Source organism: Ralstonia sp. Ralssp135 (assembly GCF_047304345.1).
In the GTDB taxonomy this organism is placed as follows: Bacteria; Pseudomonadota; Gammaproteobacteria; order Burkholderiales; family Burkholderiaceae; genus Ralstonia; species Ralstonia chuxiongensis.
Map to the genome: position 1 here is coordinate 284925 of NZ_JBGLYZ010000001.1, position 114828 is coordinate 399752.

Here is a 114828-nt window from a genome sequence, read left to right on the forward strand (position 1 = left end):
CATGGAGCATCTTGATTTTCAGTTCACCGGCGGCGCACCCGCTGGGCGCCGCGCGTATGCCGGCGTAGTCGGCTCGGGCGACCTCGAAGTGCTGCTGACCCCCGGCAGCGCCGGCCAGATCGACGTGGCCATCACCACATCCGTCAACGGCATGAGCGCGACGTGGCAGGCACAGCTTGCACGTGTGTTCGGCTCGCACACGTGGCCAGCGGCCAAGATCATCATCAACGACTTCGGCGCGACACCGGCCGTGGTCCGGTTGCGGCTTGAGCAAGCGCTTGAAGCGCTCGCCCAGCCTTGAGGAGACACGCATGTCGCGCAACCCGATTGAACGAGACAGCTTTATCGAACGCGATGCACGCCGACGCGCCATCGCCCTGCTCGACCCCGGCACCTTCCGCGAGCTGCTCGATCCGTTCGAGCAATTGACCTCGCCGTGGCTGCCGCGGCAGGGCATCGTCACGCAGGCCGACGACGGCGTGGTGGTGGCACGCGGCACGCTGGGCGGACAGCCCGCCGTGGTGCTTGCCATTGAAGGCGCATTCCAGGGCGGCAGCATGGGTGAGGTGTCCGGCGCCAAGATTGCCGGCGCGCTGGAACTGGCGGCAGAAGACAACCGCAACGGCATTCCCACACGCGCCGTCATCGTCTTCGAAACCGGCGGCGTGCGGCTGCAAGAAGCCAACCTGGGCCTGGCCGCCATTGCTGAAATCCACGCAGGCATCCGTGCGCTGCGCGAGTACGGGCCGGTAATCGGCATCACGGCGGGCGTAGTCGGCTGCTTTGGCGGCATGAGCATCGCCGCAGGCCTGTGCAGCTACCTGCTGATGACGCGTGAAGCGCGCCTCGGGTTAAACGGCCCACAGGTGATCGAGCAGGAAGCCGGCATTGAAGAATACGACTCGCGCGATCGCCCCTTCATCTGGAGCCTGACGGGCGGCGAACAACGCGCCGCCGCCGGGCTGGCCGATGTCTGCATCGAAGACGATTCCGTCGCCATCCGCGCACAGGTGATCGAGTGGCTGCGCGCCGGCGCACCCAAGCACCAGCGCAGCGAGCGGATCGATCACTACCTCGAACGCCTCAACGCCGTCGACACATCGCGCCAAGCCACGGCAGAAGATGTGCGCACGCACTATGCAAAGGACGTCGCATGAGCCAGAACGAACTTTCCACGCGCGGCGCGACTTGGATGCGCACGCTTGCCGGCGGCACGCAGGTGGCGGGCTACGGCAGCACGCTGCAAGTCGTCGATGCGGCGCTCGCAGGTCAGCCCGCGCGCTACATCGCCGTCGTGCCCGATGCCCAGAACCGCTTCCCCCGCGCACGCAACGGTGAAGTCGGCCTCATCGAAGGCTGGCAGCTTGCGCGTGCCGTGCGCGATGCCATGACTGCAGATGCGGGGCAGGAAAAGAAGCGCGCCATCATCGCCGTCATCGATGTGGCAAGCCAAGCCTACGGGCGCCGGGAAGAGGCCTACGGCATCCACCTCGCACTGGCAGCAGCTGCGGATGCCTACGCGGCTGCCCGATTGGCCGGCCACCCCGTCATCGGCCTCATCGTCGGTCGCGCCATGTCGGGCGCATTGCTGGCACATGGCTATCAAGCCAACCGACTGCTCGCCCTGGACGATGCCGAGGTGATGGTGCACGCCATGGGCAAGGCGGCGGCGGCGCGCGTAACGCTGCGCTCGGTCGCCGATCTGGAACGCCTCGCGCAAGAGATTCCGCCCATGGCGTACGACATTGCCAGCTTCGCGTCGCTCGGGTTGCTGTGGAAATTGCTGAAGGTGAAGTCTGCCGACGCGCCCGATGCAGGTGACGTCGATACCGTGCAGACCGCGCTTGCAGCGGCGCTGGCCGATATCGCAGCCGACCCATCGCGCGGGCTGGAAAGCCGCCTGGGCGCGCCACTGCGCAGCGCGTCGTCAGAAGTACGTAAACGCCTGCGCAAGCAATGGAACGCGCAGCCAGCAAACGCATAGCGAATAGAAACACCTGCAGGGCGCAAACCTAAGCGCTCAGACGGTGTGGCCGTACCTGCCCTAGATGGCGCCTTGAATTTTTGCAAGCGGGCGGAAAAAGGAAGGGGAACTGTCTGAGCGCAGCGAGTTTTCCCCTTCCCCGCCCGGTTGCAGAAATTCAAGGAGAAGTCGCCATCTTGGGCGCGCCTTTCTTTGCTTACTTTCTTTGGCAAGACAAAGAAAGTAAGTCAGCCCCGGCAGGGGATGAAACAAAGGATGCACCAGCAAAGCAAAACAAAGTCCTCAACCCTCGATCACCAAAACACGCACAACAGGCGAGCCATCGCCGTTCCTTCAGGAGACAAAGAAGTGATCATCTACGGTACAACCCTGCTGGCGCTATGTCATCTCGCCGGCCTCTTCCTGGGCGACCTGCTCGGCCAGGCCATCGGCGTGAAGGCCAATGTGGGCGGCGTGGGCATCGCCATGCTGCTGCTCATCTTCGCGCGGCTCTATCTGCACAGGCACGGGCTCATGCCTGCCGCCACAGAGGCGGGCGTCTCGTTCTGGGGCGCGATGTACATCCCGGTCGTGGTGGCCATGGCGGCCACGCAGAACGTGGTGACGGCACTGCGCGGCGGCCCCGTTGCACTGCTCGGCGCCATCGGCGCGGTACTCGTGTGCGGTGTATGCATTGCACTCATCAACCGCACAGGCAACGCCGAAGACCGGCGCCCCCTGCCCCCGCTGCCTGAATCCGAACAAGCCCGCGCTTAAGGAGCCACACCATGCTGTCAATGCTAGAGAAAGTTCTGCAGCACAACGGGCTGGTCGCGGCGTTTGCGCTGGTCGGCATCGTCATGGGCCTGTCGATGTGGGTGTCCAAGAAGCTGACGTTTGGGCGCGTGCACGGCTCGGCCATCGCCATCATGATCGGGCTGGTGCTCGCCTATTGGGGCGGCATGCAGACCGGCGGCGAACGCGGCCTGGCTGACCTGAAGCTGTTCGGCGGGATCGGCCTGATGGGCGGTGCAATGCTGCGCGACTTCGCCATCGTTGCCACGGCCTTTGAAGTGCAGGTAACCGAGGCACGCAAGGCGGGCATGATCGGCGCCATCTCGCTGCTGCTGGGCACGGTGCTGCCGTTCATCGTCGGCGCCTGCGTTGCCTACGCCTTCGGTTACACCGATCCGGTGAGCGTCACCACCATCGGCGCGGGTGCCGTCACGTACATCGTCGGGCCGGTGACCGGTGCAGCGCTGGGTGCCACCTCTGATGTGATGGCGCTGTCGATTGCCACGGGGCTCGTCAAGGCGATCCTGGTGATGGTCGGCACGCCATTCGCGGCCAAGGCACTGGGCTTGAACAACCCGCGCGCGGCCATGGTGTTCGGCGGATTGGCGGGTACGGTCAGCGGCGTGTCGGCAGGTCTGGCGGCCACCGACCGACGCCTGGTGCCCTACGGCTCGCTGGTGGCGACGTTCCATACGGGTATCGGTTGCCTGCTCGGGCCGTCGATTCTGTTTCTGGCCACGCAAGCATTGCTGCGATGACACCCACGCTGCTGCGCGCGCACGATCTGCTTTGGGTGTCTGAGACCCCCATGGCGGCGGATGGCGCACCCTTGCCGGACTGGGCCATTGCAGCATGCCGGCAAGGCGCGCCCGTCGTTGTGCGAAGGGCGCCGCGCGGCAGCAATGGTGCAGTGCCGGTCGGCCTGCGCGGCGGTGCGCGGCATGAACGCTGTGCAGCCACCGTCGCCGCCAACGCCATCACGCGCGTGCTCTCGCCCGAAGCGCTGGCGACCACAACGGCCTCCATCGCACCCGACGCGCCGTTTGCGGCACTGCGCACCTTGCGTGCGCTTGCGCCCAAACTCGACGCGCTGGGCTGGGCGTGGGGCCCGACCGGCGGTGCCGGCTTTGCACTCGCCAGCGGCTTGGCGGTGCTGCATGCGGACAGCGATCTCGATCTCGTGCTGCGCATGCCGCATGCACCGTCGGCCGCGCAGCGCGATCAGCTCGTGCACGTGCTGGCCGAAACCGAATGCCGTGTCGACCTGCAGATCGACACCGGGCGCGGTGGATTCGCGTGGCGCGACTGGCTGACCTCGCCCCGCCAGACCTTGCTCAAGACCGATCACGGCCCACACCTCGTTGCAGACCCGTGGAGCGAACTCGCATGAGCGTGCTCTTCATGTTTCCCGGCCAGGGCAGTCAGCGTGCGGGCATGCTGCATGCGTTGCCTGTCGATCCGGCCGTCGTGCAGACCCTGGCCGAAGCGGGCGACGTGCTGGGTACGGACCCGCTCACGCTGGATACGACAGAAGCACTGCAGTCGACCGTGGCCGTTCAACTCTGCCTGCTGATTGCCGGAGTTGCGGTGGCGCGCACGTTGGTTCGGCAGGACGCCGCGCCCGACATGGTGGCCGGCCTGTCGATTGGTGCGTGGCCGGCAGCCGTTGTCGCGGGCGTGCTGGAGTTCAGCGATGCGTTGCGCTTGGTCCGCCTACGCGGGCAACTCATGGAAGACGCGTATCCGAGCGGCTACGGCATGGCCGTCACGGCGGGGCTGACCGAACCCGAGGTCGCCGCCATCGTGGCGCAGGTCAACTCGGCCGCAACGCCAGCCTATGTCGCCAACCTGAATGCGGAACGGCAAATTGTCGTGGCGGGCAGCGATGCGGCGCTCACGCAAGTCATGGCGCGCGCGCAAGCGGCGGGCGCATCGACGGCAACGCGGCTGTGCATGGCAGTGCCATCACACTGTCCGCTGCTGGGTGCACAGGCTGCCGAGTTAGCTGCCGCCGCCGCAAAGATCACGGCCCACGCGCCGCAACTCACCTACGTCAGCAGCAGCCGGGCGCGAGCGCTCTTCCGCGCCAACCTCATCGTTGAAGACCTGGCCTGGAACATGGCGCGGCCCGTGCTTTGGCACGACACGCTGCAGCACGCATTGGAACGCGGCGCACGCATGGCGGTGGAGGTGCCGGGCGGCGGCACGCTGGCGCGTCTGGCGCAGGCTGTGTTTGCTGCGGACGATGTACTGGACGCCGGCAGCCTGGAGGCAACGCGCATCCGCATACGACGGCAACGTCGCATCGATAGCTGATCGTATCGAACTCAGAGTCGGCCGATATCTCTTCTCCCGGTCTCGATAGAAAGATGTGTTCTTTACGGAAAGAACGCATCGACCTATGAGCCCTCTTGAGAACGCCATTGCAGAGAATTACGCCTTACGCCGTCAATACCTGGCGTTCCTTGAAGACCGATTTGGTGACGAGCTTCCGAAGACACCCACACCGCGCGATATCGTCAAGCTACTCAATTTGGACGAGGTGGAGTGGCGCATCTCGCGTCGACAAGCTCGGCTGCTCTTTGATGGCCAATCCTTGCAATGGATCGAAGACGGGCAAGTTGAGAGACGTTGGCCGGCGGTCTCTGGAAAGCCCGGTTTCAACGGAAAGGAGCATCAATCGCTAAAGGACAGGGGCCCCATTCCCGAAGGAAGCTATGTCGCATTGCAGTCGGACTTGCAGAAATGGGAAGAAACGCCTGCCATCAACCGCGCTGCCTGCATACTGAACGTCATCAGTATCAAAGCGGGACGCTGGCCCGGATGCACCATCGCGTGGGGGACACGACGCGTCGGATTGGTCCCGGACCCAGGAACCAACGTGTACGGCCGTAACAACTTCACTATTCACGGCGGCTGGTTTCCCGGCTCCATTGGGTGCATCGACCTGACCAATTCAATGGAGTCGTTCGCTAAGGAGTTTCTGCTCTATGCCAAAGACATGGAACTGGACGTTCGCTATTAGGCTCGCCTTGGCACTGATTCCCGCGCTTGTGTTTCTCATCACCCCGATCGAACTTTGGGGCGGCCTAACCGCCCCGGAGGATTACCCTTTCGGCGCTGAAAGTCCTGCCGCCGCCATGTGGGCGTACAAATCGCAGGGCAACTATGTGGTGTGGTGTGCCGCGTCTTGGCTGACGAGCGGCATCGCGATCGGGGCGCTGCTAGTCAAGCGCGCGAGCCGTCTTTCCAGGGGCCTGTGGTCCACGCCGTTTCTGATTGTCTGGGGGCTAACGGTAATCGACGGAACGCGGCTGGTAAGCTGACGATGAGCAAAAAAAAACGGGGCTCTAAGCCCCGTTTCTTCTAGCCAAATCGTCTTAGACGATTTCCCGCGTTTCCATGAACTGGATGTCCGGAAAGCGCTCCTGCGTCAGGCGCAGATTCACCTGGCTCGGTGCCAGGTAAACGTAGTCACCCGCACCATCCAGGGCCACGTTGTGGCCGGCCTTGTCGATCAGCTTGTCGATATCTTCCTGCTTGCCGCGCAGCCAGCGGGCCGTGGAGCACTCGTGCGGTTCGAAGATGGCATCGACGCCGTATTCGTGTTCAAGGCGATGCGCCACCACGTCGAACTGCAGGATACCGACGGCGCCGAGCACCAGATCGTTCGACGCCAGCGGGCGGAACATCTGCGTGGCGCCTTCTTCGGCCAGTTGCTGCAAACCCTTCTGCAACTGCTTCAGGCGCAGCGGGTTGTTCAGGCGCGCGCGGCGGAAGAACTCCGGCGCAAACGACGGGATGCCCGTGAACTTGAGCGCCTCGCCTTCCGTAAAGGCATCGCCCAGCCGGATCGTGCCGTGGTTGGGCACGCCGATGATGTCGCCGGCAAATGCTTCTTCCGTAGTGTTGCGGTCCTGCGCCATGAACGTGATGGCGTTGTTGATGGCAACCGTCTTGCCGGTCGACACCTGCAGCAGCTTCATGCCGCGCTCGAAGCGGCCCGAGCACACGCGCACAAAGGCGATGCGGTCACGGTGCTTCGGGTCCATATTGGCCTGGATCTTGAAGACGAAGCCGGTGAACTTCTCTTCCATCGGCTTGACTTCGCGCGTTTCGGTGGGGCGTGCCAGCGGCTCGGGCGACTGATCGACCAATGCATCCAGCAGCGATTGCACACCGAAGTTGTTCACCGCCGAACCGAAATACACCGGGCACTGCTTGCCGGCCAGGAATGCTTCTTTGTCGAACGTGTGCGATGCGCCGCGCACGAGTTCGATGTCGATGCGCAGCTCTTCTGCCTGCGAGCCCAGCACGCGGTCCAGTTCGGGGTTATCCAGGCCTTGAATCAGGCCGGCGGTGGCGCCCTTCTCGCTGTCGGCGTTCGGGTCGAACAGCTGGACCGTATCGTTCACGAGGTGATACACGCCCTTGAACGACTTGCCCATGCCGATCGGCCACGTCATCGGCGCGCACTGGATCTGCAGCACGCTTTCGATTTCATCAAGCAATTCGATGGGCGCACGACCTTCGCGGTCGAGCTTGTTGATGAACGTGAGAATGGGCGTGCTGCGCAGGCGGCAGACGTTGAGCAGCTTGATGGTCTGCGCTTCCACGCCGTTGACGGAGTCGATCACCATCACGGCGGAGTCGACGGCCGTGAGCGTGCGGTACGTGTCTTCCGAGAAGTCTTCGTGGCCCGGGGTGTCGAGCAGGTTGACGATGTAATCGCCGCCGGCGTTGCGGTACGGGAACTGCATCACTGAAGACGTGACCGAGATGCCGCGCTGTTTTTCCATCTCCATCCAGTCGGAGGTGGCGTGGCGGTTGGCCTTGCGCGCACGCACGGCGCCGGCCATCTGGATGGCGCCCCCGAACCACAGCAGTTTCTCAGTGAGCGTGGTTTTACCCGCATCCGGGTGGGCAATGATGGCGAACGTCCGGCGGCGCCGGATCTCCTGCTGCAGCGTACTCACGGGCAAAAACCGAAAGGGAGAAGTGATGAATGCGCCCATGGCATGGGCGCTGGCTGGCGGGGTCATCCCGGCGGCCGATGGACTGCCCGATCAGAGTTGTCAATCCGGGCAGCCGAGATTGTACGCGATCGGCGCCCTTGCTTAAGATCGACTGATCCGAGCGGCAAACAGGGGAAACTCCCTAGGAACCGTCCCCCGGACGGAGGAGACCAACCCGTTGTGGGAATGCACTGACAACCCTTTCGGAGTCGATGTTATCGAAGTTGTCATGAAGCTCCCGTATTGTGGAGGCCGTCGCGAAACCCGCCTTTGGGTACGCCGCGACGTCGAAAGAAGCAAAGAAGCAAGGAGTCCAACATCGTGCGTAGTCGAATCCCTGTCGATCCGGCAGTGCAACGCATCATCGAGACCACCCGCAAGGCGTGGCAACTCGACGAGCAAAGCGTGCGCGCGGCGCGTCAGCAGCGTGCCGCCAATCGCCGCAAACGGATCAAGGCTTTGCCGCAGGACAGCCTGCAGGCACTCGCCGCACTCGCCCTGCAAGCTGAAATCTGGGCCGTGCGCAAGACCGTGGTGACGGTCGGCTAGTCGCGTAGTTCCTCACCGTGTCGAGGGCCACAGTCGTGGCCCTTTTCTTTTGGGCGTCACGCAACGATCGGGTGCCATGAGACGGGGCATGGCGGTTGCTTGTGATTGGCTGACACGACTCAACTCAGGAGGCCGACATGACCGAACTGACCCCCAAGCCGCCCACCAGCAGCAATGGAACCAACGGTACGAACGGCGCCAACGGTGCGACGGTCACCACGCTGCATCCGCAGATCGATCACACCGCGCAGCGCGTCAAAGATGCCACGGCAGAAGGCATCGACCGGCTGGCAAGCGTTCTTTCCACAGCGCTGACGCAGTTCGACAAGCGCACCGAACAGTTGAAGAACCTGCACGCAAATGTCTCGGAACAGGCAAGCGGGTCCGTGCGTCAGCATCCGGTCATTACGATCGGCTTGGCGTTCGTGGCCGGAATGCTGCTGGAGCAGTTGACGCGGGATTGAGCTGGCGTCTTCTCAGGCTTAGCCGCTGTTGCGCGCGGAGGGGCGGGTTGCCCCTGTCCCACCATTGGAGAGATTTGCCGCCAGCGCCGGGTTGAGCAACGCCGCCTGCGCCGCCGCACCGGTCTGACCTGACGCTTCGTACTGGCGGCTGCCGAATCGCAGCGCGTATTGCCGCGTGACCAGCGCGCCAAAGAAGAAAATCTGGGCAGAGTAGTAAATCCACAGCATCAGCGCCACCACCGAACCCGCCGCCCCGTAAGACGACGCCACAGCGCTGTTGCCGAGATACAGACCGATGAGGTGTTTGCCCAGCGTGAAGAGCAGCGCCGTAACGATGGCGCCCAGAGCAACGTCTCGCCAGGCCACACGCGTTTCGGGCAGCATTTTGAAAATGGTGCCGAACAGCAGCGATACGACTGCAAACGAAAACGCCGACGACAGCACCTGCGCCACCAGCAGCGCAATGCCCGAGGTCGAGCCCGCCCACAACGCCCCCCAGAAGCGCTCCACCACCGCCAGCGCCGCGTTGATGGTGAGCGACACCAGCAGCAGAAACGCCAGCACCAGGATCAGGCTGAACGACAGCAGGCGCGAACGCAGCAAGCCCCAGAGCCCTGTCTGCTGGCGCGGCGGCACCTCCCATAGTTCGTCCAGGCTGTCCTTGAGTTCGGAGAAGGCCGTGGTGGCCCCCACCAGCAATAGCGCGACGGCCGTGACTGCAGCGAAAAGGCCGCTGCCCGAGCGCCGGGTAGCGGCGAGCACGGCTTCCACCGCGGAGGCGCCCTGCGCCCCCACCAGACCTTGGATCTGCCCAAAGATTTCGCCGCGCGCGGCCTGTTCGCCAAAGAACAAGCCGGCAATGGAAATGACCAGCACCAGCACCGGCGCCATCGAGAACAACGTGTAGAACGACAGCGCCGCGCCCTTGCTCGCAGCGCGGTGCGCAGACCACTGCCGCACCGCCCCCATCAGCACCTGGGCGGAGCGCTTGAGCAGGTCGCGGTCGAAGAAGGCAGCCGGGCGCATGGAGGTTCCTTGCAAGGCGATGCGGCCGGCGCAGTGCCGGCCTCGACCTTGAGCCTAGTCAGCGCACGGCACGCGCGCAAGCGCGACCGTGGCTGCGAGGAATCTTGAGGGCTTGCGCCCTCAGTCGTTACCGCTGCCCAGCAACCGGCTGATCAGAAAGCCTGCGCCGAACGCCAGGCCGATCGTCGCAAGCGGATGCGATCGCATGCAGTCCGCCGCATCGCTCATCAGACGCTGCTGCGAGGCGCGCCACTGATCGCGCTTGGCAGCGGCCTCGTCAAGTGCGGTGGCCGCTGCGTCGGCAGTGCGGTCGATGGCCTGTGCCGTGGTCGCCTTTACACGCTCGGCGGCTTGCGCCACGTCGCCGCGGATGAGGTTGCCGTTGGTATCGGATTTGGGAAACGGGTTGGTTTGAGACGGTTCCATCAGTCAGCGCTCCTGGAGTTGCGTGGCATCGTGAGAGCCGGGTTGAAAGCTATGCGCATCATCCCGGCGTCATCCTCTGCCCGCGACCAGACCCCAGATCAGGCTGACCACAAACAGCACCACGAAAATCATGAACAGGATCTTGGCGATGCTCGCTGCGCCGGCAGCGATGCCGCCAAACCCGAGCACGGCCGCAATCAGGGCGATGATGAAAAAGACGACTGCATAACGCAGCATGGTGACCTCCTGTGCAGTTGAGTGAGCTTGCCGCCATGGGGCGGATACCCCACTGGTTCAGCAAGCCGCGTACCGCGCCAGGAGTCCGGGTTATGCCTCAGTGGCATGCGCGCGGCCGGAGCCCGCGCTGTTGCCGTCGCCGCCGTCGTCGGCGTTGCTGTTGCCGTATTCCTCCAGCCGGTTGTAGAGCGTCTTGAGGCTGATACCGAGCAGTTCAGCCGCGCGCTTTTTCACACCGCCGCACTGTTCCAGCGTGGCAAGAATGATCTTCTTGTCGGCGCTCGCCAGCGAGGTGCCTACCGAAATCGTCAGCGTGGAACCAGACGAAACCTGCGTACTCGACACCTGCAGCGGCACGTTGGCTGTATCGATGCCGGCGTCGTCGGACAGGATGTATGCGCGTTGCACGTAATTGCGCAGTTCGCGCACGTTGCCCGGCCAGTGATAACCGCGCAGCGTTTCCATGGCCGGTGGCAGGAATGCCTTCTTGGTATTGCTCTGCGCGTTGAGCTGATCGAGGAAATGTTGAGCCAGCAGCTCGACATCCTTGCCGCGCTCGCGCAGCGGCGGCAATTGCAACGGAAACACGTTCAGGCGGTGATACAGGTCGGCGCGCAGCTTGCCGTCGGCCACGGCCTCTTCCGGGTCGCGGTTGGTGGCGGCAATCACGCGCACATCGGAGTCGATCTCGCGGTTGGTGCCCACGCGCATGAACACACCGGTTTCCAGCACACGCAGCAGTTTCACCTGCAGCTCGATCGGCATCTCGGTAATTTCATCCAGGAACAGCGTGCCGCCGTTGGCGCGTTCGAAATAGCCCTTGTGCTGGCGGTCGGCGCCGGTAAAGCTGCCGCGCTCGTGGCCGAACATTTCGGACTCGATCAGGTTGGGCGAAATGGCACCGCAGTTGACCGGCAGAAACGGCTGCTTGCGACGCAGGCTGAGGTCGTGGATGGTCTGCGCGGCCAGTTCCTTGCCGGTGCCCGATTCGCCAATCAGCAGCACGGTCGCCTCGGTGGGCGCCACGCGGCTGACCTGGTCATACAGCGTCTGCATCACGGTCGAATTGCCGAGCATCTGGCCGAAGAGCCCCAGGCGGCGCAGCTCACCACGCAGGTTGCCGATCTCGGCTTTCAGATCGCCCGGGCGCGGGATGCGCGCCAGTACGGATTTCAAACGTTGGAAATTGACGGGCTTGACCAGGTAGTCGGCCGCGCCCATGCGCAGGGCCTCGACGGCGGTTTCCACGCTGGCGTGGCCTGTCATGACGATGATCTCGGTGCCGGAGTGCGGCGCGATGTCTTCCATCAGATCCATGCCGTTGCCATCGGGCAGGACAAGGTCGATCAGCACGGCATCGGGGCTGTGACGCGACATCTGAATGCGCGCATCGCGCAGCGACCCCGCCAGCGCGGTGGTGAAGCCTTCGGCGCCCACCAGCTCACCTAGAGCGGCGCGTGCGTTGGCATCGTCTTCGACAATCAGGATATGTGGCATCTCGATTTGGTTGGATGAGCCGGTTATGTGCCGGCGGTCATGCAGAGCACAACGGCCCGCTCGACTAGAGGACCGGCGGCAGGTGCAAAAAGTATTCCATCCAATACAACCTCCGCCATCACGCGCTTCAGCCCGCGTCGTCAACGCGGAGGTCGGTAATTTTTACACGCACACATGCAAGAAATGGATCGAATACATCACTCCAGGGTGGGCCACTGGTACTACGCAGGAGTCAGCATAGTTGAGAAGGTCAGCGCTTCGCCACCTGCGGGCCGAAATGGACACCTTACGCCGCATGACAAATGTGAAACCCGCGCGGCATCTGCGTCTCAGGCCCGTTTCTTGTCAGCGTTTGGCCGACAGGATGGGAGAAACGTCAGCGCATGCCCGACATACAACGCGCTTGGGCGGCCCTGATAATGGCTCAACTTTTCAACACAATGTGACGGGATGACGACGTACCCTGCCTTCCGAAGACTGCATCGCTGAAGATGCAGCCGCTCGCCAGGACGTCCCCGTCGCGACCAACCACGAGGGAGCCATGTCCTTGAGCGAAGCCTTCGCCGACGACCGCGCGGTGACCGTCGGGCGCCTGCGCTATCCCCCTGCCCTGGCCGACTTTGACGACACCGAACGCGTGCCGTCCGACGCCGAAACATCCCCTACCCAACCGATCGCCGAGCCGGATTTCGGTCACCTCTACGGCCGCTCGCCCGTGATGCGTGCGCTGTACGACCAGATCGGCAAGGTGTCAGGCACGCTGGCCACGGTACTCATCATGGGCGAATCGGGTACGGGCAAGGAGTTGATTGCGCGCACGGTGCACGACATGAGCCCGCGCGCAGACCAGGCGTTCATCGCAGTGAACTGCGGCGCCATCTCGCCCAACCTGATCGAGTCGGAACTGTTCGGCCACGAGAAGGGCAGCTTTACTGGGGCGGCCCAGCGGCATATCGGCTATTTCGAACATGCCTGCGGCGGCACGATCTTCCTCGATGAAATTACCGAGATGCCGGTCGAGATGCAGGTCAAGCTGCTGCGCGTGCTGGAGACCGGCGTATTCATGCGGGTGGGCGGCACTGAGCCCATCCAGACGCGCGCACGCATCATCGCGGCCACCAACCGCAACCTGCTGGAAGCGGTGAGTGAAGGCGCCTTTCGCGAAGATCTGATGTATCGCCTGGCCGTGGTGCCGCTGCAGGTACCGCCGCTGCGCGATCGCGAGGACGACATTGAAGAGCTGGCCTTGCACTTCCTTGCACAGTTCAACGCTGCGCACCAGACCGACAAGGTGTTCTCGCGCCAGGCCCTGTCGGCACTGCGGGGCCAGCCGTGGCCCGGCAATGTGCGCGAGTTGCGCAACGCCGTGCAGCGCGGATACATCCTCGGTGAGAAAACCGTCGAACTGGCCGCGCCGCTGGCGCCCGCACGCGGCCCTGCGCGCCCGACCGTCAAGGAAGGTGTGCTCAGCCTGTCGGTGGGCGTGACGCTGGCGGATGCGCAACGCGCAATGATCCTGGCCACGCTGGAGCATTTTCATGGTGACAAGCGCCAAGCCGCCAAGACGCTCGGCGTCAGCCTGAAGACGCTGTACAACCGCCTCGACCTCTATCAAAGCACCGCAGCAGCCGCCATGGCGGCTTGACCGCGCGCTTTCAAGCTCAAACGCCCCCCGGCCCTGACGCACCCGCCGCATCCGCGCTGACGTTCTAGCGCGGATGCGCGTGCGCGCGCTCGCCCGGATGCTCATGGCGGCGGCGCTCCTGCGGTTCCGGCGTCGGCCGGCGCGGAGTGGGTTCGGTCTCCGCGCGGGCGCGCGGGCCCGTGCGGACGGCGGTGGTAAGTGTCATCGGCATGGCGAGCCCTTCCCTTTCAACGTTACTGGCCTGGCTTCGAGCTACCGGGGTAGGAATTTCCGGTGGTCGTTGCGGCGTCATTGCCCCCCCGCCTGCACGCCCGAGTGCGACATGTCGCCCGCGCTGTTGGTACCGCCCGGCACGGTCGAATTCGATTTCGATTTCTTGTGATGGCGATACTTCTTGTGCATGGGCTTGCTGGTGTCGTTGCCGCTCCCTGCGGCGGGGGCCGCCTCGCTGCCGGGCATCGCTGTATTGGCTGTGCGGTCGGCAGTCGAAGACGGCGGGTCGGTGCGCTTGCCCGGCGCCTTGGTGGAGTTGCTGGATTCCTGGTTGTCGACCGGTGCGGTCGTCGTCTGGGCGACGGCCGTGCCGATGCCAAGCCCGAAGATGGCGCTGGCGAGGGCAGCGGTCAGGAAACGTGTTCGCATGTGGTTTCTCCTGGGATGTGATGCTCGATAAGAAGGCGATGGAAGCGCACTGCGGCGCGTCTCCCGCCTTCGTCGCAGCAACGCATGTACCTGCGGTGCCACCCATCTGCACCCGCGCACGCAGCCCGCAACCGCCGCTGGCGCTGTCATGTGCCGGCAACAATGGGCATATAAAAACGACATGACCATGTAGAAACGGCGTGCCAGCCGCCCGTAAAGCCTTGTGGCGACTGGCTTTGTTGACATGGCATACCCTTTGCATCGATGCGGTGACCGGTCGACGTAATTGTCGACGCCCACTCACCAAAGGAGGCAAGGCGAATGGTCAAGGCCGCTCTGGAAATGCGTGCGAAGCAGCATCTCGCGCTCACGCCACGACTGCAGCAATCCGTCAAGCTGCTGCAGTTGTCTGCAACCGAATTTGCGCAGGAAATGCAAGAAGCGCTCGCAAGCAATCCGTTCCTGGAAGAGGTCGAGCAAGAAGCGGGTGCGCAGCCCGATGCTGCACGCACCGGCGACATTGCCATTCCTGCCGATCGGGACAGCGCCGCGGCCGATCACACGCCTGCAGACGATGCACCGCTGGAAACCACCACCAGCGCCATTGAAACCGACCCGACGCTGGCCGCATCGGAAGATTTCCCCACCGACTTCAGCACCTACTACAGCCATGGTGGCGGTCACCATGGCGACGGTGAAGACAGCGACATCGGCGAATGGGTGCACTCCACGCCGAGCCTGCGCGAACACCTGCATCAGGAGTTGCGCAGCTATCGCCTGTCAGAGCGCGACTGCCTCCTCGCACAGACGCTGATTGAAGCGCTGGACGACGACGGTTACCTGCGTCAGTTGCTCTCCGAGTTGATTCCGCTGGCGCCGGTGGAGCCGCCGCCCACCGAGAAGGAAATGCAGATTGCGCTGGCGCTCGTGCAAAGCCTGGACCCGCCGGGCGTGGCGGCGCGTGATCTGGCGGAGTGCCTGCGCCTGCAGATCGAAGCGCGCCCCGCCGACACCGAGGCCGAAGAACGCATCCAGGAGATCGCGCAAGACATCGTGCGCAGCCACCTGCCCCGCTTGGCCAAGCGCGAACTCACGCAAATGCGTCGCGCGCTCGCCTGTACCGAAGAGGAGCTGCGCGACGCCTGTGCCCTAATCCGCATGCTGGACCCGCGCCCGGGGCTGCGCTTTTCGCAAGCGCATGCGGGGTACATCGTGCCCGACGTGATCGTCGCCAAGATCAAGGGCAAGTGGGTTGCCGTGACCAACCCGGCGGTGGCGCCGTGCGCGCGCGTCAACAAGGTCTACGCGGAGTTGTTTGCCCAGACGCGCGGCCACAATCGCACGCCGCTGGCGCACCAACTGCAGGAAGCCCGCTGGCTGATCCGCAACGCGCAGCAGCGCTTCGCCACCATCCAGCGCGTGGCCGAGGCGATCGTCGCGCACCAGAAGCACTTCCTGGAATACGGCGAGGTGGCCATGAAGCCGCTGGTGCTGCGTGACGTGGCCGAAGAGCTTGGCCTGCACGAATCGACCATCTCGCGCGCGACAGGCAACAAGTACATGGCCACGCCGCGCGGCATCTTCGAGTTCAAGTATTTCTTCTCGCGCCAACTGGCAACCGACACCGGCGGCGCATGCTCGGCCGCGTCGGTGCGGGCGTTGCTCAAGGAGATGATTGAAGCTGAAGATGCGGACGCACCGCTCTCCGATGTGTCGCTCGCCAAGATGCTCGCCGAGCAGGGCGTGATCGTTGCGCGCCGCACAGTGGCCAAGTATCGCGGGCTGATGCGCATTGCGCCGGCGGAAATGCGGCGCCAGGTCTGACGCGCCCCGCCATCGACAGGAGTCCCGTGCGCAAGCTGCCCACCGATCATTACCCGCACCGCGATAACGGCGATGCGACCACTGCGTCCTTGCATCTGGCCGACGTGACGATGTTCTGGGCGGCGGAAAGCGGTGGCGTCAAACGCTACCTGCGCGCCAAGCACGACTTCCTGCGCTCCACGCACTGGCGGCACACGTTGGTCGTGCCCGGCACAGCGGACGACGCTACCAATGAGATCGCCGTGGTGCCGGGTGTGCCGCTGCCGCTGTCGCATGGCTATCGCATTCCGCTGCGCACGGGGCCGGCCGTGCGAGCGCTGTGTGCATTGTCGCCAGACCTCATTGAAGCGGGAGACCCGTACCGGCTGTCATGGGCGGCGGTGCATGCCGGCGCGCAGCTGCAGGTGCCGGTGGCGGCGTTCTATCACTCCGATCTGCCAGCGTTCTTCCGCCGCCTGGGCGGCCCGCCTGCCGAGCTGGCCGCGGCCGCGTACGCCCGCAAGCTGTATCCGCACTTCGATACGGTGTTCGTGCCCAGCCGTTACATCGCGCAGAAAGTGGCCGACCTGGGTGTGCAACGCATCGAACTGCAGCCGTTGGGCGTAGACACGCGCTTGTTCCATCCCGCGCGGCGCTCGCTGCGCTGGCGCGAACAACTCGACCTGCCGCGCGATGCACGCGTGCTGCTGTACGTCGGCCGCTATGCGCCTGAGAAGAATCTGCACGTGCTGTGCGACGCGGTGGACAAGCTGGACGACGGCAGCGTGCTCGTCACCATCGGTTCGGGCCCCACACCGCCACGTGGCAAGCACGTACGCGCACTCGCATATGAAGGCGACACGCAGCACCTGGCCGCCGCCATGGCAAGTGCCGATGTGTTTGTGCATGCGGGCGATCAGGAAACATTCGGCCTCGTCGCATTGGAAGCGATGGCCAGCGGCGTGCCGGTCGTCACCTGCGCGGCCGGCGGTTTAAGCGAGCTGGTGAACGAGCGCGTGGGCTATGCCGTGCCGCGCTGCCGCGCTGACGATTTCGCGCAGGCACTCCAGGCGCTGCGCCAGCGCGATCCGGTCGCATTGGCGCATGCGGCACGCCGCCATGCGATGCAATACGACTGGCAGGCCGTCCTGCCGCAACTTCTGCAACGCTACCGCGCGCTACTCGGCCGGCAAACCAGCGCCGCTGCGCAGACAACTCCACAACCGGCTCGCGAGCCCGTGCGTGCTTCGCGCGGCCGGTAACCCTGATCGATCGACTCTGTTCATCATGTCGCGCTATCTCATTCTTGCCATGCACGATGTCACGCCCGCCACCTGGCCTGCGTGCAAGGTGTTGCTCTCTGCGTTGGATGAGGTGGCGCGCGTACCCAAGTCTCTGCTGGTCATTCCGAACTTCTATCGCGGCCCGACCGCGCGCAGCAGCGAGCGCTTCTGCCGCGTCATGAGCGAATGCCTGGCCGAGGGCGATGAGCTTGTCCTGCACGGCTATGCGCACCTGGACGACCAGCCCCCCGGCGGCGTGATCGACCAACTGATCCGCACCCGCTATACCGCGGGCGAAGGCGAATTCTCTGCCATTCCGCTGGCGGCGGCGCGCGCGCGCATTGAAGCTGGAGCTGCCTGGTTTGCCGCCAACGGCTGGCCGCTGCATGGCTTTGTCGCCCCGGCGTGGCTGATGAACCGGCCAACCTGGGAGGCGCTCGACGGCCTGCCGCTGCGCTATACGACCACGCTGCAGCGCTTCTTTTTGCTGCACCCCCGGCGCCCGCTCAAGGCGCCATGCCTGACGTACAGCGTGCGCTCGCCAGCGCGCCGGCTGGTGTCGCGGTACTACCTGCGCTGGCTGGCGCAGCGGCACGCGGAGGCACCGCTACTGCGTCTGGGCCTGCATCCGGCCGACGCGGCGCATCCCGACGTCATCCGCCATTGGCAAGAGCTGCTCGCTGCATGCCTGGAGACGCGCACGCCCGTTACCAAGAACGGCTTTGCGCAGGTGCTGGCCCAAGCCTGGATGGGCGGCCCGGAAACCACCGTCGCCGGGCACGCACAAACGTCGTATTGAGCGCGGGCGCTAGAACAGCCACACCGACAATCCGCCGATCAGCATCCCGAGGCCAGCACCCGCCAGCACGTCGCTCGGATAGTGCAGGCCGAGCACGACGCGAGAGACGGCCACCATGAGCGTAAACGGCACGAGCGCCAGCGCCATGCGCGGGTAATACGCCGCCATCACAATGCTGAACGACACCGCATGCAGCGTGTGGCCCGACGGAAAGCTGAACTGATCGAGCACGCGCCCGCACAGGTGGATCTCTTCGCAAGAGAGATAAGGCCGGGGCCGGCACACGCCGCGCTTGAGCAGGATGTAGATGACCAGCGAGAGCAGCCCCGTCAGGCCCATTTGCTTGGCGCATTCCCAGCCGGTGTCCCCGCCCACCACGGGCAACGCCGCCATCAACGCATACCAAAGCATGCCGTCGCCAAGGCGACTGACACCACGATAGAAGCGCATGGCCGACGCATCGCCGGCCACGTGATTGAGCGCCACGGCGAGCTGCCGATCGCGCTCGCGCCAGCGCTTCCAGTCAGGCCAGGCGTGGGTCGCCATGGTAGGCCTCCCCGTTGGTGGCAGCGTCGTGCAAGGCGATGAGCGCGGCTTCAAAGCGTTCGAGCACGCGCGGCCAATCCAGCGCCTGCGCTGTCAACCGGGCCGCTTGACCGAGGCGTTGCCGCAAGCCGGCATCGGTGGCGAGTGTGACGGCAGCCTGCGTGAACAACGCGGCATCGCCGACGGGCGCGAGCCAACCGTTCTCGTGGCTGCGCACGTGCATGCCGGCCGCGGCGGTATCGAACGCCACCACGGGCAAGCCGCTGGCCATCGCCTCGACCACCACGTTACCGAAAGTTTCGGTCACGCTTGGAAAGAGAAACACGTCTGCCGATGCATAGTGCGCGGCCAATGCCTCGCCATGCTGCGTGCCTGCAAAGATGGCATCGGGGCAACGACGGCGCAGTGCGTTGCGTTGTGGACCATCGCCCACCATGACGAGGCGTGCCTCGGGCACGCGCTCGCGCACGGCATCAAACGCATCCAGCGCGACACTCAGGTTTTTTTCCAACGCAAGACGCCCCACCGCGAGCACGACCGGCGTGTCGGCGTCAGCCCCCCATTGCGCACGCAATGCGTGACTGCGGGCTTGCGGCGTGAACCTGTGTGCGTCCACGCCGCGCGTACTGACGGTCAGGCGCTCGAAATCGAGGTCGCTTAACTGCCGCTGCAGTTCGCGCGTGGGAACGAAGGTGCGATCGGCGCGATTGTGAAACGAGCGCAGATAGGCGCGCACCAGCGTTACGGCACCTTCCCACGCGTAGTGGCGGCCGTACTCGTCAAAGCGCGTTCTGAAATCGGAGGTCACGGGCACACCAAGGTGCCGCGCAGCCCGAATGGCCGACCAGCCGAGCGGTCCTTCCGTGGCGACATGCACAAGATCGGGTCGGTAGGCGCCCCACGCACGAAGCAACCGCCTGCGTGCGGGCAGACCCATACGCAAATCCGGATACAGCGGAATCGGCACGCCAGGAACGCGGAGCGTGTCGTCCGCCAACGCAGGCTGGCCGGCGTCGATGGCACGCTGGCGCGGGCGCACGACCATCACGTCATGCCCGCGCGCCTGCAAAAATGCCACGGTGCGCGCGGCAGTAAGCGATACGCCGTTAAGTTCCGGCGGCCAGGTTTCGGTCACATAGGCAATGCGCATGGGCCGATCAACCTTTGTGCTCATCGCGGCTGTGCGAGGGGCCGCCCATCTGGCCTCGTTTGTGAGCAAGGTCGTCTGCGCTGCGGTTGGCGACTTGGCGATCGCTGTCGTCGCGGTTGGCCGCATGGCGCTCGCGCACGACGCGTTCTACACCGGGGGTATTGTGCAGATCGGTGTCGAGCTGACCGCTTTCGATGTCGCGCGCGGCCTGCTCGACATCGCTGCGCGGGGCGGAACGTTGCTCTTCAAGGTGTTGGTCGCGCTCGTGCGGCAACCGATCTGCCGAGCCCGACTCTGCCTTGCCCTGCTCCGGCTTGCCGAGCATCTTGTCGATGTTTTCAGCGTTTCGGCCCGCGCCTGGCGCACGCGGCGGTGTCGTACCTGCCGGCCGTTCGCCGCGCTCATGCGAGCCGCGTAAGGTGGGGCGTAGTCGGTTCATGGTGCCCTCCTGCGGACGTGATCTGGTTGCCTTGCGCACCGCAACCACCGTGCCCACAACCCACGCGCGCATGCTGCAATCGACAAGACCTGCACCACCGCTGCACAACGGCGCGACGGAAACATTGGAGCGTACCCACGCATCTGCCGGCGTCGTGGCGTAGTCGTTGCGTAAGCGTTACATGCGCGCTTGTAACGCTTGCTGCGCAAAGTGACTCTTGTGCAATCAGCGAGGAAGCCGCACGCGTTCCGAGCGACGCGTCGGGCGGCCGCGCAGTCGGTCCAGTAACCGCTGCGACACACCTGCCGGCGCGTCAGTGGTGCCGAGCAGCGTACCGAGCGGACGCAGCCGATCGACGTGATCACATACCACCTTGATCATCGCCGTGATCGACGTCCCAAGCAGCAAGCCCCACAGGCCCCACAGCCAGCCCCACAGCAGCAGGCCGATGTAGACCACGCACGGATCGAGCTTGGACGCCCGGCTCTGCAGCCACGTCACGAGCAGCGTGCCGACCAGCGTGGCCAGCAGCAGCGTGACGCCTGCCACGACAAGCGCATCTGACCACGCGCCCATCTGCAGGTATGCGCCAATGCCGCTGGCCACGGCAATCACCACCGAACCGAGATACGGCACAAAATGGAGCACGGCGGTCGCGAGCCCCCAGACCGCCGCGTCTTCCATGCCGAGCAGCACAAAGGCCACCGTGGTGAGTACGCCCAGCACGATGTTGGTTGCAAACAGCACCAGCAGCGAATACTGAATCTGTGTGCCGATGACCGCCATCATGCGCACCGCGCGCTTCTTTTCGCTCAATGTGTTGCCCACCGCGCGCACCCATTTGCGCTTGAGCGCCTGGCCAGACGCGAGCAGGAAGTAGACGAGAAACGAGACCACGACGAGTTGCCCCACCAGCGCGAAGAGGTTGGCGGAACCCGTCCATAGAAACTCGCGCAGCGGCAGCACCGGCTGCGCCGCAGGAGCCGCGACTGCAGGCGACCGTTTGGCAAGCGCCGGTGCCGGCTTGCCCTGCACGCCTTCGGCGGCGTGCTCGAGCGCGACGGTCACTTCGCGCATCTTGTCGAATGCGCCGCCCATGTGCCCGCGCATACCGTCGACGGCTTCTGCCATGCGCTCCGCGGCCAACGGCAGCCGGGCCGCCATGGCAGAGACCCCGTCTTGCATCCCGAAGACCAGCACTGCACCGGCAATCCACAGGCCGAGCACCACGATGGCCGCTGCAATGGGGCGCGGCACATAGCAGCGCCGCAACCACACGACCACCGGGTTCAGCGCAAACGCGAGCACCACGCCAAGGGTGAACGGCACCAGAAACGCGCGTGCCCATTGCAGAAATACCAGGGTGCCGCCAATGGCCACCAGCACCATCGCCACGCGCCAGGCCGGCTGCCGCAGCCCGTCGAGAAGGCTGCCGTGCAGCGGTTCCGGCTGCGTGGGGGGTGGAGTGAGTTCGGCTGGCATGGCAGAGAATGTGGTTCACCGTTCTCTGCGCAAAAGTTGTGCCTTGGGGCGCCTATGAAGTCGTGGAAACAGGCATGGCAAGCATGCGCAAGGTGCGCACCAAATCGTACGGCGACACAGGCTTGATCAGGTGTTCCTGAAAACCGGTGGCCAATGCCTGAGCACGATCGTGCGGTTGTGCAAATGCGGTCAGCGCGATGGCGGCCATCGGCGCAGCGCCGGTAGGAAGGTGTTCGTGTTCCCACGCACGAATTCTCTGCAGGATCGCGTAGCCGTCTTCATCGGGCAGCGCGATGTCGCAGACCACCGCCTGCGGGCGGCCTGCTTCGCCTCGCGCGCTCCAGACGTCGAGCAGCGCCATCGTCTCGTGGCCGGAGCCCACGCTGCCGACTTCCGCACCGACTTGCGTGAGCAGGGTGGCCAGCGCGTCGCGCGCGTCCTCCTGATCGTCGACCAGCAGCACGCGCAGGCCCGCCAGTGAGGGCAACGGCCCAGTGCGCTCGGGGTCTTCAGCCAGCGGTGTGATCAGATCGGCGCCGGCATGCAGCGGCAGATATACGGTGAAGGTGGTGCCTTGCTGGTCGCCCTCACTGCGCGCATACACGCGCCCGCCATGCAGTTCGGTCAAGCGCTTGACCAACGCCAGACCCAGTCCGAGGCCGCCCGTGCGCCGCGTGTGCGCGCCGTCAGCCTGACGGAATGGATCGAACAGATACGGCAGGAACGCCGGCGCAATCCCCCGGCCGTTATCGCGTACGACAATGCGCGCCACCTCGCCCAGCAGATCGGCCGACAGCCAGACCTCGCCACCTTCCTGCGTGAACTTGATGGCGTTGGTCAGCAGGTTCCACACAATCTGCTCGACACGATCGGCATCGCCGTCAATCTCGTGATCGTTCAGTTCGATGGTGGTGTGCAGCGTGATGCGGCGTTCGGCTGCCAGCGCGTGCACGCTGTTGAGCGCGCTTTCCAGCGCCGCGCGCAGCACGAATGGCTCGCGTGTCAGGCGCAGCTTGCCGCTCATCACGCGCGTGGCGTCTAGCAAATCTTCAATCAAGCGCACCTGCTGCTCGACGCCGGTCTTGATGCCCGCTAGCGCCCGCTGCATGAGCGGCGCACCGCCTGCGATCTGGCTCTCCAGCACATACGCCCAGTTCTGGATGCCATTGAGCGGCGAGCGCAGTTCGTGCGACACCACTGCCAGGAACTGATCGCGCGCCAGCGCTGCGGCCTCCGCTTGTGCACGTGCGGCTTGTTCGCGCAACAACAAGGCATCGCGCTCGCGCTCGGCCTCGGTACGTTCGGTCACGTCGTAAATGATGAGCAGCGCCGATTCCATCGCACCATTCCGGTCGGCTTCCGGAATGACGCGCGCGTTGTAGTGCGCAATGCGCGGGCGTCCGTCCCGCACTTCGAGATGCAGCGCGAGCGTCTGTTCCGCACCCAGGGCGAATGCGCGGCGCGCAGCGTCCTCCAGCGGAAGGGTGACGTCAACGGAAAGGGACGATGCAGCCAGCGTCTTGCCAATCAGCCCGGCAGGCGTCACGCCAAACGCTTCGGTTACGGCGCGGTTGACATATACGCAGCGCAGTTCGCGATCGAGCCGGGCAATCACGTCGGGCGCGTTCTCGACCAGCGTGACGAATTCGCGCTGATGGCGAAAGCGCTCGTGCTCGGCCTCCTTTCGCTCGGTGATGTCTTCCACCACGCAAACGAGCGCCTGCACGCTGCCGTCCGGACCGTGCTGCGGCGAATACGCGGCATGCACAAAGCGGCGACCAACATCGTCCGGGTAGGACAGCTCCATTTCAAATTCGACGCGTTGCCCCGCGAATGCATCGCTCAGGTATGGCAGGACGCGCGCGTACGCGGCCTCGCCCATCAGTTCGCGCAGATGGCGCCCCAGCACGTCTTCGTGCCGAGCGCCAAAGCGCTCTGCATAAGCGCGGTTTGCAAAGCGCACGCGGTGCTCGGGGTCGATCTGCACAAGCGGAAACGGCACGCTTTCGGTCAGCCATTGCAGCTGGAATTCCGACTCGGCGAGTGCCGCCAGGGTCTGCTGGCCCTGCGGCACGTCTTCGACCACGCCGACGGCGTGGGCGGATGCACCGTCGAGGCTTGGCATGAGGTAGCCGCGCTCACGAACGCGGTATTCGCGCGTTTGGCCGTCGTCGGTGCCGAGCCAGCGGTATTCGAGGACGAACTCCTGCCCCCGCGCCAAGCCCTCCCAGGCGGCACGCAGGGCGATATGGTCATCCGGATGCACATGGACGAGCCAGCGGTCGCGGATACCGCACAACGAATCGGGCTGCACGCCCCACGTCTGCGCCCCGGCGCTCACGTGCAGACGCGTACCCGTCAACGGATCGTCTACCCAGAACACATCAACCTGCTTCCTTGCGGCCAGTGGGGTACGCGTCTCGCGCGCGGCGCGCACGGGTGCCGACCAGCCCGTTACGGATTCACTCATTGCGCCCTTCGTTAGCAGTTTTCATTCCCGGGGCACCGCGAAAAAAAATGCGGTGCCGCAGCACCGCATCATAGGGCGTGGAGCGAAGTTACTGCGAGGGCAATTCAGAAGCTGTTTGCGAAGCGCCGTTGGCCTGGGCCACGAGCACGCGAATCGCGTTCGGTGTAACCGCGCCAATACCCCCCGCCGGCAGCGTGGTGATCAGCCAGTCGGCGTTGTTGGCCAGGCTGAAGGGCTGCGAGGTGAAGATGATGTTCTTCGTTCCCGCCGTCGCCACGCGCACCTGGTACGTGCCGCCATCGACGTAGATCGAATCCTGCGTGCTGGCGGGCGCCGCGCCGCCATACGCGGCGCCGCTCATGGTCGGCGCAATGGCGGAAAGATCCACATTCGGCGCGGTCACGTAGACGTCGACGTTGGGGGCGTTGTACGAAGCGTTGAAGGTGCGCACGCGCGCCTTGTCCGACAGGATCGACTTGTTGTACGGATCATCGATCAGCGCCAGGCTCGTCGCAGAACCATTGGCACCCACGATGGCCAGCGCCGTGTAGCGGTGACCGTTTGCGGGCGTGAAGCCGGTCGAGGCCAGCGGCGTACTGCTGCCCGTGTTCGACACCGTGGCCGTGCTGGCCGTCGCGTCGATGCCGAAATAGTTGCTGACGTTCTTGAAACCGACATTGGTGATCTTCGTGGTGCCGTTCACACCAAAGTCAACGTTGCCGATGAACGGGTTGGCGTGCACCGTGCGGTATTGCGGCGAGCTGGTACCGATGATCTGCCCGATGTCGTCGTCACCGCCGCCGCATCCGGCAAGCACGCCCAACGAACCCAGCGCCAGCACGGCGACAATCTTCCTGATCTGTATCTTCATTCTTGCACCTCGGAGGGAGAGTCTTTTCATGAATCGGGCCGCATACATCGCTCGCCCATGTACGTTGTTGTCAACTTGTGGAGCCGAAGATAAACGCACACATTCCGCGCGCCTATCGAACCGGTTCCGATCGTTTTGTCGGATGCGTCCGACATACGAAGCGACGTTCCCGCATTGAGCACGGCGCGTGCCCATCGCAGTTGAATGACCACTCCAATCGGGTCTCACGACCTGGGCGTGGAGGCGGATCGCTATACTTGCGCGATCCGTTTTTGTCTTCGTGCGCCACACACGCTCCGCATGCTCGAACCGCGCCCGGCTGATACCGTGCCCCTTCCCGATAACGCCGCTTCCCAGGCCGATCTGCAGGCTTTCCCGCAAGAGCGCGAACGCGTGCAGGCGTGGCTCGCTGCGCGCGCTTCTGGCGCCCGTGCGGTGAGTGCTTCCACGCTGTCGCAGTACCGCGTGGAAGCCGAGCGCGTGTGCTGGTACGCGCGCACGTTCGGTAAGCCGATCGCAAGCTGGCAGCGCGACGACGCGTCGGCCTATTTGCGCTTTTTGCAAGAACCGCCTGCATGGGCGATCAGTGCGCGCGGCATTGAACGCGACGATGCCAACTGGACGCCACTGCGCGGCCCGCTCTCGGCACGTTCCACACGGCAAAGCGGCATCATCGCGGCGAACCTCTGTGGCTGGCTGCAGCGTGCGGGCTATCTGCGCGTGAACCCGTTTCTCGATGACGATGCGATCGTCATTACCGTGCCTGCGCCAAGCGCGCCTGCAACCAGATCCGTCGCGGCATCCGAGCCGGACACGGCGCTGAGCGCATCAGACATGGCATTGATGATCGATGCCGTGCGTGCGCGTGTCGCCTTGGGCCGTGAAGCGCGCTTGCGCCAAGCGCGCGATCACTTCCTTGCCGTGCTGCTCGCACAGGCGGGCATACGTGTATCGGAGCTGGTGTCCGCCCGCATGGGCGACGTGGCGCTGCACGCCGTGCCGGCAGAGCACGCGACATCGGATGCATTGCTGCCGACGTCGGTCTGGCTGCTGGCGATCGGCACAGGCCGCTCGCAGCGCTGGCTGCCATGCGACGCGTTGATGTCTGCGCTGCGCGAATACCGTGCGGCCTTTGGCCTGTCGCCGCTGCCGCTGCCGAATGAAGCCACGCCGCTGCTGCTGTCGGTGCGCAAGCGATCGCCGCGACGCGCAGACGGCACCATCATCGACTCGCCCGCCCTGCGCCGCGACTTCGGCGAGCGCAAGGGCATCGCCTCGCGTTCGCAACTGCTGCTCATCGTCAAGGCCATGCTCGGCGAAGCCGCTGAGTACGCTCGCGCCATGGGCCACGCCGACGCGGCCGTCCGCTTGGCGAATGCGTCGTTGCGCGGCGTGCGCGGCGCTCATTTGCGCGAGCGGCTTGCGGCCGGTGAGGCCGCAGCCGACATCGCCCATGCGCTTGGCCTTGCCGCCCTGCCAAGCGCTTCCGTGCGTGCACGCGAAGCCGATCTGGCCGCCAGCATTGCTGACGCAGCCCGCAAACTGGCCCTGCCGTCCGCCTGACATTCCTCCACACATCGCGCAGAAACGGGTACGCACCGCCTGCGCAGATGCCGTATTCACGCATTGTCGGAACCAATTGTCGACGCGATTCGCGCGACAGTTGTCGCTTACGTCGTCCGCAGAATTGGGTACGCTCCGCCGCTGAATCGTCGACGGTGGCACGCAGAAACGGGTACGCTCGGCTCCGAAATCGCACGCAGAAACGGGTACGCTTTGGCGCAAATGCTCCCAAAAAAAACGCGGACTCGAGAGTCCGCGTTCATTGTGCGTTGCCTGAAGACCCTGGAGCTCAGTGCCCGCCCGACAGATAGAAGAAGCGGAATAGGAACACCGCCGAGATGATCCACACGATGATCGGCACCTCGCGCATGCGCCCCGTGAACAGCTTCAGCCCCGAGTACGTGATGAAGCCGAACGCGACGCCGTTGGCGATCGAATACGTGAACGGCATCATCAGCGCGGTCAGCACGGCCGGCACGGCTTCGGTGGTGTCTTCCCAGTTCAGATCCACCAATTCGCGCAACATCAGGCACGACACATACAGCAACGCGGGCGCCGTCGCGTAGGCCGGCACCACGCCAGCCAGCGGCGAGAAGAACAGACACAGCAGGAATAGCACCGCCACCGTCAGCGCCGTCAGCCCCGTACGGCCGCCGGCCTGCACACCCGAAGCGCTTTCGATATAGGCGGTGGTCGACGACGTGCCCAGCAGGGAGCCCGCCATGATGGCCGTGCTGTCGGCCAGGAGCGCCTTGTTCAGGCGGTCCATCTTGCCCTGCTTGAGCAGGCCCGCGCGGTTGGCCACGCCCATTAGCGTGCCGGTCGCGTCAAACAGCTCCACCAGGAAGAACACCAGCACCACATTCAGGATGCCCACCGACAGCGCGCCCATGATGTCGAGCTGCATCAGCGTGGGCGCGAGCGACGGCGGCATCGACACCACGCCGTGGAAGGTGTTGCCCGCAAAGAAGAAGCTCGCTGCCGTCACGGCCAGAATGCCGATCAGGATGGCGCCCTTCACGCGCAGATGGTCCAGTGCCACGATCACGAAGAAGCCGATCACCGCCAGGATGACCGAAGGCTGGTGCACATCGCCGAGCGTCACGAGCGTCGCCGGATTCCCGACGATCAACCCCGCACCACGCAGCGAGACGATGCCCAGGAACAGCCCGATACCCGCCGTGATCGCCACGCGAATCGAATGCGGAATCCCGTTCACGATCATCTCGCGAATGCGGAACACGCTCACCAGCAGGAACAGGCAGCCGGAAATGAACACCGCGCCCAGTGCCGCCTGCCACGTGAAGCCCATGCCCTTGACCACCGCGTACGCGAAGTAGGCGTTCAACCCCATGCCCGGCGCCATCGCGATCGGGTAGTTCGCGTACATCCCCATGATGATCGTGCCGATCGCCGCGGCGATGCACGTGGCGACAAATACCGCGTCGTGCGGCATGCCCGCGTCAGCCAGGATGTTCGGGTTGACGAAGATGATGTACGCCATCGTGAGGAACGTCGTCAGCCCGGCCAGCACTTCCGTGCGGACGTCGGTCTGGTGTTCCTGGAGCTTGAAGGTGCGCGCGAGCCAGGTCATTCAGGTTGTCTCCTCTTGTTGTGAAGTGTCATCGCTGGCCGACGCCGTCCTGCGCCTGGCTCCCCCGACGCACGCCCACCACGGGGCGAGGCTACTCTTAGCAAGATTCCGGCACCCCCAAGCGGCGCGGTCGAAATACTGTTCATGCGAATCGAATGATGGAAAACGCGCCGGCCAAGTGCCACGCCGGCGCACGGGATGCGCATGATGCCCGAAACGCCGGGCGTGTGCACATCGCCTGGCAAGCCCTATCGCCCAGGCAGCGCAGGACACGACTCCACCAGCAAACCGTACCCGTTTCTGCGAAATCCCGATGCTACGCGGCCTGCGTGGCGACGGGCGTACCCGTTTCTGCGCTGGACTCCGCAGAAACGGGTACAACTTGTCCCGAAGAGGGCACGCGTAATGACAGGTAAAGGCGTACCTGTTTCTGCGAGCCCTTGAAGAACAAGACCGTACCCGTTTCTGCGCATGGTCGCGCCCAAGGCCCGGCCCAAAGCGAACCCGTTTCTGCGGAAGAAGCCCCGGGGCTGGCTGTACCCATTTCTGCGTGATCCTCCGCAGAAACGGGTACGCCTTATCTGCACGCTGCCTCGCCAAGCCCTTGGCTAATAAGGCTTTTTACCCGCAGAAACAGGTACGGCAGCTAGAACGTTCCGCCCCGAGGCATCGCCAAACAGCATCCCCTCGTCCAGGTTTCAGCGATGAAAGTTCAGGATTCTCCCGTCTTAAGCAGCAGGCTTGATGATCTGCGGGCACATACTGTTTGCGAGCCACCACGCAGAAACGGGTACGCGTGAATCCTAGGCGGGCTGTCAGAAGCGTGCGCTCGCTTTCATGGAATGGTCTGTAATAAGGAGCGCCAAAAAATCACCAGAATCGGCAGGCGCGCAGATTTGGGTACGCCAGCACGTGCAGAAATTACCTTGATCCACGCAGAAACAGGTACGCTTCGACAGCGAGCAGGCTGAACCGGTCTCAAAAGTCATCAAGTCGGCCGCAGAAACGGGTACGCACGTGCAGAAACGCATCGAACGGCGTCGTCCGACCTCAGTTTTCTGTGGATAACACTGTGGACAACATGATGTTGTCCCCGCAGATTCCGGTACGCCCAATGCGCAGAAGCGGGTACGGTTTCGCGCAGAAGCGGGTACGCCATCGCGCAGAATCTGGTTCGCACGTCCGCAGAATCTGGTTCGGTTTGCCCCCTTAAACCCAGTACTGGCAAGGCTTTGCGGGCCGCGTATACGGTTTACCTGTAGTAAACGTAGAAGGTATATATAGCTTGTAGTGAGGAAAGGTCTTCCGTGGACAACCTTAACGGTTGCCCACCGATGCCCTTCCCGCGACAACGAGCAAAAATAAGAAAACGTACCCGATTCTGCGTGACAAGGCGAAGGCGTTTTAGTACAAAGGCTCTGAACAATTCTTGCCCACCATGGTCACCAAACGCCTTACACCCAATGGGAAACCGGCCGACGAATCGCCCGGCCGCATCATCGTCCCCTCGGGAGGGCAAGTCATTGCCGCGCCAGAGAAGTTTCAGCGCCTGTTCGACGAAGCACAGGCGATGGAACGGGAAGACGCTTGGCAAAGCGGCGAGGTTGGCTTTCTCAGCCGCGCCAGCGTGCAGGTCACCCTCCCCTATCGCGCTCCCAAGGGTGCGCCGCCGGTCTGGACGCGTTCCAGCGGCAACATTTCGCTGATGATTCAGCCGGGCTACTTCACGCAGCAGCGTTCTGAACGGGCCAGCAATGGGCGGCAGCGCATCGTCTCCGAGACGGTCTCTTTCGGCTATCCCTATGGCTCGTATCCTCGGCTCATGCTGGCCTGGATCGGCAAGGAAATCATGGCCAAGAAGAAGCGCGGCGAATTCCAAGGCACGGTGGAAGACCGGCGCATTTCGCTGGGCAACTCGTTGTCCGAGTTCATGTACAACCTGGGCATCCCAATGGCCACCGGCGGCAAGCGTGGCACCATGACGCTGGTCCGCCAGCAGATGATCCGCTTGTTCTCTGCCACGATTGCCATCGTGCAAAACAAGTCGGCGCCCAGCAGCCAGAATCAGAACCAGGAACCACTGTCGATCGATCGCATCGGTTACCTGCTGGCCGATCAATTGTCGACGTGGTGGGATCCAATGCAGCCGGGCCAGGGTTCGATGTTCGAGAGCTTCGTGGTGCTGTCAGAACCGTTCTTCAACGAACTCGTGAATCGCCCTGTGCCGGTGGATATGCGTGCGTTGAAGGCGCTCAAGCAATCGCCGTTTGCGCTGGATGTGTATTCGTGGCTCACATACCGCTTCTTTACGATCCAGAAGCGTACAGAGATCCCTTGGGAAGCGCTGCAGATGCAATTCGGTACTGAGACCGAAAGCGAGCGGAAATTCCGTGCGTTGTTCCGCAAGGCGCTGAAGGACGTGCTGGTTGTCTATCCAGACGCGAAAGTCGATGCTGACTCGTCCAAGGCCTTGATTCTGCAGCCATCGCGTACCAGCGTGCGGAAGCTGGCCTGAGGTACGCAAAAGCGCTGGACAAAAAAAGGGGAGCAGATGCTCCCCTTTTTCATCTCAGGCGATCAGCCTGAAACTTATTCCGGCTTGATCGCCGAGGCTTGCAGACCCTTCGGGCCTTGCTTCACCTCGAAGGTGACCTTCTGGCCGTCCTTCAGGGTCTTGAAGCCCGAACCCTGAATTTCGGAGAAGTGCGCGAACAGATCTGCGCCGCCGCCGTCCGGAGTGATGAAGCCGAAGCCTTTGGTTTCGTTAAACCATTTGACAGTACCCGTGGCCATGCAAAAATTCCTTTAAAAAACAAAAAACACGTCGTCCAGCCGATCCGGACATCGCACGAAGAACCGGCTGATTCCGAATCTTGCGTAGACAAAGTCTTCAGACGACTGTCTGAGCATCATAACCAGTTTGAGGCAGAGTGTCGATGGGCGGCATTTTCGCAAAATGTCGCTTTTATGCATCCCACTGGTAAACACCTACAAAGCCTGTAAATGCTGGGGTGAACGCAGAAAGTTATGCGTTAAAGACCGCATTTACATCTCAGTTTAGGTGAATTGAAAACCACCTGACCGGCCCCTTTTTTGATGAGGCCCTTCGGATGAAATTTGTATGAATTGAAATTTATCGAACTTGTGTTTTTATGCGGTCTTCCCTAAGATGAGCGCTGCTGACTTTCAGCGCTGAAAGTGGAGGGCCAGTGAGCGCCAAGATCGTAACGGTATTCAATCAGAAAGGCGGATGCGGCAAGACCACGGTCAGCATGCACATCGCCGGAACCCTTGGTTTGCGGGGGAATAAGACGCTGCTGGTCGATATGGACGAGCAAGGAACGGCCACTCGGTGGGCCGCTCAAGCGCCTGAAGACAAGCCCTTTCCGGCTTCGGTGATCGGTTTAGCACCGTCTGGCGGCGCAATGCACCGAGAGGTGCGCAAGTTTGTGGCGGACTACGATTACATCGTCGTCGATTGCCCTCCGGCGGTCCACTCACCGTCTTCGTCAAGCGCTCTGCTCATCTCCGATATTGCGTTGATCCCCGTAGTGCCGTCGCCCCCCGATCTGTGGGCTGCTGTGGCCGCCAAAGCCTTGGCTCAGCAGGCTCAGGTGACCAACGAGACACTGCGTATTCGCGTACTGGCAAACATGGTTCAGCGGCGTGTCTCGCTTGCTAAGCAAGCAATTGAGATTCTTGGTGATGATGGTGATATTCCTTTGATGGATTCAATGATCGGCTCGCGCTCTGCATTTCGTGAGTGCCAAGCGATCGGTGCGACGGTGCACGGGGTGCCGGGCGCCCGGGAAGCCGTTAGTGAAGTCGACATCTTGATCGACGAGGTGTTGCAGTTGTTGCAGGAGGAACGTGTATGAGCGCGAAGTTGAAATCGCTCAAAGACGGCATGCTGGCCGGCATTGCCGCAGAGAAGACCAAGGCGACACCGGTTGATCGCTTTGCTTTGGCGGAAAAAGCGATTACATCGCACCCCCGCGGGCTGCTTGGGCAAGCGGCTCCTGCCCCTGCTTTCAGCGCTGAAAGTCCCGCACCTGCAAATACTTCTGAACGCAGGGTGATCAAGGTTCCGCTGGAACGGCTGCAGGAAAATCCGCTTAACGCCCGCCGCATCTACGATCCGCAGATCGTTCAGGAGCGGGCGGCATCCATCGCTACGCATGGTCAGCAGACGCCAGGGTTGGCGGCGCCAGACCTCGCACGGCCGGGCTGGTATGTCCTGATCGACGGTCACTACCGTAAGCGCGCCTTGGCCGCCGCTGGGAAGGCCGAGATGGACTGCTTCATCGAAGACGGCCTGTCCGACATCGATTTCTACCGTCTGTCCTTCGTCTTGAACGAGCAGCGTTCTGGCCAATCCGTGCTGGACAACGCCATCGCATGGCGGCAGCTGCTAGATGAAGGAAAAGTTAAAAAAGAAGAAGATATTTGTGAGATTACCGGCGTATCCGCGGGAACGGTCAACAAGACGTTGGCATTGCTGAAACTGCCGGAGTCAGTGCTCGAAGTCATGAAGGAACGACCGGCTGGCATCGGTATCGCGACCGGATACGAGCTGACGCTGTACTTCAAGAGCGCGGGCGAAGACCGCACGCGTGAGCTGGTACATCGCGTCCTGGAAGAGGGGCTCTCAAGCCGCGACGTGGAGCAGATCCGCAAGGTGGCTCAAGAAGGGCGTACCCGCAAGGTGAAGGAAGTCAGCCGCCAATATAAGATTCGAAGCGCGGAAGGTGATCTTCTCGGCACAATCAAGGAGTGGGATTCCGGAAGAGTGATGCTCGATGTGAAGCTCGGAGATCGTGCCGCCCGGGAATCGCTGGTGGAAGCGCTGAAAAGCCGATTTGGCCTGGATGTCGCCCTACTGTAGTTTCGCCGCAGGTTTGTTTACTAGAAGCGCCCCATGGGGCGCTTTTTTTTACCCTGATTTCGGGCTCGGAAGCCATATCGGAGCGTAGAGCGTACCCGTTTCTGCGCCGGCTCAACGGTGTCCGGTGTACCCCATCGAAGGGCTCGTTTCCCGGCCCGCTCGGCACCGAATTGAGTGGATTCCCCCTTCAAAGGGGATGTCTATGTTTCAAGACTCGACTGCAATTACACATACACCAAATGTAAATAATGACCTGTAACGCTGATTACTTGAGGTTTTTAACCCTTCATGTACACTACATGGACACTTGATAGCCCCTATGGCACGCCCCGGTCTCTATTTCTCGGCTGAGCAGCAGCAGCGAATCGTTGAAGCGATTCGACGGTTGGATATCGCCTTCCCGCACGACAACGCTGTGTTCCTTGATGAGGTAATCGAAGCCGTCCAGGCCGTGACGCGACGTGTTTACGGCGTTCGGCGTTACGTGCAGTGGTTGGCGGAAGCGGGAGTACGCCGGCGTCCGAGCAATTCGACGTTACAGAAGGCGATAGACCGGGCGCAGGGGCGCGGGCCGATTGCAAGTGGTGTTGCTACGGATGCGGTTGAGCCGTGGCCGATCCCGTTGGCACACGCAGAAACGGGTACGCTTTCGGCTCGTGACGAGCGCAACCGCATCGCCTCGCGCGCCATCGGCGCGCCCGGTGCGGGCGCCGAATGGATGGAAGCGCGCATCCGAGCTGAGGTGGCGGAGCGCGCGCTGGAACACGAAGCCGCGCGCAATCGGCAATTGCAGGCCGCCATGGCCGACTTGGAACGCCGTCTCGGCGAGGCGCTTGCCACGGCGCCTGCCGTCCCGCCCAAGTTGACCGACGCGACCCTCGAGCGCCTGGAACAGACCATGGAAACCGTGACCCGCCTGGAGGGCGCGGCCAGCGCGCTGGCGGGTACCGAGCGCTTTCTACGCTTGCAGAACGATGCGGTGCGCCAGCAGACGCAAAACGAAGCCGATCAACTGCGCCAGCGCATCCGCACCCTGGAAGCTGAGGTCGCGCAACTGAACGCCCAGATCGATGCCTACCGGCGCACGCCCGAGCGCACCGCGCCGGTCTCGCGCGGCTGGGTCAAGCCATCTTCCTGATTTTCCAAGCACTGTTAGCGGGTGCTTACTGGTCTGGCCGACCGCGAGTTGGCTCAGAACGGCACGCAGAATTGGGTACGCTTTTCGACTTTCGGCGCTGAAAGTTGGTGCGACGGAGTTTCAACCCGTTGTAGGAAAGGTGCCGATGCCGTGCTCGCGACGTTGCGGCAGAGGCGCGCCAGATGGTGCTCCATCAAAGGGTCGACCCCTTTAATTTGCGCTGGCATATGACTTGCTCATGACGCTACGTCTCACCAATGGAGTTGTCATGAACGAGAAGATCACCAAGGCCGTGTTTCCCGTGGCGGGGCTCGGTACACGTTTTCTACCCGCCACTAAGGCCAGCCCGAAAGAGATGCTGCCGATCGTCGATAAGCCGCTGATCCAATATGCGGTGGAAGAGGCAGCCGCCGCGGGTATCACGGAAATGATCTTCATCACGGGCCGCGCCAAGCGCGCTATCGAAGACCATTTCGACAAGGCTTACGAGCTTGAAACTGAGCTGGCCGCCAAGAACAAGCAGGCGTTGCTGGAGATGGTGCAGTCGATCAAGCCGCCCGGCGTCGAGTGCTTCTACGTGCGTCAGCCCGAGACGCTGGGCCTTGGCCACGCAGTGTTGTGCGCGCAGAAACTGGTACGCGACGAACCTTTCGCCGTGATCCTGGCTGATGACTTGCTGGACAACCAGCCGCCCGTCATGCAGCAGATGACGGAGCTTTACGATCACTACCGTTGCTCCATCGTCGGCGTCGAAACGATTGCGCCGGAAGCCTCGCGGTCGTATGGCGTGGTTGCCGGCCGTGAATGGGATGACCGCTTGGTCAAGCTCGATGCCATTGTCGAAAAGCCGGCGCCGAAGGATGCGCCGTCGAACCTGGGCGTGGTCGGGCGCTACATCCTGACGCCGCGCATCTTCGATCATCTGCGCAATCTGAAGCCTGGCGCAGGCGGCGAATTGCAGTTGACGGACGCTATCCAGAGTCTGCTCGCTGAAGAGCAGATCCTGGCGTATCGCTACCGTGGTCAGCGTTTCGATTGCGGCAGCAAGTTCGGTTACCTGCAGGCGACGGTCGAGTTTGCGCTGCGCCATCCGGAAGTGCGTACTGACTTTGAGGCGTATCTGCATGAGCGTCTGGGCCTGTCCCAAACGCATGAAGATGTGTCTGCCGAGATGGATTCGTTGGTCCGCGACACCATTCCGCTGAGCGTGGCCGCCTGAGCTCCGCCTCTTTCAGAATCGGTCGTGCGGGTTTCCGCACAGGCCGCCCGGCCGATTCTGAGAAACCGCACACTTCTCCGATCTTCCGTTGTTCGGTCGATTTCCGGCAAAGCCCGGTGCCATGGGCGTTTGTGGCGGATCGACGCGTCTGTTTTCTGCATGGAATGCTTCTTGAGTAAGAGCGACCACCCATAAACCGGCGGACCGCTTGGACGTCGCACACGCAGCTTGGTGTGCGACTTGTCACCAGCAAAGGCCGCCGCAACGCTCCAAGGAGACACCATGACGCAGCCTCAGGCTGGTGCGGTCACGGGCGACTTTTCGCCCGCGCAGGCCCCCACCAAAGACACCCCCGCAGACGTACGCCGTCGTCTGCGTTCCATCTTCTCCGGTTCGATTGGCAACCTGGTCGAGTGGTACGACTGGTACGTGTACTCGGCGTTTGCCCTGTACTTTGCCAAGTCGTTCTTCCCGAAGGGCGACCAGACCGCGCAACTGCTCAATACGGCGGCGGTGTTTGCGGTCGGCTTCCTGGCGCGTCCGGTGGGCGGCTGGTTGATGGGTATCTACGCGGATCGCTATGGACGCAAGCGCGCGCTGTTCTTCTCGGTGGTGCTCATGTGCGCGGGCTCGCTCATCATTGCGCTCACGCCGAGCTACGCGACCATCGGCGTTGCGGCACCCGTGATGCTGGTACTGGCTCGTCTGCTGCAGGGGCTGTCGGTCGGTGGGGAATACGGCACCTCGGCCACGTACCTGAGCGAAGTCGCCAACAAGGAAAACCGCGGCTTCTACTCGAGCTTCCAGTACGTCACGCTCATCGCCGGCCAACTGACGGCGCTGGCGCTGCTGATCGTGCTGCAGCAGTTCGTGCTGTCGCCGGCGCAGCTTGAGGCGTGGGGCTGGCGCATTCCGTTCTTTGTCGGCGCGCTGTGCGCGCTGGTGGCAATGGCCATGCGCTCGCACATGGAGGAAACGCAGTCTTTTACCGCCGCAAAGGCAAACAAGAAGCGCGGCACGCTGTCGGAGCTGGCCAAGCATCCGCGCGCCGTTGCGACGGTCGTGGGCCTGACGATGGGCGGTACGGTGGCGTTTTACACGTACTCGATCTACATGCAGAAGTTCCTGGCTAACACGGTCGGGCTGTCGAAGGACACGGCGACGCTGGTGTCCGGCGCCACGCTGCTGCTGTTCGCGATGCTGCAGCCGATCGTGGGCGGGTTGTCTGACCGCATTGGCCGCCGTCCGATCCTGATTGCGTTTGGCGTGCTGGGTACGCTGTTCACCGTGCCGATCATGACCGGCATCAGCCAGACCACCAACGTGTGGACGGCCTTCTTCCTGATCATGGCCGCGCTGGTGATCGTCTCGGGCTACACGTCGATCAACGCGGTGGTGAAGGCCGAGCTGTTCCCTGCGGAAGTGCGCGCGCTGGGCGTGGGCCTGCCGTATGCACTCACGGTGTCGATCTTTGGCGGCACGGCGGAGTACATCGCGCTGTGGCTCAAGCAGGCGGGTCATGAATCGCTGTTCTACTGGTATGTGACGGGCACGATCTTCCTGTCGCTGTTGGTCTACGTGTTCATGCGCGATACTCGCGAGCATTCCCGCATCGAACATTGATCCCATGTCGCCAACCGACGGCCACGCCGACCTTGCCCACCCCGCACACGGGCGCGGCTGGCGCGTGGCTGTCGCGCTGGCCATGGCGGCGTGCTGTGCGGCAGCGGGGTGGGGCGCTTACGCCATCGCCCTGCAGCGCTACGTTGCCACGCGCGCCGAAGAGGCCGGCCAGCGCACCACCTTCTACGCCCAGAACCTGCGCAGCACGCTGGCCCGCTATGAATCATTGCCGAGGCTGGCGGCGCTGGAGCACGTGCTGCACGTCGCGCTGCAAGAGAATCCCCAGGCCGGCGACGCCGTCATGCGTCGCGCGGCCAACGCCTATCTGAAAGAAGTCCAGGCGGCCACCGACTTGGCCGCCGCTCACCTGATCAATACGACAGGCCTCACGATTGCGGCCAGCAACTGGGATCTGCCGACCTCGTTCGTTGGCCAGAACTACGCATTCCGCCCGTACTTTGTCGAGGCCATGCGCGAAGGGCTCGGTCGCTTCTACGGTGTCGGCAATACCACGGGTGAGACGGGCTATTTCGTGGCCGCCCCTGTGCGCGAAGACAACAAGCCGATCGGCGTGGTGGTTGTGAAGGTCAACCTCGATGCGTTCGAGGCCACGTTGTCGCGCAGCGGCGATACGGTGCTGCTGGTGGATCGGCACGGCGTGATCTTCCTGTCGTCCGTACCCGAATGGAAATACCGCACGCTCGGCACCTTGAGCGCGGACCAGCGCGCAGCACTCGACGCGACGCGCCAGTACGCGCCCCACATCCTCGCGCCGCTCGGAATGAGCGACGAGCAAGCCGCGAGCGTACCCTTTTCTGCGGACCACCCGCCGCAGACCGTGCGCGTGGCGCTGCCCGGAAAATCAGTGTCGACACTGCGGGTGCAGTACCGCCCGGTGGGCCTGCTCGGCTGGCAGGTCGCCGTGTTGATCGACCCGCGCGACGAGCAGCGCACCGCGCTGGTGGCCGGTGCAAGCGCTGCGTTTGCGATGGCGCTGATCTTCGCCGTGCTCGTTGCTTTGCGTTTGCGTACGCGCCGGCGCGAAGAGCAGCACCGCGCGCGCGCCGCGCTGCGAGAAGTCCAGCGTGATCTGGAAGCGCGCATCGCACAGCGCACTGCGGAGCTGACATCCGCCAACACCGCGCTGGCCGGCAAGGTCGAGGCGCTCGATGCCGCGCAACGCATCCTGCGCGAAACGCGCGATGCCGCCGTGCAGGCCGGCAAGCTCGCCGTGCTCGGCCAGATGGCCGCCGGCATCACGCATGAACTCAACCAACCGCTTACCGCGCTGACCACGCTATCCGACAACGCCAACCAGCTTGCCGAACGTGGCCGCATCGACGAAGTGCGCGGCAACCTCACACACATCAGCCAGCTTGCCGAGCGCATGGGGCGTATCGTTTCGCACATCAAGGCGTTCTCGCGCAAGGGCGATGCGGCACGCGCTGCCGTGTCGGTGGATGAAGCCATCCGCCAGGCGCTGATGCTGGTTGAGACCCGTCGCCGCCAGGCCGGTGTGACGGTGGTGACAGAGCCCATCCCAGCGGATCTTGCGGTCTGGGCCAATGCCGTGCGGCTTGAGCAGGTGCTCGTCAACCTCATCCGCAACGCCATTGACGCCACCGCCGAGGCTCCCGCAGCCGACTCGGCTGCCGTGCGCGTGAGCGTCCAGCCCATCGAGAAATGGGTACGCATCACCGTGCGCGACTTCGGCCCGGGCATTCCCGCCGACGTGCTGCCGCGCCTGTTTGAGCCGTTCTTCACCACCAAGGACGATGGTCAGGGCCTGGGGCTCGGCTTGGCGATTTCGCTGGCGATCATCGAGGACTTTGGCGGCCGGCTCGAAGGCCGCAATGCGGGTGACGATGCAGGTGGCGCAGAATTCATCATCGAGCTTGAACGCGTTGTGAAACCCACATGACTGAACACGGTACGCCGGACTCTTCTTCCCCCATCGACCACGCGCCCGTCTTCCTGATCGAAGACGATGACGTGGTGCGCCTGGGCTGCGAGCAAGCGCTCACGCTGGCGGATGTGCCGGTGCAATCCTTTGCCGATGCGGAAAGCGCGCTGGCCGCACTCTCCACGCAAACGCCGGCCGTGGTCGTCACCGACGTGCGCCTGCCCGGCCGCGATGGCCTGGCTGTGCTGCGCGAGATGCTGCAGCACGACCGCCAGTTGCCGGTCATCCTCATCACCGGCCATGGCGATGTGACGATGGCCGTGGCCGCCATGCGCGCCGGCGCCTACGACTTCATGGAGAAGCCGTTCCACTCCGAGCGCCTGGTCGACGTGGTGCGGCGCGCGTTGGAAAAGCGCAGGCTCACTTCTGAAAACCTGCGTTTGCGTGAAGCGCTGCAGGGCCGGCAGGCGTACCCATTGATCGGCCAGAGCGCCGTCATGCAGAACGTGCGCCGGCTCGTCACCGCGCTGGCTCCCACCGATGCTGACATCCTCGTCACGGGCGAGACCGGCTCGGGCAAGGAAGTGCTCGCGCGCGCCATTCACGAAGGCAGCCGACGTCGCGGGCCGTTCGTCGCGCTCAATTGCGCGGCGCTGCCGGAGTCCGTGTTCGAGAGCGAGATGTTTGGCCACGAGGCGGGCGCTTTCACAGGCGCCAACCGCCGCCGCATCGGCAAGATGGAGTATGCAGATGGCGGCACGCTGTTCCTGGATGAGATCGAATCGATGCCGCTGGCGCTGCAGGCCAAGCTGCTACGCGCGCTGCAGGAACGCAGCATCGAACGGCTGGGCAGCAACGCGAGCGTGCCCGTCAATTGCCGTGTGGTGGCCGCCGCCAAGGTCGACTTGAAGGATGCATCCGATCACGGGCAGTTCCGCGCGGACTTGTATTACCGCCTGAATGTCGTGTCGATTGCGCTACCGGCGCTGCGCCAGCGTGCCGAAGATATTCCGCTGCTGATGGCCCACTTTCTGCAGCAGGCCGCGGTGCGCTACGAGCGTGCGGCGCCCGATTGGTCTGCGCAGGACATGATGCGCTGGCAGCACCACGACTGGCCCGGCAATGTGCGTGAGCTGAAGAACGTGGCCGAGCGCTTTTGCCTCGGCCTGGACGACGGCCTGGTGGTGTCCGAGGCGAGCCAGCATTCCCTGGCGGGCCGGATGATGGCGGTCGAACGTACCACCATCGAGGAAGCGCTGCGCGCGACGGAGGGCAACGTTGCTCGCGCGGCCGATCTGCTGGCCGTGCCGCGCAAGACGCTGTACGACAAGCTCAACCGGCACGGGATCGAGCCGGACCGCTTCCGCAGCAGTTAGCGCAGCGAGGATTCGCCGATCTTGCGGCCGCCTTGCGGGGGCCAGCACGTTGCTGCCAGCAGCACGGCCGCCACGGCATAGATCGCTTCGGTCACGGCCAGCGGTAGCACATGTACCTGGTACAGCGCAGCGGGCAAATCTGCCAGCGCATGCAGCAGCACCGCCAGCACGACAATCACAAACCGCCGCTGCCGCACCGCGTGCCATACCACCAGCGTGAGCGTGAACTGGATCAGCATCGCGGCAACGCGCTCGCTCACTGCACCGAGCGCCAGCCACGGCGAGAGCTGCGCCAGCATGGCGTGGATGGTCCCGACCATGGCATCGGCGCCGCTGGCCGCGAGGCGCGATTCCAGCTCGCCGTGGTTGGCGGCAATGCCGAACATCACCATTTGCGCCTGCGATGCCGCGCCCACCAGCCAGGCTTCGATGCCCGCGTGACCGAGCGCGTAGGCCACAGGTGTGGCGGCACCCCCCGGCTTGCGCACGAGAAAACGCAGGCCAAGCCAGCGGCCGCTTTCCTCGAACAAACCGGCCATCAGCGCGCCGTAGATGACAAACAGCACGGGCATGCGCAACCAGTGCGCCGTGATCGGGTTGAGCTGCAGCAGATACAGGTGCAGCGTGCGTTCCAGTACCAGCGCAAACACGACAAACACCGCCGCGCCCACGCCGATGTCGCGCCACGCCAGGTCAAAGCGCCGCCGCAACCAGAACCACGCCACGACCGGCACGCTAGCGATGAGCAAGGCCGCGATGGCGTGGGCAACGAGGGCAGACAGGGCGACGGTGGGCATGGCGGATGGCGCAGTTGGGGCGACGAGTTCGCCCGCATGCTACCTGAGGGCGCGGGCGCGGGCGCGAGTCTTGCGGGCCGATTGTTACAATATGTGCCTGCGGCAGCAGTGCCGCTTCTTGACTTCTTGATATGGCAGGACGGACGTTCGTGAAACGCATGATGTGGCGGTGGATCTGGATATGCAGTGTCGGCGTGGGCGCCTTCGGCATGGCGGTGCCTGCCCAGGCTGCGCGCTGGCACCAATACCTGACGACGACGTCCGTCGTGGCTTCCATCGATCGCACGTCGCTGCGCTCCAACCGTACCGGCCACAAAATTTTTTTGGCGCGCACGGTGCTCAAGCGCAGTGAACGCCGCGCCCATGGCGCCCATTACCGGCCCGGCACGGTGATCCTCTCGCGCCAGGAGATCGACTGCCATCGCCAGCGCATCCGCCTGATCGACTACGTGGTGCGCGCTCCCGACGGCGCCACGCTCGATACCGATACCGCAGCCGGGGCGCACTGGATGCGCATCCGCCCCGGTACGCTCGCGGCGCGCTCGGCCGCCTATGTCTGCGGCCGCCGTTAGACATCGCGGCGACTCGACATTGATTGGCGGGCATAGCACTATGGTGTTTGCCCTCCCACTACAACAAGACACCGGTCGCGAGGGGCGCCGGTGCCAGCCGACGGTCCGATGAAACTGACCCTGAAGTCGCAGGCGGCCATCATGGCGACCGTCATCAGCGTGACGGTGGTGAGCGTGTTCGGCTGGTCGCAACGCGAGCCGATCCGCCGCGAGGTGATGGCGCAGATCAAGGCGCAGCAGACGGCCATGGTCAAGGAGTCGGCGGAAGACCTCAAGCAGCGGCTGGACACCTACCTGGGCGTGCTCGAGCGCACCGCGCAGCAGATGCGCACCGTGCGCTTCGACTCGCCTGCGCAGGAAGCGGCGTTCTACCAATCCATCCAGCCCGCCAGCGGCCTGTTCGACGGCGTGTTCCTGGCCTCGGCCGATGGCAAGGTGACAGCCACCTCGCCGCGTCGCGCGGGCGTGGTCGGCATCGACATTTCGGATCGGGATTACTTCAAGCAGGTCATGGTGGTCGATCAGCCGACCATCTCCGCGCCGCTGCGCAACCGGGTGGGCGGCGAGCCCATCGTCATCATGGCCGCGCCCGTGCATGATCAGGACGGCAATCTCGTCGGGTTGATCGGCGCGTCGCTGTACCTGCTCAAGCCGAACTTTCTGGGGGACATGCGCGACATGCGCGTGGGCCAGACCGGCCACGTCTACCTGGCCACGCGAGGTGACAACCCCGTTTATATCGTCCACCCCCAGGCCGACAAGACGCTGGCGCCGCTCGATGCCGATCCGGCGGTGGCCGCGGCCTTCCGCGCGAATCCGGATGCGCTGCCTGATCGCGGTGGCGACGTGGTCACCACGCAAGACATCACCTCGGCCGGCTGGACCCTCGCTGCGGTGTTGCCTGGCGCCGAGGCCAACCGGCAGCTCTTCCTTATGCGCCAGCGTTTTCGCTGGTCGCTCCTGGTGCTGGCGGCGTTGATCGGCGCATCGGTGTGGGCGGCGATGCTGTGGCTGTTGCGCCCGCTTGGCCGGTTGCATGCCGCCATGACGCAGCTTTCGGCCACGGACTTGCGCAATGCGCCCCCGCTTGAGCTAGGCGGTACCTCGGCGGAAATCGACGCGGTATCGACGGCGTTCCACAAACTGATGGGCGAGGTCGTCCGCCAGCGCGCCGAACTCGAAGCTGTGAACGATGCGTCGCCGCTCGGGTTGTTCCGCTCGGATGCGGAGGGTCGGACCGTCTATACCAACGAGGCGTATCGCCGGCTGCTCGGTGCAACGCATGAAGAGGCCCTGGCCGACGTGTGGCTCGCACGCCTGCATCCGGACGACCGCGATGCCACCATGGCCGGTTGGCGCGATGCGGTCGCACGCGGGGCCGGCTACAACGCCGAGCAGCGCATGATCGTGCCAGGCCTCGGTGAGCGATTGCTGGTCGTCACGACAGCGCCGGTGCGGGTGGACGGCGACGTGGTTGGCCACGTTGGGGCCATGGAAGACATCACCGTGCGGGCGCGGGCGCAACAGGCCTCGCGCGTGCTGACCAAGATCCTCGACTCCACCACCGACTTCGTTGCGCAGAGCGACGTACAGGGCAATGTCACGTACATGAATCCGGCCGGCCGCCGCTTTGCCGGCATTGCGCCGGATGCCAATCTTCAAGGCCTGACGGTTGCGGATTTCTACCCGCCCGAGACAATGGGCTGGCTGCGCGAGGTGGCTGTACCCGCAGCCTCGCGCGATGGCGTATGGATTGGCGAAACCACCGCGCGAGGTGCCGAGGGTCAGGTCGTGCCGATCAACCACATGATCATCGCGCACCGCGATCCTGCCGGGCGTATGGAGTATTTCTCGTCGGTCATGCGCGACATCACGCAGGACAAGGCCGCCAAGGAAGCGCTGCAGCGCAGCCGCGAAACGCTGCAGACCGTGACCGATGCGCTGCCTGCGCTGGTCGCCTTCATCGATACCGGGGAGCGCTTCCGCTTTCTGAACGCCGCCTACGAGAAAGCGTATGGACGATCGACCGCGAGCATGCTCGGGCAGACGCTGCGTGAAGTCGTGGGTGAGGACGCTTACAGCAACCTGCGCGATGCGTTGCAGCGTGCGCTGGGCGGCGAGACGATGGTCTTCGAGCGCGAGATCGGGGCCCTCGATCAGTACCGGTGTGAAGAGGTCAGCTACCTTCCGCAGTTCGATTCGCAAGGCCGCGTGGCGGGCGTGCATTCGGTCACGCTGGATATTACGGAGCGCAAGAAGCAGGAGCTGCGCCTGCGCGCGCTGACAACCACCGACCACCTCACCGGCCTGGCCAACCGTGCCGGCTTTGAAGCGCGTTTGCAGGCGGCGCTGGACCAGGCACGTATGAATGGATCGACCGGAGCGCTCCTGCTGATCGATCTCGACCACTTCAAGGTGGTCAACGATACGCACGGGCACGCCGTTGGCGATGCGCTGCTGCGTACTTTCGCGCAGCGGCTGGCGCGTGCGGTGCGCCCGTATGACGGCGTGGCGCGTTTTGGCGGTGACGAGTTTGCCGTCATCCTGGAACACCTGTCGCACCCGGGCGACGCAAAGACGGTTGCCGCGAATATCCTCGCCGCATGCAACAAGCCGTTTCGCTTGCGTGAGACGATGGTTCAGGTTGGCGCGAGCATCGGTATCGCAACCTTCGACGCGCATACGCTGGCGCAGAGCGTCGTCTTCGAAGCCGCGGACGAGGCGTTGTACGAAGCCAAATCGCGCGGCAAGGGGTTGTTTGTCAGCGCCGACGAGCTGCCGACGGACTGATTTCGCAGTGCGGCAAGGCACGCAGAAACGGGTACGCTTCACGTCGATCTGGCGGTATTGCGCAGGCAATGTTGCGCCGCAATGACTGCCCCCCAGGCCGGGCGGCGGACAATCCCCTATCGCACGGTCGTGCGCTTTCCGGTAAAGTCCCGCGACTGACTGCACGTGCCGGCCACCCCGGCGCGTCGCACAAGAGCGCTGTACCCATGGCGCCTTCGCTTCACACTCCGACGCACTTCCGGTGCACGCATGCCCGATCCGGCATCGCTCGCCCGGCAGGTCTTCCGCCGTTCGCCAACGTTGTTTGACTTCGTGGCGCGAAACCCGGCAGGCGAGCGTCCGGACGCGATGCAGGGCGCATGCGGGGGGAGCGACGGTGTTGGGCCAGCGCATCTTCGAGACGAATCGCATTCAAGCAATCGCGACGGACAAACAAGGAGCAGGTTCGCATGCAAAAAATGATCAAACGGCTGCTGTTGACGGCAGTGGCTGCGGGGGCGGCAATCGCAACGGGCGCGGCAACCGCGGCCCAGGACATCAAGATTGGTGTGGCCGAAGCGCTGTCGGGCGGCGCAGCCCAGTACGGCGTGGCCATCCGCAACGGCTTCCAGCTGGCCGCTGACGAGATCAACGCCGCGGGCGGTATCAACGGCAGCAAGATCGCGCTGGTGATCGAAGACGAGCAGGGCAAGAAGGAAGAGGCCATCAACGTCTTCAAGAAGCTGATCTTCCAGGACAAGGTGGCAATGGTGTTCGGCCCCACGCTGTCGAACTCGGCCCAGGCGGCCGACCCGATCGCGCAGGGCTCCAAGACGGTTGCCTTTGGCACTTCCAACACGGCAGACGGCATCACCAGCATCGGCGATTTCGTCTTCCGCAATTCCGTGACCGAAGCCGACGTGCTGCCGGCCACGATCCAGACCGTTGTGAAGAAAGCAGGCGTGAAGAAGGTGGCCGTGTTGTACGGCAACGACGACGTCTTCACCAAGAGCGGCTACGACAACTTCAAGAAGGCGCTCGAAGACCTGAAGATCCCGGTGACGACCACCGAGACCTTCGCCAAGGGCGACGTCGACTTCAAGGCGCAACTCACCAAGATCAAGGCGACGAATCCGGATGCGATCGTGCTGTCGGCGCTGATTGCCGAAGGTGGTCCGATCATGGTGCAGGCGCGTCAGCTCGGCCTGAACGTGCCGATCATCGGCGGCAATGGGATGAACTCGGTCAAGGTGTTCGACCTGGCCAAGGACAAGTCCGACAACCTGTGGGTGGGCAGCCCGTGGTCGATCGAGAACCACACGGCCGAGAACAGCAAGTTCATCACCGCCTACACCGCCAAGTACAAGGCAGCGCCGGATCAGTTTGCGGCGCAGTCGTATGACGCGATGTACATCGCGGCGACAGCGCTGAAGAAGGTGAAGTTCAGCGGCAACCTCGAAGCCGATCGCAAGGCGATCCGCGATGCGCTGCCGGCAGTCAAGCACGTTGGGGCGACCGGGGCGTTTGCGTTCCGCCAGGTGACGGCACGTGGCAAGCCGGCCGGCTATGACGCCGTGCAGACGCCGATCGTGAGCGTGACCAAGAACGGCAAGTACACGATCGAGAAGTAATCTTCGGTTCTCGTTGAAACCGAAACGCGGGGCGTAGCTAAACCTACGCCCCATCGCTTTTTTTGCGGCTGCTTTGGTGACATTCGGCCGCACCTCACTCTGATTCATCATGCTGGAACAGCAACTCGTCAATGCGCTGTCGCTCGGCTGCGTGTATGCGTTGTTCGCCCTGGGGTTCACGCTGGTTTTCGGCATCCTGGGCGTGATCAACCTGTCGCACGGCGCGGTCTTCATGCTCGGTGCCTATGCGGCGCTGCAGGTCGTCCTCCACTTCGATCTGCCGCTGTGGGCGGCGCTGGCCGTCGGTTTTGCCGTGAGCGGCGTGGCCGGCCTCATCATCGATGTGCTGCTGCTGCGACCGCTGCGTCGCCGCAACGCGCCCCACCTGATTCCGATGATCGGCACCATCGGTGCGGGCATCGCCATCAATAACGCCATGCAAGGCGCGTTTGGCGCCGAGAACCTGCGCTTCCCGGCCGGGCTCGTGTCGGACGCCTCGCTGGATCTGGGCGGCATCCACCTCACGCCGCTCGAGCTGGGCATCATCGTGCTGTCGTTCGTGCTGATGGGTGCGCTCATGCTGCTGCTCAAGCGCACGCAACTCGGCCGCGCACTGCGCGCGATTGCGGAGTCGCCCAAGGCAGCGGCACTGCTCGGTATCAACGTCGAAGGGCTGTTCCTGCTGACCTCGTTTGCAGCCGCCGCGCTGGGCGGGTTGTCGGGCGTGCTGATCGGCCTGTACTCCAACGCCGTGTTCCCGCTGATGGGACAGCCGATGCTGCACAAGGGCATCGCGGTCATCATCCTGGGCGGCCTGGGCGATATTCGCGGCGCAATGCTCGGCGGGCTGTTCCTCGGCTTTGCCGAGGTGCTGTCAGTGGCCTACATCGGCTCGACCATGCGCGATGCGGTGGCGTTCGGTCTGCTGTTCCTGATCCTGCTGGTGCGGCCGCAAGGGCTGTTCGGCAAGGTGCTCGAACGCAAGGCATAAGGAGACCGACATGGAATGGTTCGACAACTTCTGGTCGGTCTACAGCAACCTGGTGCTTACGCTGGGCATCAACGCGTTGCTGGCGCTGTCCATTTATCTCACGCTGTCGTGCGGCCTTCTGGCGATGGCGAATGCGGCTTTCATGGGCATCGGCGCGTATACCTCCGCGCTGCTGACGATGAATGCGGACATGCCGTTTTCGGTCGCGCTGCTGGGCGGCATGGCGGCACCGGCCGTGGTGGCCGTTGTCATCGGCCGGCCGACGCTGCGTCTTTCGGGCGTGTATCTGGCCATGGCCACGCTTGGTTTTGGCGAAGTCGTGCGCGTGCTGATCCTGAACACCGAAGACTGGACCGGCGGCGCGCTGGGCCTGAACGGCATTCCGCAGCTGACCGAGTGGTGGCACGTGGCGCTGGCCGTGTTGGCCACGCTGTTTGTGCTGGCGCGCATGCGCCGCTCGAAGGTTGGCCGCGCATTCGAGGCCATCAAGGAAGACGAGACCGCCGCAGGCCTCATGGGCATCAACGTGGCCGGCACAAAGCTGCTGGCGTTCACGCTGGGTGCGGCCATCGCCGGGCTCGCGGGCGCACTCAATGCGCACCTGACGTTCTTCATCGGCCCGAACGAATTCGGCTTCGATCGCGGCGTGGAAATTCTCACGATGACGATTCTGGGCGGCACCAACGGCCTGACGGGCCCTGTGCTCGGCAGCCTGATCCTGTCACTGTTGCCCGAGCTGTTGCGTGCGTTCAAGGATTTCCGCCTGGTCGTCAATGGCGTGATCCTGATGGTGATCGTGCTGTTCCTGCCCAAGGGCATCTGGGATCCGGCGCGTTTCGCGCGCTGGTTCGGCATGAAGCGCGGCGGCACCATGCCGGGCACGGGCGACAGCCGAGCTGCTTCCAATGAATCGCACTGAGGCCGCCATGCTGAAGCTCACATCCATTTCCAAGCGCTTTGGCGGCCTGTCAGTCTTGCAGGACGTCAACATTGAAGTGCCGCAGGGCACCATCTTCGGCTTGATCGGCCCGAACGGCGCCGGCAAGACGACCGTCTTCAATCTGATCACCGGCCTGCTGGCGCCCACGGGTGGCTCGCTCACATTCAACGGCGAAAATCTCGTCGGCAAGAAGCCGCACCAGATCACGCAGATGGGCATTGCGCGCACGTTCCAGAACATCCGCATCTTCAAGGAGATGACGCTGCTGGAGAACGTGGTGGTCGGCATGCATCGGCATCTCGACTACGGCGCGCCGGGCCTGCTGCTGTCGCTGCCCAAGTACCGTGCTGCCGAGCGCCGCGCGCGCGACCGTGCGCTGGAGTTGCTTTCTTGGGTCAAGCTCGACCACAAGGCGCACGACATTGCCGACAACCTCTCGTACGGCGACCAGCGCAAGCTTGAACTCGCGCGGGCGCTGGCCACCGAACCCAAGCTGCTGTTGCTCGACGAGCCCGTCGCCGGCATGAATACGGGCGAGAAGGTCGACCTGATGGCCGAGATCGAGAACATCAAGGCGCGCGGCTACACGATCTTCATGATCGAGCACGACATGCGTTTCGTGATGGGCCTGTGTGAGCGCATTGCGGTGCTCAACTTCGGCCGCATCATTGCCGAGGGGCCGCCCGAAGCGATCCGCAACGATCCGCAAGTCATCGAGGCGTACCTGGGCCGCGATGATGACGATGAAGCGAACGGCGATGCCGCGCAGAAGGAGACGGCATGACCACCTTGCTGGAAGTCAAAGGGCTGGACGTGTCATACGGGCACATCGCAGCCGTCAAGGGCATCGACTTTGCGCTCAAGGCCGGCGAGATCACCTCGCTGGTGGGCGCAAACGGTGCGGGCAAATCGACCACGCTGCTGGCGCTCTCGGGGCTGATCCCGAAGTCGCAGGGTGATGTGCGCGGCCAGATCCTGTTCGAGGGCGAAGACGTCACGCTGTGGTCTGCTCACAAGCGTGTGGAGCGCGGCATCGTGCAGGTGGCCGAAGGGCGCGCCACGCTCACCACGATGACGGTGCGCGAGAACCTGGAGCTGGGCGCTTACACGCGTAAGGACAAGGGACAGATCGCCTCTGACCTGGAGCGCGTGTTCCACCTGTTCCCGCGCCTGAAGGAGCGTATCGATGGGCTGGCCGGCAACCTCTCGGGCGGCGAGCAGCAGATGCTGGCCATTGGCCGCGCGCTGATGGCTCGCCCGCGCGTGCTGCTGCTGGATGAACCCTCGATGGGCCTCGCGCCGATCATCGTGCAGGAGATCTTCCGCATCCTGCGCACCATCAATGCTGAAGGTCTGACGATCTTCCTGGTCGAGCAGAACGTGCGCCAGGCATTGAAGATCGCGCAGCACGGCTACGTGCTGGAGACCGGCCAGATCGTGCTCGCTGACAGCGGCAAAAACCTGCTGGGCAATCCGCGCGTGCTCGAAGCCTACCTGGGCGGCTGAGCGTTCCGAACATGCCTCGGCATGCAATATTGCCGAGGTGTAAGAACCGCATATCCATTGGGTTTGCGGTTCATTTTGACCCAAAAGCGTACCCGTTTCTGCGTACGTTCAAATCCCCGCCAATACGTGTCGCTGTGCGTCGAACAGCGCGATCAATGCGTCGGCCACGGCCCGCACGCGCGGTGATCGTCGAACGTCGGGGTGGATGACCAGCCAGATTTCTCGATGCAACGCAGGGTCGTCGACGGGCAATCGACGCAAAAGCGTACCCGTTTCTGCGGGCGCGCCAAGCAGGTGAGGCAGCGCCGCGACACCCAGGCCGGCCAGCGCCGCCTGATGCATCGCCGCCAGATCGCTGCAGCGTAAGACCACGCGACGGTCGCCTGCGTAGTTGTCCAGCCAGCGCTGTTGTGGGACGTGGCGCAGGTTTTCGTCGTAGCCGATGAATTCCCACTCTGATTCGGGGCGTGCGAGCACTTCTGCGGTGGCGTACAGGCCGTAGCCGAGGTCGCCCAGCGGCCGTGTCGCCAAAGTAGATGACGTCGGGCGTGACAAGCGCACCGCCAGGTCAGCTTCGTGCGCCATCAGGTTGGCGTTGCGCTTTTCGCCGAGCAGCACGAGGTCGATGCCGGGCCATTGCCGGCGCAGTGTCGCCAGGTTTGGCGCAATGATGTGGCTGGCCACCGTGGGCGGCGCGGAGATACGCACCGTCCCGCGCAAGCTGCCCGCCCCCGCAGCCGCACGCGCAAAGCCGGCGGCTTCCTGCTCCATGCGTTCAGCGCGCTCGGCCAGTGCGTTGCCTTCAGCGGTCAGGCGCCAGCCGCGCGGCAGGCGGTCGAACAAGCGCACGCCCAACGACTGCTCCAACGCATCGGCACGCCGCGCTACCGTGGTGTGTTCCACCGCCAGCCGCCGCGCAGCGGCCGACAAGCTGCCCTCGCGCGCCAGCACGAGAAAGTAGCGTACGTCATCCCATTGCAAGGAAGAGGAAGGTTCGGCCGCCGCCGCACGCGCCAGGGCACGCACATTTTTTGGTCGACCTGGGCTTTTTTGCACAGAAGCTGATCAGTTTTTGTGAATTCCCGGGTGATTCTGAACGGATTACGCTTGTTTCACAACGTGACGAACGCGGTACCCGTCATCACCAAAACCGAAAAGCGTACCCATTTCTGCGAGGACTTTTGCCATGCACGCCAAGGTGATCCAACTGCGCGAACCCGGACCGGCATTGGGTTTGCGGCCCGCCAGCCTGATGTTGGCGCCCCCCGGCCCGAATGCGTTGACGGTGCGGCATACCGCCGTCGGCGTGAACTTTGTCGACGTGTATCACCGTGTCGGGCTGTACCCGGTGCCGGCATTCCCAGCGGTGCTCGGGGTGGAGGGCGTGGGCGTGGTGGAAGCCGTGGGTACGGATGTACGCGGCTTTGTGGTTGGCCAGCGCGTGGCCTGGGCCGGCCTCATGGACGGCGCGCCCGGTGGCTACAGCAGCCATCGCAACATCCCGGCCGAACGGGCGATTGCCTTGCCGGATGCGCTTGATGACCAAACCGTCGCGGCCACGTTGGTTCGCGGCATTACCGCGCACATGCTGCTGACGCGGGTACGGCAGATGCGCGCCGGCGATACGGTGCTCGTGCACGCCGCTGCCGGCGGCCTGGGTGTGTTGCTGGTGCAGTGGGCCAAGCGCCAGGGTGCGCGCGTGATCGGTACGGTTGGCACCGAAGCCAAGGCCGCCGTCGCGCTGGGCCATGGCGCAGACCACGTCGTGCTGCATCGCCAGCAGGACGTGCGCGAAGCCGTGCTGCAACTGACCGGTGGAGACGGCGTCGACTATGTGATCGATGGGATTGGTGGCGCGATGTTGCAGACGTCGTTGGCGGTGACGCGGCCCTTCGGCATGGTGGCCAGCATCGGTCAGGCGGGCGATGTGGGCAACGCCCAAACGGATGTCGTCGATCTTGCGGCGCTTGGACCGTCGCGCTCGATTGCGCTGGCGCGGCCAGGCGTATTCCGCTACATGGCCGATCTGTCGAACTACCGGACGGGGGCGCAGGCGGCATTGCAGCGCATGCTGGATGGCGTGCGCGTGCCGGTGGGCGGCACCTATGCGCTGGAAGATGCGGCCGCCGCGCATACCGCACTGGAAGCCGGACAGACCTCGGGCGCACTGCTCTTGCGCCCTTGAGAACCCTGCGCGCCGAAGGGTTTCCGTGCAAAGCGTACCCGTTTCTGCGGGACACTCAGCGTCGTTGCTTCACGCTGCCGGGTCTCGCGTTTCGAAGGTTTCACCTCATCCCACAAGGAGCCGTCGCATGCTGTACCTGATTCTTTTCAACTACACCGCACCGCTCGAAGCACTCGATCGCGTGTTGCCAGCGCACCGCGCGCATCTGGACGCTCACTATGCGAGCGGCCACTTCCTGATGTCGGGGCCGTTCTTCCCGCGTGAGGGCGGTGGCATCCTCGCGCGTGCCGAATCCCGCGAAGAGATCGACGCCATTGTTGCGCGCGACCCCTTCGTGATCGAAAACCTCGTAGAGGCGCGCGTTATTGCCTGGGGTCCGAATCGTCGGAGCGCTGACACACCGCAGGCGTGGTTGCCAGACGCCCTGGTCGCGACATCGACTTAAAACCGGTGCGGCGCCGCCGCTATCATGTCGGCTTGTCCTTGCACGAACCGACATGACCGACACGCCGCCGCCTCAACCTGATGTGCCGCGCCAGCCATGGTGGCGGCGCGCGACTGCCCGGCTGCCGTTCGGTCGCGAGCATCTTGTGTTCGTGATTGCCGGGGTGATCGGCTGCGCGGGCGCCCTGTCGACGATCCTGTTTCGCGAGTGCCTGCGCCATCTGCAATGGTGGCTCTCGGGTACGGACCAGGGTTTGGTGGCCACGGCACGCGCGTTGCCGTGGTGGGCGCGCCTGCTGGTGCCGACCGCGGGTGGGCTGCTGGCAGGCATCACGTTGCAAGTGGGCCTGAAGTGGATCCCCCGAAAAGGCTCGGAAGACTATATGGAAGCCATTGCCGTGGGCCATGGCGTGCTTAGCGCGCGCCAGAGCTTGGTACGCAGTGCGTCGTCGTTGTGCTCGGTGGCCAGTGGCGCGTCGATCGGGCGCGAAGGGCCGATGGTGCAATTGGCGGCAATGTGCGGCTCGCTGGTCGGCCGCGTGTTGCGGCGCTGGACCTCTGTGCCAGTGGAGCAATTGCGTCTGCTGGTCGCGTGCGGTGCGGCCGCTGGCATCACCTCTGCTTACAACGCGCCTATCTCGGGCGCCGTGTTCGTCTGCGAAATCGTGTTTGGCGTCATCACCACGGCGACGCTCGGGCCGCTGCTGGTGGCCGCTGTCACCGCCGATATCGTGGTGCGCCAGTTCTTCGGGTACGGGGCGGTCTACGAGATGCCGCACTTCGATTTCGTTTCCGGCTGGGAAGTGTTGACGTATCTGGGCCTTGGTTTGGCGGCGGGGATGGTGGGGCCGCTGCTGCTGGGGCTGATTGACCGCGCGCGTGATGCGTTTGCACAGACCAAGCTGCCGCTCACGCTGCGATTGGCCGCTGGCGGGTTGATCGTCGGTGCGCTGTCCACGGGCGTGCCCGAGGTCTGGGGCAACGGCTACAGCGTGGTCAATAGCTTTCTGCACGAGCCGTGGCTGTGGCAGACGGTGGCGCTGGTGCTGATTTGCAAGGTGGTGGCGACGGCGTCGAGCGCGGGCTCTGGCGCTGTGGGTGGCGTGTTCACACCCACGCTGTTCTGTGGCGCGGCGCTCGGTTTGCTGTACGGCACGGGCATGCACGCGCTGCTGCCAGGTGTTGCGCCGGTGCCGGTCAGCTACGCGGTGGTCGGCATGGGCGCGCTGCTGGCAGCCACCACGCATGCGCCGCTTATGTCGATCCTGATGATCTTCGAGATGACGCTGTCGTATCAGGTGGTGTTGCCACTCATGTTGGCGTGTATTACCGGCTATGTGACGGCACATGCAGCCGGTGCGCCGTCGGTGTATGCGCGTGCGCTGGCGCGCAACCGCGCAGATGCTGGCGACGATGCGCAGCACCTTCCATCGCCCTTAGAGAGCACGCAGAAATAGGTACGCTTTGCTGGTTGGGACTTGCCTGGCCACAGATATTCCTTGTGGACAAGCTTGCCCAATCAGCTAAATCCAAGGAAAAGCGCTCTATAAGTCTCTTTAAATTGTGCGTTTCCGGGAACTTCCGGGAGTTATTGCGACATTTTGTTGCTGTTGCGAATCGTTATCATTTATATTTGCGTCCGCAATTCGTAGTGCGCTCTCGTGCACGGCGGCACGGGCGCAGGAGGGCGTTCCGGAGCGGCTGGCACCCAATAGAAGAGTGCCGCCGGAGAAACCACGCAATGAACCGCCGCACGCCCGTCGCCAGCGCCCTGTTGGCTCTGTTTGCCACCCCCACCGTCGCACTTGCCCAGCAGGCCACGCTTGCACAGGTACCGGCCACCGCCACGTTGCCGGAAGCCGTTGTGAAGGGCTCCGCCCCGCGCGACGACTACAACGCCGCCAAAAGCTCCATCTCGAAGCTGCCCGAGAACCTGCGCGATGTGCCGCAATCGGTGACGGTCGTGCCCAAGGCGCTGACCGATGCGCAAGGCGGCAGCTCCCTGGCCGATGCGCTGCGCAACGTGCCTGGCATCACCATCGGCGCGGCCGAGGGCGGGCAGATCGGCAACAACATCAACCTGAACGGGTTCTCGGCGCGCACCGACATCTACCTCGATGGCTTCCGTGATCGCGGCCAGTATTACCGCGACTTGTTCGCCCTCGATTCGGTGGAAGTGCTTATGGGCCCGTCGTCGATGCTGTTCGGCCGCGGCTCGACCGGCGGCGTCATCAATCAGGTGACGAAGAAGCCGAAGCTGAAGGCGGCCACGGAAATCACCGGTTCGGTCACGACCAACGGCCTGGTGCGCGCGACCGCCGACGTCAATACACCGACGTCCGACACTTCTGCCTTCCGCATCGCCGCGATGGCGCAGAACGGCAAGACCAGCACGCGCGACGAGATGACCGCGCAGGATTTCGGCATCGCGCCGTCGTGGCGTTTCGGCATCGGTACGCCGACCGAGGTGACGCTGTCCGCGCTGCTGCAGCACAACCGCGACATGCCCGATTACGGCGTGCCGAACCTCAACGGCCACCCGGTCAACGTAAGCCCCAAGACGTACTACGGCTACACCGATGACCGCACCACGCAGGATGTGGCGTCGTTCTCGGCCAATATCGATCACAAGTTCTCGCCCAACCTGCGCCTGCGCAACCAGACGCAGTTCAACTACGTGCAGACCGACGCGCGGGAGACGGCGCCCAACGCTGTGGGTACGGTCAATTCGTCGGGCGCGTTCACGGCGCTCGCCAACAGCAACTTGCCGCTCTCGGCGCTGTCGGTGCGTTTGCAAAGCCATGACCGCCGCATCCGCGACTATTCGCTGTTCAACCAGACCGAGCTGACGGCCAAGTTCGATACGGGTTCGGTCAAGCACACGCTGCTGGTTGGCACCGAGTTCGGCCACGACGGTTACGACAACCAGAACTATTATCGCAACGGCTCGTGCAACGGCACGCCGCTCGCGCAGTCGAGCATGACAAGCGGTTTCGTCTCGTGCGAGCCGCTGGTCAGTCCGAGCTACACCACGTCGCCAGCCAGCACGCCGTCGAGCCTGGGTAACCTGCAGGGCGGCTCAGCCAACACGGTGGCTGCGTATTTCAACGACTCGATCGAATTCACCAAGCAGTGGAAGGCGGTGGCCGGCCTGCGCTATGACCGCTACGTGGCGAGCATTTCCAATTCGTTGAATTCGGCGAACACGCCGGCGTCGGCCAAGATCACCGCGCTGCCGTATGCGCAGCAGAGCGTGAACTTTGTCAGCACGCGCCTTGGCGGCATCTGGCAGCCGACGGACTGGCAGTCGTACTACGTGTCGTATGGCACGTCGTTCAACCCGTCATTGGAACAACTCGTAGGCACCACCGGCCAGCAGAACCTGGACCCGGAGAAGAACAAGTCGTATGAAGCCGGCGGCAAGTGGGATCTGCTCAATGGCGATCTGTCGGTCAGCTCGGCGCTGTTCCAGATCACCAAGGACAACGCCCGCACCCAGATCGACAGCACGACGTACACGTCGGCCGGCAAGATCCGCGTGCGCGGTGCGCGCCTGGGTGCCACGGGCCACGTGACCGACAAGCTGCAGATCTTTGCGGGCTATACCTACCTGGATGCGCAGATCGTCAATGGCATTGCTGCAGGCACGCAGGGCATGACGCCGGCCAACACACCCAAGCACGCTGCCACGGTGTGGACGAGCTACGCCTTCCTGCCGAACTGGGAGGCGGGCGCAGGCGCGTTCTACATGTCGCAGCGCTACGCCAACAACACCGACACGGTGCAGGTGGGCGGCTTCGTGCGCTGGGACGCGATGCTGGCCTACCACCAACCGAAATACGACGTGCGGCTGAACCTGTTCAACCTGTTCAACAAGACGTATTACGATGCGCTGATTCCGTCTGATGGCGGTCGCGCTGTGCCGGGCACCGGCCGTGCGGCGATGCTGTCGGTGGTGTATCGGATGTAATGGCCGGGGGATGGGCCCTCGGCTGCATCCTCGTTTCCTTCCATCGCCATGCTCGTCTGCATTCCCAACGTCTTCAACGCTGCGCAGGTGGCTGCGCTGCGCGATCTGCTCGATAGCGCGGGCGATGCCTGGGTCGATGGTCGCGTGTCGGCCGGGTATTCGGGGGCACCGGTCAAGGTCAACCAGCAGATTGATGAGCGCGCGGAAGTGGCGCTGCAGTGCCAGCAGCTCATCCTGAGCGTGCTGGAGCGGCACCCGCGCTTCATCAGCGCGGCGCTGCCGAACGTGGTGTACCCGCCGATGTTCAACCGCTACGGCGAGGGCATGACGTTCGGCGCGCATGTTGATGGCAGCGTGCGTATCCATCCGCACAACGGCACAAAGCTGCGCACCGATATCTCGGCCACGCTGTTCCTGTCAGATCCTGCCAGCTACGACGGCGGCGAACTGCAGATTGAAGACACCTATGGCATGCACAGCGTCAAGCTCAATGCCGGTGACTTGGTGATCTACCCGGCAACGAGCCTGCATCAGGTGACGCCCATCACGCGCGGCGTGCGCGTGGCGAGCTTCTTCTGGATCCAGAGCCTGATTCGCGATGACGCGCAGCGCGCCATGCTGTTCGACTTGGACAACGCCATCCAAACGCTCAACCAGACCGACGCGGATGCCACCGCGCGCCGCACGCTCATCGGCGTGTATCACAACCTGATGCGGCAATGGAGCGAGACCTGATCTGCGTCTGCGGCGCCACGCCGGGGAAGGTGCGACGCAGTCTTCGCACGAACTGTGCGCTTCGGCTTAGTGGCCCGAACGGCGATACAGCTCGGCCATCATGCCGCAGCTTTCCACGTGCAGCGCAACGGCGCGGCTGGCTTCACGGCGCACAATTTGCCAGAAACGGGCGAAGCGCGAGGCGGGGGCGGCTTTGAGAGCAACGGTGTTCATGGCGATTCCTTCTGAGGACTGATTTAGGGATAACCCTAGTAGGGAATACCCGAATGTTAGTCCGAATATTGCGACGCAGCAAAGCCGCATCCGCCAGTGTCGCCTCATCACCACATATGGGTGCCTAACCCGCCACTCTGCTGACCGTGCCGGCATTGCCGTCTACGCGGATCGTCTCGCCGTCCTCCAACTGTGCCCGGATGCCGGGCAGGTTCACCACGGCCGGAATTCCGAACTCCCGCGCCACGATGGCGCCATGCGAGAGGTAGCCGCCGGTTTCCATGACGAGCCCGCCGGCCTTCAGGAAAAGCGGCGTCCAGGCCGGGTCGGTGCTGGGGGCGACCAGGATATCGCCGGCTTGCAGCGCCGTGCCGGCAGCCGCGTGATCGACGAGCCGTGCCTGCCCCTGTGCCGAGCCTGCGCCCACGGCGGTGCCGCTCCAGGCATCGCCTGTGAGGGCGATTGGCGCGCTGGTCCCGACCGGTGCCTCGCCATGTTCGGTGAGGATGTCCGGCTCCTGCGCAGCGGCCCAATCGTCCAACTGCTGGCGGCGTTCACGCGCGCGCTGGGCGACGAAGCGCAGCGGTAACGCGCCGGTGGCCGCGGCCACGCATTCGTCCAGCGTCAGGTTGAAGATGTCTTCAGGCGTATCGAGTCCTTCCTCGCCGACAAGCCTGTCTGCCAGCTTCAGCAGACCGATACGCAGCGCTTCCAGATACGCCACCAGCGCGCTGCGCGCGGCTTCGCGCTGGTTGCTGTCGCGCACGGCACCCTTGAGCATCCCTCGCACGATTGGGCGCAGCCAGAACGGCAGGCGCGCCCACGCACGCTCAGATGCCGCCAACTGCCGTTGCCGCACTGCATTCGCGTCGCTGCCGATCAGGCCGACGACGAGGTCGAGCAAATAGTCGGGTTGCTCGCGCCAGCGCGGGCGGCGGAAGTAGCTCTCTTCAATGGCGCGGTGCCCGTAGCGCTCCAGAAACGTACTGAAGTGCTGGCGGAACGCGCTGTGCGCCGGCAGTTGCAGCGCCCATTGCGTGCCGATGCGGTTGTCGGCGCGAAGCCAGGCGAGGGCTTCGGCGTCGGCGGTGGCGGTTTGCGCCAGAGCCATCAGGTCGTAGCTTTGCTGCGCGGTAACGCTGGGTTCTGCGCCTGCCATGAGCGCGGCGGCCAGGGCGTGGCCTTCGCCGGGGCAGTGTTTTTCGATCACGTCGACCAGGCCCGAAACGGCGCCGCCCGCCGAGCCCTGCAGGAAGAACAGGCCGTCTGCGCGGCGCGCGATGTTGAAGCGTTCGCGCAGGCAGGTGGCCAGCTCCGCTGTTGCTTCCGGCCACGTGTCTTCACGCCATTGCGCGGCTTGTTTGCGGGCGCGATTCAGATCGCTCTGTGCATGGCGGCGCGCGGCCCCGGCACTGCACAAATAACGTACGAGCCGCGCACCGCGTGCCAGCCGCTGCGGCCAGGTGGCGCGCGACAGCGTAATCTCGGGCTGCGTGCCGCCGAGCATGCGGTTAATAGCCTCCGGCGCAATGCCGAACGCGTCAAATGCCTCCCACTGCATCAACGAGACATCGAGGTACACGCAGCCGCCAAACAGTTTGGCGCGCGCCAGCCCCGGCAGCAACGCATAGCCCGCCAGCGAGTACGCCAGCATCAGCATGCGGTTGGCCGCGTGACCGTAGAGCGTCCAGTCGATGGGCGACAGCGGCGCGGGAAACACCTCGCGCGTGTTGCCGCGCGTCCAGAACGTTGGCTGGGTTTGCAGGGCGGCGTAGGTCTGGCGCGCGGTCGTGGTGATCGGGCGAGCCTGCACGATCCAGAAGCGCTGCCCGTCCCAGACCCATTCGATGTCATAGCGCGGCTGCGCAAAGTCCAGTGCGCGTGCCGTGTCGCGCGCCACCGTGGCAAGTGCGATGAGCTGGGCGTCTTCCAGCACGGCGCGGCGCGCATCTTCGGTGGCGGTATCAGCGAGTGCGGTGCCGCCTTCGGCCAGCGCGCGCGTCATGCGGTGCTTCGTGCCGATCCGGCGTTCGACCACATGCAGCGTGTCGTCTTGCGGCGCAACTTCCAGTCGGTCGACGTCGCCATCGGCGTGGCCGCCCACCAGCGCTTCGCCCAGGCCCCAGTTTGCGTTGATGACGATGTGGTCGTCGCGGCCGCTCAGCGGGTCGCCAGTGAACGCGATGCCTGCGGCCACTGCCGGCAACATCGGCATGATGACCACGGCCATCGCCAGGTCGGAGGTGTCGATGCCAAAGCGCTCGCGGTATGCCAGCGCTTGCGGTGCGTGCGCCGAGTCCCACACGGCGCGCACCGCTTCCGCCAGCGCCTGCACGCCAATCACGTTCAGGCGCGTCTCGTGAATGCCCGCGAACGAGCGTCGCGCGGAATCCTCCTGCGGCGCGGAAGAGCGCACAGCCAGCGGCGTGTTTTGCCAGCCGCGCGCAGCCAGCGCCTGCGCGATGGCAGCCAGCACCGTCTCGGGCACGGCATCTCCGTGATTTCGCCCGCGGCTGGCATCTGCGGCCAGCACGAAACCATCGGGCACCGGCACGCCGAGTCTCGCCATGCGGCCAAGCTGCCAGCCCTTGCCGCCCGCCACTGCGGCACCGGCCTGCGCCGCAGCCGGCCAATCGAGCACGAGCGGATTCATCACGCCTCCTTGCAGGCCATGCCGTGCAGGAACAGGTCGATGACGGCGGAGAAACCCGCGTGCAGATCGGTTTCGGGACGTGCCAGCCAGCGCATGAGCGCGCCGAGATACAAGTACTCGAACAGCCCCGCGAGCTGCTCGGCATCGAATCGGGTGTCGAGTTCGCCCGAGCGCTGCGCCGCGTCGATAAGTGCCATGAACACCGCTTCCAGCCCGCTGCGCTTGTCGCTGTCGCGGTTGCGGGCGGCTAGGTCGGCGCTGGCAAAGCGGTAGCGGAAATACGCGGCCAGATAGGGCCGGCGCACGTTGCACCAATCGGCCGAGGCGGAAAGCAGCACCGCCAGGCGGGAGGCGAAATTCGGCTGCCCCTCGATCTGTGCGCGCAGTTGCGTACCGCCTGCCTCCAGCTCGGCGTGGAACTGGTGCGCCAACAGCGCTTCCTTGACCGGAAAGTGGTTGTACAGCGTGCCCTTGGACACATCGGCCTGCGCTGCAATCTGCTCCATCGTCACCGCGTCGTAACCGTGCTGCTCGAACAGGGAGAAGGCGGTGGCCGCCAGATGGTCCAGCGTCTGGTTGCGCTTGCGCTCGCGGCGGCCGGCTTTAATGGGGATGGGGGTGGACGACATGATGGGCACACCATTTGGTAAACGATGTGCAATTTTATACGTCGTTCAAAAATATGTGCAAGCGAGAACCCCTCTGTAGAATCAGCCCATTCTTCCGGCAACCTTTTGACAGGACCGACCATGACTGCACTGCGTACCCTGTATCCGCCAATCGAGCCCTATGAAACCGGCATGCTCGACGTGGGTGATGGCCACACGGTTTACTACGAGCGCGTTGGCACGCCCGGCGCCAAGCCCGCGGTGTTCCTGCATGGCGGGCCGGGTGGTGGCGTTTCTGCTGACCACCGCCGCGTGTTCGATCCCGCACGCTACGACGTGATGCTGTTCGACCAGCGCGGCTGCGGGCGGTCTACGCCGCACGCGGGGCTGGAGGCCAACACCACGTGGCATCTCGTGGCCGATATCGAGCGCCTGCGCGCAATTGCCGGCGCCGAGCGCTGGCTCGTCTTCGGCGGCTCGTGGGGTTCGACGTTGGCGCTCGCTTACGCGCAGAAGTATCCGCAGCATGTGAGCGAACTTGTGCTGCGGGGCATTTACACCGTCACGCAGGCCGAGCTGCGCTGGTACTACCAGTACGGCGTGTCGGAGATGTTCCCCGAGAAATGGGCACGTTTTCAGGCGCCCATTCCAGAGGCCGAGCGCGGCGACATGATTGCGGCCTATCGCAAAGTGCTCACCGGCAACGACACCGCCAAGCAGATCGAAGCCGCCCGCGCCTGGAGCGTGTGGGAAGGCGAGACCATCACGCTGCTGCCCGACCCTAGCAACAGTGCCAAGCACGCCGACGACCATTTCGCGCTGGCCTTCGCGCGGCTGGAGAATCACTACTTCACGCACCAGTGCTGGCTGGAAGAGGGCCAGTTGCTGCGCGAGGCACACAAGCTGGCGGGCATTCCCGGCGTAATCGTGCATGGCCGTTACGACATGCCGTGCCCCGCGCGCTACGCGTATGCGTTGCATGAGGCGTGGCCGGATTCGGACTTCCACCTGATCGAAGGTGCCGGCCATGCGTGGTCCGAACCGGGCATCCTCGATCAACTGCTGGCCGCAACGGACCGCTTTGCCGGCAAGTAACCCATGACGGATTCCGCCGACCTGCGCTTCCTGCTCGCCATCCAGGACAACGGCAGCCTGGTGGCGACTGCGCGGGCGCTGGACCTGACGCCATCCGCCGTGTCGCAGCGGCTGCAGCAGCTGGAGAAGAAGCTGGGCACACGTCTGGTCGATCGCACGGCGCGCAGCTTGCGCTTTACGCAAGAAGGCATGTTGCTGTGCGAGCGCGGCGCAGAGCTGATTCGCCAGCTCGACGCACTGTCAGAGGATTTGCACACGCGCCGGGGCGGCCTGGTTGGCACGCTCAAGGTGAATGCGCCGCTGGGGTTTGGGCGACGCTACGTGGCGCCTGTCATTGCCGATTTTCAGCAGCAGCATCCTGATGTCGACATCGAACTGGCGCTATCCGATACGCCCCTGACCGAAGCGGCGGACCGCTTTGATGTGGTGGTGCATATCGGCGCGCTGCAGGTGTCGAACCTGGTCGGTTACGCAATTGCACCGAATGCGCGCTTTGTCTGCGCTTCCCCCGCGTTGGTGAAGCGCTTCGGCGTGCCCGAAACCCCCGATGACCTTGCCGCGCTGCCCTGCATCGTGTTGCGCGAGAACAAGGAAGACGTGTCGCTTTGGCACTTCAGCAAAGGCCGCACGAGCCGCAGCGTGCGCGTGCCGAGGCACCTGATCTGCAACGACGGCGATGTCATTCGCCAATGGGCGTGCGAAGGGCGTGGCGTGATCCTGCGCTCCGAATGGGATGTGGCGGACGATCTGCGCGCGGGCCGCCTCGTGCGATTGCTGCCAGGCTGGAAAGCGCCCGACGCCAACGTGATCGCGCTTACGCACAACCGCGCCGGCTTGCCGCTACGGACGCGTCACTTCATGCAGGCGCTACAGAACCGTTTCAAGCCGCAGCCGCCGTGGCGCGCATGATGCAGCTGCACTGAATCTTTGATTCAAACCGGCTTCACCGAAAGCCAGTGCGCGGTACCTACAATCGGTGGCATCGATCTCTACCGATTTGCAGGTGACCAGCGTGAACGCTTCCACGGTTTCTCCCGACGCCGGCTATCCCAAGGCCATCCTGTTCGATCTGCTGACCGCGCTGCTCGATTCGTGGTCGCTGTGGAACCGCGCCGCTGGCTCTGAACAGGCAGGCCGCACGTGGCGCGCCGAGTATCTGCGGCTCACTTACGGCTGCGGCGCATACGTCCCTTATGAAACGATGGTTCGGCAGGCCGCGCAGAACGTCGGCTTATCAGCGTCCGCTCCTGAAGCGCTGGAAGCCAACTGGTTGCACCTCGCCCCGTGGAGCGGCGCTGCGCAAGCGCTGGCCCAGCTCCAGCCGCACTGCAAGCTGGCCGTTGTCACCAACTGCTCGGAACGGCTGGGCCGGCAAGCCGCCGCGCTGTTGCCCGTCACGTGGGATGTCATTGTCACGGCCGAGCAGGCTGGCGTGTACAAGCCCGATCCGAAGCCCTATCGCATGGCGCTTGAACAGCTTGGCGTGGAAGCGGCTGACGCGGCATTTGTTGCGGGCTCCAGCTACGACATGTTCGGCACAGCGGCCGTAGGCCTGCGCACGTACTGGCACAACCGCGTCGGCCTGGCGCCGGTGGAGGGCGCGCAACTGCCGGAAATCACCTCGCCCGCGCTCGACGATCTGCTGCCCTGGGCCCGCCGTTTTGCCGCATGAGGATGCAAACCATGACCCCTGACACGCACTCGCTTGAAACCATCGACACGCCGGCTGCGCTGATTGACCTGCCGCGCATGCAGCACAACATCGCCCGCATGCAGCACCGCATGAACGCGCTGGGCGTGAAATTTCGTCCGCATGTAAAGACCACCAAGTGCCTCGACGTGGTGCGCGGGCAGATGGCGGCCGGCGCGCAAGGCATCACCGTATCGACGTTGAAGGAAGCCGAGGCCTTCTTTGCCGCCGGCATCAAGGACATCCTGTACGCGGTGGGCATTGTCGCCACCAAGCTGCCGCGTGCGATGGCGCTGCACAAGCGGGGCTGCGATCTCAAGCTCGTGGTCGACAACGCAGAGGCCGCCCTCGCCGTGGTCGACTACGCTCGCGCGCACGGTGAGCGCTGTGAAGTGTGGATCGAAGTCGACACCGATGGGCACCGCTCCGGTATCACGCCCGAGCAGGAGGCGCTGCTGGAAGTCGGCCGCATCCTGAAAGACGGCGGCATCGACGTGGGCGGCGTGATGACGCACGCCGGCTCCAGCTACGACCTGAACGACCGCGCCGCGCTGGCCGCATTGGCCGAGCAGGAGCGCGCCGGTTGCGTGCGCGCCGCGCAGCGCCTGCGTGATGCCGGCATGCCGTGCGCGGCGGTGAGCGTTGGCTCCACGCCTACCGCGTTGGCCACCGAACACCTTGAAGGCGTGACGGAGGTGCGCGCGGGGGTCTACGTATTCTTCGATCTGGTCATGCACAACGTGGGCGTGTGCGCGCTGGATGAAATCGCACTGAGCGTGCTGACTACCGTGATTGGCCATCAGCCCGAGAAAGGCTGGGTGATTGTCGACGCCGGATGGATGGCGATGAGCCGCGACCGCGGCACCGCCAAGCAGTCGCATGACTTCGGCTACGGGCTGCCGTGCGCGCTTGACGGCACGCCACTCGACGGGCTCATGCTGATTGGCGCGAACCAGGAGCACGGCATTCTGGCGGCCATCGATGGCTCGGTACAAGACGACCTGGTGGCGCGCTTTCCGGTCGGCACGAAGCTGCGTGTACTGCCGAACCATGCGTGCGCCACGGGGGCCCAGTTTCCGGAGTATCAGGCGGTGTCGTCGCGGGGGAGGGTGCAGACGTGGGGGCGGTTTCACGGCTGGTGACTCGTGCACCTGGCATGCCGAAAAGCAAAAGGCCCGCAGCGTTCCTGCGGGCCTTTTGCTTGAATCAAACTACCAAATCAAAAAAATGATGGGATCCGGTTTTAGCGTGGCGATCCCGATATTCGACGGTTAATAGGGATTTGTACTCATCTGCCTGGGCAAAATCTGGTCGATAAATAGAGAGACGGCCACGCAATTCAAGTGGCTGATAGCGAACACCATTGTCCCGCAGGAACCATGTCAAACATGGCAGACATTACCGAGCCCCAGTTATCTGATGCCATTGCGGAATTGGTAAGTTGCGGCGTGTTCTCCGTGGATCGTCAAATGCACATCCTGTCGTGGAACCGCTTCATGCAATATCACAGCGGTTTTTCCGGCGAGGATGTGATCGGCAAGGACATGTTCGCGCTGTTTCCGGAACTGCCGGAAAAATGGCTGCGCAAGAAAATCGAAAGCGTATTCGTTCTGGGTGTCTCTGCGTACACATCTTGGGAGCACCGCCCGTATTTGTTTCGTTTTCGTCATACGCGGCCCATTACCGACACGATTGAATGGATGCAGCAGAACTGCAGCTTTATTCCGATCGAAGATGGAAATGGTGTGGTCATCGCGGTGGGGATTACGTTGCTCGATGCGACGGACGTGTGCCTTGCATATGGCGAGCTGAAGAAGCGCGAAAAAACCGTAACCGATGCGCTTCAGGAACTCACTGTGCGTAACGCCCAACTCTCTGCGCTGAACGAAGAGCTGGCCCAGGCGCATCAGCAGCTGCTGCAGTCTGAAAAGCTCGCCGCCATTGGCCAGCTCGCCGCCGGCATTGCGCACGAGATCAATAACCCCGTGGGGTTCGTGCTCTCGAACCTGAACAGCCTGCAGCGCTACATGAACACGCTGCTCGATTACGCACGTACCCTGGATCAGCTGATCGGCCAGCATGCGCCGTCACTCGACGCACAGCTCTTGGCGCTTGCGCAGGCGGCCGACATCGAGTTTCTGGCCGAAGACGCTCCCGCGCTCGTGGCCGAATCGCAGGAAGGCCTGACCCGGGTGCGCGACATTGTGGTGGACTTGCGCGATTTCTCACGCGTCGACAGCGCCCACCAGTGGGATCAGGTGGACATTCACCGCTGCATCGAGTCGACGCTCAACATCGTCAACAACGAGATCAAATACCAGGCTGACCTCGTGCGCGAGTACAGCGAACTGCCGGCCGTGACCTGCATCCCGTCACAGATCAATCAGGTGGTGCTGAACCTGGTGGTCAACGCGGCGCAGTCGTATGCGGGCAAAAGCACGCAGGGCGGCGGGCGCGGCACCATCACCGTCCGCACCGGAACTGACGCGACCGACGCTGCATCAATCTGGTTTGAGGTAGCAGACGCCGGCAGCGGCATCGCGCCCGAAAACCTGAAGCGCATCTTCGACCCGTTCTTCACCACCAAGCCGGTCGGCAAGGGCACCGGGCTGGGGCTGTCTCTCACCTACGGCATTGTCAGGGCGCATGGCGGGCGCATCGACGTGTCGAGCACGGTGGGCCTGGGCACGACCTTCCGCGTGACGTTGCCACGATGCAGGCCGGAAGCCCCGCCTGTCGAACAACAACCGCCGGCCGATACCGCGCTGGCCATAACGTAAGCCTCACGCTTTACGCCTGAAGGGGGGACACATCATGGCGCTACCTGTGCTCGTTGCCGACGATTCATCGTTGGCGCGCAAGCTTCTGATCAACGCCTTGCCTGACGACTGGGATGTCGAGGTCACACAGGCAGCCAACGGTGCGCAGGCGCTGGAGCTGTTTCGTGCCGGTAAGGGCACGGTCGTTTTCCTTGATCTGACCATGCCGGACATGGACGGCTTCCAGGTGCTCGAACACATCCGCAAGGCCGGCGACGACGCCTTCGTCATCGTGGTGTCCGCTGACATCCAGTCGGGCGCCGTCGAGCGCGTCAAGGACCTCGGTGCCATCGGCTTCATTGCGAAGCCCGTATCGGTCGAGCGCATTGTTCCGATCCTGCGAGGGTACGGTCTCTATGAATGACCTGACACTGAACGAAGACCAGCGCGACGCTCTGCAGGAAATCGCCAATATCGGGATGGGCAAAGCGGGGGCGGCACTGGCCGAACTGCTGGGCGCCTTTGTGACGCTCTCGGTGCCAGACATCAAGCTTGTCAACGCGGCACAACTGATGGCAGAGCTGCTGGGCCGCGACGTGGCCGGAGACGCGCCCTCGCCGGTGCGGCAGGCGTTTCAGTCCGACATTTCGGGCGAGGCGATCGTGCTGTTCGGCAAGGACGGCCGCGAAGAACTCGAAGAGCTGATGGGCTACGGCGATGCCGACGTGAACAGCGAAAGCGAGGCCCTGTCCGACATCGCCAACTTGCTCGTGGGTGCGTGTGTGCGCAGCGTCTTCGAGCAGCTCGGCCGCAATCTGTCGTTCTCGCGGCCAAGCTTTGTTCCGGCTGCGGTGCTGCAGCAAGCCTTGTCGGGCGAACAGTTCCATCGTTGGGATGTGGCGCTGTTGCTGGAAGTGCGCTTCACCCTTGAGCGCGGCGGCTTTGTGGCCCAGTTGGTGATGCTGCTACCTGAAACCGCCATCCGAAAAATGAAGCACGCGCTGGAGCAATTCCTGCAGGCGCTTTGAGACGCGCCCCGCCAGCCATCGAACCGTGAGACGCCAGCCATGCTTGTTTACGACGAAGACACCGCGCAAGCGAGCGCGCCCGACATCAAAGCCGCCGCGCAGCCAGAAAGCGCGCCCGCTTCTGCAACGCCTGCGGACGCCACGCCGTTGATCCTGCTGGTGGACGATGAGCCAGGCGTGCTCTCGTCCCTGCGCCGGCTGCTGAGGCCCACGGGCTACCGCGTGATCACTGCCGAGAGCGGTGCGACGGCGCTCGACATGCTGTCGGTGTATCCGGTGGATCTGGTCATTTCCGACATGCGCATGCCCGGCATGAACGGCGCCGAATTCCTGGCACGTGCTCGTGAGCGTTATCCGGACATCATGCGGATCCTGCTGACCGGCTACTCCGAAGTCGATTCGGCTGTGCGTGCCATCAACGAGGGCGGCGTCTATCGCTACCTCAACAAGCCGTGGGATGACCAGGACCTGTTGCTCACCGTCAAGCACGCGATCGAGCAGCGCACGCTCGCATGCGAGGCGCGCCGCCTGAGCGAGTTGACGCAGCGGCAGAACGAAACGCTGCAGCAATTGAATGCCGGGCTGGAAACCCAGGTGCTGGCGCGCACCGAAGAAATTCGCCAGACCGTGATGTTCCTGGAAGGAGCTCAGCGTGACCAGAAAGCGAACTTCACGAGTATGGTCAAGGTATGCGCCAGCATGATCGAGATGCGCTGTGGTGCCATGGCGCGCCAGTCGCTGCGCGTGGCCGATCTGGCGCGCCGCATTGCCATTGAATGCGGGTTGACGGGGCTGCAGGTGCAGGACATCTTCCACGCCGGCCTGCTGCACGGCATTGGCAAGTTGTCGCTGCCCGATGCCCTGCTGAATACGTCGCTCGACAGGCTTTCGGCTGAACAGGCACAGCAGTTCTATCAGCATCCGCTGCGCGCTCAGATGGTGCTCACACCCGTGCCGCAGCTCGAGCATGTGGCGCAAATCATCCGGCACCAGTACGAACGCTTCAATGGCCGCGGTACTCCCGACCGATTGGCCGGAACGGCGATCCCGATCGGCGCACGCATCGTGGCTGTCGCACGCGATTTCGAGGGGCTTCTGACGGGCGAGATCATCAAGGACCACGTCTCGGGCGATCAAGCCATGGAGATGGTCAAGGCGCAATCGGGCCTGCGCTATGACCCCGACGTGGTCGTGCGCTTCGTGGCCGTGCTCAGGCAGCAGGGCGAGGTGATGCCTGTGCGGCAGATCTCTGCGGCCGAACTGCGGGAGGGCATGCGGTTGGCCGACGATCTGCTGACGCGACGCGGTGTGCTGCTCATTACACGGGACAGCATCGTCAGTGCGCATCAGGTCTTGCAGATCAGGCGCTTCGAAACCCATGAGGATGTGCCGTTCGCAATTCTTGTCTATGCGCCTGTGCCCAATCCCACGGATGCGGCAGATGTGCCACCAGCAGCGTGAAGGATGACCTTCGGGAGGCGGCGATGGTCCCAAGCAGCGGCAAGCGAATGCTGGCATACCTGCTGTGCGCATTCGGGTGGGGAGCGATGGCAGGCCAGGCGATGGCCTCCGGCGGCATCGCCGACGACGCACGCATGCAGCAGATCGTCGCGCGCGCCAGCGAACACGGGGCCCCTTGGGATGGGCCCCAGGCAGGTCCTCGTGCGCAGGTCGGCATCACGCTGGCCGTCGTGAGTGAAGACTTGCGAAACGGCGGCATTCTGGGTGTTGCGAAAGGCATCAAGGAGGCCGCTGGGGCCATCGGCTGGAAGATCCGCGTCTATGACGCCGGCGGGACGCCGGAGGGCCGCAAGCGTGCGATGGCATCGGCCCGGGCGCTGCAACCGGACGGCGTCGTGCTCGTCGGGGGTGACGCGCGCGAGATGCAGGCAGAGCTGTTGCCCTTCGTGCGGCAGGGCAGGCCCGTGGTCGGCTGGCACGTTGCCGCAACGGCCGGCGCCATCACGGACAGTCCCATCGCCATCAATGTTTCCACCGACCCGATGGCAGTTGCCCGGCTCACGGCCATGGCGGCTGTAGTGGAATCGGCGGGCCACGCCAACGTGGTCATCTTTACCGACTCCAATTTCCAGATCGCCAGCGCAAAGGCTGCGGCGATGGCTGAGGTGATCGGCGCATGCAAGGGCTGCCGCTTGCTGGCCGTCGAGGACGTACCTATCTCGGGCAGTGCGCAGGCCATGCCCGCCGTCATGCGACGTCTGCTGGAGCGGTATGGCCGCGTGTGGACGCATGCGCTGGCCATCAACGACATCTACTTCGATTACGCCGCCGCCGAGCTGACCCGCGCCGGCAAGCCCGACGGCATCCACATGCTGTCTGCCGGCGACGGCAGCGCCGCGGCGTTCCTGCGCATCCAGGCTGGAGCGTTTCAGACAAGCACGGTGGCCGAGCCGTTGAACCTGCAAGGCTGGCAACTGGTGGACGAGGTAAATCGGCTGCTGGCCCATCATGTGGTCACCGGGTATGTGGCCCCCGTGCACCTTGTGACGGTCAAGAACGTCGCTTTCGATGGCGGACCACTCGGGCAATACGACCCGGACAACGGCTACCGGGCCGTGTATCGCCGGATATGGGGCCGTTGAATGTTCAGCGCAGCCGCTGCTATCCGCTGTGCGCGCATGCCGCGGTACGGTCTGTGGCCCAGATCGCTCGGGCGTCAATTCATGTTGGTCGTCGCCATGCTGGCGCTGCTGATCTCGGCAGGCGGTATCACGGCGGTCTATGCGCTGCGCACCTCGGCGGAAGCCACCCGCAGGCTCGCCAGCGAGCAGCTCATGCAATTGCGCGAGGCGCAGGAACTCGTTCAGCGCACGTTGTTGATTGAGCGCGAATCGGCGCAGTTGGAAAAGACCTCGTCGGTGGAAGCCCTGCGCCGGCACTATGCCGAGATCTTGCGCAACCTGGAGGCGTTCGAGCAGTTGTCCGAGCGGCTTGCTGCAACCGACGACGACATTGAAGTGCTCGATCTGCATCAGTCGACCCAGCTGTTTCGCAACGTCGTCAATATCGTCGCCCAGTGGTGGGAAAGCGAGCTGCAACATGCCGGAACTGCCGGTGCGGCTGCACAGGCGCCGGCATCCGAACGCAGCCTTGCCGGGCGCCGGTCCTTGGATGCGCTTTACATGCAGGCCGGCGCCATGGTGGTTTCGGCACAGCAGGTGTCGGAGCAGCACACGCGGGCGTTTCAGCAGGCGATGCAGGCGTTGGCGGTTGTTTCCGAGCGCAATCAGCGCTGGGTGACAGCGCTGCTCGCCGCCAGCGTGGTATTTGCCTGCCTGGCGGCTTACGGGCTGCTCGGGCGCCATGTGCTTCAGCGCTTGCTGCAGGTCAGCCGCAGCTTGCGCGAAGGACGTTCGGACGGGGCGCCCAGTGCGGTACCCGTCGATGGCGACGATGAGATCGGCCAGATGGCGCGCGCGGTCGAACAATTCCAGCGTGACCGATGGCAGCTTGCCTTGGCCCACGAGGCACTGCAGGCCGAGCGTGCGCGCCAGGAGCAACTGCTGCACGAGCTGGCCCAAACGCAGGGGCAGTTGCTGCAATCGGAAAAGATGGCGTCGATCGGCCAGCTCGCTGCCGGCGTGGCCCATGAGATCAACAATCCCGTCTCGTTTGTCAAAGCCAATCTGGGCAGTTTGCAGCGATACGTTGGAGGATTGCTCGACGCGCTGTCAGCCTACGAATCCCACGAGGCAGAGTTGGCGCCCGCCACGCGGGCTGCGCTTGCGCAGGTCAAGCTGGCGGCTGATCTCGAGTACGTGCGCGAAGATGTGCCGGGGCTGTTGGCGGAGTCCCAGGAGGGGCTGCAGCGGGTCAAGACGATCGTGCAGGGTCTCAAGGATTTCTCCCATGTAGAAGAAGCGCAGCCGCAACCTGCCAATCTTGAAACGTGTCTGGAAACAACAATCAAGATCGTCTGGAATGAGCTGAAGTACAAGGTGCAGCTGGTGCGCGAATATGGCGGAATCCCAGACATCGAGTGCAGGCCCACCCAACTGAGCCAGGTGTTCATGAACCTCCTGGTCAATGCCGGACAAGCCATTCAGGACCACGGACGCATCACGCTGCGAACCGGCCACGACGCGGACAACGTCTGGGTGGAGGTGGAAGATACCGGAGGCGGTATCCGGCCCGAGCATCTCAGCCGCATCTTCGACCCGTTCTTCACCACCAAGCCCGTTGGCCTGGGGACGGGGCTCGGCCTGTCGGTCTCTTACGGCATCGTGCGCAAGCATGGTGGCCAGATCGACGTGCGTAGCGAAGTTGGCCGGGGCACGTGTTTTCGGCTCGTCTTGCCGCTGCAAAGCCGTTGATGCAGCGGGCGCATTCGAGCGCCAGATTCCGATACGCCGCGTTCGTACCCCTTCCCGGAGCCGGCAACGATCCGAGCCGCGTGCGCTGCCTTGCATGGAATCGGCGGCGCCGGGCGTCACCAGAGCAGTGTGAGGCGATCCGGGACGGTTTGAATCTTGCCCCCGTCCGGACAAACAAAAAACCCGCGAGGCTCATCGCCACGCGGGTTTTTTGTCGCCCCTGAACTGCTTGGGACTGTGTTTGGTGCCCAGGAGAGGACTCGAACCTCCACGGAGTTACCCGCTAGTACCTGAAACTAGTGCGTCTACCAATTCCGCCACCTGGGCTAGGTGAGCCGCGCATTTTACCGACCGCCGAAAAATTTGCAAGCCCTTCTTTTTGGAACGGCAATTCCGCCAGCGTTACACCCGTTACGCGGGTGGCGGTCCGCAGGACGGCAACCTCGCTGCTACGCTGCCACGCAGCGATTTGCATTCCCCCCACATGAGGTTGATCGATGATGAAACTCCGCCACGCCGCCACCGGCGCCATGCTGGCCGCGCTTGCCACGTTTGCCCACGCCGAGCACCCGATCTGCACGATCGTGGCCGATGCCGCCACGGGCAAGGTCGTCTTGCACGAAGGCAAGTGCGACGAGCGCGTGACCCCCGCTTCCACCTTCAAGCTGGCGCTGGCCGTCATGGGTTTTGACCACGGTTTCCTCAAAGACGAGCACACCCCGGTCGAGCACTTCAGGCGTGGTGACCCCGACTGGGGCGGCGAAGCCTGGCACCAGCCCATCGACCCGGCGCTGTGGCTCAAATATTCGGTGGTCTGGTATTCGCAGCGCATTACGCATGCGATGGGCGCGCAAACCTTCCAGGCATACGTGCGCAAGCTCGGCTACGGCAACATGGACGTGAGCGGCGACCCGGGCAAGAACAACGGCATGGACCGTTCGTGGATCACCTCGTCGCTGAAGATCTCGCCGGAGGAGCAGGTCGGCTTTATGCGCAGGATCGTCAACCGGCAGTTGCCGGTGTCGGCGCGCACCTACGAGATGGTCGACCGTACCGTGCAGACCTGGCAGGTGCCGGGTGGTTGGGCCGTTCAGGGCAAGACGGGCACGGCCGGCCCGGCGCCGGGCAATACATCACCTGATGGCACGTGGGATCAGGCGCACGCTTACGGCTGGTTTGTCGGCTGGGCCAGGAAGGGCGACAAGACGTACGTCTTTGCCAACCTGATCCAGGACGACAAGGTAGAGCCGACCTCGGGCGGCATCCGCTCGCGCGATGCGCTGCTTGCGCGCCTGCCGGAAGTGCTGGCCTTTGCTGGGCACTGATCGGCGGCGTTATGCATGACGGTGTTCGGCCGCGCTGCGCACCGTTGCTTCATCCACGCCCAGGCGCTGATGCAATTCCTGCCAGCCCTTGGGCGTGACCAGCACGGCGCGCGAATCGCGTGCGCGCAGCATCCAGCCGACATCGCACAGGCGACGTAGGAACTGCACCCCAAGCGGCCCCGCCAGGTGATGCGTGCGCTCCGTCCAGTCCAGGCATTGCCTCGCCAGCCCGCGCCGCGTCGGGCGAATGGTGTGCACATCAAGCCCCACGTCGCCAAACCAGGTGATGCCGGCGGCCGTGATCTCGTATTGCTTGTCTGGCATCGGCAGCAGATAGCCGCGTGATTGCAGCGCGTGCGTGACGGCCACGCCCACCTGCCCGGCAAGGTGGTCATAGCAGCAGCGGCAGAAGCCAAGCTCTCGCGCTTTCGGGCTGGGTGTAGCGCGTCGCACAGCCGCTGCGGGCGTGATGGCCGCCAGGTGTTCCAGCGCTTGCGCCACATGTGCCCCGGCCAGCCGAAAGTACTTGTGCCGCCCCTCGGTTTCCACCACCACCAAGCCACCGTCGAGCAACTTGGCTAGATGCGTGCTGGCCGTCTGCGCGGTGACGCCCGCGGCATGCGCCAACTCGCCCGCGGGTAGCGCGCGCCCATCAAGCAACGCCGTCAGCATGGCCGCCCGTGCGGGGTCTGCAATCAGGAAGGCCGTGCCGGAAAAGCTGTTCGGATGCGACATGTCCGACTCCTTGTCATGTGGCCATTCTAGGGAGCCGCGCGCCGCGATGCTTCGACACGCATCGAAGCGTCGCCCACGGTGCCGGCACTACGCTGGGGCCATCGCTTGCAAAAGCCAAAAGCCAAAGGCCCCGAGATGGATGGAATCACGATGCAACCAGTGCATGCCAACACCGCGACGCATAAGCGCGTGGTGCTCTGCGTGCTGTCGATGGCGGTGTTGGTCGCGCAGATCGACACCGCCGTTGTCAACCTGGCGGTGCGCCCAATTGGCCAGTTCTTCCACGCACAGGTCGGCCCGCTGCAGTGGGTGATCGACGCCTACAACCTCGCCTATGCCGCATTGCTGCTCAGCGGCGGCCTGCTGGCCGACTTGTACGGCCGGCGGCGGGCGTTTGTGTCGGGTGCGGCGGTGTTCTCGGTGGCATCGGTGCTGTGCGCGCTGGCACCGTCGATCGGGTGGCTGATCGGCGCGCGTGCCATGGCGGGTGTGGGGGCGTCCTTGCTGCTGCCGGCGTCGCTGGCGATCCTGCGGGTGGTGTGGCGCGACCCGGGCGAACGTGCGCATGCGCTGGGCGTCTGGGCCGCATGCAACGGCTTGGCCATGGCGATTGGGCCGACGGCCGGCGGCGTGCTGGTCACGCACTTCGGCTGGCGCGCCGTGTTCTGGGTGGTGGTGCCGGTAAGCGTGGCCATCATGGCGTTGGCCGTGCGCGTGGTGCCGGAATCGTCTGACGCCGCGCATCGCCGTTTCGATGCGCTGGCCCAGGTGTTGGGCGCCATCACGCTGGGCGGCCTAGCCTTTGCGGCCATCGAAGCGCATCACGCGCCCGCTGTGGCGGCGGCTGTGCTGGCCGTGGCGCTCATCGCGCTGGCGTGGTTCATTCGCGTAGAGGCGCGCCATGGCGGCGAGGCGCTGGTGCCACTGGATCTCTTTCGCGTGCGCGAGTTTCGCGGCGCCATTGTCGCCACGGCGGGCATGACGTTCGGCATGTACGGCGCACTCTTTCTGCTGCCGCTCATGTGGCAGAGCACCGGGCGCTTCAGCGTCATTGGTGCAGGCCTTGGGCTGATGCCGATGGCGCTGGTCTTCATGGCGGTGTCGCCCATGTCGGGCACGGTGGCGCGCCGCCATGGCGTGCGGCTGGCCACGGCGGGCGGGGTGGGCATCATCGCGCTGGGGCTGCTCACGTTGGGGGTATTTGCTGGTGCGGCATCGGTGATACCGGCAGCCATCGGGCTGGCGCTCACGGGGCTCGGCATGGGCTTTGCCACCGGCCCGCTGATGGGCGCGGCGGTAGGCGCGGTGGGGCCGGAGCGTTCCGGCACCGCATCGGCGCTCGTCAACGTGGCGCGCATGACCGGGGCGACGCTGGGCGTGGCGATCTTGGGGGCGATGTATGCGGTGTGGGGCAGCGGCGCATCGGGGTTGCGCGTGGCCATGTTGTGCGGTGGCGCGGTACAGCTCGCATGCGCCGCCGTGGCGTGGCGGCATGGGGCTGATCGCCACTGAGCGCACTGCAATGCCCCGCCGCTTTTACGCCGGATTGGCACAGGCAAGGCGATCTAACGCATCGCAAAAAAATACCCGGCGAGGGGATTGCCGGGCTAAGTGGGATGTGAATGTATAAGACAGAATCACCTTACAAGATTTTCTTTGATCAGATTGAAAACAAACTTAAAACACAACACGTTTTTGAGGGTTTGCTCTAAAGAAACGGTGCTTGAATAGCAATGCGTGTGCGGGTTTTTCCTGATGGCTGCGCCATTTGCGGGTGGATGGCAAACGATTTCCCTTTGAAAGAGAAATCTCAATGGCAGAGCATTTCAAGTAAAAAGGAAGCAAAAAAAAGTCAAATGAAAAAGACTTTATTGGATTGAACTGAATTGAAAAATTGATTCAATCAATTCCGTCTTTAATTGTCGATTCGACCGGATATGTTGGGCGCCAGGCGCCCGTCGGCGCGCACACCACTGCATGAGCAGGCATTTGCATTGATCGAATGTCTGGGCGCCTCGGCCGGCAAGAATTCAGGGCTTTATGTGTCGGTCCAGCGCCGAGGGTTTCAGCTCGAAGCGCTCGGCCCCCCGTGCACGCCGTGCAGAAACCCTGGGCTCGCTAGGGCTTATGCTGCGCCACAACAATCAACGGGGAGCCACTGCGGCTCCCCGTTGTGCTTGGTGCCATGCGGCACCGTGGTGGCTTGCGAGTTTTGCTCACGCGTTTTTCGGTTGTCTGTCATGACAGGAATTCGTGAAAACCCTAGGAAACCCGTGCCCACCTTAGCGATTGGTTATTTCATGCGAAAAGTCTACGCTTACTACGTAGTACTACGTGTGGCTGCTGCGTACAGGTGCGGATGGTTTTCCGGAGGGCGCGCGATCAGAGTGCGCCGGATAACAACAAAGGCGGAAAGCGCTCCCTCAGACATCCATCTGGCCGCGCATCGGGCGTGGCACCTCACCTGTTCAAAACAACATCCGAAGTCCCCGAACTAGGAGACAACCCATGAAGTTCTTGCTCGCACTGCCTTTCATCGGCCTGCTGTGGGTGCCGTTCTACAACCAGGAAATGCCGGCGCTCTTCGGCTTTCCGTTCTTTTATTGGTACCAGTTCCTCTGGGTGCCGATCACCTCGCTGCTGATCTGGATCGTCTTCAAGAACGGTCAGAGCAAAGGAGAAGAATGATGGGCGGACAAATCAACTGGACTGCGCTGGCAGTCTTCATCTTCTTCTTCGCGCTGGTCACGGTGATGGGTTTCATCGCCTCGCGCTGGCAGCGGGGCAACTCCGACAAGGGCGCCCACATTGAAGAATGGGGCCTGGGCGGCCGCAACTTCGGCACCTGGATCACGTGGTTCCTGGTGGGCGGCGATTTTTACACCGCCTACACCGTCATCGCCGTGCCGGCACTCGTGTATGCGGTGGGCGCGTATGGCTTCTTCGCGCTGCCGTACACGATCCTGGTGTACCCGATCGTCTTCCTGATCATGCCCAAGCTGTGGAAGGTGGCGCATGCCAACGGCCACGTCACGGCGGCTGATGCCGTGTACGGCCGCTACGGCTCGCGCTCGCTGGAGTTTGCGGTGGCGCTCACGGGCGTGGTGGCGACGATGCCCTACATCGCCCTGCAGCTCATCGGCATGGAAGTCGTGATCAAGGCGCTGGGTTTGACGGGCGAGCTGCCGCTGGCGGCCGCCTTCGTCATCCTGGCGCTGTACACGTACTCCGCCGGCCTGCGGGCGCCTGCACTCATCGCCTTCGTCAAAGACATCATGATCTACATCGTGGTGCTGGTGGCGGTGGTGCTGGTGCCGGCCAAGCTGGGCGGCTACGGTGCGGTGTTTGCTACCGCGCATGATGCGTTTGCCTTGAAGGGCGGCGCCACGGGCCTCACGCTCAAGCCTGCGCAGTTCCTGCCATTCGCCACGCTGGCAATTGGCTCGGCACTGGCGGCGTTCATGTATCCGCACACGCTCACGGGCATCTTTGCCGCGCGCAGTGCAGACACCATCCGCAAGAACGCCGTCTTCCTGCCGGCTTATACGGTGCTGCTGGGCCTGATCGCGCTGCTGGGCTTCATGGCTTATGCGGCAGGCATCAAGGTCACCAACAACAACGACGTCGTGCCTGCGCTGTTCAACGCGCTGTTCCCGAGCTGGTTCACGGGCTTTGCGTTCTCGGCCATCGCCATTGGTGCACTGGTGCCGGCGGCCGTCATGTCGATTGGTGCGGCCAACCTGTTCACGCGCAACTTCTGGAAGCCCTACGTGGCCCCGGACCTCACGCACGCTGGTGAGGAGAAGGTTGCCAAGGTGATCTCGTTGATCGTCAAGGCGGGCGCCCTGGTGTTCATCCTGTTCCTGCCGACCAAGTTCGCGCTGGACCTGCAGCTGCTGGGCGGCGTGTGGATCGTGCAGACGTTCCCGTCGGTCGTGTTCGGGTTGTTCAACATCTCGAACCGCTTCCGCGCACCCGCGCTGCTGTCCGGCTGGGCGGCGGGCATGATTGCCGGCAGCTGGCTGGCGTTCTCCGACGGCATCAAGCCGGTGCACACCTTTGTGATTGGCGCAGACAAGTACACCATCTATACGGGCCTGGCGGCACTGGCCTTCAACATCATCGTTGCGGTGGTGGTGCAGTTGCTGATGGGCAAGCGTGGGGAGGAAGCCGCTACGCTGCGTCAGGCAGGCTGATCGACGCTGCGATTCGCAAAAGGAAGAGAAAGAGCCGGTACCTCAGGGTGCCGGCTTTTTTTGCTGCGTGACCGGCTGCGCTGCCGGCCGTGGTGTCAAGCGGCCACCGTGTAGGGAATCCGCACAGTGAACGTCGTGCCGTGTTCGGACGATTGCACGTCGATCGTTCCGCGATGCGCCTGCACAATGCAGCGGCAGATGTACAGGCCAAGCCCGATGCCGGCGGCGCTCCCGCTGTGGTCGGGCTGTTTGGCGCGGGTGAGCGGATCGAACAGGGTTGGGAACGCGGAGGGCGGTATGGGGTTGCCCTCGTTTGAAACGGCAACCGTCATCTGCCCGTCGCGTCCAGCGGCTTCGATGGCGACGCGCCCCGATCCGTAACGCACCGCGTTGGCCAATAGATTGACCAGCAGCTGGCCGATGCGGCTGCCGTCCCAGGTGCCACGAAGTTCGCCCGCAAGGCGCAGATCGATCTGCGCATCGGGGTAAGACGCGCACACTTCGTCGATGGCATCGCTGCACAGCCGCCCCATATCCTGGGGGCTGAACGTCGTGGGCAGAAAGTCGCCCAAGCGGGTGCGTGTGAAGACGAGCAGATCGTCGATCATCTGTTGCACGCGCATCGCACCGCGCTGTATGAATGCGACCGCGCGCACGCTGCGCGACGACAGCCCTTCGTCGTGCAGCAGCGTTTCCGCAGAGGCCAGGATCGCGCCAAGGGGGGAGCGCAGGTCATGCGCGAGCACGCCGGCAAACAGGTCGCGCGTGCGCTCCGTGCGCTGCGCGTGCTGTCGCACTGACTCTGCGAGCATCTGGTCGATGGCTTCGTTGAATCGGATCATCTCCTGGAACGCCGCGGGGTCCGATTGTGCAAACTGCTGCCACCGGCGCAGCACGCTGGCGCGCAGTGCCCGGTATTCCGCCACCACATCGTTGATGTCGAAACCGTGCGAGAGGCGGTCGTCGGCATGCTCGTGGGCCGCTTCATTGAAGCCGGACTCCGAAGGCGCCCGGTCGCCCTGCGATTTGGCCCGCTGTTGCTCGGGCGTCTGCCGCTCGCGCATGTCGGCGGCAATCCGGCCGAGAAGGTCACGGATCGAATTGCGCAACTGGGATTCGGAAAGACCGGCGCGGCCGCTGCTGACCGTGCGCGCGTATTCCGTCCAGTCGTCGACGATGCCGGGGAGGTTTGCCTGGATAAAGTCAGATAGCGTCATGGATTTCCTCGACGGTTGCGAAAGCCATGTTGAGACGTGATGTGGGGCGCAGCGAGGCCATTGTCCACACCGCGGAAAGGGTCGATGCCCCGTTTTACCGCTCCAAGGTATGCAAACTGCGTTCCAGTCGCTAGCTGGGTGCGGAGATTCCTCTTCGCTTCGCAGCCTCTGACCGACGTGGTGCACGAGGGAGCGGTCACGGGCACGCCACTTGCTGCCCGGGACTGATACTCCCTTGCGGCGCTCCACGTCTACCTGACAACTGAATGAACGACGCCGCTTCTCCGCCCTCCGAATTCAGCCCTACATGGCTCCGGCTGTGGGCTGAGTCGACCTCCGATTACTCCATCTTTGCGCTGTCGATACAGGGCATTGTCTCGACGTGGAACCCCGGCGGCGAATGCATGCAGGGCTATCGGCCGGACGAGATTATTGGCCAGCCGTTCGCCCTTTTGTATCCGCCGGAGGGCCGAGCCTCGGGTGCACCGGAGGCCGCGTTGCATGCCGCCGCCAAGACAGGGCGGCATGTCGAAGAGGGATGGCGCATGCGCAAGGACGGCACGCCCTTCTGGGCGAACGTCGCCGTGACGGCACTCCGTGACAGCACCAACGCGTTGATCGGGTTCGGTACCGTGATCAGCGATGTGAGCGACAAGAAGGCCGCGCACGACGCTGTGCTGAAGAGCGAACGCAACTTCCGCCTGCTCGTTCAGGGCGTGACGGACTACGCCATCTTCATGCTGTCGACCGACGGGCACATCACGAGCTGGAATGAGGGGGCACGGCGCATCAAGGGCTATACCGAGTCCGACATCATCGGCTCGCATTTTTCTCGTTTCTATACGCCAGAGGATGTTGCAGCGGGCGTACCGTTCCGGGGCCTGGAGACTGCCCGGCGCGATGGGCGCTTCGAGGCCGAAGGCTGGCGCGTGCGGCGTGACGGAAGCCGCTTTTTCGCGCACGTCATCATCGATGCCATCTACGAAGAGGGTGAGTTGGTCGGGTTTGCGAAGATCACCCGCGACATCACGGAACGGCGGCGCGCCAGCGAGCAGCTCGAGCAAACGCAAAGAGCGCTGCTCCAGGCACAGAAGATGGAAGCGCTCGGCAAGCTCACGGGCGGCGTTGCGCATGACTTCAACAACGTGCTGCAGGTGCTGCGTGGCAATCTCGAACTGCTGGAAAGCCGGCATGGCCGTGATGGCTGGAGCGCCGAGCGGCTCAGTAACGCCATCGACGCCGTTGATCGTGGCGCCAAGCTCGCCGCACAGTTGCTTGCCTTCGGCCGTCAGCAACCGCTTGCCCCTGTCGTGATCAACCCTGCGCGCCAACTGCGCGACATGGACGATCTGTTGCGGCGGGCGCTGGGCGAGGCGATCGAGATCGAATCGGTGGTTGCGGGCGGCCTCTGGAATATCGCGGTCGATCCGCATCAGCTGGAAAACGTCATCCTGAATCTGGCGATCAACGCGCGGGATGCGATGCCCGAGGGCGGCAAGCTCACGCTCGAACTCTCCAACGCCACGCTCGACGACGAATATGTGATGCCAGTTCCCGATGTGTCGGCTGGGCAGTACGTCATGCTCGCCGTCACGGATACCGGCACGGGTATGAGCCCCCAAGTGTTGGAGCAGGCGTTCGACCCGTTCTTCAGCACCAAGCCCGAGGGAGAGGGCACGGGGCTCGGGCTCAGTATGGCCTACGGTTTCGTCAAGCAGAGCGGCGGCCATATCCGGCTCTACAGCGAGGACGGGGAGGGCACGACCGTGCGGGTCTATCTGCCCCGCTCCACCGGCACGGCGGTCGAGCCCGCACGCTCCAAGGCCAGCGGGCTCAAGCACGGCAACGAGACGATCCTCGTCGTGGAAGACGACGCAAAAGTGCGCGAAACCGTGGTCGATCTGTTGAGCGGCCTCGGTTATGCCGTGCTGAAGGCCAACAACGCAGAGCAGGCCTTGGCCGTGGTCGCGAGCGGCGTGCATATCGACATGCTCTTTACCGACGTGGTCATGCCAGGGGCACTGCGCAGTCCGGAGATGGTGCGCAGGGCGGTTCAGACGCTGCCCGCCCTGAAGGTGCTGTACACGTCTGGCTACACGCAGAACGCCATCGTCCATGGCGGGCGACTCGATCCGGGTGTCGAGTTACTGAGCAAGCCTTACAGCCGCCAGCAGCTTGCATTCAAGATTCGCCAGGTGCTCGGAAATGATGGGGTGGATGCGACGGCAGCCGAGGAAGACGTCACGCAATTCGACCCCGACGCGGGCGCGGTATGGGAGCCCGCGCGCTTGCGCATTCTCGTCGTGGAGGACGACGCTTCATTGCGTGGCGCGGTATGCGAGCTGTTGACGCTGATCGGGATCACGCCCCAGCAGGCGGCCAGCGGCGCGCAGGCCCTCGCCGCCCTGCGCGCAGGCTCTTTCGACGTTCTGTTTACCGACATCGTCATGCCTGACATGTCCGGCATTGAACTCGCGCAGCGGGCCTCTGAATTGGATCCGGAGCTACGGGTGGTCTTCGCTTCTGGCAACCCCATCCCAGACCACGATAGCTTTGCGTTCAAGTGGACCGCGCTTCGCAAGCCTTACACGCTCGATCAATTGCAGCACGCACTGCAATCGATGATGGCGCTTGAGCGGATGACCACCGATACATAACCGAGCTTGGAGGTTTGAGCGCGGCGTTTGGGCCTCAAAGTCTCGTGTTCCACAGTCGGAGGCCCGCGCACGGCACCCAAACAGTGGAACGCCACTGTTTTCGCTCGAAATTTTCGACCTCTGAGAGTCGTGCGTCAGGGTCAAACTGTCGAGCGCCAGCCTCCAACCGTGGCGATCGACTGTTCGAGGCTGGAACGCGGCTCTCCGAGGTCGAAAATTTGAAGCTCAAAGAGTCGAGCGCGAGGCTCAGACTGTGGCGTGCGAGTGTTTGACGGTGAGGCTCGACGCTCGGAGGGTCGAGATCGAGTGTTTGAGGGTCGAGCGCGGGGCTTTGGGGTTGGCGCTTGGGTGTCTGAGGGTCGAGCTTGGGTGTCTGGGAGTGGGCTCCATGCCAACTGCCCCATAGCCTGGGCCACTCCGCCCGCCGATCACGCCAAAGCTCGTCATTGACGGCGGGTCCGCTTCCATCCTTTCAGCGCGTTTGCACTCGCCCTGCCCGAAGCTGCGTCGCAACCATTGCCACCCGTGCCCCATAACGGCGCGCCGTCTCAAGGTCGCCCGCCGACATTTCTTCGGGCGAGGCATCGGCCGGCGTCTGCGCCATCGGCGCGATGTACGATCCCATGCGGTTCAGGTCGTCTCGCTTGGAGGCCTTTACGTTCGCAGGCTTGATGTCCATGCTGACCCAGATGCCGCCGTGCTGCCCCGTGAGCAGGACGAAGTATTCGAGCGTGTTGAGCTTGTCGCCATTGATGCTCGCGCTGTTGGTAAAGCCGCCGAAGACCTTGTTTTGCCACGCGCCTTCGAACCAAGGCTTCGACGATGCGTCTGCGAACTTCTTGAACTGCCAGCTGGGCCCGCCCATGTAGGTTGGCGAGCCGAATAGGATGGCGTCCGCTGCTGCGAGCGTTGCCCAGGCGTCTTCGGGGATATTGCCTTCGGCGTCGATGGCGACGAGGTCTGCGCCGGCGCCTTCGGCAACAGCGCTTGCCATGCGGGCGGTGTGCCCGTAGCCGGAGTAATAAACGACGGCCGTTTTTGCTTGGGTGGTGGTTTCAGTCATGGTGGCTTCCTATCGTGAACGTGGTCCGCTGTGGACGACATGGGAGGCCACTCTACTGAGCTGTGACGGTGTGATAAACGACGCCAATTTGAACGTTCTGTTCTTCACCGGATGAACAATGCAAAACCTCGACGCGCTGTTGATCTTTGCCCGTGTGGCTGAAATGACGAGCTTTACGCGCGCGGCGGAAAGCCTCGGCATCCAAAAGGGACGTGTCTCAACGGTGATCCGCACGTTGGAACGAGATGTGGGCGTCGCGCTTCTGCATCGGACCACGCGGAGCGTGCAGCTGACCGAAGACGGCCGCGAATTCTATGCACGCGCGCGGGACTTGCTGGCCGAAGCCCAGGAATTGCAATCGATGTTCCTGGCGAACGGCGGGCCGTTACGCGGCCGGCTGCGCGTCGATCTGCCGACCGAGTTGGCACGCAGTGTCGTGGTCCCGGCGCTGCCGCAACTGATGGCGGCGCACCCTGAACTGCAACTGGAGCTTTCCAGCACGGACCGGCGCGTGGATATCGTCCAGGAAGGCTTCGACTGCGTGATCCGTTTCGGGCCCATCACCGATGAAACGATGATTGCGCGGCCGCTCGGCAAGCTGCGCATGACGAATGCGGCAAGCCCCGCGTATCTGGAAAGGTATGGCGTCCCGCATACGCTGGAAGACCTGCTCAGCCAGGGGCATCAGATGGTGCATTACACGCTCACGCTTGGCACCAGGCACGCCGGGTGGCAATACCCTGACGGCGATGGTTATGCGTGGCTTCCGCTGCCAAGTGCCATGCAGGTCAACAGCGTGCAGACGTATCACGCGGCCGGGCTCGCGGGCATTGGATTGATCCAGGCGGGATACACCGCGCTTGCGCCACATATCCAAAGCGGTGCACTGGTGGAAGTGCTGCCCGACCTGCGCCCGGAGCCGCTGCCTGCGTCGTTCGTGGTGGCCCATCGGCGCAATTTGTCGCCGCGCGTTCGGGCTTTCATGGCATGGATCGAAGGGCTGTTGAAGCCTTATCTTGAGTGAGTGTCGCGGGGCGGTGGCCTGCTTACATCAACTTGGGTGACGGGCCTCCCGCCATCTCCGGAGGCCCCGAGCGGCGGTGGCACCGCCGGCCATAACGCCGGATGGCGCGATTAGCTCAACGTCGAATCGTCATCGGAATAATCACTGCCGCCCAGGTCGCTGTCGTCCATCAGGCCGAGGCTGTCGTCGCGCGAGGCCGTGTTGGTATTGCCGCTGTTACCGCCGCTATCGTTGTCGTAATAGTTGTTGATGACGGTTTCGGTGGTGCCGCCCATCACCGGCTGCTGGCCGAAGAAGCCGCCACCGCCGCTGTTGTGGTGGAACATGTTCTCGATGCCCTGAAACAGCAGCGCGCCGCCGGCCACGCCAGCTGCCGTGGTCGCGACGCTGCCAAGCGTGCTGCCCAGGCCGCCGCTAAAGAAGCCCGAACGCGCGGGTTGCGCCGGAGCCGGCTGCGCCTGCGGCGGCATCTGCACGGGGGCGGCCTGCTGCGGGGCGTAGGCGGGGTTGGGCGCTGGGCTGTTGGCGTGGCTGCCCCAGTTGTTGGCGGAATCCATGAACGACGCGCTGCGGCCGGCTTGCGCCGCCTGCAACTGGTTTTGCAGCGAGGCGATTTGCCCTTGCGCCGATGCGAGCGCCTGGTCGAGCAGCATGGCGCGCTGCACGAGCAGATAGGCCGCGTCTGGCTGGCGCGCCACGGCGTCGAGGATGCGGGCTTCGGCCTGCGGGTCCTTGGCTGCGGCGCGGGCTTGCGTCAGTTGGGCCAGGAAGTTTTCCAGCGCTTGCTGTTCTTGCGGTGACATGGTGTGGGTTCCTGTCTGGGTGGGTGCGACGTGACCAAGGTAGGCGTCAAGTCTTAAACGAAAATTAAAGTCCTGCAGCTTCTTGTGTAACGGCCTGTAACCCCAGGCCCCTAGGCGGCCGGGCGGTATTGGCTGGGGTTGGTGCCCGATACCTTGCGCATCAGGCGCCGAAGCGCGGTGGCGTCTTCGTAGCCTACGGCTTCGGCCACGCTGTCGATCGTCATGCGGCTGGATTCGATCAGCATGCGGGCGCGGTTCAGGCGCACGCTCTGCACCAGGGCGAGGGTGCTTCTGCCGGTGGCCTCGCGCACGTGCCGCGACAGCGTGCGTTGCGACATGGCCAGCTCGTCGGCCAGCGTCTGCACGCTGGGCGGGTTGGGCAGGGCGGCGTCAATGCGCGCCACCAGCCGGGCAATCAGCGCGTTGCCGTTGGCCAGCATGGCGGGCACCACGAACGGCGCCTGTGCGTGGCGGCCGTCGATCAGCAGCACACGCCCCACGGCATCGGCCAGCGCCACGCCAAAGCGCGTGCGCAGCAGATGCAGCATCAGGTCGGTCTGCGCAAAGGCGGCGCCCGCGGTGGCGACCGGGCCGTCGGCGCACACCATGCGGTCGGCATCGACGGTGCATGCGGGTTCCCACTGCCGCAACGTTGCGGCCAGCCACCAAGACGTGGTGACGCAGCGCCCGGGCAGCAACCCCGCTGCCTGCAACAGAAACACCGCCGAGCACGATGCCGCCACCTGTCCGCCCGCCGCCACGTGCGCGGCCAGGGCGCGCGCTGCCCGCTGGGCATCGTCTTGCGCCAGGCGCGTGGAAATCATTTCCGCATGGTCCAGGCCCAGGCCGGGCACGATCCAGGTGCTGCCATCGGGGCGTGGGCGTTGTGGCAGCGCGGTGGCCTCTACCTGCATGCCGTTGCTCAACTGCACGCTGGGTGCGTCCGCTGAGAGTACGCGCCACGTGGGGCGTGCGGCTTTGATGCGCGGGGCCAGTGTCGACGCGGCCTGCAAGATGTCCAGCGTGGCCGCCACGCTGGTGGCGTAGGCGCCCGAGAGTACGAGGATGGTGAAATCGGCCATGACCAAAGTTGCCCGAAAGATGTCGAAATCGACACTGCCAGTCTAGCGGTCCAAGGCGTTCAATGCAGGCATGTCAACAACGCCGACGATTGCCCACATGCCAAACATCCTCGTCAAGATTCCTGCAAACACCTTTGACGGCGACGCACGCGCAGCGCTCGCACGCCGCATCACCGAGGCTGCGGCGCAGGCCGAGCAGATTCCCGATGATCCTCGCCGGCGCGCGACAACCTGGGTGGTGATGGAAGACGTACCGGCCGCCTCCTGGTGGTGCGGCGGGGTGGACGTGACGACGCAGGTGTTGCCGTGCGTGGCCATCGCCCACGTGCCGGCGGGTGTGCTGGATGCCGATGCACGTGCGCGCTTCGTTCAGCAAATGCACGAGGCCTTCTCGCAGGCATTGCCGGCGGCCGATGGCCGGCGCGTGGTGACCTCCGTGATGCTGCATGAGGTGGCCGACGGCACCTGGGGCGTAAATGGTGCGCTGTGGACGCTGCCGGATTTCGCCAGGGCGGCGGGTTATGCGCACCTGCAGCACCTCGTCGCCTGAGCCGGACCAACTCACCGGAGCCCACGCATGACAAGCCAGCCCCCGCAGCAGGCCGACCGCCTGGAAGACTTCACGCGCCGCCAGATCACCTTAGATGGCATCACCAAAACCGTGTACGTGGCCGGCGCGGGCCCGGGCGTGATCGTCATGGCCGAGATGCCTGGCATCAGCCCGCACGTGGCGCGGTTTGCGCGCTGGGTGCGCGATGCGGGGCTGACGGTCTACATGCCGTCGTTGTTTGGGCGCGATGGCGCGGTGCCCGAGGCGGATGCCGGCGCGGAGGTCTTCCGCCATGCGTGCGTGAGCGCGGAGTTCCGCGCCTTTGCGGCCAACCAGTCGAGCCCGGTCACGCAATGGCTGCGCGCGCTGTCGCGGCTGGCCCATGCGGAGTGCGGTGGCCCGGGCGTGGGGGCCATCGGCATGTGCTTCACAGGCAATTTTGCGCTGACGATGATGTTGGAGCCGGCCATGCTGGCGCCCGTGCTGTGCCAACCGTCTTTGCCGTTGAACGAGCCGGGCGGAATCGAGATCGCGCCGGAGGACGTCGCTGCCGTGCGCCAGCGGCTGGAGCAGGAAGACCTGACCGTGTTGGCTTACCGTTTTGAGGGTGACCGCTTCTGCCGCGCCCAGCGCTTTGCTGCGTATGCGGATGCGCTGGGCAGCCGCTTTGTGGGGCGTGTGCTGCCCGACAGCGCCGCGCACCCGAACCCGCCGTCGTTCTTTGCCCAGCATGTGCCTTGTCCGCACAGCGTGGTGACCGCCCACCTGATCGACGCAGCCGGGGAGCCCACGCTCGCGGCCCGCGACGAGATCCTCGCGTTCTTCCGCCACCGCCTGAGCTGAGTGGGGACTCACATGCGGGTGTGAGCTTGGCGCCGCCCGGTTCGGTGTAAACCCAGGGGTGCCGGTTGAGCAAATTACTTTACAACTAAACTATTCATGACTAAGGTAATACCGCATCGAACGCGGAGCCGTTGTCATGAAGATTGTCTGTATTGGTGGTGGGCCGGCTGGCCTGTACTTTGCCCTGCTGATGAAGTTGCAGGACCCGTCGCACGACATCACGGTGGTGGAGCGCAACCGCCCGTATGACACGTTCGGCTGGGGCGTGGTCTTCTCTGACCAGACGCTGGGCAACCTGCAGCGCGCCGACGCCAAAAGTGCCGCGCAGATCCTCGACGCCTTCAACCATTGGGACGACATTGAAGTCCATATCCGCGGGCAGGTCGTGCGCTCGGGCGGCCACGGCTTCTGCGGCATCGGGCGCAAGCGCCTGCTGAACATCCTGCAGGCGCGCTGCGAGGAAGAGGGCGTCAAGCTCGTCTTTGAAACCGACGTGCAAGATGACACCGCCTATGCCGATGCCGACCTCATCATTGCCAGCGACGGCCTGAACAGCCGCATCCGCACCAAGTACGCCGCCACGTATCAACCCGATATCGACACACGACGCTGCCGCTTTGTCTGGCTTGGCACGCACAAGCTGTTCGAGGCCTTCACCTTTGCGTTTGAAGAAACCGAGCACGGCTGGTTCCAGGCGCATGCGTACCGCTTTGATGACGAAACCTCCACCTTCATTGTCGAGGCGCCCGAAGAGGTGTGGCGTGCCGCTGGGCTGGAGACCATGGATAAGGAAGAGGCCATCGCCTATTGCGAGCGGCTCTTCGCCAAGTACCTCGACGGCAACAAGCTGATTTCCAACGCCACGCACCTGCGGGGCTCTGCGCAGTGGATTCGGTTTCCGCGCGTGGTTTGCCGGCACTGGGTGCATACCAATGCACACAACACGCCCGTAGTGCTGATGGGCGACGCCGCCCACACGGCGCACTTCTCGATTGGCTCCGGGACCAAGCTGGCGCTGGAAGATTCGATTGAACTGGCGCGCAGCATCGGCCAGCACCCCGGCGATTTGCGTGCCGCGCTTGAGCACTACGAGGCGGTGCGCAGCGTGGAAGTGCTGCGCATCCAGAACGCGGCGCGCAACTCGACCGAGTGGTTTGAAAACGTAGACCGCTACGCCAACCTGCCGACCGAGCAGTTTGCGTATTCGTTGCTCACGCGCAGCCAGCGCATCAGCCACGAAAACCTGCGCCAGCGCGACAAGCGCTATCTCGAATCGTTCGAAGACTGGATTGCCGAGCAGGCAGGCGCCCCACGCGGCCCGCAGCACGGCCCGGTGCCGCCGATGTTCACGCCGTTCACGGTGCGTGGCGTCACGCTCAAGAACCGCGTGGTGGTGTCGCCCATGGCGCAGTACTCGTGCGAAGACGGCCAACCGGCGGACTACCACCTTGTACACCTGGGCGCCCGCGCCATGGGCGGTGCCGGCCTGGTGATGGCCGAAATGACGTGCGTATCGCCCGATGCGCGCATCACCCCCGGCTGCCCGGGTTTGTGGAACACCGAACACCGTGACGGCTGGGCGCGCATCGTGCAGTTCGTGCATGCCAACAGCGATGCGAAGCTGGGGATTCAGCTCGGCCATGCCGGTGCCAAGGGCTCCACGCGTGTGGCGTGGGAGGGCATCGACCTGCCGCTGGAAGACGGGCAGAACTGGCCGCTGATCTCCGCATCGCCACAGCAGTATCTGGATGGCGTAAGCCAGTGGTCGCACGCCATGACGCGCGACGACATGGATCGCGTGCGTGACGACTTTGTCCATTCGGCGCGGCTGGCGGGAGAAGCCGGGTTCGATTGGCTGGAGCTGCACTGCGCGCACGGCTATCTGCTGTCGTCGTTCATCTCGCCGCTGACGAACCAGCGCAACGACGAATATGGCGGCTTGCTGGAGAACCGGCTGCGCTTTCCGTTGGAAGTTTTCCACGCGGTGCGTGAGGTGTGGCCGAGCAACAAGCCGATGTCGGTGCGCATTTCCGCGCACGACTGGGTGGAAGGCGGCATCACGCCGGACGATGCGGTCGAGATCGCGCGCATCTTCAAGGCCGCTGGCGCGGACATGATCGATTGCTCGTCGGGCCAGGTCAGCAAGAAGGAACAGCCGGTGTACGGCCGCATGTTTCAGACGCCGTTTGCCGACCGCGTGCGCAACGAGGCGGGCATCGCCACCATCGCCGTGGGCGCCATCTCTGAGGCGGACCACGTCAACAGCATCATTGCGGCCGGCCGTGCCGACCTGTGCGCCGTGGCGCGTCCGCATCTGGCCAACCCGGCCTGGACGCTGAACGAAGCCGCCCGCATTGGCTATCTCGACATGCCGTGGCCCAAGCAATATCGCGCCGGCAAGCTGCAGCTGGAGCGCAACCTGGAGCGCGAGCGCGCCATGGCGGCGCAGGCGGCAGGGTTGTCACCGCTGGAGCAGGCCAACCGCATGCAGGGGGTCTGAGATGACGATGCCTGCGATGCTCGCTGGACACCACGCCGTTGTTACCGGCGCAGGGCGCGGGATTGGCGCTGCGATTGCCACACAACTGGCCGCGCATGGCGCCACGCTCACGCTGATGGGCCGCAATGCCGACGTGCTGGAAGCCACCGCCAGGACGTTGCCCGACAGCGCCCGCGCACAGGTCGTTACGTGCGACGTGACCGACGAGGCGAGTGTGTCATCGGCGTTCGAATCCGCACGCTCGGGGCTTGGCCCCATCTCCATCCTCGTCAACAACGCGGGACAGGCGGAGAGCGCACCGTTTGCGAAGACCACGCTTGCTCAATGGCAGCGCATGCTGGCCGTCAACCTGACGGGCACGTTCCTGTGCACGCAGGCGGCGCTGGCCGATGTGCAGGCGTCGGGCCGCGGCCGCATCGTCAACATTGCCAGCACGGCGGGGCAGCGCGGTTATGCGTATGTGTCGGCGTATGTGGCGGCCAAGCATGGCGTGATCGGCCTCACACGCTCGCTGGCGCTGGAGATGGCGGCGCGCGGCGTCACCGTCAACGCAGTGTGCCCGGGCTATACGGAAACCGACATCGTGCGCGAGAGCATCGACCGCATCGTCGCCCGCACCGGTCGCAGCGCAGAAGAAGCGTTGGCCGAGCTGGTGAAGGGCAACCCGCAAGGCCGGCTGATCACGCCCGATGAAGTGGCGAACGCCGTGGTGTGGCTGTGCTCGGACGGCGCGTCTTCCATCACGGGGCAGGCCATCTCGGTGTCTGGCGGGGAGGTGATGTGAGCACCGAACGCACCCGGCGCAAAACCGCACTCGCCACGCGCGCCTCTGGCCACTACGCCGTCGTGCAGGCGCTGGGCGACGAACATATCGGCCTGGAAGCGCGCGCGCATGTAGACGACCACATGGACGTGAAGATCTGGCTGCGCCTGCTGGCCTGCAGCACGCAGATCGAGCAGCAGATCCGCCAGCGCTTGCGCACGCGCTTCAACACCACGCTGCCGCGCTTCGACTATCTGGCGCAGCTTGACCGGCATCCGGACGGCCTGCGCATGAACGTGCTGTCGCGCTACCTGATGGTGACGGGCGGCAACGTCACCGGCCTGACCGACCAGTTGGAGAAGGAAGGGCTTGTCAAACGCGAGGCGGATCCGGATGATCGCCGGTCCTTTCGCGTGCTGCTGACTGATGCCGGCCGCCGCCACTTTGCCGAGATGGCTGCCGAGCATGAACGCTGGCTGATCGAGATGTTCGATGGCCTTGGCGTTGCCAACAAAGACGCGCTATATGCGCAGCTCGGCCACCTGCGCGTGCACCTTGCACAGCGTGAGACCGAGCTGGACGCGCGCGACGAACAACTTCAAACGAACCCGACCAAACCATGACCGACCGCATTGACCCGGCCCTGCTGGCCGGCAACCGCCGCCCGCTGGCGGGTTATCAAGCCAAGCATTTCCTGTGGAGCGTGGAGGGCGGTGTTGCCACCATCACGCTCAACCGGCCCGAGCGCAAGAACCCGCTCACGTTCGATTCGTATGCCGAGCTGCGCGACCTGTTTCATCAGCTCAAGTGGGCAGATGACGTCAAGGCCATCGTGCTGGCCGGTGCGGGCGACAACTTCTGCTCCGGCGGTGACGTGCACGAGATCATCGGGCCGCTGGTGCAACTGAAGGCGCCCGAGCTGCTGATGTTCACGCGCATGACGGGCGAGCTGGTGAAGGCGATGCGCGCGTGCCCGCAGCCGATCGTCGCCGCAATTGACGGCGTGTGCGCGGGCGCGGGCGCCATTCTGGCGATGGCTTCCGACCTGCGTCTGGGCACCGCGCGCAGCAAGACGGCGTTCCTCTTCAACCGCGTTGGCCTGGCCGGCTGTGACATGGGCGCCTGCGCGATCCTGCCGCGCATCATCGGTCAGGGCCGCGCGAGCGAGTTGCTCTATACCGGCCGTTCGATGAGCGGTGAAGAGGGCGAGCGCTGGGGCTTCTTCAACCGCCTGTGTGAGCCGGCCGAGGTGCGGAGCCAAGCGCAAGCCTTGGCCGCTGACTTGGCCGCTGGGCCGACCTTCGCCAACGGCATCACCAAGACGATGCTGCATCAGGAATGGACGATGACGATCGAGCAGGCGATCGAGGCCGAAGCCCAGGCGCAGGCCATCTGCATGCTGACCGAAGACTTCTCGCGCGCCTATCACGCGTTCGTCGCCAAGCAAAAACCGGTATTCGAGGGCAACTGAGATGAGCGACAAGGACTATTTGCAGTGGCCCTTCTTTGACGACAAACACCGCCAGCTCGAAGCCGAACTCGACGCCTGGGCCACGAAGCACATCCCGCACGACCACGGCCCCGATGTGGATGCCGAATGCCGCGCGCTGGTCAAATCGCTCGGGCAAGCGGGCTGGCTGCGCCACGCCGTGGGCGGCACCGCGCACGGCGGCGCTGGCGAGACCATCGACACGCGCGCCATCTGCCTGATCCGCGAGACGCTGGCACGCCATTCCGGCCTGGCCGACTTTGCCTTTGCGATGCAGGGGCTGGGCTCGGGCGCCATCTCGTTGCACGGCACGCCCGAGCAGCGCGAGCGCTATCTGACGAAGGTGGCGCGTGGTGAGGCTATCTCTGCGTTTGCCCTGTCCGAACCTGATGCCGGCTCCGATGTCGCGGCCATGGCTTGCGCCGCGCGTGAGGACGGCACGGATTACGTGCTCGACGGCGAGAAGACGTGGATTTCCAACGGCGGCATCGCCGACTTCTACGTCGTGTTTGCCCGCACCGGCGAGGCGCCGGGTTCGCGCGGCATCAGTGCGTTCATCGTCGAGGCCGGTACACCCGGCTTTGAGATTGCAGAGCGCATCAACGTGATCGCACCGCACCCGCTCGCGCGCCTGCGCTTTACCAATTGCCGCATTCCGGCCAGCCAGCGCGTGGGCGCGGCAGGCGAGGGCTTCAAGGTGGCAATGCGCACGCTGGATGTGTTCCGCACGTCGGTGGCTGCAGCGGCGCTGGGCTTTGCGCGCCGTGCGCTGGACGAAGCGCTGGCGCGCGCCACCACCCGCAAGATGTTCAGCGGCGTGCTGGCGGATTTCCAGCTCACGCAGGCCAAGCTCGCGCAGATGGCGACCGCCATCGACAGCGCGGCGCTGCTGACCTACCGCGCCGCGTGGCAGCGCGACCAGGGCCGCAACGTGACGCGCGAGGCCGCCATGGCCAAGTTGACCGCCACCGAAAACGCGCAGCAGGTGATCGACGCCGCCGTGCAGATGTGGGGCGGCCTGGGCGTGGTGAGCGAGCAGCCGGTGGAGCGCCTGTATCGCGAGATCCGCTCGCTGCGGATCTACGAAGGCGCGACTGAAGTGCAGCAACTCATCATCGCGCGCGAACTGCTGCGCACGGCGGCGCCCGCCAAGCCCTGAACACGCCCACGCCAGAGACGGAGAGCTCGCCATGCCCAGCGCCCATATCGACACCTTCGCCCGCGACCGGCTGCCGCCGGCGGAGCTGCAACCGGTGTACCGCTTCGACCTGCCGGCGCTGCAGTTTCCGCCGCAGCTCAACTGCGCAACCGAACTGCTCGACCGCCGTGTTGCCGCAGGCGAGGGCGGCCGCCTCTGCATCCAGGCGCCCGGCATTCGCTGGACGTATGCCGACCTGCAGGCGCACGCCAACCGCATCGCCAATGTGTTGGTCAATGAAATGGGCGTGGTGCCGGGCAACCGCGTGCTGCTGCGCTCGCCCAATAGCCCGATGCTCGCCGCCTGCTGGTTTGCCGTGATGAAGGTGGGCGCGATTGCGGTGACGACCATGCCGTTGCTGCGCGCCAAAGAGCTTGGGCAGATCCTGGGCAAGGCTGAGATCGGCTTCGCGCTGTGCGATGCGCGGCTCGTCGACGAGTTGCGCGATGCCGTGGCGCAAGCCGCCAAGCCGGTGCAGATGCTGTGTTTTCACGATGACACGCCGGAAGGGTTGGAGGCTGCCATGGCCCGCCAGCCGGCCGCCTTCACCAACGTGGATACGGCGGCAGATGACACCTGCTTGCTCGCCTTCACGTCAGGCACGACGGGCGTGCCGAAAGCGACGATGCATTTTCATCGGGACATCCTCGCCATTTGCGCGTGCTGGCCGCCGCATGTGTTGCAGCCGCGCGCGGACGACATCTTCATTGGCAGCCCGCCGATGGCGTTTACGTTCGGGCTCGGCGGCCTGCTGCTGTTTCCGATGAGCGTGGGCGCATCGACGGTGCTGCTGGAGAAGGCGTCGCCAAACGATCTGGTCGATGGCATCCGCACGTTTGGCGCGACGGTGCTGTTCACGGCCCCGACCACGTACCGCAACATCGCGGCGCGCGGAGACGAGCTGCGTGCCACGCCGCTGCGCCGCTGTGTGTCAGCGGGCGAGGCGCTGCCGGTTGCCACACGCACGCTGTGGAAGAACGCCACCGGCATCGAGCTGATCGATGGCATTGGCGCGACCGAGATGCTGCATATCTTCATCTCCGCTGCCGATGCCGACGTGCGCCCCGGCGCCACCGGCAAGGCTGTCCCCGGATATGTCGCACAGGTGGTGGACGACGCCGGCAACCTCGTGCCGCCGGGCACGGTTGGCCGCCTGGCAGTCCAGGGCCCGACCGGTTGCCGCTACCTGGCCGATGACCGCCAGCGTGCCTACGTGCGCAACGGCTGGAACCTCACGGGGGATGCCTACGTGATGGACGAGGAAGGCTACTTTCATTACCACTCGCGCACCGACGACATGATCATCTCGTCGGGTTACAACATTGCCGCGCCCGAAGTGGAAGACGCGCTGATGCAGCATCCGGCCGTGGCCGAGTGCGGCGTGATCGGCGAGCCCGACGAAGAGCGCGGGCAGATCGTCAAGGCCTTCGTTGTATTGCATCCGGGTCACACGGCGGGGCCGGAGATGGTCAAGACGCTGCAGGACTTTGTGAAGCAGACCGTCGCGCCGTACAAGTACCCGCGCGCCATCGAGTTCCGCACGAACCTGCCGCGCAGTGAAGTCGGCAAGCTGCTGCGCTATCGCCTGCGCGAGCACGATAAATCATGAGCAGCTACCACTTCGAGCGCGCCGCGCGCATCCGCTTCGCGCATTGCGACCCAGCCGGCATCGTTTACTTTCCGCAGTACCTCGTGCTGTTCAACGGCCTGGTCGAAGACTGGTTTACCGATGGACTTGGCGTTTCGTATGCGCAGATGCTGGGCCCGCGCCGCATCGGCCTGCCCATCGTCAAGCTGCATTGCGAGTTCAGCGCCATCAGCCGCATGGGCGACGACGTGCAGTTCAAGCTGAAGCTGGAGCGGCTCGGCAATGCGTCGCTCACGTTGGACCTGGATTGCTGGGCGGGCGACGAACAGCGCGTGCGCTCCCAACAGGTACTGGTGTTTACCGATCTCAATACGCATCGCGCGATGCCGATGCCGCCCGATGTGCGGCAGGCGATCGAGGCGAGCGTTCAACAGTCCCGATAGAACTAGAAGGAATCGCATCATGGAAGTACTCCTCCCCCCTAACTGGCCGCGCCCCAAGGGCTATGCCAACGGTGTATCCGCGCGCGGGCGCATGGTGTTCGTGGCCGGCATGATCGGCTGGGACGCGCAGGGCGTGTTCCACACGGATGATTTGGCCGGCCAGGTCCGCCAGGCACTGCAGAACATCGTCGAGGTACTTGCGGCAGGCGATGCCAAGCCCGAACACATCGTGCGCATGACCTGGTACGTGACCGACAAGAAGGCTTACGTGGAGGCCTACCCAGAGATCGGCAAGGCGTTCCGAGAGCTGATCGGCAGCTTCAGCATTGCGATGACGGCGGTGGAGGTGGCGGCGCTGGTCGAGGACCGGGCCAAGGTGGAGATTGAGGTGACGGCGGTGGTGCCGGACTAGTCGTATTCCTAAAATACGACGCCGCCAAAGCGCGATCCTTCCGAGCAAGGTGGAATCTGTTTGAAGCAATTTGGGAAATTGCGGTCAGCCTTCTTGGCCATATCGAACCGGCACTTGGAATCGAGCCCGACCGCGAATACCGACGCCGCACCGATCAACATGCAGTACGCGGCACCCGCTGCTCATTGACGTGAGAGTCGGAACATTCCTACCGCTTCGTTGAGGCTATGGGCCTGTTCCTCCAGCGACTCCGCAGCGGCCGCCGCCTGCTCGACCAGTGCGGCGTTCTGCTGCGTCACCTGGTCCATCTGATTGACGGCCTGGTTGACCTGCTCGATGCCGCTGCTCTGCTCTTCCGACGCCGACGAAATCTCGCCCATGATGTCGGTCACGCGCTTCACCGCATCGACGATCTCCGCCATCGTCACACCGGCCTGATCCACCAGCGCCGTGCCGTTGCTCACACGATCCACCGAGTCGTGAATCAGCGCCTTGATCTCCTTCGCCGCACCCGCCGAGCGCTGCGCCAGGCTGCGCACTTCGCTGGCCACCACCGCAAAGCCCCGGCCTTGCTCACCAGCACGCGCGGCTTCCACCGCAGCGTTCAGCGCCAGGATGTTGGTCTGGAAGGCAATGCTTTCGATCACGCCGATGATGTCGGCGATCTTCTTGCTGCTCTCGTTGATGCCGCCCATGGTTTGCACCACTTGGCCGACCACGTTGCCGCCGCGCGTGGCAACGTCAGACGCCGTCACGGCAAGCTGGCTGGCCTGACGCGCGTTATCGGCGTTCTGCTTCACGATGCTCGTGAGTTCTTCCATGCTCGATGCGGTTTCTTCCAGTGAGCTGGCCTGCTCTTCCGTGCGCTGCGAGAGATCTGCATTGCCGGCAGCAATTTCCTGCGCGGCAGAGCGCACCGAGTCGCTGCCCAGGCGGATCTGCTGCATCACCGCCGTCAGCTTGTCGGCAAACGTATTGAACGAGCGGGCGATCTGCGCGACTTCGTCTTCGCCATCCGACGGCAGACGCTTGGTGAGGTCACCGCTGCCCGAGCCGATGTCGTCCATGGCATCGCGGATCATCGACAGGCGACGGAATGCGCGCGAGGTCATCGCACCCACGATAAGCGCTGCAACGATGGCTACGCCCACCAGCGCGCCAATCGACGTCATCACCAGCGAGCGCATGCCGGCCGTGGCATCGGACTTGTCCAGCGCCACTACCAGGCCCCAGTCGGTGCCTTTTACGCCTTGGCGGTAGAGCAGTTTGGATGCGCCATCCACTGACACTTCCACCGGCTTCTCCGCCTGCACCAGCGATGCCAGCGTGGCTTCGTTCAGCCCTGCCGACAGATCGGTTGCGGGCTTGAGCGTGAGCTTGTCATTCGGGTGCGCGACGATCTTGCCGGCCGCGTTGACGAGAAAGCCGAAGCTGGCCGGCGTCGGGTGAATGGCCTTCACGTTGGCGATCACGCTGTCCATCGCCACATCGCCGCCGATCACGCCCTTGAGACTACCGCCCTGTATGACGGGCACGGCAAATGTCACCACCAGCTTGCCCGTGCTCGCGCTCACGTACGGCGGCGTCACCACAGGCTTGCCGGCCTCCACGGCCTGCTTGTACCAGGGGCGCGCGGTCGGGTCATACGTCGGCGGAATGCCTTCGGGGTTCGAGAACTTGTACGACTTGTCGGGATAACCGACATACACCTTGATCAGTCCACCCGCCTTGGCTACGGTCTGGAACATGGGAACCGGATCGTCTGACAGCGCCGCATCCTGAAGCGCGACGATCAGTTGCAGCTTGCTGGCAATCCAGTCGTCGATACCCGTTGCGTGTCCGTTTGCGACAGATTGCAGATTCGATTGGATGGCCTGTTCATTGTGAGCCTGTGCGACCAGATAGTTGAGACCGCCCGCCAGAACCAGCGCGCAGACCACGATGGTCACACACGCCAGTTGAATCTTCGTTCGAATGGAAGCAAACATGAACAGCCTCTTGAAGTATCGGTGAGGTGCCGCCGGCAGAGAGGCCCGGCTGGTTACACGCTAATCGATCCAAGGCCCCCCCGGCTTTAGCGCTATGCAAAGAATGCATCGGTAGCACCAAAGGGGGGCCATGGGAAGTGTTCGATTCAGCACTCAATCGGCGGTCTTGTCGCTCGGATACTTGAACGAGTCGCGCAGCAGGAAGTTCATCGGGATGTCCAGCCTCACCCCGTTGGGCGGAATCGGTTGCAGGAACCACTTTCTGTAGAGCTTCTCGGCGTCGTAGTCGAGGATGATGTTGGTCATCGCGCGATCAACCAGGTGCTTGAACTCAGCGTCGTCTTTGCAGAGCATGATTGCGTAGGGCTCGACCGTCAGCATGTCTCCGACGACGGCGTACTCGCCCGGGTTCCTGGCGTTGGCGCGAAACCCGTAAAGCAGCACGTCGTCCATTGCAAAGGCATCGGCCTTGCCGCTCTCAACCATGGCAAAGGCTTCGGCATGGTCTTTCGCTTCGAGAATCTTCATGCCCAGCACGCGTGCATCGTTCACCTTGCGCAGTTCGGTGATGTTAGTGGTGCCTTTGGTGGACACCGCAGTCTTGCCGCGCAGATCGTCCCACTTCAGGATGCCCGACGATGTTTTCACGATCATCCGGCTGCCCGCGATGTAATGCGGGATGGTGAACGCCACTTTCTCGCGTCGTTCACGTGTGTTGGTGGTCGAGCCGCATTCGAGATCGGCCTTGCCCTCGGCAATGGTCGGGATGCGAGAGGAGGGCGTCACCATCACGTACTGCACCTTCAGGTCCGGCCGCTTGAGGTCGGTGCGCAGTTTGTCGACCACGCGCAGACAGAGGTCCATGGCATAGCCGACGGGCTTTTTGTCGGTGTCGTAGAACGAGAACGGCACGGAGCTCTCGCGGTATGCGAGGCGGATGGTGCCCGTATCGCGGATGCGGTCAAGGACCGGCGTGGAAGAGGCCAGAGCGAGGCCCGGCGCAAAGATAGACAGCAAAACGACGATTGGCGCTGCGATTGGTCGCGCCCGTGAGAACAACAGTGGCATAGCTAGTTTCCTCCCCCAAAAGAGTCGGTTGCCTTTGCCATGTCGCCAGCAAGACTCCGACGAATGCGACAGCGCAACTTCGGCATGATGTGTTTTGGGTGCCGAAAATTGTGCTCTGAGCGCCCTTAGACGGACGTCATCTGTTTTCTGTCCCGCTCCGGATTGCCTAGCTCAGCTACATTTTTCCGAGCGTTGCTCATTAGGGTCGTGGCCGGCTGAGCAACCATCCGATATCGCTTCCTGCATGCCCTAGATGATGGATCGCATCAGCGCGAAAAGTATTCCGAATGCGCATCGGCCCAGTCCACATCCTCATAACCAGTGGGCCCTGTTTGCCTAACATGGGCAGCATCGGGATGGCGACTTACGAGAAGAAAGCCACAGAGACAGCGCACTGAGCCGGAGCGACCGGCCGTGCACAAAAAGGGGGAAACATGAATACCAAACGCTTGACCACCCATATCAGTCTGGCAATGCTGCTAGGCGTTGCCGTCGGGTGGGGCTGCCACGAATACGCCAAGGACGCTGCGGCGGCCAAGGACATCGCTTCGTACTTCGGCATCATCACCGACATCTTCCTGCGCATGATCAAGATGATCATCGCGCCGCTGGTGTTCTCAACCCTGGTGACGGGCCTGGCAAGCATGAGCGGCGGTCGCTCGGTCGGTCGCGTGGGTCTGCGTGCAATGCTGTGGTTCGTGTGTGCATCGGCCACGTCGCTGGCGCTGGGCATGCTGCTCGTCAACTTCTTCCAGCCGGGCGTGTACATGAACCTGCCGCTGCCAGAAGCTACTGCCACGGCAGCCTTGAAGACCGGCGACTTCACGCTCAAGGCCTTCATCACGCACGTGTTCCCGCGCAGCATTGTGGAGGCCATGGCCACCAACGAGATCCTGCAGATTCTGGTGTTCTCGCTGTTCTTCGGCGCTGCGCTGTCGACCATGAAGAACCCGATGGACAGCGTGATCGGCCGTGGCCTGGAAGAGCTGACCAAGCTGATGTTCCGCATTACCGACTATGTGATGCGCTTTGCGCCGCTGGGCGTGTTTGCCGCCATGGCCGCCGCCATCACCGTGGAAGGCGTGGGCGTGCTGTGGACCTACGGCAAGCTGATCGGCGAGTTTTACCTGGGCCTGGCGCTGCTGTGGGCGATCCTGTTCTTTGTCGGCTACATGCTGCTGGGCCGTTCGCTGGGCCGCTTGCTGGGGCTGATTCGCGAGCCGACGATGCTGGCGTTTGCCACGGCAAGCAGCGAATCCGCCTATCCGAAGACGATCGAGGCGCTGGACCGCTTTGGTGTGCCCAAGCGCATCTCCAGCTTTGTGCTGCCGCTGGGGTATTCGTTCAACCTGGACGGCTCGATGATGTACCAGGCGTTCGCGGTGCTGTTCATCGCGCAGGCCTACAATATTCAGATGAGCTTCACCCAGCAACTGACGCTGCTGTTGGTGCTGATGCTGACGAGCAAGGGCATGGCCGGCGTGGCGCGTGCCTCGCTGGTGGTGGTGGCGGCCACGCTGCCGATGTTCCATCTGCCGGAAGCGGGTCTGCTGCTGATCATCGGCATCGACCAGTTCTTCGACATGGGCCGCACGGCCACCAACGTGATCGGCAACAGCCTGGCCACCGCCGTGGTGGCGAAGTACGAACAGGCGGAGCAGCCGAGCGAGCTGGAGAGCAGCGGCGCAACCTCGGCCACGCCTTCGGTGTGACGGTTGGGGGACAACCATGAAACAGCACACATTTGGCGTGATTGGTGGGCTCGGTTCGCTGGCCGGCGCCGATCTGTTCTTCAAACTGGTACGTAGCGAGCCCGTGCTGGCGGAGCAGGATGCCTTCCACTTCCTATTCGAGCAGCATCCATTTCGGGATGTACGTGCACCGCTGAATGTGACGTGCAGCATGACGGCACGCAAGCTGTATGTGTTCCAGATGTGCCAGTCGCTTGCGCAGCGAGAAGTGAACTCCATCCTGCTGCCATGCTTCGCCAGCCACACCTTTCGCGAGGAACTGCAGAGCGAGCTGACTGTACCCATTGTCGACATGATGGCGGCGTTGCGGCGGCACGTGGACCGCATCGCCACCAAAGGCGCCGTGCTGGGTGTGGTCGCGTCGGATTTTGTGCGGCGATCCGGCTTGTTCGAGCGGTACTTTGCAGATCGCTACGACATCGTCTATCCCGGCGGCCTCGACCAAGCCTTCGTCATGAACGCCATCTACGGCGAGGACGGTGTCAAGGCAGGCAAGCTGGAAGGTCACGCCGTCGAGCACCTGGCGCATGCGTGCGAAAGCCTGCAGCGACAGGGCGTGGAGTGGATCCTTCCGGGGGTGACTGAGCTGTCGCTGGTTTGCCAGGTGCTGCAGCGCCGCGGCTACCCAGTGCTGGACGGCAACGCCATCTATGCCGAGCACGCGGTGTCATTCACTGCATCGGGGCCACGCCGTGTATTCAAGCTGGGTATCGTCGGCGGTGTCGGCCCGGCAGCCACGGTTGATTTCATGGACAAAGTTGTACGCAGCACGCCAGCGAGCCGAGACCAAGACCACATCAAGATGGTCGTGGAGCAGAACCCTCAGATTCCAGACCGCACCGCACACTTGCTGCATCAGGAGGCTGACCCGACAGTCAGCCTCTACGCGACGTGCAAGCGGCTCGAATCTGAGGGCGCCAGCGCAATCGCTATCCCATGCAATACGGCACACGCGTTCGTCCAGGACATTCAGCCTTACTTGGCGATCCCGATCGTGAACATGCTGACAGAAACGATCGCGTTTATCCGTTCGCAGTACGGCACCGTGCGGCCGGTGGGATTGCTGGCAACCTCCGGCACGATCGCAAGCGGCGTCTATCACGAGGCTGCCACGGCAGCCGGTATCACGTTGATGACGCCCTCGGAACCGTTCCAGGAACGCGTCATGTCCGCAATCTACGGCGAGCATGGTGTGAAAGCCGGCTATGTCGACGGCGCATGTCGCGAGGTGTTGCGTGAGGCGATCGAGCACCTTGCACTGGCCGGCGCCAAGGTGATCATCCTGGGCTGCACCGAACTGCCGCTCATCTACGGAGAAACGACGGCGTTTGCGCTGGCCAACGGCAAATCCGTTGTGCTGGTGGATCCCACCGCCGTGCTGGCGCGACATTGTGTGGGCCTGGCCCAGCCCGAGAAGCTGGCTTTGGCCAGTGAGACGCCGTCGGAATGCGTTTCCGTTTCTGCTTGAGACCCCATTCCCTGATCATCACTGGCGCAGTTTGTTTCGACGATGCAAATGAAATGGCTGGAGGCACTTATTGCGCTTGAGGGAACACGAAGCTTTTCCCACGCCGCACGCAAGCGCTGTCTTTCACAACCGGCCCTGTCCAGGCAAATACAGTCGTTGGAGAAGTGGGCGAGCGTTCCGTTGGTGAATCGTGACGTGCAGCCAATCCAGATGACAGCGGCTGGTCACGAACTGTGCATACATGCCCGATGCATCCTGACGATGCTGTCAGTGGTGCAGCGTGATTTCAGATCGAAGCATTCAAACGGAGACTGAATACCGCTGGGTTGCTCGTCCAACCTCGATGGCTCGACAAGCTTCGCTTTAGATGCCACGCATTCGGACGGTGCACGCCGGCCTCACCTTGGTGCAAGCAGACTTGAACGCGTTCCAACCTGGTTCAACGCGCCCTGCTGACCATGCCACCCAAACTGCCCAGCATCTCGTCCGGTGCCGCTGTCGCCCATCCTTCGTCGTCTCAAGCGGCCACTGGCGAGACGACTACGCAATCCACGCCTTCCAGACAGGCGTCTCGCCGACGTGGCGAACTTGCCGGCTTGAAGAAGGCACCGCCTGCGCCGCCCACGCTGCCGGGCACACCGCCGGCCAACGTCGGCGTATTGAAGCGGGTAGGCAAGGCATTGCGTGCGCAAGTCAAGAGCACATTCAGTTGCGTAACGAAGGACGGCGCGAGTCGACTCGATTGGAACACGCCGTTCAGCGCGCACTCGCGGACCGGCAGACCGACCACGTTGCGTGATTTCGCGCACGTCAAGCAATCTGCGGCGCGGATGGCCGCCGCGCGCGGTGACGCGCCGCAACCCGGTAGTCCTTCTGGTTCGGCACGCAGAACGGAGCAGGCGCTCAATCAGGCAATGACCGGGCTGCGCACCCAGATTTCAGCGGTCACCAATGCCAGCGCCAGTCTCCACAGTGGCCAGCCGAAACCGGCTCAGGCGCTGGAACACGTCGATGATGTCATTGCCTACTGGGAGTCTGCGCAAGGGCAAGCGCTGGCTGCGAAGGTCAGCAGCGAACCGGAGGCATTCGTTGCGGGGGTGCAGGAGATGGCCTCGGCGCATTCGCCCGCCGTTGCCATGGCGGTATCGCTGGCGCTCGTGTCGGCCAAGGAGCGTCTCGATCCGGGCAACGCCACAACGCTCAATGGCGACGTCTTTTCTTATCTGAAGCATGCGGACCTGGGTGCCGAAATCGGTAACGCGAAAACGCATTCCGAGACATCGCGCGACTCTCATATCCTTGCCCTGCGGGGCGCGCTGGAGCAGACGCGCGAGGCCTTGATGGCAAACCGGTGCACCACGGGCGCCGGTTCGGGTGGTGAGTCGTCGTCGGCACCATCCCACGCAATCGATGTCAAGGCGCTGCAGGCCTTCATCCAGACGGTGCGCGATTTCCCCATCGCCATGCGCGGGGCGGCACGACATGCGCCGCAGGCCCTCGCCGATTGGCCGGGTGTGCGCGACAGCCACGCGCAGTTCGACGCGCGCAACGCCGAGGCGGCTGCCGCATGCCTGGCCACGCTCGAAGCGGTGGCCGATGAAATCGGCTCGCAACCGCCTGCGCACGGGCAAAAGGGTGCGAGCGTGGTTTCGGAGCACACCGCAGAAAAAATCCGCGACGCGCAGGAGGCGATGATCGCGTTTGTTTCGACGCCCGCGCACCTGCACGCACACGACCAGCAGCTCAAGCACGCCGAAGCGGGGCGGGCCGTTGCGTGGGGCGCTTTACAGCATGCCGCGACCACTGGCAATTTCGAGGCCATGCTCGCGGCCACGGGCAACCGTAATCTTGACGCAACTGATCAGGGCAATCTGCGTGTCCATCTGCAGGCCGGCGCTGTGATTGCCACGGCGCTGAAGGCCCAGCCCACCCCGGAGGCGCTGATTGCAGCGCGGCTCGCTCCACACGAGGCCGTGTCGAGCGCGACGAACTTCGCCCAGCGCGTGAGCGATGCAAGCGCAAAGCTCATCCACGGTGTCGGTCCGGCAACCTTGAGCGCCGCTGAAAAGAGTGATCTGGTCGCGTGGCGCAACGGCTTCACCGACGATGCACCGGGTTCCGAATTGAGCCAGTTCAAGGCTCGCTTATTCAAGTCACTTGCGTGGGTCGATCGGATGGACGACGACCGGCGCGCGACATTGCCAAGCAACCACAAATCGCCGCTCTCCGCCGCGCGCAATGGCATGGCGCAGGGCGATCGCGCGGTCTTGGCGAATGAGCAGAAAGCGTTGATAGCTGAGCTCGCGAAACCGGCAGTCGACGAGGTGGTGCAGGCCGTCGCTGTTGAGATGGAGCACCTTTGCGGTAGCTCCCCACCCGCAGCGACTGAAGCCGGAGAAGGGGCTTCCCATCGTCCCAATGCGTTGAGCGACACCCATTGCCAGTGGATCGCCCTGCGCGTCGCACTTGAAGACTGGATGCCCGAGCACAAGGCCGCCCGCCAGGGTCATCAACTCGTGCTGGGCCGCGAACTCTCGCCCGCAGCATTGCCGGAAGACGTCGAGCAGCGTATTCGCAAGTTCACGGAAGACGCTGCACACAAGGTGACATCGGGCTCTCCGGAAGCCCTTGAACAGGCGATTGCAAACGTCCGGCAGCATCTTGGCAATGTCCGTCTTGGCTTTGAAGATCTGCATGCGCTTGCAAACTTCCTCAATGTCGAGCAGGCCGAGCCATTCCAAAAGGCAATGGAAGCCGCCCGGAAAATTGCCACAGCACCGCCACTTTCCCCCCCTGACCGATCGCAGCAGAGCGTGCGAGCCATGTTGGTGGACTACCTGAAGACGATTCCCGGTGGCAACACGGTCCGGTTCAGCCGCGGCACCACCGGCGGGTTCAGTACCAAGGGCATTACCAAGGCGCTCGTCAAAGCGAAGAAGCGGCTGCTCGGCGTTCCGGTTGCCGGCAATGCCCGTGTCGATCTGCGCTATGAGAAAGGGCGAGAAGCGGCGGTCTCCATGTCCTACCCTGTGCACGCCGCTGAGCTGTTTATCGGCACGGAAAAGCGCCATCGTGGGCGCATCGGCGCGGGGTGCTTCTTTGGCGCCAAGCTGTTCAAATGCTGCCGCACTGGCGCCAACGTTGATGTGAATCCGTACGAGCACGAGCGCACGGATGCCACCGGCATCATGGTCCGCATCCCGCGCCGGACGGCGGCCAAAGATGCGGAAGTCCGCGCGCTGTTCTCACGCGTGACCGACTTCATGTTCTCGGCCGCGGATGCGCGGCGCCGCTCGCCCGCAGGCATGCCCGATGCCGATGCGCTTTTCCACGCCTTTGCCAGCGAGTTCTACGCCGAGAAGGATCTTTCGATCAGCTGGATCAACCAGAAGACGCGCGCGCACCGCAGCGAGATGTCGGTGGGGATCGGCGTATCTGTCACCAAGCTGCTGAACCCCAGCCAACACCGCGCGAGCAGGCAGGAGACAGGCGCCCTCGGCACAAGCCTCGGCTACTCGTTCGAGAAGCAATGGCTGTCGACATTCAAGCAGCTCGACGCCACCGGCACATACCGGATTGCCAACCTGCGCGAGCAGAAGCTGAGCCGGCACAAGATCAATCTTGGGCTCACTACGTCGGCGGTGACGGGCACGATCGGCAACACGTCGGCCGATCTGTTCGGTGGTGGCGCGGTGGTCAAAGAGCGCGGCACGAACGTAAAGCTGCGCCTGGCGATCGATCGGGACAATGTGCTGCCGACAAAGTCTGTGGCCGATTTCGAATTCGACAGCTTCCACGACTACGCCCGGTATGTTGAAGCGACCAAGCAGGAGTGGGTGAAGTTCTTCGCCTATCCGCACCGGAACGATCCGGATGGCGGCCTGGCGAAGGGGCTCAAGGCCGTCAATGACAATCTCGATACCGCGCGTCTGCTGGACAGCCCATACAACGCCTTCTTTGTGCGGCGCGCCCTCACCGCGGACGCCGCGAAAGCGCTGAACCATCTGCAGCAGCTTTCGCTGGTGACGCCGCAAAGCGAGACAAAACTGCACGAGCAGCTTGCCGCGTCATACACCAAGACCATCAACGCCCCCAACTCGTGGATGCCGATCGGTTTGCGTGCTTATGAAAAATACAGCAAGGCCGACGGCTTCAACGTCAACGCGGGGTTGCGCCTGACGCAGAACACCGGGCTCAGGGTCGAGCGGCAGATCGTGTTCGATACGATCGACGCCAAGCTGCTTAAAGAGTATGAAGCGCAGTTGAAGGAAAATCAGAACGCACCGGAGCCTTCGGCGGTGACTCAGGCTGCAGCCGGCGCGCCTGTATCACCTCGCCCGCTGCAGCGCCACGGGTCATCGGACATCCCGCTGTATCAGAGCGTGCAAGGCGCGCGTTCGGAGATCGAACCGGCGCACGAAGAGCCCGACCGCGAACCGGTAGCCGTTCCGTCGCGCGGGCAGCGATCACCGTCGCTTGCCGACATGTTGGCCATGTCGCCGCCGCGCTCGCGGCCCGACGACACGCGCGTCCATCTGGAGCGCTTGAAACAGCAAATGGATGCGAAGGCCGGCATTGCTTCCGCTCCCAAGAAGTCCGGCAGTCTGTCCAGCAAGCTGTTTGGGCAGCGCAAGCCTAAGCCGCAATCCGTCGGGCCGCGTGTGCAGGAGCAGCCAGTCAGCACAGGCTCCGGATCAAGCCACCAACAGGCGGTGACGTTGCCGGAAGCAACTGCAGCGACGACTTCGACCGTCAAGCCACGGGCATCCGAGACATCATCCACCTGACTGGAGAAGAACACACCGAATGCCGCTGGGCGTCTTCCGTATTGAACTGGCCTTGGTATGCGCTCTTCTTGTCCGGTTAACGGTAATTCAACATCACGATCGCGCTATTCAATCGCTTGGCGAATTGAATGATGAATGCCTAATGATGGCGATGCGCCCATTGTTCAATTAATCTCATCAACGTTCGTTCGCAGGCAATGCTCCGATAAAATTGTCGATAGCCATGATTCACGTGCCTCCGTGAAGAGCGGTCAAGAAGCCCCGGGCGGTTACAAGCTGCCTGGGGCTTTCTTTCTTCTGATGGGGCGGCCCCAAACGCTCTGGCCTTCAGCGCCACGTCAACCACGCGAAGAACGTACGCCCCCCTCGGAATATTGCCGCAGCAATCGAGGTGAACTGATTTATTGGAAAAAAATACTAATCAATACTTTCGTATCGATTTGCCTCATTCAAAAAAACTTCAATTAACATCACCCGCCGTTCATGCGCGCCAAGCGATGGTAGCCCCGCCATGGTGGTTGGCATACATTCTGAGAATGTTTATCTGAAACATCAACTTTATTTCAAGGTGTTGATGTTAATTCTGCTTGCGTCTTTTATGGGTAATTGAATGACGGAGCGATGCGCTGGGCAATGATCTGCCGATCCTCTGGTGGCACGTCCGGACACTATCGTGACAACCACGTTGACTACATGCTGCGCAACCCGTGGGAACACGGCGCGATGCATACGTTCGCCAGCGTCGTTAGCGGTGGCGGCACGTACTCGACGTCGATCAACACCGATGGCAGGCAGTTCGCGCGCCTGTTCGGTCAGTACCTGTCGTACGGTGGTGTTGGCGTGCAGTGAGTGAGGCGCCCGCCAGAGACATCCTTTGTCTCAAGAGCGGTTCAGCACGCCCAGCGTGGCCACGCCGGGCGTGACGCGTTTCCAAGTCGCCGCGGGCGTGCGCAGCGGTACGCCGAGCTTCCCTATGGGGTGGGGGCGACGTAGCGGACCATGTTGTTTGCCTGGTCGGCGACGTACAGGTTTCCGTTTGTGTCGACCGCGATCCCGGATGGTTGATTGAACATCGCGGTGCTCCCCGGCCCGTCGGCGCTGCCCGCGTTGATGGAGCCCGCCAGGGTGGCAACCACACCCGCCGGGGTCACCATGCGGATCAAGTTGTTGCCGTCGTCGGCGACATAAAGCACGCCGTTGGCACCGATCGCGATGCCCACCGGCAGCGAGAACGTTGCCGCGGTACCCACTCCGTCATCACTGCCGGTCGCGCCGGAGCCCGCCAGTGTCGAGACAACACTTGACGATGAGATCTGCCGGATATCGCTGTTGAACCACTCCGTCACATACAGCGTGCCCGACGGAGAGAGCGCGATTCCCGCTGGACCGTTGAAGGTGGCGAGCGCAGCCGCGCCATTGTCGCTGCCGGGTGTTGTTGTGCCGGCCAGTGTGGTCACCACGCCGGTTGGCGTGATTTTGCGGATCATGTTGTTGCTGTAATCCGCCACGTAGACGTTTTCGTTGGCATCCACCGCGATGCCCAGCGGGTTGTTGAACGAAGCGCTCGCGCCGATGCCGTCGGCGCTGCCCGCAGTTGCCGAACCGGCGAGCGTCGTCACGATGCCGCCTGGCGTGATCTTTCGAATATCGTTGCCGTAGAACTCCGCCACATAGATGTTGCCGCTGGCGGCCACCGCAATGCCGACCGGAGTCTCGAACTTGGCACTGCCCGCCATGCCATCGACGTGGCCCGGGCTTCCTGTGCCTGCCAGGGTCGTGACGACGCCGCCCGGAGCGATTTTGCGGATGACGTGGTTGCCGAAATCGGCCACATAAAGGTTGCCTGAGGCGTCTCGCGCAATACCGCTCGGCTGTCGGAACGACGCCGCCGAACCCGTGCCGTTTGCATACCCCGCAGTGGTCGAACCGGCGATGGTGGACACCATCGACTGTGCGACTGCGCAGTTCACGCTCACGTTACTGACATTACCGTTGGCCAGTCCGCTGCCATTTGCAACGGAGCAGGACTGCCAAAGCGGTTCGGCGTTGACGGAGACAGCGTAGGCGCCACCTGCCGCTACGGAAACGGAAAAGTTGAAACCGCCGTCGGCAGCTTGGACGATCGGATCTGCACCGTTGTTAAGCAAAGTGAGGCTGCCGTAATCGAGCAAGCCCGCGACCGTTCCCGCAATGGTGTAAGTGGCCGGCGCCACCGGCCCGACCGGTGCTCCAATTGGCGCACCCGGCTGCGTTGCACTGGGGGGTGGCGTGGTGGCCGCGTCGCCGCCGCCGCCGCATGCGGTCAGGATCAGGCAAATCGGGATGGCTTTCACAAACGGAGGGCACGCGGAGGGCATGGCTAGGTACTGGGCAAACGTCGATCAGGTTGGATTGGGCCATCGACCCCAGCGATCGGGGGCGCGGCATGTGCCTTTTGCGCCGCCGGATAGACCATCTCTGATATGACGCCAGACTCGGCAATGTGACGCAAACGATTGACCATTTGCGCGCACTCCGCTTTGACGCTTCGCTGGAAATGTAAGGGCTCGTTCTAGATCGACGCGGATCGGACCATCTGTAGCAGCGTTCTTAAAAAGAAACGTTTGCGTGCGGGTTTTTACTGCCTGGGCGTCCAATGCGATGGCGCTTCATGCATACGATCGTGCACGTGCGGCGCCGCGCGTGATGCGGCGGGCTCCCCGTGCGCTCTTCTTCTTGCCCCCCAAATTCCACGCCTCTGCGCTCTATCGTGGTGACACAGCCTCGCTATTGCGTCGGGCGCGCGGGCCGCGCTCGGTTAGTGGATCGCCGTTATCGTGGAGTTGGGTGTAGATCGCGGCCAGCGCAGATTGAACCTTGCGGATGCGCATTCGGTAGAACATCAAGGCGGCTATCAGCAAAGCCAGGAAGACTCCAAGGGCTGGGCCGATGATGTGGGCACGCTTCCAGGGTGCCGAGTCATCGGGGGTAACCGGACTGCGGCTTGCAAGACCGCCATCTGGTGCATCGCCCGTCTCCTTGGACAGTGCCGTCGCCGTTGCTGCGGCAGGCTGTGGCGACGCATTCTTCAAGGCTGCGAGCCGCCGCATATCGGCCAGATTCTGCTCAACTTGCGCAAGGCGCGATTCGAGTTCATGGATCGCCTGCCTGGCCGCGACCAACTCCTCGTTGAGTTGCTCCACGTTTGCCCGCTCCCGCATGCCCGTAGCGGAAAGGCGCAGCGTGTCTTTGTCAGACGCATTGGCTGGCACCGAAGGTGGCCGACTGCCGGCGACGGCGTCGGGCATAGGCGGTGTGTGGTCGGTAGCAGCAGCCTGCGTCAGCAAGCGGAGCTGACGTTCGGCCTCAACTTTCGCCACCGCAGTTGCTTCCTCTGCCGTTGGCACACGTAGCGTGGCGCCGACGCGCAGGCGGTTGATGTTGCCGGTAATGAAGGCGTGCGGATTGCTCCGGTAAAGCGCCAGCGCGGCTTGTCCGACAGACACGTCCGCCCGATTCTGCAGGGTGCCGAACGCGATCTGCGAGAGGTTGTCGCCCGCTTTGACGGTATAGGCGGCTTCGGTGTGCCTGTCGTCTTCACCTGCAGGCGGCGCGGTGGCGGCAGCCGATGGATGCGCGCCCTCCGCCGCGTTGGCGGCGGGAGCAGATGCGACTGCCACTGCTTGCGTCTGCGGGCGGTGTGCCTGCGCACTGCTGGGCGGCGACACTCCCGAAGCGGGCGCCGATTTGCGTTGCGTCTGCAGGAACGTGGTGGGGGCGCTTGCCGCGCCCGGCGGACTGAGCAACACCGTATAGGTCGCCAGCGAGTTTCCACCTGGCCCCGCAAGGCGCACGACGATATCCGCAATGGCGTCCGCCTGCGGAACGGTCGAGTACACGCGAACGACATAGCTGCCGTCTTGCCGATGTACCAATGCCGTATGCAGCGAAGTCGCGCTTGCGCCGTAAGGCACGCCGGCGGCGAGGTAGCTTTCACGGTTGCCGGGCTGTAGCACCAGCGCTTGTGCGTCGTGCGGCTGCAATCCCGTCAAGTCGATTTCAGCCTCAAGCGGCTGGCCAATGTTCGAATGCAGATGTAGCACGCCCAGCTCTAGTGCGTGCGCAGCCGGCATGAAGGCCCAAAGGGCGGCAGCCGCTCCTGCAGCTAGCGACCGACGGCCAGGCCCATGCGCAATTCCTCCACGAAATCGCTTTTTCATTTTGAATGCTCCCCTTTGTATTACTGACACCCGATTTATTGGTTTGGGGGGTGGCCGGAAAGGATAGAGCGTTTCGTCTGCGGACCGCCATGGACGACGGGGCAGTTGAGAAAAATTCAGAGTTCGAGCGTCGTGCCTGTTCGGACCCTGGGGCGGCAGACGCAACGCGGCATGCAGGGCCGGTCGGGCCACGCAGTCAAGCGACGGCGCACGGGCTTACCGGCTGAACCGGTCCCGCAAGCTTGCACTCTGGTTCAGGCTAGTCAGCATGGCATCGAGCCAATGTTCATCTTCACCTGCCGTCGGGGCGTTCAACACATGCCTCCCGTGCTCGGGGGGCGCATCTGCCGCGTGCTTGAGAACGACGGCGTGCATAGGTTTGGCGGCATCCTGCATGGGTTGTGGCGCTGGCTCTTGCGCACGCGTTTGCCCGGCAACCGGCAGCGGCGCGCGTGCTGCGAGCTTGCGGTTCAGGATGCCTTCCACAGCCCGGGCATAGATGCCGTTTTCCCCTGGCGACTCTGAGTGATACGCGCCGATGGCATGCCAGCTGTTGCCGTGCAATTGAACCTTGCGCGCCAGATGCCAGGCGGCCACATAGGCGCTGACGCACGGGTCATAGAGCATCTGGCGGCCGATACCGTAGCGCGACAGTTCCGGCAGGTGGATGGTGTTGATCTGGAACATGCCCAGGTCTTCACTGCCGTTGCGGTTTCGGTTGTGCGCTTGCGGATTCAGGTGCGATTCCTGATAGCCGATGGCACGCAAGACTTGGGCGTTGACGCCGTGGTATGCAGCGGCATCGTCGATGCAATCTGCCAGGGCCGCGGCAGGCAGGCAGCCCAGCAGCGCAATGGCAAAAACCAGCCCCCGCCGCAGCACCGCGGCGAGCCGGTTACGCCCGCGCATGGTCTAGCCTGCCAGCGCAGGCGCGCGTCACGGGGTGGCGTTGTTGCAGGCGTTGCTGTTGCCAGTTGTGACGTGTTTCGCGACGTGTGGGCGGGACTGCGTGGGTGGTTGCGCGACGCTCCCGCGCAGCCATGATGCGAGACGATGGGGCATGCATTGCGGATCTCCGGTAACGAGCATGCGCGCATCATAGAAACGCGTGCCGGGCGTTGCGCTGGCACCGTGCGAATTTGCCTGGCTTGTAGCGAAGCAGCGTCGACAGCATGTGTTGGCATGACGGTTCGCCGCGGGCGCAACGGGTTCGTCCTGCCACAGGTCATGTTGCGCGGCGGTCCATACGATCAGCAAACAGGCGGAAAGGGCGCGTTGCCCGCCGCCTATTGCCACTTCATCTTTTCTTGGGCCCATCATGCAATCACATTACGGTAGTGCCCCCATGCCGCCCGATACCCTCGCGCAGACCCGTGCCGACTGGGGCGCGGCGGATGCCGGTGTCTCGGTGACCAACAAGCTGTCGCGCGCATTGCGGCGCGTGCTGCAGCGTGTGCGGACCGGGCACGCCGAGCCGTCGCCAGCCGCCAACCGATTTCACGTGCCGACGCCGCATCATGATCGACAGGTAGCGGCGACTGCTTCGCGCACGCAGCATCAACAGCGCGCGGGCGCGGCGCGCGATGCACTCCGCATCCAGCAAGCCATGCCACAGGGCCACGGCCTACGGGCCCCCGTTCCGCCCACCGATGCCAGCCGCTGGCTGGCCGTATGCGAGGCGGTGGCGGGTTGGCAGCAGGAGATGGCGCGTCGCCTGCACCGCTACAGCGGCCCGTTGCTGACCGACACCGCACGGCCCACGGAGCAAGGCCTGGCCCTGGCGGCCACGCGCATGCTGCTGGCCATGCAGCAGAAGAGCCGGCACCTCGTGCTTGACGGCATTCCGGTGATGCGCCTGCCTGCGGCTTTGTGCCTGGCCGAAGAGCTGGAGCGGCTGACCGTGCATGATTGCGATCTCTTCGAGTGGCCGGCATCTGGTGGTTTGCCGGTCAACCTGAGCGCGCTGCATTTCGCGCGCAACCCGCGGTTGACAGCGTTGCCGGGGCGGATCGGCAAGCTGTTGCAGCTGCAGGAGGTTGTCGTGCTCGATTCGCCGCTGCGCGCACTGCCGTCGTCGCTGTCGCAATTGCCCAAGCTGGAGCGCCTGGTACTGCAGGGCACGGATCTGCGCATCGTGCCGGTTGAGCTTGGCACGCTGGCTGCATTGCAAACGCTGGTGCTGGCATCCAACAAGCTGCTCGTGCAACTGCCCATCAGCCTGGGCCAGCTTGCGCAGCTGCGCGAGCTTCACTTGCGCGGCAATCCGGTGCTCTCCGTGCTGCCCGATGCCTTGGGCAACCTGGCCGAACTGGAGCGGCTGGACCTGCGCGAGAACACCGCCATGACGACACTGCCCGAATCGCTCGGGCGACTGCGCAAGCTGCGTCATCTTGACGTCTCCGGCATGTCGAACCTCGTGGCCGTGCCACAGAGCATTGGCCAATGCACGCAACTCCGCACGCTGCGCCTGCGCGATTGCGGATCGCTGCGCAGCTTGCCAGCGTCTGTTGGCGAGCTGAAGCACCTCACACACCTGGACTTGCGCGGCTGCCACGCCTTGGCTGGCTTGCCCGATACGCTGCGCGATCTGCCGCCAGCGTGCCGCGTCGATGTGCCAGCGCACTTGTCAGCACGGTTGGACGAGTTGCGCTCCGCAGCCGGTGCCGTCGCGACGGCCGGTTCCAGCATTGCGCCAGATTGGATGGCGCTGCGCCAGGGCTGGCGCGCACGCCTGCAGCCCTATGACGCCGAATATGGCAGCGATGCGTTGTGCATCTGGATGGAGCGCTATATCAGCGCCATCGCGCCCGACGCCATGCGTGCATACCGCGACAGCCGCCGTCTCGGACAACTGGTGGATGGCCTGTGCGAACTGCCGGCGCTGCGCAGCTCCGTCTTTCAGCGAGCCCAAGAGCGCTATGCGCTGGGTTGCCTTGACGAAGAGGCGCTGCCTCTCGACGCGCTGATGGCACTGTTGGTGAGCGAGCGCCTGCGCGAGCCCGGGTTGCCCGAAGACGCTGCCGCGCGAATGGTGCGCGCCGAGGCTTTCGCAGCGTTGCTCGAATATGGTGCCGCTGGCGGGTCGATTGACGAGGCTGTCCAGAAGTTCGCGGCTTGGCGGCCGCTGCAGAGTTACGTTGCACGCTACGGCAGGGCCGGCGAGGGCTTGGCACAGCGGCACGTTGCAGTTGCGCGTGAATGGCTGCACGCCGGCTGATACGCCAGTTCAATCGTGTATTCCCATGGGCCGGCTTGATGCCGGCCTTTATTTTTGGTGCTTCTGGACGAAACAGGAAACGCTTGGAAGCCGGAAAAAAAAGCCAGCCCGAACGCATCCTGGGCTGGCGGCCGAGAGTGAAGTCAGCGGGCTTTACGTCCGCGATTGGCCCTCGTCGGTCGGGAATGCGTTGCCGAGCAGCGCTTTGCGGCGCTGCAGCTCCTGCTGTGCCTGTTGGCTGATCGGCAGGTTCATGGCAGCGAGCTGCTGCAGATCCGCCAGGTTGGCCTGCTTGACCGATGCTTTGGCCGGCTCCAGGCGTGTGCGCAGTTGGCCGACGGTGCCCGTCGGTTGCGGTTTGCCGTGCAGAGCGGCCTGGGTTCGGTCGTTCTCGCGTTGCAGCGCCTTGGGGTTGCGCACCAGCGACTGGATACCGGTGTTGCGCTCCTCGGTATGGAACAGCGCAGCCGAGTTGATGGCGCGCGTGTTGCCGATGATCTTCGAGAACGCGTCGAGCAGCGGACGGCCCTGGCTGGAGTCGCACAGATAGTCGGCGCGGTCCTCGATGGTCGTCATGGCTTGCAGGCGTGCGCGCATCGCTTCCACGTCAAGGTGGCTCACGTCGATCGGCTTGGCCAGCGGTTCGGCAAGCTTGAACAGCTGTTCTCCGTTGGCGGTCGAACCTGGCGCGTGCGCAGCCACTTGCGTCGAGACCTGGGCCGCGCGTGCGAACGGCGTTGCGGCGTGGTAGCGCACGAACTCGTTCTTGATCTGGACGGGGCGGTTCTCCGCTGCCGCGGCGTTGATCTCCTGCGTCGCCGCTGCGTACTTGGCCACCACATCGGCCATCAGGTTCGGATTGGCGAGATAGCGATCGCGTTGCACTGGGTTCGCATCGAACGCCTGCCGCAGTGCGGCGTCTTCGCGGTGGGCTTCCGCGTCGACGATTTTGGCGAGGAACGGATGCTGCATGATGAGGTAGCTCGTGTCGGAACCCATCACCTCGCCGGCGTAGCTCTGTGTGCTGTCCGTATGCGAGACCGACGGCGTGAACGTGCCGTGAGGTGTCGGTACCGTCAGCGACAGGCTCATGCCGCTGTTCTTGTTGCGCAGCACGCGCGCGTACTGCAGCTCCATCG

101 protein-coding genes and 1 tRNA gene (2 of these 102 running past the window's edge) are annotated in these 114828 nt (G+C 64.0%); 69 read left to right on the plus strand and 33 right to left on the minus strand.

The window, feature by feature from the left end:
• From ACCD03_RS01275 to ACCD03_RS01320, 10 genes are all read left to right on the plus strand, one after another.
• Positions 1-15, plus strand: partial view of a triphosphoribosyl-dephospho-CoA synthase gene (locus ACCD03_RS01275; RefSeq protein WP_413410595.1) — the 3' end only. The gene continues 915 nt to the left of window position 1, outside the view; the window shows 15 of its 930 coding nt (coding positions 916-930); its start codon lies off the left edge, out of view; its stop codon occupies positions 13-15.
• Entirely contained in the window at positions 2-301 is a 300-nt protein-coding gene (locus tag ACCD03_RS01280; protein ID WP_316675514.1) for a malonate decarboxylase subunit delta, read from the plus strand. Before ACCD03_RS01275 ends, ACCD03_RS01280 begins: the two co-directional genes overlap by 14 nt.
• Positions 302-311: 10 nt before the next feature.
• Positions 312-1157 carry a biotin-independent malonate decarboxylase subunit beta gene (locus ACCD03_RS01285; protein WP_413410596.1) on the plus strand — a complete coding sequence of 282 codons (846 nt, stop codon included), beginning with the start codon at positions 312-314 and terminating at the stop codon, positions 1155-1157.
• The gene (gene mdcE, locus ACCD03_RS01290; protein ID WP_413410597.1) at positions 1154-1984 is read left to right on the plus strand and encodes a biotin-independent malonate decarboxylase subunit gamma; all 831 of its coding nucleotides are present in this window, start codon (positions 1154-1156) and stop codon (positions 1982-1984) included. The genes ACCD03_RS01285 and mdcE overlap by 4 nt, the downstream gene beginning before the upstream one ends.
• Before the next feature lie 348 nt (positions 1985-2332).
• On the plus strand, positions 2333-2740 hold the full coding sequence (gene madL, locus ACCD03_RS01295) for a malonate transporter subunit MadL (RefSeq protein WP_045205634.1): 408 nt from the start codon (positions 2333-2335) through the stop codon (positions 2738-2740).
• An 11-nt stretch (positions 2741-2751) separates the two neighbouring features.
• Positions 2752-3516, plus strand: coding sequence for a malonate transporter subunit MadM (gene madM / locus ACCD03_RS01300; RefSeq protein ID WP_232038835.1), 765 nt, complete (start codon positions 2752-2754; stop codon positions 3514-3516).
• Positions 3513-4148, plus strand: coding sequence for a malonate decarboxylase holo-ACP synthase (locus ACCD03_RS01305; protein ID WP_413410598.1), 636 nt, complete (start codon positions 3513-3515; stop codon positions 4146-4148). Before madM ends, ACCD03_RS01305 begins: the two co-directional genes overlap by 4 nt.
• A complete protein-coding gene (mdcH, locus tag ACCD03_RS01310; RefSeq protein ID WP_413410599.1) occupies positions 4145-5074 on the plus strand; it encodes a malonate decarboxylase subunit epsilon in 930 nt (309 codons plus the stop codon). Before ACCD03_RS01305 ends, mdcH begins: the two co-directional genes overlap by 4 nt.
• Positions 5075-5159: 85 nt before the next feature.
• On the plus strand, positions 5160-5783 hold the full coding sequence (locus ACCD03_RS01315) for a L,D-transpeptidase (RefSeq protein WP_413410600.1): 624 nt from the start codon (positions 5160-5162) through the stop codon (positions 5781-5783).
• Positions 5784-5790: 7 nt separating this feature from the next.
• Positions 5791-6084: a hypothetical protein gene (locus tag ACCD03_RS01320; RefSeq protein ID WP_413410601.1), complete on the plus strand. Its 294-nt coding sequence runs from the start codon at positions 5791-5793 to the stop codon at positions 6082-6084.
• A gap of 54 nt (positions 6085-6138) precedes the next feature.
• Here the strand turns inward: ACCD03_RS01320 and ACCD03_RS01325 are convergent, their stop codons facing one another.
• The gene (locus tag ACCD03_RS01325; protein ID WP_045205917.1) at positions 6139-7734 is read right to left on the minus strand and encodes a peptide chain release factor 3; all 1596 of its coding nucleotides are present in this window, start codon (positions 7732-7734) and stop codon (positions 6139-6141) included.
• A gap of 360 nt (positions 7735-8094) precedes the next feature.
• Between ACCD03_RS01325 and ACCD03_RS01330 the strand changes: the two genes are divergently transcribed.
• Both ACCD03_RS01330 and ACCD03_RS01335 read left to right on the plus strand, forming a co-directional pair.
• Positions 8095-8322: a hypothetical protein gene (locus ACCD03_RS01330; RefSeq protein ID WP_004632457.1), complete on the plus strand. Its 228-nt coding sequence runs from the start codon at positions 8095-8097 to the stop codon at positions 8320-8322.
• Positions 8323-8459: 137 nt separating this feature from the next.
• A complete protein-coding gene (locus ACCD03_RS01335) occupies positions 8460-8786 on the plus strand; it encodes a hypothetical protein (protein WP_260781583.1) in 327 nt (108 codons plus the stop codon).
• 18 nt (positions 8787-8804) lie between these two features.
• Here the strand turns inward: ACCD03_RS01335 and ACCD03_RS01340 are convergent, their stop codons facing one another.
• The 4 genes from ACCD03_RS01340 to ACCD03_RS01355 form a co-directional block, all read right to left on the minus strand.
• On the minus strand, positions 8805-9812 hold the full coding sequence (locus ACCD03_RS01340; protein WP_413410602.1) for a YihY/virulence factor BrkB family protein: 1008 nt from the start codon (positions 9810-9812) through the stop codon (positions 8805-8807).
• 120 nt (positions 9813-9932) lie between these two features.
• The gene (locus ACCD03_RS01345; RefSeq protein ID WP_253540800.1) at positions 9933-10238 is read right to left on the minus strand and encodes a hypothetical protein; all 306 of its coding nucleotides are present in this window, start codon (positions 10236-10238) and stop codon (positions 9933-9935) included.
• A 69-nt stretch (positions 10239-10307) separates the two neighbouring features.
• Positions 10308-10475: a DUF1328 domain-containing protein gene (locus ACCD03_RS01350; RefSeq protein ID WP_004632450.1), complete on the minus strand. Its 168-nt coding sequence runs from the start codon at positions 10473-10475 to the stop codon at positions 10308-10310.
• A gap of 90 nt (positions 10476-10565) precedes the next feature.
• Positions 10566-11972 carry a sigma-54-dependent transcriptional regulator gene (locus ACCD03_RS01355; RefSeq protein WP_024978047.1) on the minus strand — a complete coding sequence of 469 codons (1407 nt, stop codon included), beginning with the start codon at positions 11970-11972 and terminating at the stop codon, positions 10566-10568.
• Between the two features lie 541 nt (positions 11973-12513).
• Between ACCD03_RS01355 and ACCD03_RS01360 the strand changes: the two genes are divergently transcribed.
• Positions 12514-13617, plus strand: a complete 1104-nt coding sequence (locus ACCD03_RS01360; RefSeq protein ID WP_413410603.1) for a sigma-54 interaction domain-containing protein — start codon at positions 12514-12516, stop codon at positions 13615-13617.
• A gap of 64 nt (positions 13618-13681) precedes the next feature.
• Here ACCD03_RS01360 and ACCD03_RS01365 read toward each other — a convergent pair whose 3' ends face one another.
• Together ACCD03_RS01365 and ACCD03_RS01370 are read right to left on the minus strand one after the other, a co-directional pair.
• Positions 13682-13828 (minus strand): hypothetical protein, encoded by a 147-nt coding sequence (locus tag ACCD03_RS01365; protein WP_316675490.1) that lies wholly within the window; start codon positions 13826-13828, stop codon positions 13682-13684.
• Between the two features lie 77 nt (positions 13829-13905).
• Entirely contained in the window at positions 13906-14259 is a 354-nt protein-coding gene (locus ACCD03_RS01370) for a hypothetical protein (protein WP_413410604.1), read from the minus strand.
• Positions 14260-14580: 321 nt separating this feature from the next.
• On the opposite strand from ACCD03_RS01370, the gene ACCD03_RS01375 reads away from it, so the two are divergent.
• The 3 genes from ACCD03_RS01375 to ACCD03_RS01385 are packed head-to-tail and all read left to right on the plus strand — an operon-like array spanning position 14581 to position 18144.
• Positions 14581-16083 (plus strand): RNA polymerase factor sigma-54, encoded by a 1503-nt coding sequence (locus ACCD03_RS01375; protein ID WP_413410605.1) that lies wholly within the window; start codon positions 14581-14583, stop codon positions 16081-16083.
• 26 nt (positions 16084-16109) lie between these two features.
• Complete coding sequence (locus ACCD03_RS01380) at positions 16110-17324, plus strand: glycosyltransferase family 4 protein (RefSeq protein ID WP_260781572.1); 1215 nt, start codon at positions 16110-16112, stop codon at positions 17322-17324.
• Positions 17325-17349: 25 nt separating this feature from the next.
• Positions 17350-18144: a DUF2334 domain-containing protein gene (locus ACCD03_RS01385; RefSeq protein ID WP_413410606.1), complete on the plus strand. Its 795-nt coding sequence runs from the start codon at positions 17350-17352 to the stop codon at positions 18142-18144.
• A 9-nt stretch (positions 18145-18153) separates the two neighbouring features.
• On the opposite strand, the gene ACCD03_RS01390 is transcribed toward ACCD03_RS01385, so the two are convergent.
• The 6 genes from ACCD03_RS01390 to ACCD03_RS01415 form a co-directional block, all read right to left on the minus strand.
• Positions 18154-18690: a phosphatase PAP2 family protein gene (locus ACCD03_RS01390; RefSeq protein ID WP_024978053.1), complete on the minus strand. Its 537-nt coding sequence runs from the start codon at positions 18688-18690 to the stop codon at positions 18154-18156.
• Complete coding sequence (locus tag ACCD03_RS01395) at positions 18668-19840, minus strand: glycosyltransferase family 4 protein (RefSeq protein ID WP_413410684.1); 1173 nt, start codon at positions 19838-19840, stop codon at positions 18668-18670. Before ACCD03_RS01395 ends, ACCD03_RS01390 begins: the two co-directional genes overlap by 23 nt.
• Before the next feature lie 7 nt (positions 19841-19847).
• Entirely contained in the window at positions 19848-20279 is a 432-nt protein-coding gene (locus tag ACCD03_RS01400) for a hypothetical protein (RefSeq protein ID WP_413410607.1), read from the minus strand.
• A gap of 225 nt (positions 20280-20504) precedes the next feature.
• Positions 20505-21761: an AI-2E family transporter gene (locus tag ACCD03_RS01405; RefSeq protein WP_316675475.1), complete on the minus strand. Its 1257-nt coding sequence runs from the start codon at positions 21759-21761 to the stop codon at positions 20505-20507.
• A gap of 52 nt (positions 21762-21813) precedes the next feature.
• On the minus strand, positions 21814-24231 hold the full coding sequence (locus tag ACCD03_RS01410) for a PAS domain-containing protein (RefSeq protein WP_413410608.1): 2418 nt from the start codon (positions 24229-24231) through the stop codon (positions 21814-21816).
• An 88-nt stretch (positions 24232-24319) separates the two neighbouring features.
• On the minus strand, positions 24320-25102 hold the full coding sequence (locus tag ACCD03_RS01415; RefSeq protein WP_253540851.1) for a DUF4397 domain-containing protein: 783 nt from the start codon (positions 25100-25102) through the stop codon (positions 24320-24322).
• Between the two features lie 300 nt (positions 25103-25402).
• On the opposite strand from ACCD03_RS01415, the gene ACCD03_RS01420 reads away from it, so the two are divergent.
• On the plus strand, positions 25403-26665 hold the full coding sequence (locus ACCD03_RS01420; protein WP_413410609.1) for an integrase: 1263 nt from the start codon (positions 25403-25405) through the stop codon (positions 26663-26665).
• Between the two features lie 289 nt (positions 26666-26954).
• Here the strand turns inward: ACCD03_RS01420 and ACCD03_RS01425 are convergent, their stop codons facing one another.
• Entirely contained in the window at positions 26955-28259 is a 1305-nt protein-coding gene (locus ACCD03_RS01425; protein WP_413410611.1) for an NCS2 family permease, read from the minus strand.
• 1438 nt (positions 28260-29697) lie between these two features.
• On the opposite strand from ACCD03_RS01425, the gene ACCD03_RS01430 reads away from it, so the two are divergent.
• On the plus strand, positions 29698-30774 hold the full coding sequence (locus tag ACCD03_RS01430) for a replication protein RepA (protein ID WP_045205615.1): 1077 nt from the start codon (positions 29698-29700) through the stop codon (positions 30772-30774).
• A 74-nt stretch (positions 30775-30848) separates the two neighbouring features.
• Here the strand turns inward: ACCD03_RS01430 and ACCD03_RS01435 are convergent, their stop codons facing one another.
• A complete protein-coding gene (locus ACCD03_RS01435; RefSeq protein WP_004632415.1) occupies positions 30849-31052 on the minus strand; it encodes a cold-shock protein in 204 nt (67 codons plus the stop codon).
• 416 nt (positions 31053-31468) lie between these two features.
• On the opposite strand from ACCD03_RS01435, the gene ACCD03_RS01440 reads away from it, so the two are divergent.
• From ACCD03_RS01440 to ACCD03_RS01470, 7 genes are all read left to right on the plus strand, one after another.
• The gene (locus ACCD03_RS01440; protein WP_045205614.1) at positions 31469-32137 is read left to right on the plus strand and encodes a ParA family protein; all 669 of its coding nucleotides are present in this window, start codon (positions 31469-31471) and stop codon (positions 32135-32137) included.
• Positions 32134-33144, plus strand: coding sequence for a ParB/RepB/Spo0J family partition protein (locus tag ACCD03_RS01445; protein ID WP_045205613.1), 1011 nt, complete (start codon positions 32134-32136; stop codon positions 33142-33144). The genes ACCD03_RS01440 and ACCD03_RS01445 overlap by 4 nt, the downstream gene beginning before the upstream one ends.
• Positions 33145-33463: 319 nt before the next feature.
• Complete coding sequence (locus ACCD03_RS01450; RefSeq protein WP_253540862.1) at positions 33464-34282, plus strand: DNA-binding protein; 819 nt, start codon at positions 33464-33466, stop codon at positions 34280-34282.
• A 268-nt stretch (positions 34283-34550) separates the two neighbouring features.
• Complete coding sequence (gene galU, locus ACCD03_RS01455; RefSeq protein WP_413410612.1) at positions 34551-35501, plus strand: UTP--glucose-1-phosphate uridylyltransferase GalU; 951 nt, start codon at positions 34551-34553, stop codon at positions 35499-35501.
• A 282-nt stretch (positions 35502-35783) separates the two neighbouring features.
• A complete protein-coding gene (locus tag ACCD03_RS01460; protein ID WP_045205610.1) occupies positions 35784-37124 on the plus strand; it encodes an MFS transporter in 1341 nt (446 codons plus the stop codon).
• 4 nt (positions 37125-37128) lie between these two features.
• Complete coding sequence (locus ACCD03_RS01465; RefSeq protein WP_413410613.1) at positions 37129-39045, plus strand: sensor histidine kinase; 1917 nt, start codon at positions 37129-37131, stop codon at positions 39043-39045.
• Positions 39042-40403, plus strand: coding sequence for a sigma-54-dependent transcriptional regulator (locus tag ACCD03_RS01470; RefSeq protein WP_413410614.1), 1362 nt, complete (start codon positions 39042-39044; stop codon positions 40401-40403). The genes ACCD03_RS01465 and ACCD03_RS01470 overlap by 4 nt, the downstream gene beginning before the upstream one ends.
• Here the strand turns inward: ACCD03_RS01470 and ACCD03_RS01475 are convergent.
• Positions 40400-41200 (minus strand): YhfC family intramembrane metalloprotease, encoded by an 801-nt coding sequence (locus tag ACCD03_RS01475; protein ID WP_325654489.1) that lies wholly within the window; start codon positions 41198-41200, stop codon positions 40400-40402. The genes ACCD03_RS01470 and ACCD03_RS01475 overlap by 4 nt on opposite strands.
• Before the next feature lie 131 nt (positions 41201-41331).
• On the opposite strand from ACCD03_RS01475, the gene ACCD03_RS01480 reads away from it, so the two are divergent.
• From ACCD03_RS01480 to ACCD03_RS01510, 7 genes are all read left to right on the plus strand, one after another.
• On the plus strand, positions 41332-41772 hold the full coding sequence (locus tag ACCD03_RS01480) for a surface-adhesin E family protein (RefSeq protein ID WP_045205606.1): 441 nt from the start codon (positions 41332-41334) through the stop codon (positions 41770-41772).
• Positions 41773-41880: 108 nt separating this feature from the next.
• Positions 41881-44562 (plus strand): diguanylate cyclase domain-containing protein, encoded by a 2682-nt coding sequence (locus ACCD03_RS01485; RefSeq protein ID WP_413410615.1) that lies wholly within the window; start codon positions 41881-41883, stop codon positions 44560-44562.
• Between the two features lie 449 nt (positions 44563-45011).
• On the plus strand, positions 45012-46172 hold the full coding sequence (locus ACCD03_RS01490; RefSeq protein ID WP_325654493.1) for an ABC transporter substrate-binding protein: 1161 nt from the start codon (positions 45012-45014) through the stop codon (positions 46170-46172).
• Positions 46173-46281: 109 nt separating this feature from the next.
• Positions 46282-47163 carry a branched-chain amino acid ABC transporter permease gene (locus ACCD03_RS01495; RefSeq protein ID WP_045205603.1) on the plus strand — a complete coding sequence of 294 codons (882 nt, stop codon included), beginning with the start codon at positions 46282-46284 and terminating at the stop codon, positions 47161-47163.
• A 10-nt stretch (positions 47164-47173) separates the two neighbouring features.
• Positions 47174-48082, plus strand: coding sequence for a branched-chain amino acid ABC transporter permease (locus ACCD03_RS01500; RefSeq protein WP_253540884.1), 909 nt, complete (start codon positions 47174-47176; stop codon positions 48080-48082).
• Between the two features lie 7 nt (positions 48083-48089).
• Positions 48090-48887, plus strand: a complete 798-nt coding sequence (locus ACCD03_RS01505; protein WP_024978075.1) for an ABC transporter ATP-binding protein — start codon at positions 48090-48092, stop codon at positions 48885-48887.
• Positions 48884-49609, plus strand: a complete 726-nt coding sequence (locus ACCD03_RS01510) for an ABC transporter ATP-binding protein (RefSeq protein ID WP_253540887.1) — start codon at positions 48884-48886, stop codon at positions 49607-49609. Before ACCD03_RS01505 ends, ACCD03_RS01510 begins: the two co-directional genes overlap by 4 nt.
• A 108-nt stretch (positions 49610-49717) precedes the next feature.
• Here the strand turns inward: ACCD03_RS01510 and ACCD03_RS01515 are convergent, their stop codons facing one another.
• Positions 49718-50590 (minus strand): LysR family transcriptional regulator, encoded by an 873-nt coding sequence (locus ACCD03_RS01515; protein WP_252694173.1) that lies wholly within the window; start codon positions 50588-50590, stop codon positions 49718-49720.
• Between the two features lie 205 nt (positions 50591-50795).
• On the opposite strand from ACCD03_RS01515, the gene ACCD03_RS01520 reads away from it, so the two are divergent.
• The 5 genes from ACCD03_RS01520 to ACCD03_RS01540 all read left to right on the plus strand — a co-directional run bounded on the left by ACCD03_RS01520 (position 50796) and on the right by ACCD03_RS01540 (position 56943).
• Complete coding sequence (locus tag ACCD03_RS01520; RefSeq protein WP_325654499.1) at positions 50796-51794, plus strand: quinone oxidoreductase; 999 nt, start codon at positions 50796-50798, stop codon at positions 51792-51794.
• A 127-nt stretch (positions 51795-51921) separates the two neighbouring features.
• The gene (locus ACCD03_RS01525) at positions 51922-52239 is read left to right on the plus strand and encodes a YciI family protein (protein ID WP_325654501.1); all 318 of its coding nucleotides are present in this window, start codon (positions 51922-51924) and stop codon (positions 52237-52239) included.
• Positions 52240-52291: 52 nt separating this feature from the next.
• The gene (locus tag ACCD03_RS01530) at positions 52292-53695 is read left to right on the plus strand and encodes a ClcB-like voltage-gated chloride channel protein (protein WP_325654503.1); all 1404 of its coding nucleotides are present in this window, start codon (positions 52292-52294) and stop codon (positions 53693-53695) included.
• A 284-nt stretch (positions 53696-53979) separates the two neighbouring features.
• Complete coding sequence (locus ACCD03_RS01535; RefSeq protein WP_325654505.1) at positions 53980-56208, plus strand: TonB-dependent siderophore receptor; 2229 nt, start codon at positions 53980-53982, stop codon at positions 56206-56208.
• Positions 56209-56256: 48 nt separating this feature from the next.
• Positions 56257-56943, plus strand: coding sequence for a Fe2+-dependent dioxygenase (locus ACCD03_RS01540; protein WP_024978082.1), 687 nt, complete (start codon positions 56257-56259; stop codon positions 56941-56943).
• Between the two features lie 66 nt (positions 56944-57009).
• Here ACCD03_RS01540 and ACCD03_RS01545 read toward each other — a convergent pair whose 3' ends face one another.
• The 3 genes from ACCD03_RS01545 to ACCD03_RS01555 form a co-directional block, all read right to left on the minus strand.
• The gene (locus ACCD03_RS01545; protein ID WP_175537079.1) at positions 57010-57156 is read right to left on the minus strand and encodes a hypothetical protein; all 147 of its coding nucleotides are present in this window, start codon (positions 57154-57156) and stop codon (positions 57010-57012) included.
• A 124-nt stretch (positions 57157-57280) separates the two neighbouring features.
• A complete protein-coding gene (locus ACCD03_RS01550) occupies positions 57281-59809 on the minus strand; it encodes a PEP/pyruvate-binding domain-containing protein (protein ID WP_413410616.1) in 2529 nt (842 codons plus the stop codon).
• Positions 59809-60438, minus strand: a complete 630-nt coding sequence (locus ACCD03_RS01555) for a helix-turn-helix domain-containing protein (RefSeq protein WP_325654511.1) — start codon at positions 60436-60438, stop codon at positions 59809-59811. The genes ACCD03_RS01550 and ACCD03_RS01555 overlap by 1 nt, the downstream gene beginning before the upstream one ends.
• Positions 60439-60558: 120 nt before the next feature.
• On the opposite strand from ACCD03_RS01555, the gene pip reads away from it, so the two are divergent.
• From pip to ACCD03_RS01605, 10 genes are all read left to right on the plus strand, one after another.
• On the plus strand, positions 60559-61512 hold the full coding sequence (gene pip, locus ACCD03_RS01560; protein ID WP_325654513.1) for a prolyl aminopeptidase: 954 nt from the start codon (positions 60559-60561) through the stop codon (positions 61510-61512).
• A 3-nt stretch (positions 61513-61515) separates the two neighbouring features.
• Positions 61516-62421 carry a LysR family transcriptional regulator gene (locus tag ACCD03_RS01565; protein ID WP_325654515.1) on the plus strand — a complete coding sequence of 302 codons (906 nt, stop codon included), beginning with the start codon at positions 61516-61518 and terminating at the stop codon, positions 62419-62421.
• A 94-nt stretch (positions 62422-62515) separates the two neighbouring features.
• Positions 62516-63184, plus strand: a complete 669-nt coding sequence (locus ACCD03_RS01570) for an HAD-IA family hydrolase (RefSeq protein WP_325654517.1) — start codon at positions 62516-62518, stop codon at positions 63182-63184.
• An 11-nt stretch (positions 63185-63195) separates the two neighbouring features.
• Positions 63196-64344: a DSD1 family PLP-dependent enzyme gene (locus ACCD03_RS01575; protein WP_325654519.1), complete on the plus strand. Its 1149-nt coding sequence runs from the start codon at positions 63196-63198 to the stop codon at positions 64342-64344.
• 246 nt (positions 64345-64590) lie between these two features.
• Positions 64591-65982, plus strand: a complete 1392-nt coding sequence (locus ACCD03_RS01580) for an ATP-binding protein (RefSeq protein WP_413410617.1) — start codon at positions 64591-64593, stop codon at positions 65980-65982.
• A 34-nt stretch (positions 65983-66016) separates the two neighbouring features.
• Entirely contained in the window at positions 66017-66385 is a 369-nt protein-coding gene (locus ACCD03_RS01585; RefSeq protein WP_413410618.1) for a response regulator, read from the plus strand.
• Positions 66378-66989 (plus strand): chemotaxis protein CheC, encoded by a 612-nt coding sequence (locus ACCD03_RS01590; protein ID WP_253540924.1) that lies wholly within the window; start codon positions 66378-66380, stop codon positions 66987-66989. Before ACCD03_RS01585 ends, ACCD03_RS01590 begins: the two co-directional genes overlap by 8 nt.
• Positions 66990-67028: 39 nt before the next feature.
• A complete protein-coding gene (locus ACCD03_RS01595; RefSeq protein WP_413410619.1) occupies positions 67029-68450 on the plus strand; it encodes an HD domain-containing phosphohydrolase in 1422 nt (473 codons plus the stop codon).
• 86 nt (positions 68451-68536) lie between these two features.
• On the plus strand, positions 68537-69592 hold the full coding sequence (locus ACCD03_RS01600; RefSeq protein ID WP_413410685.1) for a substrate-binding domain-containing protein: 1056 nt from the start codon (positions 68537-68539) through the stop codon (positions 69590-69592).
• A gap of 81 nt (positions 69593-69673) precedes the next feature.
• Positions 69674-71323, plus strand: a complete 1650-nt coding sequence (locus ACCD03_RS01605) for an ATP-binding protein (protein WP_413410620.1) — start codon at positions 69674-69676, stop codon at positions 71321-71323.
• Between the two features lie 242 nt (positions 71324-71565).
• On the opposite strand, the gene ACCD03_RS01610 is transcribed toward ACCD03_RS01605, so the two are convergent.
• A tRNA-Leu gene (locus tag ACCD03_RS01610) sits at positions 71566-71650 on the minus strand.
• A gap of 170 nt (positions 71651-71820) precedes the next feature.
• Between ACCD03_RS01610 and blaOXA the strand changes: the two genes are divergently transcribed.
• A complete protein-coding gene (blaOXA, locus tag ACCD03_RS01615) occupies positions 71821-72648 on the plus strand; it encodes an OXA-22 family class D beta-lactamase (protein ID WP_413410621.1) in 828 nt (275 codons plus the stop codon).
• A gap of 9 nt (positions 72649-72657) precedes the next feature.
• Here the strand turns inward: blaOXA and ACCD03_RS01620 are convergent, their stop codons facing one another.
• On the minus strand, positions 72658-73383 hold the full coding sequence (locus ACCD03_RS01620) for an ArsR/SmtB family transcription factor (protein ID WP_413410622.1): 726 nt from the start codon (positions 73381-73383) through the stop codon (positions 72658-72660).
• Between the two features lie 135 nt (positions 73384-73518).
• Here ACCD03_RS01620 and ACCD03_RS01625 point away from each other — a divergent pair, with 135 nt between their 5' ends.
• The 3 genes from ACCD03_RS01625 to mctP all read left to right on the plus strand — a co-directional run bounded on the left by ACCD03_RS01625 (position 73519) and on the right by mctP (position 77579).
• Entirely contained in the window at positions 73519-74895 is a 1377-nt protein-coding gene (locus ACCD03_RS01625; protein WP_413410623.1) for an MFS transporter, read from the plus strand.
• A gap of 996 nt (positions 74896-75891) precedes the next feature.
• A complete protein-coding gene (locus ACCD03_RS01630; protein ID WP_024978098.1) occupies positions 75892-76071 on the plus strand; it encodes a DUF3311 domain-containing protein in 180 nt (59 codons plus the stop codon).
• Entirely contained in the window at positions 76071-77579 is a 1509-nt protein-coding gene (mctP, locus tag ACCD03_RS01635) for a monocarboxylate uptake permease MctP (RefSeq protein ID WP_253541012.1), read from the plus strand. The genes ACCD03_RS01630 and mctP overlap by 1 nt, the downstream gene beginning before the upstream one ends.
• A 95-nt stretch (positions 77580-77674) precedes the next feature.
• Here the strand turns inward: mctP and ACCD03_RS01640 are convergent, their stop codons facing one another.
• Positions 77675-78796, minus strand: coding sequence for an ATP-binding protein (locus ACCD03_RS01640; RefSeq protein WP_413410624.1), 1122 nt, complete (start codon positions 78794-78796; stop codon positions 77675-77677).
• Between the two features lie 266 nt (positions 78797-79062).
• On the opposite strand from ACCD03_RS01640, the gene ACCD03_RS01645 reads away from it, so the two are divergent.
• Positions 79063-81453 carry a PAS domain S-box protein gene (locus ACCD03_RS01645; RefSeq protein ID WP_413410625.1) on the plus strand — a complete coding sequence of 797 codons (2391 nt, stop codon included), beginning with the start codon at positions 79063-79065 and terminating at the stop codon, positions 81451-81453.
• 472 nt (positions 81454-81925) lie between these two features.
• On the opposite strand, the gene ACCD03_RS01650 is transcribed toward ACCD03_RS01645, so the two are convergent.
• Positions 81926-82516, minus strand: coding sequence for a flavodoxin family protein (locus ACCD03_RS01650; protein WP_413410626.1), 591 nt, complete (start codon positions 82514-82516; stop codon positions 81926-81928).
• 118 nt (positions 82517-82634) lie between these two features.
• Here ACCD03_RS01650 and ACCD03_RS01655 point away from each other — a divergent pair, with 118 nt between their 5' ends.
• Complete coding sequence (locus tag ACCD03_RS01655; RefSeq protein ID WP_253535645.1) at positions 82635-83540, plus strand: LysR family transcriptional regulator; 906 nt, start codon at positions 82635-82637, stop codon at positions 83538-83540.
• 110 nt (positions 83541-83650) lie between these two features.
• Here the strand turns inward: ACCD03_RS01655 and ACCD03_RS01660 are convergent, their stop codons facing one another.
• Entirely contained in the window at positions 83651-84343 is a 693-nt protein-coding gene (locus ACCD03_RS01660; protein WP_413410627.1) for a DUF2076 domain-containing protein, read from the minus strand.
• Positions 84344-84453: 110 nt separating this feature from the next.
• Positions 84454-85425, minus strand: a complete 972-nt coding sequence (locus ACCD03_RS01665) for a GlxA family transcriptional regulator (RefSeq protein ID WP_413410628.1) — start codon at positions 85423-85425, stop codon at positions 84454-84456.
• Positions 85426-85522: 97 nt separating this feature from the next.
• On the opposite strand from ACCD03_RS01665, the gene ACCD03_RS01670 reads away from it, so the two are divergent.
• The 10 genes from ACCD03_RS01670 (at position 85523) to ACCD03_RS01715 (ending at position 95211) form a co-directional block, all read left to right on the plus strand.
• Entirely contained in the window at positions 85523-85975 is a 453-nt protein-coding gene (locus ACCD03_RS01670) for a tautomerase family protein (RefSeq protein ID WP_413410629.1), read from the plus strand.
• A gap of 27 nt (positions 85976-86002) precedes the next feature.
• Positions 86003-86818: a dienelactone hydrolase family protein gene (locus ACCD03_RS01675; RefSeq protein ID WP_413410630.1), complete on the plus strand. Its 816-nt coding sequence runs from the start codon at positions 86003-86005 to the stop codon at positions 86816-86818.
• A gap of 136 nt (positions 86819-86954) precedes the next feature.
• Positions 86955-89318 (plus strand): bifunctional salicylyl-CoA 5-hydroxylase/oxidoreductase, encoded by a 2364-nt coding sequence (locus ACCD03_RS01680; protein WP_413410631.1) that lies wholly within the window; start codon positions 86955-86957, stop codon positions 89316-89318.
• 1 nt (position 89319) lies between these two features.
• Positions 89320-90102 (plus strand): SDR family NAD(P)-dependent oxidoreductase, encoded by a 783-nt coding sequence (locus ACCD03_RS01685; RefSeq protein ID WP_413410632.1) that lies wholly within the window; start codon positions 89320-89322, stop codon positions 90100-90102.
• Positions 90099-90704, plus strand: coding sequence for a MarR family transcriptional regulator (locus ACCD03_RS01690; protein WP_316675399.1), 606 nt, complete (start codon positions 90099-90101; stop codon positions 90702-90704). Before ACCD03_RS01685 ends, ACCD03_RS01690 begins: the two co-directional genes overlap by 4 nt.
• Positions 90701-91552, plus strand: coding sequence for an enoyl-CoA hydratase family protein (locus ACCD03_RS01695; protein WP_316675397.1), 852 nt, complete (start codon positions 90701-90703; stop codon positions 91550-91552). Before ACCD03_RS01690 ends, ACCD03_RS01695 begins: the two co-directional genes overlap by 4 nt.
• 1 nt (position 91553) lies before the next feature.
• Entirely contained in the window at positions 91554-92729 is a 1176-nt protein-coding gene (locus ACCD03_RS01700; protein WP_413410633.1) for an acyl-CoA dehydrogenase family protein, read from the plus strand.
• A gap of 31 nt (positions 92730-92760) precedes the next feature.
• Positions 92761-94377 (plus strand): AMP-binding protein, encoded by a 1617-nt coding sequence (locus tag ACCD03_RS01705; protein WP_413410634.1) that lies wholly within the window; start codon positions 92761-92763, stop codon positions 94375-94377.
• Positions 94374-94799 (plus strand): acyl-CoA thioesterase, encoded by a 426-nt coding sequence (locus ACCD03_RS01710; RefSeq protein ID WP_253535629.1) that lies wholly within the window; start codon positions 94374-94376, stop codon positions 94797-94799. The genes ACCD03_RS01705 and ACCD03_RS01710 overlap by 4 nt, the downstream gene beginning before the upstream one ends.
• Before the next feature lie 19 nt (positions 94800-94818).
• Positions 94819-95211 carry a RidA family protein gene (locus ACCD03_RS01715; RefSeq protein WP_045205569.1) on the plus strand — a complete coding sequence of 131 codons (393 nt, stop codon included), beginning with the start codon at positions 94819-94821 and terminating at the stop codon, positions 95209-95211.
• 182 nt (positions 95212-95393) lie between these two features.
• Here the strand turns inward: ACCD03_RS01715 and ACCD03_RS01720 are convergent, their stop codons facing one another.
• Positions 95394-97199: a methyl-accepting chemotaxis protein gene (locus tag ACCD03_RS01720; RefSeq protein ID WP_413410635.1), complete on the minus strand. Its 1806-nt coding sequence runs from the start codon at positions 97197-97199 to the stop codon at positions 95394-95396.
• A gap of 153 nt (positions 97200-97352) precedes the next feature.
• Positions 97353-98267 (minus strand): amino acid ABC transporter substrate-binding protein, encoded by a 915-nt coding sequence (locus tag ACCD03_RS01725; protein WP_413410636.1) that lies wholly within the window; start codon positions 98265-98267, stop codon positions 97353-97355.
• A gap of 434 nt (positions 98268-98701) precedes the next feature.
• Between ACCD03_RS01725 and ACCD03_RS01730 the strand changes: the two genes are divergently transcribed.
• The 3 genes from ACCD03_RS01730 to ACCD03_RS01740 are packed head-to-tail and all read left to right on the plus strand — an operon-like array spanning position 98702 to position 101801.
• Complete coding sequence (locus ACCD03_RS01730) at positions 98702-99979, plus strand: dicarboxylate/amino acid:cation symporter (RefSeq protein ID WP_413410637.1); 1278 nt, start codon at positions 98702-98704, stop codon at positions 99977-99979.
• A gap of 16 nt (positions 99980-99995) precedes the next feature.
• Positions 99996-101486, plus strand: coding sequence for an aspartate/glutamate racemase family protein (locus ACCD03_RS01735; RefSeq protein WP_413410638.1), 1491 nt, complete (start codon positions 99996-99998; stop codon positions 101484-101486).
• Positions 101487-101534: 48 nt separating this feature from the next.
• Positions 101535-101801, plus strand: a complete 267-nt coding sequence (locus ACCD03_RS01740; RefSeq protein ID WP_392397901.1) for a LysR family transcriptional regulator — start codon at positions 101535-101537, stop codon at positions 101799-101801.
• 202 nt (positions 101802-102003) lie between these two features.
• Here ACCD03_RS01740 and ACCD03_RS01745 read toward each other — a convergent pair whose 3' ends face one another.
• Entirely contained in the window at positions 102004-102300 is a 297-nt protein-coding gene (locus ACCD03_RS01745) for a hypothetical protein (protein WP_413410639.1), read from the minus strand.
• 16 nt (positions 102301-102316) lie between these two features.
• Here ACCD03_RS01745 and ACCD03_RS01750 point away from each other — a divergent pair, with 16 nt between their 5' ends.
• Both ACCD03_RS01750 and ACCD03_RS01755 read left to right on the plus strand, forming a co-directional pair.
• Positions 102317-106273, plus strand: coding sequence for a hypothetical protein (locus ACCD03_RS01750; protein ID WP_413410640.1), 3957 nt, complete (start codon positions 102317-102319; stop codon positions 106271-106273).
• A 633-nt stretch (positions 106274-106906) separates the two neighbouring features.
• Positions 106907-107122: a hypothetical protein gene (locus ACCD03_RS01755; protein ID WP_413410641.1), complete on the plus strand. Its 216-nt coding sequence runs from the start codon at positions 106907-106909 to the stop codon at positions 107120-107122.
• A gap of 122 nt (positions 107123-107244) precedes the next feature.
• Here the strand turns inward: ACCD03_RS01755 and ACCD03_RS01760 are convergent, their stop codons facing one another.
• The 3 genes from ACCD03_RS01760 to ACCD03_RS01770 form a co-directional block, all read right to left on the minus strand.
• The gene (locus tag ACCD03_RS01760; protein WP_413410642.1) at positions 107245-108606 is read right to left on the minus strand and encodes an NHL repeat-containing protein; all 1362 of its coding nucleotides are present in this window, start codon (positions 108604-108606) and stop codon (positions 107245-107247) included.
• 411 nt (positions 108607-109017) lie between these two features.
• Positions 109018-110385 (minus strand): FimV family protein, encoded by a 1368-nt coding sequence (locus tag ACCD03_RS01765; RefSeq protein ID WP_413410643.1) that lies wholly within the window; start codon positions 110383-110385, stop codon positions 109018-109020.
• A 303-nt stretch (positions 110386-110688) separates the two neighbouring features.
• Entirely contained in the window at positions 110689-111381 is a 693-nt protein-coding gene (locus ACCD03_RS01770; RefSeq protein ID WP_253535617.1) for a lytic transglycosylase domain-containing protein, read from the minus strand.
• 436 nt (positions 111382-111817) lie between these two features.
• On the opposite strand from ACCD03_RS01770, the gene ACCD03_RS01775 reads away from it, so the two are divergent.
• Positions 111818-113689, plus strand: coding sequence for a leucine-rich repeat domain-containing protein (locus ACCD03_RS01775; RefSeq protein WP_413410644.1), 1872 nt, complete (start codon positions 111818-111820; stop codon positions 113687-113689).
• Between the two features lie 153 nt (positions 113690-113842).
• On the opposite strand, the gene ACCD03_RS01780 is transcribed toward ACCD03_RS01775, so the two are convergent.
• On the minus strand, positions 113843-114828 hold the end of the coding sequence (locus ACCD03_RS01780) for a type III effector protein (protein ID WP_413410645.1). 2995 nt of this gene lie beyond the right edge of the window; only the last 986 of its 3981 coding nucleotides appear in the window; its start codon lies beyond the right edge, outside the window; its stop codon occupies positions 113843-113845.

What these genes read in the sequence shown, in the direction of transcription:
- ACCD03_RS01280 (WP_316675514.1), top strand. Translation starts at nt 2, where the DNA reads ATGGAGCATCTTGATTTTCAGTTCACCGGCGGCGCACCCGCTGGGCGC.
- ACCD03_RS01285 (WP_413410596.1), top strand. Translation starts at nt 312, where the DNA reads ATGTCGCGCAACCCGATTGAACGAGACAGCTTTATCGAACGCGATGCA.
- mdcE (WP_413410597.1), top strand. Translation starts at nt 1,154, where the DNA reads ATGAGCCAGAACGAACTTTCCACGCGCGGCGCGACTTGGATGCGCACG.
- madM (WP_232038835.1), top strand. Translation starts at nt 2,752, where the DNA reads ATGCTGTCAATGCTAGAGAAAGTTCTGCAGCACAACGGGCTGGTCGCG.
- ACCD03_RS01305 (WP_413410598.1), top strand. Translation starts at nt 3,513, where the DNA reads ATGACACCCACGCTGCTGCGCGCGCACGATCTGCTTTGGGTGTCTGAG.
- mdcH (WP_413410599.1), top strand. Translation starts at nt 4,145, where the DNA reads ATGAGCGTGCTCTTCATGTTTCCCGGCCAGGGCAGTCAGCGTGCGGGC.
- ACCD03_RS01315 (WP_413410600.1), top strand. Translation starts at nt 5,160, where the DNA reads ATGAGCCCTCTTGAGAACGCCATTGCAGAGAATTACGCCTTACGCCGT.
- ACCD03_RS01335 (WP_260781583.1), top strand. Translation starts at nt 8,460, where the DNA reads ATGACCGAACTGACCCCCAAGCCGCCCACCAGCAGCAATGGAACCAAC.
- ACCD03_RS01340 (WP_413410602.1), bottom strand. Translation starts at nt 9,812, where the DNA reads ATGCGCCCGGCTGCCTTCTTCGACCGCGACCTGCTCAAGCGCTCCGCC.
- ACCD03_RS01345 (WP_253540800.1), bottom strand. Translation starts at nt 10,238, where the DNA reads ATGGAACCGTCTCAAACCAACCCGTTTCCCAAATCCGATACCAACGGC.
- ACCD03_RS01350 (WP_004632450.1), bottom strand. Translation starts at nt 10,475, where the DNA reads ATGCTGCGTTATGCAGTCGTCTTTTTCATCATCGCCCTGATTGCGGCC.
- ACCD03_RS01355 (WP_024978047.1), bottom strand. Translation starts at nt 11,972, where the DNA reads ATGCCACATATCCTGATTGTCGAAGACGATGCCAACGCACGCGCCGCT.
- ACCD03_RS01360 (WP_413410603.1), top strand. Translation starts at nt 12,514, where the DNA reads ATGTCCTTGAGCGAAGCCTTCGCCGACGACCGCGCGGTGACCGTCGGG.
- ACCD03_RS01365 (WP_316675490.1), bottom strand. Translation starts at nt 13,828, where the DNA reads ATGCCGATGACACTTACCACCGCCGTCCGCACGGGCCCGCGCGCCCGC.
- ACCD03_RS01370 (WP_413410604.1), bottom strand. Translation starts at nt 14,259, where the DNA reads ATGCGAACACGTTTCCTGACCGCTGCCCTCGCCAGCGCCATCTTCGGG.
- ACCD03_RS01375 (WP_413410605.1), top strand. Translation starts at nt 14,581, where the DNA reads ATGGTCAAGGCCGCTCTGGAAATGCGTGCGAAGCAGCATCTCGCGCTC.
- ACCD03_RS01385 (WP_413410606.1), top strand. Translation starts at nt 17,350, where the DNA reads ATGTCGCGCTATCTCATTCTTGCCATGCACGATGTCACGCCCGCCACC.
- ACCD03_RS01390 (WP_024978053.1), bottom strand. Translation starts at nt 18,690, where the DNA reads ATGGCGACCCACGCCTGGCCTGACTGGAAGCGCTGGCGCGAGCGCGAT.
- ACCD03_RS01395 (WP_413410684.1), bottom strand. Translation starts at nt 19,840, where the DNA reads ATGCGCATTGCCTATGTGACCGAAACCTGGCCGCCGGAACTTAACGGC.
- ACCD03_RS01400 (WP_413410607.1), bottom strand. Translation starts at nt 20,279, where the DNA reads ATGAACCGACTACGCCCCACCTTACGCGGCTCGCATGAGCGCGGCGAA.
- ACCD03_RS01405 (WP_316675475.1), bottom strand. Translation starts at nt 21,761, where the DNA reads ATGCCAGCCGAACTCACTCCACCCCCCACGCAGCCGGAACCGCTGCAC.
- ACCD03_RS01410 (WP_413410608.1), bottom strand. Translation starts at nt 24,231, where the DNA reads ATGAGTGAATCCGTAACGGGCTGGTCGGCACCCGTGCGCGCCGCGCGC.
- ACCD03_RS01415 (WP_253540851.1), bottom strand. Translation starts at nt 25,102, where the DNA reads ATGAAGATACAGATCAGGAAGATTGTCGCCGTGCTGGCGCTGGGTTCG.
- ACCD03_RS01420 (WP_413410609.1), top strand. Translation starts at nt 25,403, where the DNA reads ATGCTCGAACCGCGCCCGGCTGATACCGTGCCCCTTCCCGATAACGCC.
- ACCD03_RS01425 (WP_413410611.1), bottom strand. Translation starts at nt 28,259, where the DNA reads ATGACCTGGCTCGCGCGCACCTTCAAGCTCCAGGAACACCAGACCGAC.
- ACCD03_RS01430 (WP_045205615.1), top strand. Translation starts at nt 29,698, where the DNA reads ATGGTCACCAAACGCCTTACACCCAATGGGAAACCGGCCGACGAATCG.
- ACCD03_RS01435 (WP_004632415.1), bottom strand. Translation starts at nt 31,052, where the DNA reads ATGGCCACGGGTACTGTCAAATGGTTTAACGAAACCAAAGGCTTCGGC.
- ACCD03_RS01445 (WP_045205613.1), top strand. Translation starts at nt 32,134, where the DNA reads ATGAGCGCGAAGTTGAAATCGCTCAAAGACGGCATGCTGGCCGGCATT.
- ACCD03_RS01450 (WP_253540862.1), top strand. Translation starts at nt 33,464, where the DNA reads ATGGCACGCCCCGGTCTCTATTTCTCGGCTGAGCAGCAGCAGCGAATC.
- galU (WP_413410612.1), top strand. Translation starts at nt 34,551, where the DNA reads ATGAACGAGAAGATCACCAAGGCCGTGTTTCCCGTGGCGGGGCTCGGT.
- ACCD03_RS01460 (WP_045205610.1), top strand. Translation starts at nt 35,784, where the DNA reads ATGACGCAGCCTCAGGCTGGTGCGGTCACGGGCGACTTTTCGCCCGCG.
- ACCD03_RS01465 (WP_413410613.1), top strand. Translation starts at nt 37,129, where the DNA reads ATGTCGCCAACCGACGGCCACGCCGACCTTGCCCACCCCGCACACGGG.
- ACCD03_RS01470 (WP_413410614.1), top strand. Translation starts at nt 39,042, where the DNA reads ATGACTGAACACGGTACGCCGGACTCTTCTTCCCCCATCGACCACGCG.
- ACCD03_RS01475 (WP_325654489.1), bottom strand. Translation starts at nt 41,200, where the DNA reads ATGCCCACCGTCGCCCTGTCTGCCCTCGTTGCCCACGCCATCGCGGCC.
- ACCD03_RS01480 (WP_045205606.1), top strand. Translation starts at nt 41,332, where the DNA reads ATGGCAGGACGGACGTTCGTGAAACGCATGATGTGGCGGTGGATCTGG.
- ACCD03_RS01485 (WP_413410615.1), top strand. Translation starts at nt 41,881, where the DNA reads ATGAAACTGACCCTGAAGTCGCAGGCGGCCATCATGGCGACCGTCATC.
- ACCD03_RS01490 (WP_325654493.1), top strand. Translation starts at nt 45,012, where the DNA reads ATGCAAAAAATGATCAAACGGCTGCTGTTGACGGCAGTGGCTGCGGGG.
- ACCD03_RS01495 (WP_045205603.1), top strand. Translation starts at nt 46,282, where the DNA reads ATGCTGGAACAGCAACTCGTCAATGCGCTGTCGCTCGGCTGCGTGTAT.
- ACCD03_RS01500 (WP_253540884.1), top strand. Translation starts at nt 47,174, where the DNA reads ATGGAATGGTTCGACAACTTCTGGTCGGTCTACAGCAACCTGGTGCTT.
- ACCD03_RS01505 (WP_024978075.1), top strand. Translation starts at nt 48,090, where the DNA reads ATGCTGAAGCTCACATCCATTTCCAAGCGCTTTGGCGGCCTGTCAGTC.
- ACCD03_RS01510 (WP_253540887.1), top strand. Translation starts at nt 48,884, where the DNA reads ATGACCACCTTGCTGGAAGTCAAAGGGCTGGACGTGTCATACGGGCAC.
- ACCD03_RS01520 (WP_325654499.1), top strand. Translation starts at nt 50,796, where the DNA reads ATGCACGCCAAGGTGATCCAACTGCGCGAACCCGGACCGGCATTGGGT.
- ACCD03_RS01525 (WP_325654501.1), top strand. Translation starts at nt 51,922, where the DNA reads ATGCTGTACCTGATTCTTTTCAACTACACCGCACCGCTCGAAGCACTC.
- ACCD03_RS01530 (WP_325654503.1), top strand. Translation starts at nt 52,292, where the DNA reads ATGACCGACACGCCGCCGCCTCAACCTGATGTGCCGCGCCAGCCATGG.
- ACCD03_RS01535 (WP_325654505.1), top strand. Translation starts at nt 53,980, where the DNA reads ATGAACCGCCGCACGCCCGTCGCCAGCGCCCTGTTGGCTCTGTTTGCC.
- ACCD03_RS01540 (WP_024978082.1), top strand. Translation starts at nt 56,257, where the DNA reads ATGCTCGTCTGCATTCCCAACGTCTTCAACGCTGCGCAGGTGGCTGCG.
- ACCD03_RS01545 (WP_175537079.1), bottom strand. Translation starts at nt 57,156, where the DNA reads ATGAACACCGTTGCTCTCAAAGCCGCCCCCGCCTCGCGCTTCGCCCGT.
- ACCD03_RS01550 (WP_413410616.1), bottom strand. Translation starts at nt 59,809, where the DNA reads ATGAATCCGCTCGTGCTCGATTGGCCGGCTGCGGCGCAGGCCGGTGCC.
- ACCD03_RS01555 (WP_325654511.1), bottom strand. Translation starts at nt 60,438, where the DNA reads ATGTCGTCCACCCCCATCCCCATTAAAGCCGGCCGCCGCGAGCGCAAG.
- pip (WP_325654513.1), top strand. Translation starts at nt 60,559, where the DNA reads ATGACTGCACTGCGTACCCTGTATCCGCCAATCGAGCCCTATGAAACC.
- ACCD03_RS01565 (WP_325654515.1), top strand. Translation starts at nt 61,516, where the DNA reads ATGACGGATTCCGCCGACCTGCGCTTCCTGCTCGCCATCCAGGACAAC.
- ACCD03_RS01575 (WP_325654519.1), top strand. Translation starts at nt 63,196, where the DNA reads ATGACCCCTGACACGCACTCGCTTGAAACCATCGACACGCCGGCTGCG.
- ACCD03_RS01580 (WP_413410617.1), top strand. Translation starts at nt 64,591, where the DNA reads ATGGCAGACATTACCGAGCCCCAGTTATCTGATGCCATTGCGGAATTG.
- ACCD03_RS01585 (WP_413410618.1), top strand. Translation starts at nt 66,017, where the DNA reads ATGGCGCTACCTGTGCTCGTTGCCGACGATTCATCGTTGGCGCGCAAG.
- ACCD03_RS01590 (WP_253540924.1), top strand. Translation starts at nt 66,378, where the DNA reads ATGAATGACCTGACACTGAACGAAGACCAGCGCGACGCTCTGCAGGAA.
- ACCD03_RS01595 (WP_413410619.1), top strand. Translation starts at nt 67,029, where the DNA reads ATGCTTGTTTACGACGAAGACACCGCGCAAGCGAGCGCGCCCGACATC.
- ACCD03_RS01600 (WP_413410685.1), top strand. Translation starts at nt 68,537, where the DNA reads ATGGCAGGCCAGGCGATGGCCTCCGGCGGCATCGCCGACGACGCACGC.
- ACCD03_RS01605 (WP_413410620.1), top strand. Translation starts at nt 69,674, where the DNA reads ATGTTGGTCGTCGCCATGCTGGCGCTGCTGATCTCGGCAGGCGGTATC.
- blaOXA (WP_413410621.1), top strand. Translation starts at nt 71,821, where the DNA reads ATGATGAAACTCCGCCACGCCGCCACCGGCGCCATGCTGGCCGCGCTT.
- ACCD03_RS01620 (WP_413410622.1), bottom strand. Translation starts at nt 73,383, where the DNA reads ATGTCGCATCCGAACAGCTTTTCCGGCACGGCCTTCCTGATTGCAGAC.
- ACCD03_RS01625 (WP_413410623.1), top strand. Translation starts at nt 73,519, where the DNA reads ATGGATGGAATCACGATGCAACCAGTGCATGCCAACACCGCGACGCAT.
- ACCD03_RS01630 (WP_024978098.1), top strand. Translation starts at nt 75,892, where the DNA reads ATGAAGTTCTTGCTCGCACTGCCTTTCATCGGCCTGCTGTGGGTGCCG.
- mctP (WP_253541012.1), top strand. Translation starts at nt 76,071, where the DNA reads ATGGGCGGACAAATCAACTGGACTGCGCTGGCAGTCTTCATCTTCTTC.
- ACCD03_RS01640 (WP_413410624.1), bottom strand. Translation starts at nt 78,796, where the DNA reads ATGACGCTATCTGACTTTATCCAGGCAAACCTCCCCGGCATCGTCGAC.
- ACCD03_RS01645 (WP_413410625.1), top strand. Translation starts at nt 79,063, where the DNA reads ATGAACGACGCCGCTTCTCCGCCCTCCGAATTCAGCCCTACATGGCTC.
- ACCD03_RS01650 (WP_413410626.1), bottom strand. Translation starts at nt 82,516, where the DNA reads ATGACTGAAACCACCACCCAAGCAAAAACGGCCGTCGTTTATTACTCC.
- ACCD03_RS01655 (WP_253535645.1), top strand. Translation starts at nt 82,635, where the DNA reads ATGCAAAACCTCGACGCGCTGTTGATCTTTGCCCGTGTGGCTGAAATG.
- ACCD03_RS01660 (WP_413410627.1), bottom strand. Translation starts at nt 84,343, where the DNA reads ATGTCACCGCAAGAACAGCAAGCGCTGGAAAACTTCCTGGCCCAACTG.
- ACCD03_RS01665 (WP_413410628.1), bottom strand. Translation starts at nt 85,425, where the DNA reads ATGGCCGATTTCACCATCCTCGTACTCTCGGGCGCCTACGCCACCAGC.
- ACCD03_RS01670 (WP_413410629.1), top strand. Translation starts at nt 85,523, where the DNA reads ATGCCAAACATCCTCGTCAAGATTCCTGCAAACACCTTTGACGGCGAC.
- ACCD03_RS01675 (WP_413410630.1), top strand. Translation starts at nt 86,003, where the DNA reads ATGACAAGCCAGCCCCCGCAGCAGGCCGACCGCCTGGAAGACTTCACG.
- ACCD03_RS01680 (WP_413410631.1), top strand. Translation starts at nt 86,955, where the DNA reads ATGAAGATTGTCTGTATTGGTGGTGGGCCGGCTGGCCTGTACTTTGCC.
- ACCD03_RS01685 (WP_413410632.1), top strand. Translation starts at nt 89,320, where the DNA reads ATGACGATGCCTGCGATGCTCGCTGGACACCACGCCGTTGTTACCGGC.
- ACCD03_RS01695 (WP_316675397.1), top strand. Translation starts at nt 90,701, where the DNA reads ATGACCGACCGCATTGACCCGGCCCTGCTGGCCGGCAACCGCCGCCCG.
- ACCD03_RS01700 (WP_413410633.1), top strand. Translation starts at nt 91,554, where the DNA reads ATGAGCGACAAGGACTATTTGCAGTGGCCCTTCTTTGACGACAAACAC.
- ACCD03_RS01705 (WP_413410634.1), top strand. Translation starts at nt 92,761, where the DNA reads ATGCCCAGCGCCCATATCGACACCTTCGCCCGCGACCGGCTGCCGCCG.
- ACCD03_RS01710 (WP_253535629.1), top strand. Translation starts at nt 94,374, where the DNA reads ATGAGCAGCTACCACTTCGAGCGCGCCGCGCGCATCCGCTTCGCGCAT.
- ACCD03_RS01715 (WP_045205569.1), top strand. Translation starts at nt 94,819, where the DNA reads ATGGAAGTACTCCTCCCCCCTAACTGGCCGCGCCCCAAGGGCTATGCC.
- ACCD03_RS01720 (WP_413410635.1), bottom strand. Translation starts at nt 97,199, where the DNA reads ATGTTTGCTTCCATTCGAACGAAGATTCAACTGGCGTGTGTGACCATC.
- ACCD03_RS01725 (WP_413410636.1), bottom strand. Translation starts at nt 98,267, where the DNA reads ATGCCACTGTTGTTCTCACGGGCGCGACCAATCGCAGCGCCAATCGTC.
- ACCD03_RS01730 (WP_413410637.1), top strand. Translation starts at nt 98,702, where the DNA reads ATGAATACCAAACGCTTGACCACCCATATCAGTCTGGCAATGCTGCTA.
- ACCD03_RS01735 (WP_413410638.1), top strand. Translation starts at nt 99,996, where the DNA reads ATGAAACAGCACACATTTGGCGTGATTGGTGGGCTCGGTTCGCTGGCC.
- ACCD03_RS01740 (WP_392397901.1), top strand. Translation starts at nt 101,535, where the DNA reads ATGAAATGGCTGGAGGCACTTATTGCGCTTGAGGGAACACGAAGCTTT.
- ACCD03_RS01750 (WP_413410640.1), top strand. Translation starts at nt 102,317, where the DNA reads ATGGCCGCCGCGCGCGGTGACGCGCCGCAACCCGGTAGTCCTTCTGGT.
- ACCD03_RS01755 (WP_413410641.1), top strand. Translation starts at nt 106,907, where the DNA reads ATGATCTGCCGATCCTCTGGTGGCACGTCCGGACACTATCGTGACAAC.
- ACCD03_RS01765 (WP_413410643.1), bottom strand. Translation starts at nt 110,385, where the DNA reads ATGCCGGCTGCGCACGCACTAGAGCTGGGCGTGCTACATCTGCATTCG.
- ACCD03_RS01770 (WP_253535617.1), bottom strand. Translation starts at nt 111,381, where the DNA reads ATGCGCGGGCGTAACCGGCTCGCCGCGGTGCTGCGGCGGGGGCTGGTT.
- ACCD03_RS01775 (WP_413410644.1), top strand. Translation starts at nt 111,818, where the DNA reads ATGCCGCCCGATACCCTCGCGCAGACCCGTGCCGACTGGGGCGCGGCG.